Origin of the sequence: Kitasatospora sp. NPDC096077 (assembly GCF_040303245.1) — a bacterium.
In the GTDB taxonomy this organism is placed as follows: domain Bacteria; phylum Actinomycetota; class Actinomycetes; order Streptomycetales; family Streptomycetaceae; genus Kitasatospora.
Genome location: NZ_JBEOSV010000026.1, coordinates 1 through 112,574, shown reverse-complemented (window position 1 = coordinate 112,574; position 112,574 = coordinate 1). Strand labels below are relative to the sequence as shown.

Annotated in this window: 93 protein-coding genes, 2 tRNA genes, 1 rRNA gene, 1 other RNA gene, 2 pseudogenes and 1 riboswitch; of the genes and pseudogenes, 67 read left to right on the top strand and 32 right to left on the bottom strand. The window is 73.2% G+C overall.

What is annotated here, in order from left to right; translation table 11 throughout:
- The 3 genes from rrf to ABTZ03_RS23065 all read left to right on the top strand — a co-directional run.
- A 5S ribosomal RNA gene (rrf, locus tag ABTZ03_RS23075) occupies positions 1-93 on the top strand; the annotation flags it as partial.
- Between the two features lie 217 nt (positions 94-310).
- Positions 311-718 carry a YciI family protein gene (locus tag ABTZ03_RS23070; RefSeq protein ID WP_350514928.1) on the top strand — a complete coding sequence of 136 codons (408 nt, stop codon included), beginning with the start codon at positions 311-313 and terminating at the stop codon, positions 716-718.
- Positions 719-723: 5 nt separating this feature from the next.
- Complete coding sequence (locus ABTZ03_RS23065; RefSeq protein WP_350514927.1) at positions 724-1,893, top strand: RNA polymerase sigma factor; 1,170 nt, start codon at positions 724-726, stop codon at positions 1,891-1,893.
- Here ABTZ03_RS23065 and ABTZ03_RS23060 read toward each other — a convergent pair.
- From ABTZ03_RS23060 to ABTZ03_RS23040, 5 genes are read right to left on the bottom strand one after another with little or no spacing between them, the layout of a single operon-like run.
- Complete coding sequence (locus tag ABTZ03_RS23060) at positions 1,890-3,200, bottom strand: DUF58 domain-containing protein (RefSeq protein WP_350514926.1); 1,311 nt, start codon at positions 3,198-3,200, stop codon at positions 1,890-1,892. The two genes, ABTZ03_RS23065 and ABTZ03_RS23060, sit on opposite strands and share 4 nt — an antisense overlap.
- A 46-nt stretch (positions 3,201-3,246) precedes the next feature.
- Positions 3,247-4,236 carry an AAA family ATPase gene (locus ABTZ03_RS23055; RefSeq protein ID WP_350514934.1) on the bottom strand — a complete coding sequence of 330 codons (990 nt, stop codon included), beginning with the start codon at positions 4,234-4,236 and terminating at the stop codon, positions 3,247-3,249.
- Between the two features lie 26 nt (positions 4,237-4,262).
- Positions 4,263-5,498, bottom strand: coding sequence for a DUF4350 domain-containing protein (locus ABTZ03_RS23050; RefSeq protein ID WP_350514925.1), 1,236 nt, complete (start codon positions 5,496-5,498; stop codon positions 4,263-4,265).
- Positions 5,495-6,184 (bottom strand): DUF4129 domain-containing protein, encoded by a 690-nt coding sequence (locus ABTZ03_RS23045; RefSeq protein ID WP_350514924.1) that lies wholly within the window; start codon positions 6,182-6,184, stop codon positions 5,495-5,497. The genes ABTZ03_RS23050 and ABTZ03_RS23045 overlap by 4 nt, the downstream gene beginning before the upstream one ends.
- A 5-nt stretch (positions 6,185-6,189) precedes the next feature.
- Entirely contained in the window at positions 6,190-7,344 is a 1,155-nt protein-coding gene (locus ABTZ03_RS23040) for a DUF7847 domain-containing protein (RefSeq protein WP_350514923.1), read from the bottom strand.
- A 287-nt stretch (positions 7,345-7,631) separates the two neighbouring features.
- On the opposite strand from ABTZ03_RS23040, the gene mtrA reads away from it, so the two are divergent.
- From mtrA to ABTZ03_RS23025, 3 genes are all read left to right on the top strand, one after another.
- Positions 7,632-8,309: an MtrAB system response regulator MtrA gene (gene mtrA / locus ABTZ03_RS23035; RefSeq protein WP_030283937.1), complete on the top strand. Its 678-nt coding sequence runs from the start codon at positions 7,632-7,634 to the stop codon at positions 8,307-8,309.
- Between the two features lie 124 nt (positions 8,310-8,433).
- Positions 8,434-10,416, top strand: coding sequence for an MtrAB system histidine kinase MtrB (mtrB, locus tag ABTZ03_RS23030; RefSeq protein WP_350514933.1), 1,983 nt, complete (start codon positions 8,434-8,436; stop codon positions 10,414-10,416).
- Between the two features lie 16 nt (positions 10,417-10,432).
- Complete coding sequence (locus ABTZ03_RS23025) at positions 10,433-12,298, top strand: LpqB family beta-propeller domain-containing protein (protein WP_350514922.1); 1,866 nt, start codon at positions 10,433-10,435, stop codon at positions 12,296-12,298.
- Positions 12,299-12,316: 18 nt separating this feature from the next.
- Here ABTZ03_RS23025 and ABTZ03_RS23020 read toward each other — a convergent pair whose 3' ends face one another.
- Entirely contained in the window at positions 12,317-13,039 is a 723-nt protein-coding gene (locus ABTZ03_RS23020) for a ComF family protein (RefSeq protein WP_350514921.1), read from the bottom strand.
- 380 nt (positions 13,040-13,419) lie between these two features.
- Here ABTZ03_RS23020 and hpf point away from each other — a divergent pair, with 380 nt between their 5' ends.
- Positions 13,420-14,115, top strand: coding sequence for a ribosome hibernation-promoting factor, HPF/YfiA family (hpf, locus tag ABTZ03_RS23015; protein ID WP_350514920.1), 696 nt, complete (start codon positions 13,420-13,422; stop codon positions 14,113-14,115).
- A gap of 239 nt (positions 14,116-14,354) precedes the next feature.
- Positions 14,355-15,113, top strand: a complete 759-nt coding sequence (locus tag ABTZ03_RS23010; RefSeq protein ID WP_350514919.1) for a response regulator — start codon at positions 14,355-14,357, stop codon at positions 15,111-15,113.
- 38 nt (positions 15,114-15,151) lie between these two features.
- Here ABTZ03_RS23010 and ABTZ03_RS23005 read toward each other — a convergent pair whose 3' ends face one another.
- Both ABTZ03_RS23005 and ABTZ03_RS23000 read right to left on the bottom strand, forming a co-directional pair.
- Complete coding sequence (locus tag ABTZ03_RS23005) at positions 15,152-16,360, bottom strand: winged helix-turn-helix domain-containing protein (protein ID WP_350514918.1); 1,209 nt, start codon at positions 16,358-16,360, stop codon at positions 15,152-15,154.
- Between the two features lie 98 nt (positions 16,361-16,458).
- Positions 16,459-17,016, bottom strand: coding sequence for a GNAT family N-acetyltransferase (locus ABTZ03_RS23000; protein ID WP_350514917.1), 558 nt, complete (start codon positions 17,014-17,016; stop codon positions 16,459-16,461).
- Positions 17,017-17,258: 242 nt separating this feature from the next.
- Here ABTZ03_RS23000 and secA point away from each other — a divergent pair, with 242 nt between their 5' ends.
- Positions 17,259-20,021: a preprotein translocase subunit SecA gene (gene secA / locus ABTZ03_RS22995; RefSeq protein ID WP_350514916.1), complete on the top strand. Its 2,763-nt coding sequence runs from the start codon at positions 17,259-17,261 to the stop codon at positions 20,019-20,021.
- A 77-nt stretch (positions 20,022-20,098) separates the two neighbouring features.
- Here secA and ABTZ03_RS22990 read toward each other — a convergent pair whose 3' ends face one another.
- Complete coding sequence (locus ABTZ03_RS22990) at positions 20,099-20,638, bottom strand: Rv3235 family protein (protein WP_350514915.1); 540 nt, start codon at positions 20,636-20,638, stop codon at positions 20,099-20,101.
- A 259-nt stretch (positions 20,639-20,897) separates the two neighbouring features.
- Here ABTZ03_RS22990 and ABTZ03_RS22985 point away from each other — a divergent pair, with 259 nt between their 5' ends.
- From ABTZ03_RS22985 to ABTZ03_RS22960, 6 genes are all read left to right on the top strand, one after another.
- Positions 20,898-22,058 carry a patatin-like phospholipase family protein gene (locus ABTZ03_RS22985; RefSeq protein ID WP_350514914.1) on the top strand — a complete coding sequence of 387 codons (1,161 nt, stop codon included), beginning with the start codon at positions 20,898-20,900 and terminating at the stop codon, positions 22,056-22,058.
- A gap of 117 nt (positions 22,059-22,175) precedes the next feature.
- The gene (locus ABTZ03_RS22980; protein WP_350514913.1) at positions 22,176-22,685 is read left to right on the top strand and encodes a DUF6912 family protein; all 510 of its coding nucleotides are present in this window, start codon (positions 22,176-22,178) and stop codon (positions 22,683-22,685) included.
- A gap of 125 nt (positions 22,686-22,810) precedes the next feature.
- On the top strand, positions 22,811-23,467 hold the full coding sequence (locus ABTZ03_RS22975) for an HAD family hydrolase (protein ID WP_350514912.1): 657 nt from the start codon (positions 22,811-22,813) through the stop codon (positions 23,465-23,467).
- A 204-nt stretch (positions 23,468-23,671) separates the two neighbouring features.
- A complete protein-coding gene (gene pruA, locus ABTZ03_RS22970; RefSeq protein WP_350514932.1) occupies positions 23,672-25,297 on the top strand; it encodes an L-glutamate gamma-semialdehyde dehydrogenase in 1,626 nt (541 codons plus the stop codon).
- Between the two features lie 286 nt (positions 25,298-25,583).
- Complete coding sequence (locus tag ABTZ03_RS22965) at positions 25,584-30,530, top strand: NAD-glutamate dehydrogenase (protein ID WP_350514911.1); 4,947 nt, start codon at positions 25,584-25,586, stop codon at positions 30,528-30,530.
- 143 nt (positions 30,531-30,673) lie between these two features.
- Positions 30,674-31,504: a hypothetical protein gene (locus ABTZ03_RS22960; RefSeq protein ID WP_350514910.1), complete on the top strand. Its 831-nt coding sequence runs from the start codon at positions 30,674-30,676 to the stop codon at positions 31,502-31,504.
- A gap of 244 nt (positions 31,505-31,748) precedes the next feature.
- On the opposite strand, the gene ABTZ03_RS22955 is transcribed toward ABTZ03_RS22960, so the two are convergent.
- Positions 31,749-34,601 carry an FHA domain-containing protein gene (locus tag ABTZ03_RS22955; RefSeq protein WP_350514909.1) on the bottom strand — a complete coding sequence of 951 codons (2,853 nt, stop codon included), beginning with the start codon at positions 34,599-34,601 and terminating at the stop codon, positions 31,749-31,751.
- Positions 34,602-35,017: 416 nt separating this feature from the next.
- Here ABTZ03_RS22955 and ABTZ03_RS22950 point away from each other — a divergent pair, with 416 nt between their 5' ends.
- The 3 genes from ABTZ03_RS22950 (at position 35,018) to prfB (ending at position 39,613) form a co-directional block, all read left to right on the top strand.
- Positions 35,018-36,931 (top strand): serine/threonine-protein kinase, encoded by a 1,914-nt coding sequence (locus ABTZ03_RS22950; protein ID WP_350514908.1) that lies wholly within the window; start codon positions 35,018-35,020, stop codon positions 36,929-36,931.
- A gap of 246 nt (positions 36,932-37,177) precedes the next feature.
- Positions 37,178-38,431 carry a serine/threonine-protein kinase gene (locus tag ABTZ03_RS22945; RefSeq protein ID WP_350514907.1) on the top strand — a complete coding sequence of 418 codons (1,254 nt, stop codon included), beginning with the start codon at positions 37,178-37,180 and terminating at the stop codon, positions 38,429-38,431.
- A gap of 69 nt (positions 38,432-38,500) precedes the next feature.
- Entirely contained in the window at positions 38,501-39,613 is a 1,113-nt protein-coding gene (gene prfB / locus ABTZ03_RS22940) for a peptide chain release factor 2 (protein ID WP_350514906.1), read from the top strand.
- A 64-nt stretch (positions 39,614-39,677) separates the two neighbouring features.
- On the opposite strand, the gene ABTZ03_RS22935 is transcribed toward prfB, so the two are convergent.
- A complete protein-coding gene (locus tag ABTZ03_RS22935) occupies positions 39,678-39,872 on the bottom strand; it encodes a hypothetical protein (RefSeq protein WP_350514905.1) in 195 nt (64 codons plus the stop codon).
- 349 nt (positions 39,873-40,221) lie between these two features.
- Here ABTZ03_RS22935 and ftsE point away from each other — a divergent pair, with 349 nt between their 5' ends.
- The 8 genes from ftsE to ABTZ03_RS22895 all read left to right on the top strand — a co-directional run bounded on the left by ftsE (position 40,222) and on the right by ABTZ03_RS22895 (position 49,241).
- Positions 40,222-40,911, top strand: a complete 690-nt coding sequence (gene ftsE, locus ABTZ03_RS22930; protein WP_030059730.1) for a cell division ATP-binding protein FtsE — start codon at positions 40,222-40,224, stop codon at positions 40,909-40,911.
- Between the two features lie 77 nt (positions 40,912-40,988).
- The gene (ftsX, locus tag ABTZ03_RS22925; protein ID WP_350514904.1) at positions 40,989-41,900 is read left to right on the top strand and encodes a permease-like cell division protein FtsX; all 912 of its coding nucleotides are present in this window, start codon (positions 40,989-40,991) and stop codon (positions 41,898-41,900) included.
- A 112-nt stretch (positions 41,901-42,012) separates the two neighbouring features.
- Positions 42,013-43,149, top strand: a complete 1,137-nt coding sequence (locus ABTZ03_RS22920) for a S41 family peptidase (protein WP_350514903.1) — start codon at positions 42,013-42,015, stop codon at positions 43,147-43,149.
- A gap of 58 nt (positions 43,150-43,207) precedes the next feature.
- Positions 43,208-43,684, top strand: coding sequence for an SsrA-binding protein SmpB (smpB, locus tag ABTZ03_RS22915; protein WP_350514902.1), 477 nt, complete (start codon positions 43,208-43,210; stop codon positions 43,682-43,684).
- 86 nt (positions 43,685-43,770) lie between these two features.
- Positions 43,771-44,152: a transfer-messenger RNA gene (gene ssrA, locus ABTZ03_RS22910) on the top strand.
- A gap of 151 nt (positions 44,153-44,303) precedes the next feature.
- A complete protein-coding gene (locus ABTZ03_RS22905) occupies positions 44,304-46,607 on the top strand; it encodes a HelD family protein (protein ID WP_350514901.1) in 2,304 nt (767 codons plus the stop codon).
- A gap of 347 nt (positions 46,608-46,954) precedes the next feature.
- Positions 46,955-48,427 (top strand): NAD-dependent malic enzyme, encoded by a 1,473-nt coding sequence (locus tag ABTZ03_RS22900; protein WP_350514900.1) that lies wholly within the window; start codon positions 46,955-46,957, stop codon positions 48,425-48,427.
- Positions 48,428-48,959: 532 nt separating this feature from the next.
- Positions 48,960-49,241 carry an HU family DNA-binding protein gene (locus ABTZ03_RS22895; protein WP_188304146.1) on the top strand — a complete coding sequence of 94 codons (282 nt, stop codon included), beginning with the start codon at positions 48,960-48,962 and terminating at the stop codon, positions 49,239-49,241.
- A gap of 70 nt (positions 49,242-49,311) precedes the next feature.
- Here ABTZ03_RS22895 and murA read toward each other — a convergent pair whose 3' ends face one another.
- Positions 49,312-50,652 carry a UDP-N-acetylglucosamine 1-carboxyvinyltransferase gene (murA, locus tag ABTZ03_RS22890; RefSeq protein WP_350514899.1) on the bottom strand — a complete coding sequence of 447 codons (1,341 nt, stop codon included), beginning with the start codon at positions 50,650-50,652 and terminating at the stop codon, positions 49,312-49,314.
- 298 nt (positions 50,653-50,950) lie between these two features.
- On the opposite strand from murA, the gene ABTZ03_RS22885 reads away from it, so the two are divergent.
- The 6 genes and pseudogenes from ABTZ03_RS22885 to ABTZ03_RS22860 all read left to right on the top strand — a co-directional run bounded on the left by ABTZ03_RS22885 (position 50,951) and on the right by ABTZ03_RS22860 (position 58,349).
- On the top strand, positions 50,951-51,544 hold the full coding sequence (locus ABTZ03_RS22885) for a YqgE/AlgH family protein (protein WP_400929379.1): 594 nt from the start codon (positions 50,951-50,953) through the stop codon (positions 51,542-51,544).
- Between the two features lie 74 nt (positions 51,545-51,618).
- A complete protein-coding gene (locus ABTZ03_RS22880; RefSeq protein WP_350514897.1) occupies positions 51,619-51,903 on the top strand; it encodes a DUF3039 domain-containing protein in 285 nt (94 codons plus the stop codon).
- Between the two features lie 136 nt (positions 51,904-52,039).
- Positions 52,040-53,650, top strand: coding sequence for a beta-N-acetylhexosaminidase (locus ABTZ03_RS22875; RefSeq protein ID WP_350514896.1), 1,611 nt, complete (start codon positions 52,040-52,042; stop codon positions 53,648-53,650).
- 318 nt (positions 53,651-53,968) lie between these two features.
- Positions 53,969-54,835: an FAD binding domain-containing protein gene (locus ABTZ03_RS22870; RefSeq protein ID WP_350514931.1), complete on the top strand. Its 867-nt coding sequence runs from the start codon at positions 53,969-53,971 to the stop codon at positions 54,833-54,835.
- A 71-nt stretch (positions 54,836-54,906) separates the two neighbouring features.
- Positions 54,907-55,360 (top strand): annotated as a pseudogene (locus ABTZ03_RS22865) ((2Fe-2S)-binding protein); the annotation flags it as partial.
- Between the two features lie 658 nt (positions 55,361-56,018).
- Positions 56,019-58,349, top strand: a complete 2,331-nt coding sequence (locus ABTZ03_RS22860; RefSeq protein WP_350514895.1) for a xanthine dehydrogenase family protein molybdopterin-binding subunit — start codon at positions 56,019-56,021, stop codon at positions 58,347-58,349.
- Positions 58,350-58,448: 99 nt separating this feature from the next.
- Here ABTZ03_RS22860 and ABTZ03_RS22855 read toward each other — a convergent pair.
- Positions 58,449-58,520 (bottom strand) — tRNA-Cys (locus ABTZ03_RS22855).
- A gap of 84 nt (positions 58,521-58,604) precedes the next feature.
- A riboswitch (guanidine-III (ykkC-III) riboswitch) is annotated at positions 58,605-58,670 on the top strand.
- 44 nt (positions 58,671-58,714) lie between these two features.
- Between ABTZ03_RS22855 and ABTZ03_RS22850 the strand changes: the two genes are divergently transcribed.
- On the top strand, positions 58,715-59,029 hold the full coding sequence (locus ABTZ03_RS22850) for a DMT family transporter (RefSeq protein ID WP_350514894.1): 315 nt from the start codon (positions 58,715-58,717) through the stop codon (positions 59,027-59,029).
- Positions 59,030-59,138: 109 nt separating this feature from the next.
- Positions 59,139-60,578, top strand: coding sequence for an MFS transporter (locus ABTZ03_RS22845; RefSeq protein ID WP_350514893.1), 1,440 nt, complete (start codon positions 59,139-59,141; stop codon positions 60,576-60,578).
- Positions 60,579-60,587: 9 nt separating this feature from the next.
- On the opposite strand, the gene ABTZ03_RS22840 is transcribed toward ABTZ03_RS22845, so the two are convergent.
- A complete protein-coding gene (locus tag ABTZ03_RS22840; protein ID WP_350514892.1) occupies positions 60,588-61,886 on the bottom strand; it encodes a polysaccharide deacetylase family protein in 1,299 nt (432 codons plus the stop codon).
- A 424-nt stretch (positions 61,887-62,310) separates the two neighbouring features.
- Here ABTZ03_RS22840 and ABTZ03_RS22835 point away from each other — a divergent pair, with 424 nt between their 5' ends.
- The 3 genes from ABTZ03_RS22835 to ABTZ03_RS22825 are packed head-to-tail and all read left to right on the top strand — an operon-like array spanning position 62,311 to position 66,811.
- Positions 62,311-62,955, top strand: coding sequence for a class F sortase (locus tag ABTZ03_RS22835; RefSeq protein ID WP_350514891.1), 645 nt, complete (start codon positions 62,311-62,313; stop codon positions 62,953-62,955).
- Positions 62,952-64,268 (top strand): alpha/beta hydrolase, encoded by a 1,317-nt coding sequence (locus ABTZ03_RS22830; protein ID WP_350514890.1) that lies wholly within the window; start codon positions 62,952-62,954, stop codon positions 64,266-64,268. The genes ABTZ03_RS22835 and ABTZ03_RS22830 overlap by 4 nt, the downstream gene beginning before the upstream one ends.
- Complete coding sequence (locus tag ABTZ03_RS22825) at positions 64,265-66,811, top strand: rhomboid family intramembrane serine protease (protein WP_350514889.1); 2,547 nt, start codon at positions 64,265-64,267, stop codon at positions 66,809-66,811. Before ABTZ03_RS22830 ends, ABTZ03_RS22825 begins: the two co-directional genes overlap by 4 nt.
- 131 nt (positions 66,812-66,942) lie before the next feature.
- Here ABTZ03_RS22825 and ABTZ03_RS22820 read toward each other — a convergent pair whose 3' ends face one another.
- Positions 66,943-67,371 carry an SsgA family sporulation/cell division regulator gene (locus ABTZ03_RS22820; RefSeq protein ID WP_350514888.1) on the bottom strand — a complete coding sequence of 143 codons (429 nt, stop codon included), beginning with the start codon at positions 67,369-67,371 and terminating at the stop codon, positions 66,943-66,945.
- 307 nt (positions 67,372-67,678) lie between these two features.
- Here ABTZ03_RS22820 and ABTZ03_RS22815 point away from each other — a divergent pair, with 307 nt between their 5' ends.
- From ABTZ03_RS22815 to ABTZ03_RS22805, 3 genes are all read left to right on the top strand, one after another.
- The gene (locus tag ABTZ03_RS22815; RefSeq protein ID WP_350514930.1) at positions 67,679-69,511 is read left to right on the top strand and encodes a DEAD/DEAH box helicase; all 1,833 of its coding nucleotides are present in this window, start codon (positions 67,679-67,681) and stop codon (positions 69,509-69,511) included.
- A 386-nt stretch (positions 69,512-69,897) separates the two neighbouring features.
- Positions 69,898-70,548: an IclR family transcriptional regulator gene (locus ABTZ03_RS22810; RefSeq protein ID WP_188305665.1), complete on the top strand. Its 651-nt coding sequence runs from the start codon at positions 69,898-69,900 to the stop codon at positions 70,546-70,548.
- Positions 70,549-70,599: 51 nt separating this feature from the next.
- The gene (locus ABTZ03_RS22805) at positions 70,600-71,406 is read left to right on the top strand and encodes a S16 family serine protease (RefSeq protein WP_350514887.1); all 807 of its coding nucleotides are present in this window, start codon (positions 70,600-70,602) and stop codon (positions 71,404-71,406) included.
- Positions 71,407-71,485: 79 nt separating this feature from the next.
- On the opposite strand, the gene ABTZ03_RS22800 is transcribed toward ABTZ03_RS22805, so the two are convergent.
- The gene (locus ABTZ03_RS22800) at positions 71,486-72,256 is read right to left on the bottom strand and encodes an IclR family transcriptional regulator (RefSeq protein ID WP_350514886.1); all 771 of its coding nucleotides are present in this window, start codon (positions 72,254-72,256) and stop codon (positions 71,486-71,488) included.
- Between the two features lie 152 nt (positions 72,257-72,408).
- The gene (locus ABTZ03_RS22795; protein ID WP_350514929.1) at positions 72,409-72,870 is read right to left on the bottom strand and encodes an Lrp/AsnC family transcriptional regulator; all 462 of its coding nucleotides are present in this window, start codon (positions 72,868-72,870) and stop codon (positions 72,409-72,411) included.
- Between the two features lie 359 nt (positions 72,871-73,229).
- On the opposite strand from ABTZ03_RS22795, the gene ABTZ03_RS22790 reads away from it, so the two are divergent.
- Positions 73,230-73,859, top strand: a complete 630-nt coding sequence (locus ABTZ03_RS22790) for a VOC family protein (RefSeq protein ID WP_350514885.1) — start codon at positions 73,230-73,232, stop codon at positions 73,857-73,859.
- Positions 73,860-73,875: 16 nt separating this feature from the next.
- On the opposite strand, the gene ABTZ03_RS22785 is transcribed toward ABTZ03_RS22790, so the two are convergent.
- The gene (locus ABTZ03_RS22785) at positions 73,876-74,439 is read right to left on the bottom strand and encodes a hypothetical protein (protein WP_350514884.1); all 564 of its coding nucleotides are present in this window, start codon (positions 74,437-74,439) and stop codon (positions 73,876-73,878) included.
- A gap of 145 nt (positions 74,440-74,584) precedes the next feature.
- Here ABTZ03_RS22785 and ABTZ03_RS22780 point away from each other — a divergent pair, with 145 nt between their 5' ends.
- From ABTZ03_RS22780 to ABTZ03_RS22770, 3 genes are all read left to right on the top strand, one after another.
- Positions 74,585-75,289 carry a response regulator transcription factor gene (locus ABTZ03_RS22780; protein ID WP_350514883.1) on the top strand — a complete coding sequence of 235 codons (705 nt, stop codon included), beginning with the start codon at positions 74,585-74,587 and terminating at the stop codon, positions 75,287-75,289.
- Complete coding sequence (locus ABTZ03_RS22775; protein ID WP_350514882.1) at positions 75,286-76,827, top strand: sensor histidine kinase; 1,542 nt, start codon at positions 75,286-75,288, stop codon at positions 76,825-76,827. The genes ABTZ03_RS22780 and ABTZ03_RS22775 overlap by 4 nt, the downstream gene beginning before the upstream one ends.
- 383 nt (positions 76,828-77,210) lie before the next feature.
- Positions 77,211-78,611, top strand: coding sequence for a glycosyltransferase 87 family protein (locus tag ABTZ03_RS22770; protein ID WP_350514881.1), 1,401 nt, complete (start codon positions 77,211-77,213; stop codon positions 78,609-78,611).
- A 164-nt stretch (positions 78,612-78,775) separates the two neighbouring features.
- On the opposite strand, the gene ABTZ03_RS22765 is transcribed toward ABTZ03_RS22770, so the two are convergent.
- Positions 78,776-79,192, bottom strand: a complete 417-nt coding sequence (locus ABTZ03_RS22765; RefSeq protein ID WP_350514880.1) for an SsgA family sporulation/cell division regulator — start codon at positions 79,190-79,192, stop codon at positions 78,776-78,778.
- A gap of 470 nt (positions 79,193-79,662) precedes the next feature.
- On the opposite strand from ABTZ03_RS22765, the gene ABTZ03_RS22760 reads away from it, so the two are divergent.
- Both ABTZ03_RS22760 and ABTZ03_RS22755 read left to right on the top strand, forming a co-directional pair.
- On the top strand, positions 79,663-81,120 hold the full coding sequence (locus ABTZ03_RS22760) for an RDD family protein (RefSeq protein ID WP_350514879.1): 1,458 nt from the start codon (positions 79,663-79,665) through the stop codon (positions 81,118-81,120).
- Positions 81,121-81,261: 141 nt separating this feature from the next.
- The gene (locus tag ABTZ03_RS22755; protein ID WP_350514878.1) at positions 81,262-82,008 is read left to right on the top strand and encodes an RDD family protein; all 747 of its coding nucleotides are present in this window, start codon (positions 81,262-81,264) and stop codon (positions 82,006-82,008) included.
- A gap of 32 nt (positions 82,009-82,040) precedes the next feature.
- Here the strand turns inward: ABTZ03_RS22755 and ABTZ03_RS22750 are convergent, their stop codons facing one another.
- The gene (locus ABTZ03_RS22750) at positions 82,041-82,289 is read right to left on the bottom strand and encodes a hypothetical protein (RefSeq protein ID WP_350514877.1); all 249 of its coding nucleotides are present in this window, start codon (positions 82,287-82,289) and stop codon (positions 82,041-82,043) included.
- 202 nt (positions 82,290-82,491) lie between these two features.
- Between ABTZ03_RS22750 and ABTZ03_RS22745 the strand changes: the two genes are divergently transcribed.
- The 5 genes from ABTZ03_RS22745 to ABTZ03_RS22725 all read left to right on the top strand — a co-directional run bounded on the left by ABTZ03_RS22745 (position 82,492) and on the right by ABTZ03_RS22725 (position 87,165).
- Entirely contained in the window at positions 82,492-83,190 is a 699-nt protein-coding gene (locus tag ABTZ03_RS22745; protein WP_350514876.1) for an endonuclease V, read from the top strand.
- Positions 83,191-83,285: 95 nt separating this feature from the next.
- Positions 83,286-83,726: a DUF2563 family protein gene (locus tag ABTZ03_RS22740; protein ID WP_350514875.1), complete on the top strand. Its 441-nt coding sequence runs from the start codon at positions 83,286-83,288 to the stop codon at positions 83,724-83,726.
- A gap of 29 nt (positions 83,727-83,755) precedes the next feature.
- On the top strand, positions 83,756-85,138 hold the full coding sequence (locus tag ABTZ03_RS22735; RefSeq protein WP_350514874.1) for a WXG100-like domain-containing protein: 1,383 nt from the start codon (positions 83,756-83,758) through the stop codon (positions 85,136-85,138).
- A gap of 167 nt (positions 85,139-85,305) precedes the next feature.
- Positions 85,306-86,403 (top strand): type VII secretion-associated serine protease mycosin, encoded by a 1,098-nt coding sequence (mycP, locus tag ABTZ03_RS22730; protein ID WP_350514873.1) that lies wholly within the window; start codon positions 85,306-85,308, stop codon positions 86,401-86,403.
- A 174-nt stretch (positions 86,404-86,577) separates the two neighbouring features.
- Positions 86,578-87,165, top strand: coding sequence for a DinB family protein (locus ABTZ03_RS22725; protein ID WP_350514872.1), 588 nt, complete (start codon positions 86,578-86,580; stop codon positions 87,163-87,165).
- 53 nt (positions 87,166-87,218) lie between these two features.
- Here the strand turns inward: ABTZ03_RS22725 and ABTZ03_RS22720 are convergent, their stop codons facing one another.
- Both ABTZ03_RS22720 and ABTZ03_RS22715 read right to left on the bottom strand, forming a co-directional pair.
- On the bottom strand, positions 87,219-87,659 hold the full coding sequence (locus ABTZ03_RS22720; protein ID WP_350514871.1) for an RNA polymerase sigma factor: 441 nt from the start codon (positions 87,657-87,659) through the stop codon (positions 87,219-87,221).
- Positions 87,660-88,152: 493 nt separating this feature from the next.
- Positions 88,153-88,749: a hypothetical protein gene (locus tag ABTZ03_RS22715; protein WP_350514870.1), complete on the bottom strand. Its 597-nt coding sequence runs from the start codon at positions 88,747-88,749 to the stop codon at positions 88,153-88,155.
- Positions 88,750-89,082: 333 nt separating this feature from the next.
- On the opposite strand from ABTZ03_RS22715, the gene ABTZ03_RS22710 reads away from it, so the two are divergent.
- Positions 89,083-90,096, top strand: a complete 1,014-nt coding sequence (locus ABTZ03_RS22710) for a hypothetical protein (protein ID WP_350514869.1) — start codon at positions 89,083-89,085, stop codon at positions 90,094-90,096.
- 32 nt (positions 90,097-90,128) lie between these two features.
- Here ABTZ03_RS22710 and ABTZ03_RS22705 read toward each other — a convergent pair whose 3' ends face one another.
- Positions 90,129-90,722: an isochorismatase family protein gene (locus tag ABTZ03_RS22705; protein WP_350514868.1), complete on the bottom strand. Its 594-nt coding sequence runs from the start codon at positions 90,720-90,722 to the stop codon at positions 90,129-90,131.
- 281 nt (positions 90,723-91,003) lie between these two features.
- A complete protein-coding gene (locus ABTZ03_RS22700; RefSeq protein ID WP_350514867.1) occupies positions 91,004-92,320 on the bottom strand; it encodes a nicotinate phosphoribosyltransferase in 1,317 nt (438 codons plus the stop codon).
- A gap of 140 nt (positions 92,321-92,460) precedes the next feature.
- Between ABTZ03_RS22700 and clpS the strand changes: the two genes are divergently transcribed.
- The 7 genes from clpS to ABTZ03_RS22665 all read left to right on the top strand — a co-directional run bounded on the left by clpS (position 92,461) and on the right by ABTZ03_RS22665 (position 97,340).
- Entirely contained in the window at positions 92,461-92,754 is a 294-nt protein-coding gene (clpS, locus tag ABTZ03_RS22695) for an ATP-dependent Clp protease adapter ClpS (protein ID WP_350514866.1), read from the top strand.
- A gap of 84 nt (positions 92,755-92,838) precedes the next feature.
- The gene (locus ABTZ03_RS22690; RefSeq protein WP_350514865.1) at positions 92,839-93,414 is read left to right on the top strand and encodes a DUF2017 domain-containing protein; all 576 of its coding nucleotides are present in this window, start codon (positions 92,839-92,841) and stop codon (positions 93,412-93,414) included.
- A 230-nt stretch (positions 93,415-93,644) separates the two neighbouring features.
- Positions 93,645-95,087: an amino acid permease gene (locus ABTZ03_RS22685; RefSeq protein ID WP_350514864.1), complete on the top strand. Its 1,443-nt coding sequence runs from the start codon at positions 93,645-93,647 to the stop codon at positions 95,085-95,087.
- 103 nt (positions 95,088-95,190) lie between these two features.
- A complete protein-coding gene (locus tag ABTZ03_RS22680) occupies positions 95,191-95,622 on the top strand; it encodes a M67 family metallopeptidase (RefSeq protein WP_350514863.1) in 432 nt (143 codons plus the stop codon).
- Positions 95,623-95,761: 139 nt separating this feature from the next.
- Positions 95,762-95,881: a putative leader peptide gene (locus tag ABTZ03_RS22675; protein WP_317621128.1), complete on the top strand. Its 120-nt coding sequence runs from the start codon at positions 95,762-95,764 to the stop codon at positions 95,879-95,881.
- 121 nt (positions 95,882-96,002) lie between these two features.
- The gene (locus ABTZ03_RS22670; protein ID WP_350514862.1) at positions 96,003-96,281 is read left to right on the top strand and encodes a MoaD/ThiS family protein; all 279 of its coding nucleotides are present in this window, start codon (positions 96,003-96,005) and stop codon (positions 96,279-96,281) included.
- 90 nt (positions 96,282-96,371) lie between these two features.
- Positions 96,372-97,340 carry a PLP-dependent cysteine synthase family protein gene (locus ABTZ03_RS22665; protein ID WP_350514861.1) on the top strand — a complete coding sequence of 323 codons (969 nt, stop codon included), beginning with the start codon at positions 96,372-96,374 and terminating at the stop codon, positions 97,338-97,340.
- 15 nt (positions 97,341-97,355) lie between these two features.
- Here ABTZ03_RS22665 and ABTZ03_RS22660 read toward each other — a convergent pair whose 3' ends face one another.
- Positions 97,356-97,814: a type II toxin-antitoxin system PemK/MazF family toxin gene (locus ABTZ03_RS22660; protein ID WP_350514860.1), complete on the bottom strand. Its 459-nt coding sequence runs from the start codon at positions 97,812-97,814 to the stop codon at positions 97,356-97,358.
- Positions 97,815-98,003: 189 nt separating this feature from the next.
- Between ABTZ03_RS22660 and ABTZ03_RS22655 the strand changes: the two genes are divergently transcribed.
- Both ABTZ03_RS22655 and ABTZ03_RS22650 read left to right on the top strand, forming a co-directional pair.
- On the top strand, positions 98,004-98,192 hold the full coding sequence (locus ABTZ03_RS22655; RefSeq protein WP_350514859.1) for a MerR family transcriptional regulator: 189 nt from the start codon (positions 98,004-98,006) through the stop codon (positions 98,190-98,192).
- Positions 98,193-98,430: 238 nt separating this feature from the next.
- Positions 98,431-99,177, top strand: coding sequence for an MBL fold metallo-hydrolase (locus tag ABTZ03_RS22650; RefSeq protein ID WP_350514858.1), 747 nt, complete (start codon positions 98,431-98,433; stop codon positions 99,175-99,177).
- 22 nt (positions 99,178-99,199) lie between these two features.
- On the opposite strand, the gene ABTZ03_RS22645 is transcribed toward ABTZ03_RS22650, so the two are convergent.
- The 4 genes from ABTZ03_RS22645 to ABTZ03_RS22630 form a co-directional block, all read right to left on the bottom strand.
- On the bottom strand, positions 99,200-100,486 hold the full coding sequence (locus tag ABTZ03_RS22645; protein WP_350514857.1) for an LLM class flavin-dependent oxidoreductase: 1,287 nt from the start codon (positions 100,484-100,486) through the stop codon (positions 99,200-99,202).
- On the bottom strand, positions 100,483-101,607 hold the full coding sequence (locus ABTZ03_RS22640; protein WP_350514856.1) for an LLM class flavin-dependent oxidoreductase: 1,125 nt from the start codon (positions 101,605-101,607) through the stop codon (positions 100,483-100,485). The genes ABTZ03_RS22645 and ABTZ03_RS22640 overlap by 4 nt, the downstream gene beginning before the upstream one ends.
- 376 nt (positions 101,608-101,983) lie before the next feature.
- The gene (locus ABTZ03_RS22635; protein WP_350514855.1) at positions 101,984-103,261 is read right to left on the bottom strand and encodes a PTS transporter subunit EIIC; all 1,278 of its coding nucleotides are present in this window, start codon (positions 103,259-103,261) and stop codon (positions 101,984-101,986) included.
- A 536-nt stretch (positions 103,262-103,797) separates the two neighbouring features.
- Positions 103,798-105,099: a PTS transporter subunit EIIC gene (locus ABTZ03_RS22630; protein ID WP_350514854.1), complete on the bottom strand. Its 1,302-nt coding sequence runs from the start codon at positions 105,097-105,099 to the stop codon at positions 103,798-103,800.
- Positions 105,100-105,485: 386 nt separating this feature from the next.
- On the opposite strand from ABTZ03_RS22630, the pseudogene ABTZ03_RS22625 reads away from it, so the two are divergent.
- The 4 genes and pseudogenes from ABTZ03_RS22625 to rdgB all read left to right on the top strand — a co-directional run.
- A pseudogene (locus ABTZ03_RS22625) lies at positions 105,486-105,746 on the top strand (PTS sugar transporter subunit IIB); the annotation flags it as partial.
- A gap of 160 nt (positions 105,747-105,906) precedes the next feature.
- Positions 105,907-106,632: a ribonuclease PH gene (rph, locus tag ABTZ03_RS22620; RefSeq protein ID WP_350514853.1), complete on the top strand. Its 726-nt coding sequence runs from the start codon at positions 105,907-105,909 to the stop codon at positions 106,630-106,632.
- Positions 106,633-106,781: 149 nt separating this feature from the next.
- The gene (locus tag ABTZ03_RS22615; RefSeq protein ID WP_350514852.1) at positions 106,782-107,171 is read left to right on the top strand and encodes a hypothetical protein; all 390 of its coding nucleotides are present in this window, start codon (positions 106,782-106,784) and stop codon (positions 107,169-107,171) included.
- Between the two features lie 30 nt (positions 107,172-107,201).
- On the top strand, positions 107,202-107,807 hold the full coding sequence (rdgB, locus tag ABTZ03_RS22610) for an RdgB/HAM1 family non-canonical purine NTP pyrophosphatase (protein ID WP_350514851.1): 606 nt from the start codon (positions 107,202-107,204) through the stop codon (positions 107,805-107,807).
- Positions 107,808-107,873: 66 nt separating this feature from the next.
- Here rdgB and ABTZ03_RS22605 read toward each other — a convergent pair.
- Both ABTZ03_RS22605 and ABTZ03_RS22600 read right to left on the bottom strand, forming a co-directional pair.
- Positions 107,874-107,948: transfer RNA gene (locus ABTZ03_RS22605), tRNA-Leu, on the bottom strand.
- 14 nt (positions 107,949-107,962) lie between these two features.
- Positions 107,963-108,622 (bottom strand): HNH endonuclease signature motif containing protein, encoded by a 660-nt coding sequence (locus tag ABTZ03_RS22600; protein WP_350514850.1) that lies wholly within the window; start codon positions 108,620-108,622, stop codon positions 107,963-107,965.
- A 226-nt stretch (positions 108,623-108,848) separates the two neighbouring features.
- Here ABTZ03_RS22600 and ABTZ03_RS22595 point away from each other — a divergent pair, with 226 nt between their 5' ends.
- Positions 108,849-111,332 carry a chitinase C-terminal domain-containing protein gene (locus ABTZ03_RS22595; protein WP_502894557.1) on the top strand — a complete coding sequence of 828 codons (2,484 nt, stop codon included), beginning with the start codon at positions 108,849-108,851 and terminating at the stop codon, positions 111,330-111,332.
- Between the two features lie 102 nt (positions 111,333-111,434).
- On the opposite strand, the gene bcp is transcribed toward ABTZ03_RS22595, so the two are convergent.
- The gene (gene bcp / locus ABTZ03_RS22590) at positions 111,435-111,908 is read right to left on the bottom strand and encodes a thioredoxin-dependent thiol peroxidase (RefSeq protein WP_350514848.1); all 474 of its coding nucleotides are present in this window, start codon (positions 111,906-111,908) and stop codon (positions 111,435-111,437) included.
- Between the two features lie 165 nt (positions 111,909-112,073).
- On the opposite strand from bcp, the gene ABTZ03_RS22585 reads away from it, so the two are divergent.
- Entirely contained in the window at positions 112,074-112,415 is a 342-nt protein-coding gene (locus ABTZ03_RS22585; protein ID WP_350514847.1) for a DUF3618 domain-containing protein, read from the top strand.
- The last annotated feature ends 159 nt before the right edge of the window (positions 112,416-112,574 follow it).

Below are 112,574 nucleotides of genomic sequence, written 5' to 3'. Positions count from 1 at the left end.
ACGCCCGGTTACATTCCGAACCCGGAAGCTAAGCCTCACAGCGCCGATGGTACTGCAGGGGGGACCCTGTGGGAGAGTAGGACGCCGCCGAACAACCATTCAGAAAAGGCCCGCCCGGGTTACCGGGTGGGCCTTTTCGCGTTTCCGGGGTGTCCGGGAGGGAGGGGACGTCCGGGAGAGGGCTCGGGAGGGATCGTCCAGCGCATCCCGAAAAGATCCCGGCCGGGCCGTGTCGAGAACCCGCGGCCTGCTCCGTCCCCGGGGTGGACGCGGCCACAATGGGTCGCACCAGTACCCGAGGAGAAGCACGATGGCCAAGTACCTGCTGCTGAAGCACTACCGCGGCGCCCCGGAGCCGGCCAACTGTGTGCCGATGGACCAGTGGACTCCGGAGGAGGTCACGGCGCACATCACGTTCATGCAGGACTTCGCGGCCCGGCTGGAGCGGACCGGCGAGTTCGTCGACGCCCAGGGGCTGGCCCCCGAGGGGACGTGGGTCCGCTACGACGGCGAGGGGCGGCCGCCGGTGACGGACGGTCCGTTCGCCGAGACCAAGGACCTCATCGCCGGCTGGATGCTGATCGACGTCGACAGCTACGAGCGTGCCCTGGAGCTGGCCGGTGAGCTCTCGGCGGCTCCCGGGGCCGGCGGGCGGCCCATCCACGAGTGGCTGGAGCTCCGCCCGTTGCTCGGCATGCCGTCGACCGTCACGGAGTGACCTCGGTGACCTCTCCGCTGGACGAGGCGCTGATCCGGAGCCTGACCCCGGGCGTGCTCGGCGTCCTCGTCCGTCGCGGGGCCGACTTCGCGGCGGCCGAGGACGCCGTGCAGGAGGCGTTGGTCGAGGCGGTGCGCGTCTGGGCGGCCGAGCGGCCGCGGGACCCGAAGGGTTGGCTGGTCACCGTCGCCTGGCGGAAGTTCCTCGACGCGACCCGGGCGGACACCGCCCGGCGTCGCCGGGAGGACCGGGTCGAGCGGGAACCGGAGCCCGGGCCCGCGGGTGCGGTGGACGACACCCTGTGGCTCTACTTCCTGTGCGCCCACCCGTCGTTGACGCCGTCCTCGGCGGTCGCGCTGACCCTGCGCGCCCTCGGCGGGCTGACCACCCGGCAGATCGCCCGGGCCTACCTGGTGCCCGAGGCGACCATGGCGCAGCGGATCAGCCGGGCCAAGCGGACCGTGTCGGCGGTCCGGCTCGATCGGCCGGGCGACGTCGCCACCGTGCTGCGGGTGCTCTACCTGGTGTTCAACGAGGGCTACTCCGGTGACGTCGACCTGGCCGCCGAGGCGATCCGGCTGACCCGGCAGCTGGCGGCGGCGATCGACCACCCCGAGGTGGCCGGACTGCTGGCGCTGATGCTGCTGCACCAGGCCCGGCGGGCCTCCCGGACCGGGCCCGACGGCGGCCTGGTGCCGCTGGCCGAGCAGGACCGCGGCCGCTGGGACACCGGGTTGATCGCGGAGGGCGTCGGGATCCTCCAGGCGGCCCTCGCCCGGGACCGGCTGGGCGAGTTCCAGGCCCAGGCGGCCATCGCCGCGCTGCACGCGGACGCGCCCACCGCGGCGGAGACGGACTGGGCGCAGATCGTCGAGTGGTACGACGAGTTGGTGCGTCTGACGGACAGTCCGGTGGTCCGGCTGAACCGGGCGGTGGCGGTCGGCGAGGCCGACGGGCCGCGCGCCGGGCTGGCGGCGCTCGGGGCGCTGGACGACTCGCTGCCGAGGTACGCGGCGGTGGAGGCGTACCTCCGTGAACGGGACGGGGACCTGGCGGCGGCGGCCCGGCTGTACGCCGAGGCGGCCCACCGGGCTCCGAACCCGGCGGAGCGCGACCACTTGGTGCGCCAGGCCGCCCGGCTCAACTCCCGGCGAGATCGGCCGGACAGGGCCTAGAGCCGCCCGGCCGCCTTGAGCGCCAGGTAGGCGTCCGCCAGCGCCGGGGCGATCCGGGCGGGCGGGGCGTCCAGGACGGTGATGCCGTGCCGGGTGAGCCGGTCGGCGGTGTCGCGGCGGTCGGCCCGGGTCTGTTCGGCGGCGGCCGCGCCGTAGACGGCCTCCAGGGTGCCGCGGCCGGCGGCCAGCACGTCCAGGTGCGGGTCGGCGACCGAGGCGAGGACGACCTCGTGGCGCTTGGTGAGCAGCGGCAGCAGTGGACGCAGGCCGTCCTCGACGGGGGCCGCGTCGAGGCCGGTGAGCAGGACGATCAGGGAGCGGTGCGGGGCCATCCTGAGCGCCGTGGAGACCAGGGACCGCATGTCGGTCTCGTGCAGCGCGGGCTCCAGCAGGGCCATCGCGCCGGTGAAGGCCGGCAGGATCTCGCTCGGCGAACTGCCGATCACCGAGGCGCGCTTGCGGGCGTCGTGGGCGAGCAGGTCGACCCGGTCGCCGGCCCGGGTGGCGAGCGCGGTGAGCAGCAGGGCGGCGTCCAGGGCGGCGTCCAGGCGGGGGGCGTCGCCGACCCGGCCGGCCGAGGTGCGGCCGGTGTCCAGGACGATCAGGATGTGCCGGTCGCGCTCGGGGCGCCAGGTGCGGACGGCGACGGTGTTGCGGCGGGCGCTGGCGCGCCAGTCGATGGAACGGACGTCGTCGCCGGGCAGGTACTCCCGCAGCGAGTCGAACTCGGTGCCCTGGCCGCGGGTCAACACCGAGGTGCGGCCGTCGAGTTCGCGCAGCCGGGCGAGTCGGGAGGGCAGGTGCTTGCGGCTGTTGAACGGTGGCAGGGCGCGGACCGTCCAGGGGACGTGGTGGGAGCCCTGGCGGCCGGCCAGGCCGAGCGGGCCGAGCGAGCGGACCGTCACCCGGTGGGCGTGGTGGTCGCCGCGGCGGCCCGGGGTGAGGACGGAGACGACCCGGCGCCGTTCGCCGGCCGGGACGGCGAGGGGGTGCCGGGAGGCGGTCTCGGCGGTGCCGGGGCGCCAGGCGGACGGGGCCCAGGCGTCCCGGATGAGGGCCCGCAGCGGCCGTCCGGAGGAGTTGGTGACGGTCAGTTCGACCGCGGCGTCGTCGCCGAGCCGGACGGTGGTGTCGCCGCCCCGGACGATCCGCAGGCTGCGGACGGGGGCGGCGAGCACCAGGTCGACCAGGACGGCCAGCAGGACGGCACCGGTGACGGTCCCGATCCCGGTCCAGGAGGGCAGCAGCAGGCCCACGAAGAGCGCGCCGAGTGCGGCGAGCAGGGCGGTACGCCCGGTGAGGGCCATTGCGGGTGCGCTCCTTCGGAAGCCCGGGAGGGAGAGGGGCCGTGGATCAGCGGGGGGCGGGCGTCTGGGCCAGGACGGCCTGGATGACGGAGTCGGCGGTGACGCCCTCCATCTCGGCCTCGGCGCGCAGCGCGACGCGGTGCCGCAGGGTGGGCAGGGCGAGCGCCTTGACGTCGTCCGGGGTGACGTAGTCCCGTCCGGCCAGCCAGGCCCAGGCGCGCGAGGCGGCGAGCAGGGCGGTGGCACCGCGCGGGGAGACGCCGATGGACAGCGACGGGGACTGCCGGGTGGCCCGGCAGAGGTCGACGATGTACGCCAGGACCTCGGGCGAGACGGTGAGTTCGGCGATCTGCGCGCGGGCGGCGGCGAGGTGCTCGGGGCCGGCGACCGGGCGGACGCCGGCCGCGGCGAGGTCCTTGGGGTCGAAGCCGGCGGCGTGCCGGGACAGCACCTGGAACTCCTGGTCGCGGTCGGGCAGCGGCAGGATCAGCTTGAGCAGGAAGCGGTCCAGCTGGGCCTCGGGCAGCGGGTAGGTGCCCTCGTACTCGACCGGGTTCTGGGTCGCGGCGACCAGGAACGGGACGGGCAGCGCGCGCGGCTCGCCGTCCACGGTGACCTGGTGCTCCTCCATGGCCTCCAGCAGGGCGGCCTGGGTCTTGGGCGGGGTGCGGTTGATCTCGTCGGCGAGCAGCAGGTTGGTGAAGACCGGGCCGGGCTGGAAGGAGAACTCGGCGGTGCGGGCGTCGTAGACGAGCGAGCCGGTGACGTCGCCGGGCATCAGGTCGGGGGTGAACTGGATGCGCTTGGTCTCCAGGCTGAGTGCCGTGGACAGGGTGCGGACCAGCAGGGTCTTGGCGACGCCGGGGACGCCTTCGAGCAGCACGTGGCCGCCGCAGAGGAGGGCCACCACCAGGCCGGTGACGGCGGCGTCCTGGCCGACCACGGCCTTGCCGATCTCGGCGCGCAGGGCGGTCAGCGCGGCGCGCGGGTCGGTGACGGGTGTGGCCGGTGCGGCGGTCGGCGGGTCGGGGGTGATGCGGAGCTGGGCGGTCGCCTGTTCGGTCACGGGTTCCGTACCTGCCTTTCGAGGGCGTCGAGGTCGTCGGCGAGCCGCAGCAGCGCGGCGTCGTCGGTCGGGGGCGGGCCGTACAGCAGGGCCCGGACGTCCCCGGCGGGTCGTTCGGGGAGGCGGCCGGCGACGGCCGCGCAGAGGGCCTCCTGGTCGGGCCCGCCGGCCTGCGGCGGGAGGCCCAGGACGGGCGCGAGGCGGTGGACGGCGGCGCGGCGCAGGGCCTCGGCGGCGCGGCCGCGGGCCTTGGCCCGCCGGTAGAGGCGGGCGCGGCCCTCGGTGGTCTCGGCGGCGCGGACCACCACGGGCAGGTTCTCGCTGACCACCGGGCCGAGTCGGCGGGCCCGCCAGAGGGCGGCCAGCACGGCGGCGACGGCCAGCTGGTAGAAGGCCCAGTGCCAGCCCTTCGGGATGTAGTCGTCGAAGCTCTTGCGGGCGGTGCCCTTGGCGAGCGGTGCGGAGTAGTCGGGCAGGTGCCAGGTGAGGTGGGGCTGCGAGCCCAGCAGGCCGAGCGCTAGCGAGGCGTTGCCGTCCTCGGCGAGTCGGCCGTTCTGCAGGAAGTCGCCGCTGCCGAGCACGATCACCTCGCCGCCCCCGCCCTCGCCGGGGGCGCTGACCAGCGGGTAGCCGTGGCCGCGGGAGTAGCAGCCGTCGCCGCGGCTGCCGCTGGCGTAGAGGGTGCCGCCCAGCTCGGCGGTGCCGGCCCGGACGGCCTCGGGCAGTGTGCAGCCTGGGTGGGTGCTGCGGACGGACGTGTACGGGATGCCGCCGGCGTCGTCGGAGGTGCGGACGCCGGGGGCGAGCTCGTCGAGGGCGACCGGGCCCGGGTTGATCAGGACCAGCCGCTGGTGCCGGGCGGCGGCGACGGCGCGCAGCTGGGCCGGGCTGAGCAGGTCGGGTTCGGGCAGCACCAGGGTGTCGGTGCCGTCCCCGGGGGTGGTGGGGTCGGTGCTGAGCCGGGCCTTGACGCCCTGGTGTTCGAGCAGCGCGACCACGGCGTGGGCGCCGTCGGCGTCGTAGGAGCGCGGGTCGGACGGCGGGTAGCGGTGGCCCTGGTCGAGGACGGTGAGGCCGATGGCGGAGACCAGCAGGACGGCGAGGAAGGCCAGGTACCAGCGGGCCCGGCGGAGCAGGCCGCGCCCGGTGGGGGCGAGGCTGGTCGGCGCGGCGTCGGCGGGTCGTTCGGTGGGGCGTTCGGCGGCGGGCGGCGCCGGGGCGGTGCTGGTCATGCCGCTCCTCCCTGGGGCGGGGCCGGGGCGGCGGCGTGGGTGAGCACCGGGCGGGTGCGTTCCAGGGTCCGGTCGAGGTCCAGCAGCAGCTGGTAGGCGGCCTGGTCGGCGGTGCGCTCGCCGTAGGCGATGTCGTCGAAGGTGCGGGCGGCGGCGGTCAGCGCGGCGGCGTGCTCGGGCAGCGCCCGGCCGGCTTCGGCGGCGGCCTCGTCGGCGGTGCGGCCGGGGCGGACGTCGAGCAGGGTGCGTTCCTCCAGGGCCCGGACCAGGGCGCGCATCTGCTCGCGGACGGCTTCGGTCCAGCGGCCGGCGGCGGCGTGCCCGGCGGCGGCCGTGCGGTGCTGGGCGGCGCTGCGCGGGCCGTCGGCGCCGTACACGCCGAGGTCGGTGCGGGCGGTGCGCTTGGGCGCGCCGAGGCGCCACCAGACGGCGGCGCCGATCACCAGGGCGACGATCAGGAACAGCACCAGTCCGGTGCTGCCGTCGGTGCCGTCGGCGGAGATGCCGCCGAAGGCCCGGTTGATGTGGTCCCAGATCCAGTCGACGGCGCGTTCCAGGAGCCCCGGGTCGTTCTTGTGGTACTCGGCGTTGAGCAGCTCGTCGCGGGCGGCGTCGCGGGCCGGGTCACGCGGAACGGTGACCGGGGCGCTGCCGACGGCGAGGAGCCTGTCCCCCCAGATAGGCATCCGGTTCAGTGCCTCGCCGGGGTCTGGTCGGTCCGGCCGTTCCAGCCGCCGCCCTGCTCGGGCAGTCCGGCGGCGCGGGCGAGCTCGATGTCCAGGGCCTCGCGGCGGATCCGCTGGTCGATGTAGACCAGGACGCCGACGGCGGCCAGGAACGGGGTGGTCAGGGCGGAGGCGATGATCCCGGCGACCGAGGTCAGCACCATCATGCCGATGGACTCGTGCCCGGTGTCGTTGAGCCGGTCCAGGGTGCCGAAGCCCAGCACCAGGCCGATGAAGCGGAACGGGATGACCAGGGTCGCGGAGACGACCGCGGCGATGATCCGGCTGAGCACCAGGACGATGCCGAAGACCCGCCACCAGGAGCCGCGGACCAGCCGCCGCGAGCGCGACAGCGCCGCGACCACGCCCTGCTTCTCCAGCATCAGGGCGGGGGCCGCCAGGCTGTAGCGGACCAGCAGCCAGACGCCGACCGGGACGGTCAGCACGCCGACCAGGAACAGCAGGCCCGCGGTGCCGGGCGTGCCGGTTCCGCCGGCGGTGTAGCCGAACAGCGGGGTGAAGCCGAGCAGCACCACGCCGGCGCTCATCAGGGTGGTGAGCACGGTGAGCCCGAGCAGCTGCAGCAGCCGGGGGCGGGCGTCCCGCCAGGCCTCGCCGGCGGTCGCCGAGCGGCCGATGACGGCGCGGCTGACCACGATGGTGAGCAGCGCGACGGCGAGCGCGTCGAGCAGCAGCGTCAGCGGCATGGTGACCAGCAGCGTGAGCAGCTGGGTGGAGGCGCCGGTGCGGCCCTTGACCAGCAGCTGGGCGATGAAGCGGCCGGCCTGGTCGAGGACGGCGACGCCGAGCGAGAGGGTGAGCGCGGTGCGCCAGTGCCGGCGGACGGTGGTGACGGCGCCGTCGAGCAGTTCGCCGATGCTGAGCGGGCGCAGCGGGATGACCCCGGGCCGGGGGCTGTGGGCGGCCTCCCAGCCGTAGGGGTCGCGGCCGGGCGGCTGCGGGCCCTGGTTCGGCTGTCCGTACCGGGCGCCCCAGCCGGGGGCGGGCTGAGGGGGTGCCGACGGACCGGGCACGGCGGCGGGCGCGTCGGCCGGGGGCCGGGTGCCGTCGCGGGGCGGCTCGGACGAGCTGGGCGAGGCCCAGCCCGGAGTGTCGGTCATCACTGCTCCTCGGAGGGGCGTCCTGGGCGCGGTTCCGGGCGGATCTTTCGCCCGCGCGCAGCGCCCATCGTGCCATGGGGCCCGGAGACGCCCCAGGGGTATCCGGTTGCTGATCGGCAACGGGGCCCGTCGAGGGGTCGGCGGGCGGGTTCCGGACCGTTCGGAGGCGTTCCGACGAGGAGTATTCGCCCGGTATGGCCGGAATTGGACGGTGGGGGAGTTGGCCGTTGTGGAGCATTGGCACTGCTGTGCGGCAGGTCACAATCCGGTAATGAGAAGATGGACCCATGAAGGGACGCGTCCTCGTCGTTGATGACGACTCCGCACTGGCCGAGATGCTCGGCATCGTGCTGCGTGGTGAGGGTTTTGAGCCGTTTTTCGTCGCGGATGGGGACAAGGCGCTAGCCGCGTTCCGGGAGAGCAAGCCCGATCTGGTCCTGCTCGACCTGATGCTGCCCGGTCGGGACGGCATCGACGTGTGCCGGCAGATCCGGGCGGAGTCCGGCGTTCCGATCGTCATGCTGACCGCGAAGACCGACACGGTCGACGTGGTGGTGGGCCTGGAGTCCGGCGCCGACGACTACGTCACCAAGCCGTTCAAGCCCAAGGAGCTGGTGGCCCGGGTGCGTGCCCGGCTGCGCCGCGCCGAGGAGCCGACGCCCGAGCAGCTGACCATCGGCGACCTGGTGATCGACGTGGCCGGTCACTCGGTGAAGCGGGACGGGCGCAGCATCCCGCTGACCCCGCTGGAGTTCGACCTGCTGGTCGCGCTGGCCCGCAAGCCCTGGCAGGTGTTCACCCGTGAGGTGCTGCTGGAGCAGGTCTGGGGCTACCGCCACGCGGCCGACACCCGCCTGGTGAACGTGCATGTGCAGCGACTGCGCTCCAAGATCGAGAAGGACCCGGAGCGCCCGGAGATCGTGGTGACCGTCCGCGGCGTCGGCTACAAGGCCGGACCCAGCTGAGGTGACGGACCGGACCGAGGGCGCCCCGTCGGGTACCGCGACCGACGGGGCGGGGGCCGTGCGCGGGGACGTGCTGAGTTCGACCACCCGCCGCCGTCGCGGCCGCACCGGAGTGTTCGGTCTGATGAAGCGTCAACTCCGACGCCCCGCGCGCCGATTGGGCGCGCTGTACCACCGCTCGATCCAGCTCCGGGTGGTCGCGGTGTCCCTGCTGGCCTCCATTGCGGTGGTCCTGGTGCTGGGCGTGGTCGTGGTGGCGCAGGTGCGCAACGGCCTGCTCGACACCAAGATCGACGCGGCCCGGGCGCAGGCCCGGATCGGCTTCCAGGTCGAGCAGAAGAAGATCGACGAGGCCCGGGACCAGAACCTGCGCGGCGCCGTCGACCCGACCACCGCCGAGACCGGCACCTGGCTGCTGCGCCAGGTCAACGACCTGGCCGCGAGCGGGCAGACGGTCTACTCGGTGATCGCGATGGCGCCCGGCACCGGGACGGTCGTCCCGGACAGCGCGGGCTTCGCGCCGCGCTACTCGGGCGACATCCAGCCCAGCAGCGTCCCGGACAGCCTGCGGGCCAAGCTCATGGACGAGCCCGGCCAGATGTTCGACCAGCCGACCCGGATCCACCGCTCGCCCGAGAGCAGCGTCAAGAGCGAGCCCGGGCTGTCCCTCGGCATGCAGTTCGTCGGCCCGGCCGGCACCAGCTACCAGCTGTTCTACGTGTTCTCCTTCGGCCAGGAGACCGACACCCTCAACCTGGTCACCGGCACCCTGGCGACCGCCGGCGTGTTCGTGGTGATCCTGATGGGCGGCATCGCCTGGGTCGTGGTACGTCAGGTGGTCACCCCGGTGCGGATGGCGGCCGGCATCTCCGAGCGGCTCGCCGACGGCCACCTGGAAGAGCGGATGAAGGTGACCGGGACGGACGACATCGCCCGGCTCGGAGAGTCGTTCAACCGGATGGCCAACGCCCTGCAGGCGCAGATCCGCCAGCTGGAGGAGCTGTCCCGGGTGCAACGGCGGTTCGTCTCCGACGTCTCGCACGAGCTGCGCACCCCGCTGACCACGGTCCGGATGGCCGCCGACCTGATCTACGACAGTCGCGAGGACCTGGACCCGATGGCGGCCCGCTCGGCGGAGCTGCTGCAGGGTCAGCTGGACCGCTTCGAGTCGCTGCTCGCCGACCTGCTGGAGATCAGCCGCTTCGACGCCGGCGCCGCGATCCTGGACGCCGAGCCGGTCGACCTGCGGGAGATCGTCGCCCGGGTGGTGGAGGCCGCCGACCCGCTGGCCGACGCCAAGGGCAGCACCGTGGTGATCCGCGGCGACGGCGAACCGGTGCTGGCCGAGGTGGACTCCCGCCGGATCGAGCGCATCCTGCGCAACCTGGTGGTCAACGCGCTGGAGCACGGCGAGGGCCGCGACGTGGTGGTCCGGCTGGGTTCGGCGGACGGCGCGGTCGCGGTCGGCGTGCGGGACTACGGCATCGGCCTCAAGCCGGGCGAGGCGTCCCGGGTGTTCCACCGCTTCTGGCGGGCGGACCCGTCCCGGGTGCGCACCACCGGCGGCACCGGCCTGGGCCTGTCGATCGCGGTCGAGGACGCCCATCTGCACGGCGGCTGGCTCCAGGCGTGGGGCGAGCCCGGCGGCGGCTCGCACTTCCGGCTGACCCTGCCGCGCACCCGCGGCGGCGAGATCAACCGGGCGCCGTTCCGGCTGGAGCCGGAGGACTCGCGCAACAACCGCGGCCTGGGCGCGTACGGCACGCCGTACCGGCGGGCGATCGCGCCGTCCGGTTCGACGGCGCTGACCGCGGCCGAGGAGCAGGCCGAGACACCGGAGGGGACCGGCAACGGGCTGGGCAGCGGGCTCGGCGGAGTGCTGAACATCGGCCCCGGGCTGGGCCGGAGCCGGCTGCCCGACGGGCCGCGCTCGGACCCCTCGGACGTACGGACGGCGGGGGCCGGGTACGGCGCCACCGGCGCCCAGGTCATGGTGGACCCGACGCCCCGGCGGCCGTCGGTGGCACAGCGGACGGCGGAGCCGGACATGACGGGTGGGACGGACCTGGAGGGGTCGCAGCGTGCGAAGGACGAGCAACAGGACTGAGCCGAGGCTCGTGGCGGTGGCCGGCGCGGTGCTCGGCGCCCTGGTGGCGAGCGGCTGCGCGGCCATGCCGGACTCCGGCGGCATCACCAAGGTGGAGCTGTCCCAGGGCTCGGCCGACAAGAACCTTCAGGCCAGGGTCTTCCCGGTGGCGCCCGGCAAGGGCGCCAAGCCGCGCGAGCTGCTGACCGGGTTCCTGGACGCGGTGACCGCCGACGAGGGGTACGACACCGCGCGCAAGTACCTCACCGAGCGCGCCGCCGCGACCTGGAACCCGGACGCGGGCATCGAGGTGCTCTCCGCCACCCAGATACCGGTCGACCAGGTGGTCGGCGAGGCGGACACCACCTACTCCGAGACGGTGACCGGGCAGCGGGTGGCCCGGGTCGACGAGAAGCACTCGTACCTGCAGATGGGGCAGGGCAGCAACAACCGCACGTTCGACTTCACCTTCGTCCGGGAGAAGGGGGGCGAGTGGCGGATCGACAAGCTGGACAACGGCGTGATCATGAACGAGACCAACTTCCGGAACAGCTTCCGGCAGGTCGAGCGCTTCTTCTACACCACCCCCGACCCGTCCGCGCCCGGCCCGGGCGGCGCCGGCCAGGAGGTGCTGGTCGCCGATCCGATCTACCTGCGGCGCCGGGTCGACCCGCTGGCCTCGGCCGCCAAGGCGCTGGTCGCCGGGCCCTCCGGCTGGCTCTCGCCGGTGGTCCGGACGGCCTTCCCGGGCGGTGCCACGGTCGACAAGGTGACCGTCGACGACAGCCGGATCGCCCATGTGCAGCTCGGCGGGGCGGACCTGGGCGACTCGACGGGCTGCCGCCGGATGGCCACCCAGCTCTTCTACACCTTCGCCGACCAGGGCAAGGGGCAGGTCGAGAAGCTGGAACTGAAGGGGCAGCGCGGCTCCTGCACGGTCACCCGCACCGACGACCCCGGCGTCGGCCCCGGCGCGCTGGCCGGCCGGCTGCTGCAGGCCCCCCAGCAGTACTACCAGCGGGCCGACAACGGCGTGCTGATGGTGGCCGACGACGGGCACAGCGGCGATCCGGTGCCCGGGGTGCTCGGCAAGCCGCACGCCAACGGCACCCCCGCGCTGGGCACCGTCGCGGTCAGCCGGGACGGCGCCCAGGCCGCCGCGATCTCGGACGACGGCCACCAGCTCTACGTGGTGTCGCTGCAGGCCGGCGCCACGACGATGCCCGAACCGGTGCTCGGCTCCCCGGTGAAGCCGGGCGCCAAGGACGACGGCTTCACCTCGCCCAGCTGGGACGGCCGCGGCGACCTCTGGGTGGTGGACCGCAACCCGCAGGGCCCGCGGGTGGTCATGGTGCGCGGCGGCAGGACGTACACCGTGCCGGTGACCATGAAGACCGGGAACACCGAGTCGCCGCTGCAGGGGGTGCAGGCGCTGAAGCTCTCCTCGGACGGCGCCCGGGTCGCCCTGATCGTCAAGTCGTCCGGGGCGAGCGGAAGTTCGCTGATGTTCGGGCTGGTGCAGCACGGCGGTACGCCGGACGCGCCGACCGTGCGGATCACCGGGGTGCGCGCGGCGGCCCCCTCGCTCACCGACGTCGCCTCGGTGTCCTGGGCGGAGACGGACCAGCTGCTGGTGCTCGGCAAGGAGACCGACCGCCCCCAACAGCTGTACTACGTCAGCACCGACGGCTCGCAGAGCACGGACAGTCAGCAGCTGCAGACCGGCAACGGCCTGCCGTCCTCCCCGCAGTCCGTGTCGAGCGCGGAGGCCCGCGGCTACGAGCTGCGGCAGCCGGCGCCGGTGCTCGCGGTGGCCGGGGGCACCGTCTACCGGCTGGTCAACAACCAGTGGCGGGAAGCCCAGTTGGCTGACAAGGCCCGCTCGTACTTCTACGCGGGCTGAGGCCACGGCCCGGGGGCGTCAGCCGACCGGCTGCACCGAGGTGGCCGCGACGGTCGCGGCGGCCCGGGCCGGCAGCCCGGCGGCGGCCAGCGCCCGGGCCGCCTCGGCCAGGCTCGCCCCGGTCGTCACCAGGTCGTCCACCAGCACCGGCTGACGGCCGGCCAGGCCGCGGCGGGCGCGCGGCAGGACGGTGAGCGCGCCGTGCAGGTTGCGCCGCCGCTCGGCGGCGCCCAGCCCGGCCTGGTCGGTGACCGGACGGGCGTGCCGCAGCAGCGGCGCGGCCCGGACGTCCAGCCCGGCCCGGCGCAGCGACCGGGCAGCGGCCCCGGCCAGCCGCAGCGTCGGGTCGTGACCCCGGGCGCGCACCGCCGCGCGGGCCGAGGGCATCGGCACCAGCAGCAGCGGGGCCGTCCCGGCCCGGGCCCCCAGGGCGGAGCGCACCGCCCGTCCGAGCGCCTCGCCGAGCGGTCCGGCCAGCCGCAGCGCGCCGCGCTCCTTGTGTGCGAGCAGCAACTGCCGCACCGGGTCGGCGTACGGGGCCGCCGCGTGCGCCCAGGGCAGCACGGTGGGGCCGGGGCGCGCGGTGGCCAGGACGTGCCGACAGGCCGGGCAGAGCTGGCCGTGTTCGGTGCCGCAGCCCGCGCAGTTCGCGGGGAGCAGGACGTCCAGCAGTCCGGCCAGTGCGTGGCCGAACGGTGTGCGCGCGGACGGCGGAGGGGCGGGGGAGAGGGAGGGCGGCACGGCTGCTCCTGGCGGCGGCAGGCACGGAGAGTCAGCAAAGGATCGGCCGTATGGGGGGCGTTGTCCAGGCATTTACCCATACTTCACCCGCAGGAGGGTAAACAGGGTGCAACAGTTTGACCGCCCGCCATCGGCGCCGACCGCAGTATCGGGTCATACCCACCTTCTCGCCTGGGGAGGCGAAAACCCCGTGTGAGGTGTTCGATAAGGCTCCAAGGGGTTTCAACCGTCCCTGATGGGGAGGAAGTGGTTGAGGGCCAGTCGTTCCCGCCGCTGGCGGCGGGGGCGGGGGGCCGGCAGTGGATGGGCTGGTCCAGCTGGAGCTCAGTCCGGTCCGGTAGCACCCGGATCGGCGTCAGCACGAGGGATCGGAGTTCTGCGTGGACATCGTCGTCAAGGGCCGCAAGACCGAGGTGCCCAAGAGGTTCCGCGAGCACGTGGCCGAGAAGCTGGAGAAGGTCCAGAAGTTCGACGGCAAGGTGATCAGCCTCGACGTCGAGGTGTCCAAGGAGCACAACCCGCGGCAGGCCGACCGGTCGGACCGCGTGGAGATCACTCTCCGTACCCGGGGCCCGGTGATCCGGGCCGAAGCCGCGGCCGGCGACCCGTACGCGGCGCTCGACCTGGCCTCGGCGAAGCTCGACGCCCAGCTGCGCAAGTCCGCGGACCGGCGTCGGGTGCACAAGGGCGGCGCCAACGGCCGCACCCCGATCAGCGTCGCCGAGGCGACCGCGGCCCTGGCCGCGCTGCCGGAGACGACGGCGCCAGAGGGCGCGACCAACGGGGCCGTCCGCAAGACCATGATGGGATCCCTGGAAGTGGAGGGCGAAGGCCCGCTGGTGGTCCGGGAGAAGACGCACTCGGCCGCCCCCATGGCGCTGGACCAGGCGCTCTACGAGATGGAGCTGGTCGGCCACGACTTCTACCTCTTCGTGGAGAAGGACAGCGGCCTGCCGAGCGTCGTCTACCGTCGGCACGGCTACCACTACGGCGTCATCCACGTGCAGCCGGACATGGCGGCCGGGGTGGCCAGCGGCGCCGGCGGTGCGATCGGTCGGTCCGTCGACGAGGACTGACCCTCCTGCGGTGATGGACGGAGGGGTGACCCCGGTGGCAGCGGCCGCCGGGGTCACCGGCGTTTCGGGGCGTTCCGCCCGTACCGGGCACGGCCGGGTGGGACGGGTTCGAACGGTGCTCGGGTCCGTTGCGTCAAGGGGTCACCCGATGCGGGGGAATCGGCATCGGAGGGTGACCGCGGCGGTGGCGGGGCGTGGAATGATTGGGCGCACGTCGACCCGCGAAGGGGGAGGAGCGGATGGGGGATCACTTCGGGCTGGGGCCCGCTGCGGGGCCGGTCGCCGGGCTGCCACCGGGGCCGGAGGAGGAACCCGCGTACGCGCCGCGCCGGGGTGAGCCGATCCGCGTCCTGGTGGTGGACGACCACGCGCTGTTCCGCCGGGGACTGGAGATCGTGCTGGCGGAGGAGCCGGACATCAAGGTCGTCGGCGAGGCCGGGGACGGTGCCGAGGCCGTGCTGAAGGCCGCCGACCTGCTGCCCGACATCATCCTGATGGACGTCCGGATGCCGCGTCGCAGCGGGATCGAGGCCTGCACGGCGATCAAGGACGTGGCGCCCAGCACCAAGATCATCATGCTGACGATAAGCGACGAGGAGGCCGACCTCTACGAGGCGATCAAGGCGGGCGCCACCGGCTACCTGCTGAAGGAGATCTCCACCGACGAGGTCGCCACCGCGATCCGCGCGGTCGCCGACGGGCAGTCGCAGATCAGCCCGTCGATGGCCTCCAAGCTGCTCACCGAGTTCAAGTCGATGATCCAGCGGCGCTCCGACGACCGGGACCTGGTGCCCGCCCCGCGGCTCACCGAGCGGGAGCTGGAGGTGCTGAAGCTGGTGGCGACCGGGATGAACAACCGGGAGATCGCCAAGGAGCTGTTCATCAGCGAGAACACCGTGAAGAACCACGTCCGCAACATCCTGGAGAAGCTCCAACTGCATTCCAGGATGGAGGCCGTGGTGTACGCGATGCGGGAGAAGATCCTCGAAATAGGGTGACGTCCGCCGGGTGCCGGCCCCTCCGGGGCCGGCCGCCGTCATCGGGTGAGGAGCTTCTCCAGGGCGGGGCGCAGCCGTTCGTCGTGCAGCGCCTCGACCCGCACCCCGGCGCAGCCGACCCAGGCGGCCGCCTCGCGCAGGGCGGTGGCGAGCGCCTCCAGGTGCCGGGCGGCGTCGCCCCGGCCGTCGGTCAGCGAGACCTGCCGGGCGACCAGCGTGCGCCCCTCCCGGGCCGGGTCGACCCGGCCGACCAGGCGGCCGCCGGCCAGCAGCGGCATCGCGAAGTAACCGTGCACCCGCTTGTGCCTGGGCGTGTAGGCCTCCAGCCGGTGCGTCATGCCGAAGATCCGCTCGGTGCGGGCGCGGTCCCAGATCAGCGAGTCGAACGGCGAGAGCAGCGTGGTGCGGTGGCGTCCGCGCGGGGCGGCGGCCAGCGCGGCCGGATCGGCCCAGGCCGCGGCCCGGGCGCCGTCCGGCCCCCAGCCGGCCACCTCGACCGGGACCAGTCCGCTGTCCGCGAGCACCGCGTCCAACTGCTCGGCGCGCAGCCGGTGGTAGTCCTGCAAGTCGGCCCGGGTGGCCACGCCGAGCGCGGCGCCGGCCTGGGCCACCAGGGTGCGCAGGCACTCCTCGTCGGACCGGTCCTGGCCGAACAGGGCGTCGGGGACGGCCTGTTCGGCCAGCGCGTAGACCCGCTTCCAGCTCCGGCGCTCGGTGCAGACCACGTCGCCGAAGGCCAGGGCGCGTTCGACCGCGATCTTGGTGTCGGACCAGTCCCACCACTCGGAGGTCCGCTTGGCGCCGCCCAGTTCGGTGGAGGTCAGCGGCCCCTCGGCGCGCAGCTTGTCGAGCACCGCCCGGTACGTCCCCGGCTCGACCCGGTGGCTCCAGACGTGGCCGCGGTCGCGGTAGTGGCGGCGCCGGAAGGCGAACAGCGGCCACTCCTCGACCGGCAGGATGCAGGCGGCGTGCGACCAGTACTCGAAGCTGGTGCCCGAACCCCAGTAGGCCGCCTCGACCGTCGGGCGGCCGACCGCGCCGAGCCGGGCGTACGGCACCAGCTCGTGCGAGCGGGCCAACACCGAGATGGTGTCCAGCTGGACCGCCCCCAGGTGCCGCAGCACCCCGCGCACCCCGGCCCGGCGGTCGGGCGCGCCCAGCAGGCCCTGGGCCCGCAGGGCGATCCGGCGGGCGTCGTCGGCGCCCAGGACGGTGACGGGGGCGGGGTCGGCAGCGGCGGAGGTCATGCCGGCGAGCGTAGCCGGGGGTACTGACAGCAGCCGGGGTGCCGGCAGCGGGCGGGCGCTGACAGCGGGCGCCGCTCCCGGAGGAGCCGGGCCCGGGCTCAGGCCAGGTCGGACGGGAGCAGCGAGGCGACCCAGGCGTCGCGGAAGGCGCCGCGCTGCTCGGCGTACGACCGCAGGGTGCCCTCGTGGCGGTAGCCGACCCGCTCGGCGACCGCGCGGGAGCCCTCGTTGCCGACGTAGGCGAGCCACTGGAGGCGGCGCAGCCCGAGGTCGGTGAGCGCCCAGCGGGCGACCGCGCGGGCCGCCTCGACGGTGTAGCCGCGGCCGCGCTGCTCCGGAGCCGTCCACCAGCCGACCGAGCCGGCGCCCGGGTCGCCGGGCCCGCGGGTGACCGCCTGGGTGCCGACCAGGCGCCCGGTCTCCCGTTCGACCACGCACCAGATGAACTCGTTGCCCGAGGCCAGCCCCTGCGGGGCCAGGGTGCGGACGAAGAACTCGGCGTCCTCGCGGCGGTAGGGGACCGGGACGACCGTCCAGCGCTGGATGTCGGGGTCCTGGCAGGCGGCGAGGACCGCGTCCACGTCCGACTCCAGCGGGGCGCGCAGGACGAGCCGTTCGGTGGTGAGGGTGACGAGTGCGCTCCGCGGTTCTTCCATGGGCGGATTATTCCCGCGCAGCAGGAACACCGGCATCCGGATTCGGGGCCAACTCCCCGGTCGGTCGACCGTTTTGTCCCGGTGGACGGTGCTATCGGTCCATGTGCTCGCGCGGGTGACACGGGAATACCGTGCTGACGCACCTCCCGGCGCGTTGGACTCCTCGCATACGATGGCCCGTGCGGTGGGGTGGACCCCCCGTGCAGTCGTCCAGTGCCAATACAGGCAAGGAGCCCGCTCAAGTGTCCGTCTTCGACAAGATCCTGCGCGCCGGCGAAGGCAAGATCCTTCGCAAGCTGCAGCGGATTGCTGCCCAGGTCAACTCCATCGAAGAGGACTTCGTCAACCTCACCGACGCCGAGCTGCGCGCGCTGACCGACGAGTACAAGCAGCGGCTCGTGGACGGCGAGACCCTGGACGACATCCTCCCCGAGGCGTTCGCCACCGTCCGGGAGGCCGCCAAGCGGGTGCTCGGCCAGCGGCACTACGACGTCCAGCTGATGGGCGGCGCGGCCCTGCACCTCGGCTACGTCGCCGAGATGCGCACCGGTGAGGGCAAGACCCTCGTCGGCACCCTGCCCACGTACCTGAACGCGCTGACCGGCAAGGGCGTTCACCTGATCACGGTCAACGACTACCTCGCCGAGCGCGACTCGGAGTGGATGGGCCGGGTGCACCGCTTCCTCGGCCTCGAAGTCGGCGTGATCCTCGCCAACATGACGCCCGCCGAGCGCAAGCGCCAGTACGCGATGGACATCACGTACGGCACGAACAACGAGTTCGGCTTCGACTACCTGCGCGACAACATGGCCTGGTCGAAGGACGAACTCGTCCAGCGCGGCCACAACTTCGCGGTGGTCGACGAGGTCGACTCGATCCTCATCGACGAGGCCCGCACCCCGCTGATCATCTCCGGCCCGGCGGACCAGGCGACCAAGTGGTACGCCGACTTCGCCAAGCTGGTGCTGCGCCTGAAGATCGACCGCGACTACGAGGTCGACGAGAAGAAGCGCACCGTCGGCGTCCTGGAGGAGGGTGTCACCCGGGTCGAGGACTACCTCGGCATCGACAACCTCTACGAGTCGGTGAACACCCCGCTCGTCGGCTTCCTGAACAACGCCATCAAGGCCAAGGAGCTGTACAAGGTCGACAAGGACTACGTCGTCATGAACGGCGAAGTCATGATCGTCGACGAGCACACCGGCCGTATCCTGGCCGGTCGCCGCTACAACGAGGGCATGCACCAGGCGATCGAGGCCAAGGAGGGGGTGGAGGTCCAGAACGAGAACCAGACGCTGGCCACCATCACCCTGCAGAACTTCTTCCGCCTGTACGGCAAGCTCTCCGGCATGACCGGTACCGGCACCACCGAGGCCGCCGAGTTCCACCAGATCTACAAGCTCGGCGTGGTGCCGATCCCGACCAACAAGACGCCGCTGCGCATCGACCAGCCCGACCTGATCTACAAGTCGGAGCCGGCCAAGTTCGCCGCCGTGGTCGAGGACATCGCCGAGAAGCACGAGAAGGGCCAGCCGGTGCTGGTCGGCACCGTGTCGGTCGAGAAGTCCGAGTACCTGTCGCAGGAGCTGCGCAAGCGCGGCATCCCGCACGAGGTGCTGAACGCCAAGCACCACGAGCGCGAGGCGCAGATCGTCGCCCAGGCCGGCCGCAAGGGCGCCGTCACCGTCGCCACCAACATGGCCGGCCGTGGCACCGACATCATGCTCGGCGGCAACCCGGACCACCTGGCGGCGGCCGAGCTGGCCCAGCGCGGGCTCTCCACCGGGGACAACCCGGAGGAGTACGAGGCCGCGTTCCCGGAGGCGCTGGAGAAGGCCAAGGCCTCGGTCAAGGCCGAGCAGGACGAGGTCAAGGAGGCCGGCGGCCTCTACGTCCTCGGCACCGAGCGGCACGAGTCCCGCCGGATCGACAACCAGCTGCGCGGCCGCTCCGGCCGTCAGGGCGACCCGGGCGAGTCCCGCTTCTACCTGTCGCTGGGCGACGACCTGATGCGCCTGTTCAAGGCCGGCATGGTCGAGCGCGTGCTCTCGATGGCCAACGTGCCCGAGGACGTGCCGATCGAGTCCAAGATGGTCACCCGCGCGATCGCCTCCGCGCAGACCCAGGTCGAGCAGCAGAACTTCGAGATCCGCAAGAACGTCCTGAAGTACGACGAGGTGCTCAACCGCCAGCGCGAGGTCATCTACGGCGAGCGCCGCCGGGTGCTGGAGGGCGAGGACCTCCAGGAGCAGGTCACCCACTTCATGGACGACACCGTCGAGGCCTACGTCAAGGCGGCCACCGGCGAGGGCTTCGAGGACGACTGGGACCTCGACAAGCTCTGGACCGCGTTCAAGCAGCTCTACCCGATCAGCCTGGACCTGGCCGAGCTGGAGGAGGAGGTCGGCGGCCCGGCGGGCCTGACCCCCGAGTTCCTGATCAAGGTCGTCCAGGAGGACGTCCAGGCGCAGTACGGCGCCCGCGAGGACCAGCTCGGCGAGGAGATCCTGCGCGAGCTGGAGCGCCGGGTCGTGCTGTCGGTGCTGGACCGCCGCTGGCGCGAGCACCTCTACGAGATGGACTACCTCCAGGAGGGCATCGGCCTGCGGGCCATGGCGCAGCGCGACCCGCTGATCGAGTACCAGCGCGAGGGCTTCGACATGTTCACCGCGATGATGGAGGGCATCAAGGAGGAGTCCGTCGCCTACCTGTTCAACCTGGAGGTCCAGGTCGAGCAGCAGGTCGAGGAGGTGCCGGTGGAGGACGCCGCGGTGCTGCTCGACAAGCTGGAGAAGGACGCCGCCCGCCCGGAGATCAAGGCCAAGGGCCTGGAGGCCCCGAAGCCGAAGCGGCTGCACTACACGGCCCCCTCGGAGGAGGTCGGCGGCGGTGTGGTCGAGGGCGACTTCGAGGACGCCGTGCCGGACGACGAGAGCGACGGGCTGACCCGCGCCGAGCGCCGCAAGGCCGCCAAGTCCGCCAAGGGCCGTCGCCGCAAGGGCTGAGCCGGCCGCAGGACGCCACGCAGGGCGCCGTTCCCGTACCGGGGCGGCGCCCTGCGCCGTCCCGTGCGCCGTGGTGGTCATCGGGCCTCCACGGCGGTGCACCGCCACTGGCCGGCCGGGCCGCGCTGTTCCAGCCGGAAGGCCACCATGTGGTGCCGGCGGCCGAGGTCGACCCGGACGCAGGCCTCGACGGCGTCGGGCGAGGGCGACCGGTCGTGCACCGGGCCGAGCCGGGGGCGGTCGGCGGGGCCGCCGCGGCGCAGCGCACCGGCCCGGACCAGCGCGGCGAGCTGTCCGTAGCCGTCCAGGCTGGTGTGCCGCATCAGCTGGCCGGAGGGCCGGGCGCCGGTGAGCACCTCGACCAGCTGGTGGGCGAACCGGGCGGCGAGGGCCCGGGCGTCGTGCGGGGCGGGCCCGGTGGCGGCGGCGCCGGTGGACCTGGCGGCGCAGGCGGCGCGCGGGTGGCGCGGGTGGCGCCCGGCCGGGTCGCAGCTTCCGGAGGCGCGCACCCGGCGGTGCGGACGGGCGGCGAGCTGGGCGGTGGGGCGGACGGTCACGGTGCCTCCCGGCAAGGGCGGTGCGGGTACGGACGGGTCCAGGCTGGTGGCGGTGATCATCGGGCGGCAACGCCTTTCCGGGGCCCCTGGAACCCCGCCCGAAGTTCACCTATCCGGGTGAGTCGGCCAGTGCGGTGCCGGGCCCGGAGCCGGCGTCGCGGGCGCCGGGTTGACGTGCGGGAACGGCCCGTACGGCCCGAAAGGGGACGCCCGGGTACGGCGGACCGGGTGGTCCCGCCCCGGGCTCCCGTTGCACCGTCCGGGCGTCCGCGCGCACCATCGGAGCCGGACCCGAACCGGACGATGACGGGCGGCCGGGATGACGACAGTCGGAACGACCACACGGGCGGCGGCACCGAGTGCGGCCGCCGGGGGCGCACCCCGGCGCGGGCTGGTGCTGGGCGGCGGCGGGATGCTCGGCGCGGCCTGGACGGTCGGCGCGCTGTGCGCCGTCGAGGAGGCCGCCGGGCACCCGCCGGGCGGGGCGGACGTCCTGCTCGGCACCTCCGCGGGCGCGATCCTGGCCGCGCTGCTGGCCGGGGGCGTGCGCCCCGAGCAGCTGCGCGACCACCAGCGCGGCCTGCCGATCACCGAGGGCCCGCTGGCCGGGGTGGCCTTCGACTACGACACGGTGCTGGGCGGCGCGCTGCCGCCCCGCCCGGGGGTCGGGATCGGCTCGCCGGACCTGCTGCGGGACGCCGTCCGGCACCCGCGCGAGTACCCGCTGCTGACCATGGTCTCGGCGGTGGCGCCGCACGGCCGCGGCTCGTTGGCCCCGATCGGCGAGCTGGTGCGCGGGCTGCTCGGCCCGGGCGGCTGGCCGGACCAGGACCAGGACCCGGACCAGGACCAGGACCCGGCGGTACGCGCGGCCCGGGCGCTCCCCGGCGCGGTGGCGCCGAGCGCGGCCGCCGCGCCGCTGCGGGTGGCCGCGGTGGACTACCGCAGCGGCCACCGGGTGGTCTTCGGCGACCCGGACGCCCCGGCCGTCCCGGTCGCCGCGGCCGTGATGGCCTCCTGCGCCATCCCGGGCTGGTTCGCCCCGGTGCGCCTGGACGGTTCGGCGTTCGTGGACGGCGGCTGCTGGTCGGCGACCAACGCCGACCTGCTGCTCGGCCGGGGCCTGGACGAGGTGTACGTGCTCGCCCCGATGGCCGTACGGCTGGGCCCGAGGGCCGGGCGCTCCGGCCGCGGCGGCCTGGCCGCGCTGCGCGAATGGCGGGCCCGGGACCGCCCGCACGGCGTGCTGGCCCAGCTGGTCGGCCGCTACCGCCGCGCGGTGACCCGGCAGCTGCTGCGCGAGGCGGCGCTGCTGCGGGCCGAAGGCGTCCGGGTGCGGCTGCTCGCGCCGACGCCGGCCGACCTGGCGGTGATGGGCCCGAACCCGATGGATCCGGCCCGCCGCGGCGAGGCGCTGGAGTGCGGCCTGCGGTCCGGCCGGGAGGCGCTGGGCGCCGGGCGCGGCCCGGGCCCGGGGTGATCACGGGCGGTCCGGCGGAGCTTATTCTTGGGGGCGCTGGATGCTGTGCCGCTGGACGCTGTGCTGTTGCGGGCCGGTCGGACGAACCCCCGCTGGACGAACCGGAGAGTGCCACCGATGCGCGTGTACGTGCCCACCACCCTGACCGGCCTGGCGGCGGCGCACGAGGGCGGCGCCCTGGAGCAGTCCGCGGCGTACGCCGTGACGCCCGCGCTGCGCGAGTGGTACGTCAGCGACGACCTGGAGGAGCTGGAGTACGCGGCCCTGAACCGGGCCGCGCAGTCCTCGCTGCGGCTGCTGGCGGCCGATCCGGACGCCCCGCGCCGGCGCGTCGTGGTGGCGCTGGACGTGGCCGACTCGGCGGTGCGGCCCTTCCCCGGTGACGAGTACCAGGACCAGGCCTCGCTGGGCCGGGTGGTGCTCGCCGGCCCGGTGAAGCTGGCGAAGGCCGCCGCGGTGCACGCCGACGTGGCCGACGACGAGGTGGTCGAGGACGTCACGGCGGCGGTGGCGGCGGTGGCCGCGGCCGACGCGGGCGACCAGGACGCCCAGTTCACCGTGGACGGCGCGGAGGACCACGACCTGCTCTGGTACGCGACCCAGGAGATCCCCGGACTGCTCGGCTGAGCGGCTCCGGACGACTCCGGACGACTCCGGACGGCCCCGCGGGGCTCGTGCGGACCGCGGGGGTCGGGCGGAGCGTGAGCATCGTCCTACCGGCGGATCGGCCGTTCGGGTTAGCGTTTGACCCCGTGCGCACTCACATCGTTTGGGACTGGAACGGCACGCTCTTCCACGACATGGACGCCGTCCTCGGCGCGAGCAACGCCGCCTTCGCGACCATCGGGGTCGAGCCGATGACCCTGCAGCAGTACCGCGAGCAGTACGAGATCCCGATCCCCCGCTTCTACCAGCGGCTGCTCGGCCGGATGCCCTCCCAGCAGGAGTGGCTGGCGCTGGACGACGCCTTCCAGGACCGCTACCGCGAGCTCAGCCCGGCCTGCGGCCTGACCGAGGGCGTGCCCGAGCTGCTGGCCGGCTGGCAGGCGGCCGGGCACAGCCAGTCGCTGCTGTCGATGTACATGCACGACAAGCTGGTGCCGCTGGTCGACTCCTTCGGCCTGACCGGCAGCTTCCTGCGGGTGGACGGCCGCAGCGGCCCCTCCGGCGGCCAGAAGGCGGAGCAGCTGACCAGGCACCTGGCCGAGCTCGGCGAGCGGGTCGACCCGGCCCGGACGGTGCTGATCGGCGACGCCGCGGACGACGCCCTGGCGGCGCTGCACGCGGGCGCCCACGCGGTGCTGTACACCGGTGGTTCGCACACCCGGGAGAAGCTGGAGCCGGTCGGCGTCCCGGTGGTGGACAGCCTGGCCGAGGCGGTCGAACTGGCGGGGCGGCTGACGGGCTGAGCCCCAAGCGGGGCCGGGCCGATCCGTACGGTCGTGACGGCGGACGTGGCGGGCGCCACGTCCGCCGTTGGCGTGTCTGGACGGGCGGATCCGTCCGGTGCTGGTCAGGCTGGGAGTCGAACCCCAGCCCGAACCCCAGCCCGGACCCCCGCCCGACATCTCCCGCCCGACCCCCGCCGCCGCCAGGACGGAGCCGCCATGCCCATCGACGCAGTCACCGAGGTGCCGACCCCGGTCAACGAGCCGGTGCGGTCGTACGCGCCCGGCAGCCCGGAGCGGGACCGGCTGGTCCGGCGGCTGGACGAGCTGGCGGCCGAGCAGATCCCGCTGCCGATGACCATCGGCGGCGAGCAGCGCTTCGGCGGCGGCGAGCGGATCGACGTCGTCCAGCCGCACCACCACGCCGCCAAGCTGGGCATGCTCGGCAACGCCACCCGGGAGGACGCCCGGGCGGCGGTGGACGCGGCGCTGGCGGCCGGGCGGCAGTGGCGCTCGCTCTCCTTCGACGACCGGGCGGCGGTCTTCCTGCGCGCCGCCGACCTGCTGGCCGGCCCCTGGCGGGAGACGCTCAACGCGGCGACGATGCTCGGTCAGTCCAAGACCGCGCAGCAGGCCGAGATCGACTCGGCCTGCGAGCTGATCGACTTCTGGCGGTTCAACGTCCGGTTCGCCCGACAGGTCCTGGCGGAGCAGCCGATCTCCTCCCCGGGGGTGTGGAACCGGGTCGACCACCGCCCGCTGGAAGGTTTCGTCTACGCGATCACCCCGTTCAACTTCACCGCGATCGCCGGGAACCTGCCCACCGCCCCCGCGCTGATGGGCAACACCGTGGTCTGGAAGCCGGCGCCGACCCAGACCCTGGCCGCGTACCACCTGATGCGGCTGCTGGAGGCGGCCGGGCTGCCACCCGGGGTGATCAACCTGGTCACCGGCGACGGCCTGCAGGTCTCCCCGGTGGCGCTGGCCGACCCGGCGCTGGCCGGGCTGCACTTCACCGGCTCCACCGCGACCTTCCAGTCGCTCTGGCAGACGATCGGCGCCAACATCGGCGGCTACCGCACCTACCCGAGGATCGTCGGCGAGACCGGCGGCAAGGACTTCCTGCTGGCCCACCGTTCGGCCGACCCGGAGATCCTGAGGACCGCGATGATCCGCGGCGCCTTCGAGTACCAGGGCCAGAAGTGCTCGGCGCTCTCCCGCGCCTATCTGCCGCGCAGCCTGTGGCTGCGGATCAAGGACGACTTCCTGGCCGAGGTGGACGCCCTGACGGTGGGGGACGTCACCGACCTGTCGAACTTCATGGGCGCCCTGATCGACCGGCGCGCCTTCGAGAAGAACCGCAACGCCATCGAGCGGGCCAAGGCCGACCCGACCGTCGAGCTGGTGGCCGGCGGCCAGTACGACGACGCGATCGGCTGGTTCGTCCGGCCGACCGTCCTGGTCTCCTCCGACCACCGGGGCGAGATCTTCCGCACCGAGTACTTCGGCCCGATCCTGGCGATCCACGTCTACGAGGACTCCCGCTGGGACGACGTGCTCGGCCGGGTCGACGGGGGCGCCCCGTACGGCCTGACCGGCGCGGTGATCGCCCAGGACCGCTACGCCATCGCCCAGGCCGTGGAGGAACTGCGCTTCGCCGCCGGGAACTTCTACATCAACGACAAGCCCACCGGCGCCGTCGTCGGCCAGCAGCCCTTCGGCGGTTCCCGGGCCTCCGGGACCAACGACAAGGCGGGCGCCGCCCAGAACCTGCTGCGCTGGACCTCGGCCCGGGCGATCAAGGAGACCTTCGTCCCACCGACCCGGTACGGATACCCGCACATGGGCTGAAAGCGAACACGGCCTTCCGGTTTGGACATGGTGTCCAGGACGGACCCGACATCCTGCGGGTTTGCGCCTCCCTGTCCCTGTGCACCTTCGATTGATCCGGTTAGGCTGGCTGGCGTCGTCGGGTGGCTTGCAGGACGAACGTGTCGTCCTACCCGCTGGGAGGACGTTTCATGCGTGCCATGAGCCCCTTTCAGTCGGACGGTGCGGCAGGATTGCGAGCGACCCGTCGGTGTACATCCACACACCACCGAGTCACGCAACGGCGCGCGACAGGAGCCAAGAAGTCATGCAGACCAAGCTGGACGCAGCCAAGGCCGAACTGCTCAAGAAGGCAGCCGCAGCCGCTGAGAACAGCCAGGTGGGGGGAGCGGCGCCGGGGGAGGGTCTGAGCAACGGCGCTCTGACCGCGTACCTGCACCACTACTACCTCCACACCGCGCCCGAGGACCTGGTCGACCTCGACCCGGTCGACGTGTACGGCGCGGCCGCCTCGCACTACCGCCTGGGCCTCAAGCGCCCCCAGGGCACCGCCGAGGTGCGGGTCCACACCCCCTCGGTCGAGGAGAACGGCTGGTCCTGCGGCCACACCGTGGTCGAGGTCGTCACCGACGACATGCCCTTCCTGGTCGACTCGGTCACCAACGAGCTCTCCCGCCAGGACCGCGCGATCCACCTGGTCGTCCACCCCCAGCTGGTCGTCCGCCGCGACATCACCGGCAAGCTGCTGGAGATCCTGGACGTCGACGCCTGCTCCCGCAGCCAGGCGGCCGGCACCGAGTGGCCCGCCGACGCGACCGTCGAGTCGTGGATGCACATCGAGATCGACCGCGAGACCGACCGCGACGACCTGCGCACCATCGAGACCAACCTGCGCCGGGTGCTCGGCGACGTCCGCGAGGTCGTCGAGGACTGGTCCAAGATGCGCGACAGCGCGCTGCGTCTGGCCGACGAGCTGGCCGAGGAGCCCCCGGCCGAGCTGCCCGAGCAGGAGGTCGGCGAGGCCTGGGAGCTGATGCGCTGGCTGGCCGACGACCACTTCACCTTCCTCGGCTACCGCGAGTACGACCTGGTCGAGCACGAGGGCGAGGAGGTCCTCAAGGCCGTCGCCGGGACCGGCCTGGGCATCCTGCGCTCCGACCCGCACAGCCACGACGACCGCCACCACTCGGTCTCCGAGGCCTTCGGCCGGCTCTCCGCGCCGGTCCGCGCCAAGGCGCACGAGAAGAAGCTGCTCGTCCTGACCAAGGCCAACAGCCGCTCCACCGTGCACCGCCCGGCCTACCTGGACTACGTCGGCGTCAAGAAGTTCAACGCTGCCGGCGAGCCCACCGGCGAGCGCCGCTTCCTCGGCCTGTTCTCCTCCGCCGCCTACACCGAGTCGGTCACCCGCATCCCGGTCGTGCGCCGCAAGGTCCAGGAGGTGCTGGAGGGCTCCGGCTTCTCCAGCGAGAGCCACGACGGCCGCGACCTGCTGCAGATCATGGAGACCTTCCCGCGCGACGAGATCTTCCAGACCTCGGCCGACGAGCTGCTCTCCATCGCCACCAGCGTGCTCTACCTGCAGGAGCGCCGTAAGCTGCGCCTCTTCCTGCGCCAGGACGAGTACGGGCGCTACTTCTCCGCCTTCATCTACCTGCCGCGCGACCGCTACACCACGCGCATCCGGCTGCTGCTCACCGACATCCTCAAGGAAGAGCTGAACGGCGCCACCATCGACTACACGGTGTACGCCACCGAGTCGGTGCTGACCCGCCTGCACTTCGTGGTCCGGGTCGCCCCGGGCACCGAGCTGCCCCGGCTCAGCGACTCCGACATCGAGCGGATCGAGAACCGGCTGGCCGAGGCCGCCCGGTTCTGGATGGACGGCTTCCACGACCAGCTGCACACCGAGCTGGGCGAGGAGAAGGCCGCCGAGCTCGGCCACAAGTACGCCAACGCCTTCCCGGACGGCTACCGCGCCGACTTCCCGCCGCGCACCGCCGTCTCGGACATCAAGCAGATCGAGTCGCTGCACGGCGAGGGCGACTTCCGCCTGAACCTGTACCAGCCGGTCGGCGCGGGCGACGACGAGCGCCGCTTCAAGATCTACCGGGTCGGCGGCCCGATCTCGCTCACCGAGGTCCTCCCGGTGCTGCAGCGCCTGGGCGTCGAGGTGCTGGACGAGCACCCGTACGCGCTGCGCCGCTCCGACGGCACCACCGCGTGGGTGTACGACTTCGGCCTGAAGCTGCGCGAGGCCACCGAGCTCACCGAGGAGGCCCGCGAGCGCTTCCAGGAGACCTTCGCCGCCACCTGGACCGGCAAGGCCGAGAACGACGGCTTCAACGAGCTGGTCCTCACCGCCGGGCTGAACTGGCGCCAGGCGACGGTGCTGCGCGCGTACGCCAAGTACCTGCGCCAGGCGGGCTCCACGTTCTCCCAGGACTACATGGAGGACGCGCTCCGCAACAACACCCACACCACCCGGCTGCTGGTCAACCTGTTCGAGGCCCGGCTGAGCCCGAGCCACCAGCTGGGCGCCGCCGAGCTGACCGAGGGCATCCTGGAGGAGCTGGCCGGCGCGCTCGACGAGGTCGTCTCGCTGGACGAGGACCGCATCCTGCGCTCCTTCCTGAACCTCATCAAGGCCACCCTGCGGACCAACTTCTTCCAGCACGACGGCTCCGGCGCGTGGCACTCCTACGTGTCGATGAAGTTCGACCCGAAGGCCATCCCGGACCTGCCGGCCCCGCGCCCGGCGTTCGAGATCTGGGTCTACTCGCCCCAGGTCGAGGGCGTGCACCTGCGCTTCGGCAAGGTCGCCCGCGGCGGCCTGCGCTGGTCCGACCGGCGCGAGGACTTCCGCACCGAGATCCTCGGCCTGGTCAAGGCCCAGATGGTCAAGAACACCGTCATCGTCCCGGTCGGCGCCAAGGGCGGCTTCGTCGCCAAGCAGCTGCCGGACCCGTCGGTGGACCGCGACGCCTGGCTGGCCGAGGGCATCTCGTCCTACAAGACCTTCATCTCGGCGCTGCTCGACATCACCGACAACCTGGTGGCCGGCGAGGTCGTCCACCCGGCCGACGTGGTCCGCCACGACGAGGACGACACCTACCTGGTCGTCGCCGCCGACAAGGGCACCGCGACCTTCTCCGACATCGCCAACGGCGTCGCGGAGTCGTACGGCTTCTGGCTCGGCGACGCCTTCGCCTCCGGCGGCTCGGCCGGCTACGACCACAAGGGCATGGGCATCACCGCCCGCGGTGCCTGGGAGTCGGTCAAGCGCAACTTCCGCGAGCTCGGCGTCGACACCCAGGCCGAGGACTTCACCGTCATCGGCATCGGCGACATGTCCGGCGACGTCTTCGGCAACGGCATGCTGCTCAGCGAGCACATCCGGCTGGTCGCGGCCTTCGACCACCGCCACATCTTCCTGGACCCGAACCCGGACGCGGCCGTCTCCTACGCCGAGCGCCGTCGGCTGTTCGACCTGCCGCGCAGCTCCTGGGACGACTACGACAAGTCGCTGATCTCGACCGGCGGCGGGGTCTTCCCGCGCAGCGCCAAGTCGATCCAGGTCAGCGCGCAGGTCCGGGCCGTCCTGGGCATCCAGGAGACCCGCCTGACCCCGGCCGAGCTGATGAAGGCGATCCTCCAGGCGCCGGTCGACCTGTTCTGGAACGGCGGCATCGGCACCTACATCAAGGCCTCCACCGAGACCAACGCCGAGGTCGGCGACAAGGCCAACGACGCCATCCGGGTCAACGGCGAGCAGGTCCGGGCCCGGGTCATCGGCGAGGGCGGCAACCTCGGTTGCACCCAGCTCGGCCGGATCGAGTACGCGGCCACCGGCGGCCCCGAGGCCACCGGCGGCTGGATCAACACCGACGCCATCGACAACTCGGCCGGTGTGGACACCTCGGACCACGAGGTCAACATCAAGATCCTGCTCAACCAGGTCGTCGCCGACGGCGACATGACGGTCAAGCAGCGCAACACGCTGCTCGCCGAGATGACCGACGAGGTCGGCCACCTGGTGCTGCGCAACAACTACGCGCAGAACGTGGTGCTGGCCAACGCCGTCGCCCAGGCGCACAGCATGGTCAACGTCCACGCCCGGATGATCAACCGCTTCGAGGCGGCCGGCCAGCTCGACCGCGGGCTGGAGTTCCTGCCCGCCGAACGCCAGATCCGGGAGCGCCAGCAGAACGGCCGCGGCCTGTCGCAGCCGGAGATGTCCGTCCTGCTCGCGTACACCAAGATCATCCTGGCCGAGGAGCTGCTGGCCACCGACCTGCCGGACGACCCGTACTTCCGCACCGCGCTGCACGACTACTTCCCCAGCGCGCTGCGGGCCCGGTTCGCCGACGCGATCGACAACCACGCGCTGCGCCGCGAGATCATCACCACGCTGATCGTCAACGACACGATCAACCGCGGTGGCTGCACCTTCGCCTTCCGTCTGAAGGAGGAGACCGGCGCGACCTACGAGGAGATCGCCCGGACGCACACCGCCGCGCGGGCCGTCTTCGGCCTGGAGGAGATCTGGGCCGAGATCGAGGGCCTCGACAACAAGGCCCCGGCCCGGATCCAGACCAAGATGCGGCTGCACTCGCGCCGACTGGTCGAGCGCGCCACCCGGTGGATGCTCAACAACCGCCGCCAGCCGCTCGACATCGCCGGCACCATCGAGTTCTTCCACGACCGGGTCAAGCAGGTCTGGGGCTCGCTGCCCAAGCCGCTCCGCGGCGAGGACCTGGCCTGGTTCGACTCCGTCTACGGCGAGCTGGCCGCGGCCGGCGTGCCGGAGGAGCTGGCCACCCGGATCGCCGGTCTCTCCTCGGTCTTCCCGACCCTGGACATCACCGGCGTGGCGGACCGCTCCGGCAAGGACGTCGCCGAGGTCGCCGAGCTGTACTACGACCTGGGCGACCGCCTGCAGATCTCGCACCTGCTCGACCGTATCATCGCCCTGCCCCGCACCGACCGCTGGTCGTCGATGGCCCGGGCCGCGATCCGCGAGGACCTCTTCGCGGCGCACGCGGCGCTGACCGCCGACATCCTGGCCTGCGGCCCCGAGGGCGCCACCCCCGAGGAGCGCTACAGCGCCTGGGCGGAGCTCAACTCCACCCTGCTGAACCGCGCCAAGGCCACCCTCGACGACATAAGGGGTTCGGACAACTACGAGCTGTCCAGCCTCTCGGTCGCGATGCGGGTCATCCGCACCCTGCTGCGCACCGGCTCGATGGGCTGACGGACGGCTGTCCGGAAGGGCCCGCGTCCCCTCGGGGCGCGGGCCCTTCCGCGTGCCCGTGCGGGGTCCGGGAACCGGTTGTCGATCGTGGGCGCACCTTCGGTACGGTGATCCACGAACGACCTTTTTCTGGGGGGAACGACATGGAGAAGAACCGGGGACGGATCCGCGCGGTGGGCGTGGGCGTCTCGGTGGTGCTGCTGGTCGCCGGAGCGGCGGCCTGCGGCAACGACGACAAGAAGGACACGGCGAAGGCGGACTCCACCGCCACGGCGTCGGCCGCGCCGACGTCCAAGGGGCCGGAGGCCTTCGCGGCGGCCGGCTACCGCGGCCTCAAGCCGGGCGTCACCAAGGACGCGGCCCTGGCCGGCGGCGCCCTGGAGGCGGCACCCGTCTCACTGCTCGACGGCTGTACGGACCTCGTCTACAAGGGCGGTCCGGCGCCCGACAAGACCCGGATGGACGCCGAGGCGGCCACCGAGGCCCGCTACAAGGACCTCAACGCCAAGGCCGACGCGGCCCAGGGCAAGGCGCCCGCCCCGGCGGGCACCCTGCCGCCCGGCGCCTCCGCCAAGGACGCCGCCGCGGCCGCCGCGGGTTCGGCCGCCGCCGCCAACGACTCGGCCGCCGGCGCCAAGTTGATGGCCGACGCCACCCAGTCCATCGCGGACATGTGGGTCGCCCGCGAGGCCAGGGACAAGGCGTTCCTGGCCACCGGGCGGGCCTCTTTCGCCGCCACCGGCCTGCGCGAGCTGGTCGCCCCGGCCGAGGCGAGGACCGCCGAGGGCATCGGCGCCGGCTCCACCCTGGACGCCCTCCAGGCGGCGTACGGCGCCAAGGGCCTCCAGCTGGCCAAGAGCGGCAAGTACGAGCTGCCGGTCGAGGGCCAGCAGGGCTGGAAGTGGGAGTTCACCGTGGACGGCGGCAAGGTCGCCGGGATGGCCGTGGTCAACCGCGACATCAAGTGCGTCTGACGGTCCGCCTGTTGTCCGCTGCTAGGCCGTGACGAGTGACCCGTGCCCGCGCAGAGCCGCGCGGGCACGGGCGACACCGCTGGGAGTGGCGGCGGTTCCCGGTCCTCGCCGGTCGCATCGTTTCGGCCTTGCCGCGTGCCGGTCTTCGAGATCATCTCGAAGACCGGCACCGTGTTTCCGAGCTTCTGTTCCTCATGGCGGCCGGATTCCGCATCGCTGCCCCACGGGAGCCGTCCGGCGTGGCTCAGCGCGCGGCGGCGCGCTGGAGGGCGCTAGCCAGCAGGGCGAGGTCGGTGGGGCCGTTGCCGAGTTCGCGGACCGGGCGGCGGGCGGGCGGGGCGCCGAGCTGGAGCGGGTCTATCGCGACCACGGTGGGGCGCAGGGTGGCGGTGCGGGGGATCCGGCCGCTGATCCGGGCGGTCTGGAAGGCGGTGACGCCGCCGTCGGGCCGGCGCAGGTAGCCGCGGCCCGGGGTGTCCTCGGGGAGGGCGGCCGCGTCGCCGAGGTGGATCAGCAGGTCGGATTCGGCCGGGTCCTCGGTGCGCAGCGCGATCCGCACCAGGGCGGCCTCGTCCACCTCGGTGCCGGCGCTCTCCTCCGGGCGGCCGGTGGCGACCGCGAGGTGGATGCCGAGTGGGCCGCCGCGCCGGGCGACGGCGGCGAGCGCGCGGGCCAGCGGGCGGCCGACCGGGGAGGTGGGGGAGAGCAGGGCGTCGAAGTCGTCGACGACGACGACCAGTCGGGCCGGGGCCGGGTCGGTGGGGGAGGCGGGGGTGGCGGCGGGGCGGGAGTCGGAGGAGCCGCGCGGCGCGATGATGCGGGCGGTCGGGCCCGAGGCGGCGCCCACGGTGACCGGCACCTGGGGGTGATCGGCGGTCAGGCCGCCGTGCCCGTCCAAGCTGTGCCCGTCCAGGCTGTGTCCGTCCAAGATGCGGGCGGCGTGCCAGGAGGCGAAGTCCAGCCCGTCGAACAGTCGCTCCCGCAGGGCGAGTTCGTCCTCCAGTGCCTCGGCCGCGAGGAGCGCCGCGCGCGGGTCGGCGACGGCGTTCACCCGGCCGGTGACGTGCGGCAGCTCGGTGCAGCCGTCCAGGCCGTCCTGGCCGTCCCCGGGGGCCCGGCCCTCGATGATGGTGACGGCGAGGCGCTCGGGCCGTTCCGAGACGGCCAGCGAGGCGACCAGGGTGCGCAGCAGCTCGGTCTTGCCGGAGCCGCGGGCGCCGCCGATCAGCAGGTGCGGGCCGCCCGGGTCGGGGGAGGGCAGGGTGAGCTCGGGGTCGGCCAGGTCGAGGGTGCACAGCTCGTCCCGGGTGGTGCCGAGCAGCGCGGTGGCGGCGCCGATGCCGCCGGCGTGGGCGGCCCAGCGGGCGGAGAGCTTGGCCGGGGTGACGGTGTCGAGCTGGAGCAGGTCGAGCAGGCGCAGCGCGTCCGGCAGCGGGCCGCGGGACGCCGGGGCGGCCTCGCGCAGCGGGGCGAGGACCCGGGCCAGCCGCTCGGCCCAGGCGTCCGAGACGGCGTCCAGCGAGACCTCGTGCAGGGTCTCCCGGCCGCGGGCGACCGGGCGGTCCAGCGAGAGCTGGGTGCCGACCTCGCCGGTGATCAGGGCGGTGGCGCCGAGGCCGCGAGGGAGCAGTTCGGGCTGTTCGGCGAGGCAGATCGGGAAGATGCCGACCGCCGGGCCCTGGCGCAGCAGCAGGTCGAGCGCGTGCCGGGCGGTCTCGCCGGTCGGGCGGCCGTCCACCACGACGACGGTGGCGGGGTGGCCGCCGAGGCCGGTCGGGGCGCTGAGCCGGGCGGTGAGCTCGGTGAGCCGGGCGATGGCCTGGTCCTCGTCGAGGCCGACCAGCAGCCGGCAGTCCTGGCCGTCCGCGGGCCGCAGGTGGGGGAGCCAGAGCGCCCAGGCCCAGGTGTCGACCCGCTCCTCGGGGCTGCGGGCCGGGTCGGCGTCGACCACGACCAGGCTCAGCCCGGTCGGCGGGTGGAGCGCGGCGAGCTGGGCGACGACGGCGCGGGTGAGCGCGTCGAGGCGTTCGCGCGGGCCGCTGAGGCCGAGGCTGCCGGCGGTCTGCAGGTCGAGGGTGACCGGGACGGCGGGCAGCATGGTGCCGGGGGTGGTGCCGGGGCCGCCGGGGCGGTCGGCGGTGCCCAGCCGCAGGGTGAGCGCGTCGGGGTGGCCGGGGCCGCGCTCCCACAGCCGGGGGCCGGGGCCGACGGCGTTGAGCAGCACGGTGGCGAGGTCGGGCCAGCGGTCGCGCTGGGCGGCGGCCTGGCGCAGCCGGACCGCGGCGTGGTGGCGCTCGGCGCTCTCCTGGCCGGGCGGTTCGGCGGCGCGGCCGGGCAGCAGCGAGAACAGGCCGCGGCCGCGGCCCTGGGCGGGTTCGGGGGCGGCGGGCGGTTCGATCACCGGCGGCGCGGGCCGGACCGGGCCGGGGGCGGCCAGCTGGAGGTGGCCGTTGCCGTCGGGCAGGGCGGCCCGGGCGGCTTCGCCGAGCGGTTCGAGGACCTGGAGGGTCGACTCGCCGATCCGCAGCAGGGCGCCGTTGTCCAGCGGGACGGCGGCCTCGGGCGGCAGCGGCGGGACGATCCGGCCGTCCAGGGTGGTGCCGTTGGTGGAGCCGAGGTCGCGGACGGTGACCCGGCCGTCGTCGCCGAGGTGCAGGGCGAGGTGCAGCCGGGAGACGTCCGGGTCGTCGAGCGGGACGTCGGCCTCGCCGGAGCGGCCGATCCGGATCTCCCGGCCGTGCAGCCGGTGCACGCCGCCGGCGTCGGGGCCGCCGACCACCCGCAGTTCGGCCGCGGCGGGGGTGTCGTCGGGGTCGTCGGCGGTCGGGTCGGGCTCGTTGAGGCTGAGGACGGCGCCGTCGAGGAGCGGGGGGTGGCCGAGCAGGGTGTGCTCGTCGACCCGGTGCGCCCCGGCGTACAGGTGCACATGGGTGGCGGCCCGCGGCCCGCGCACGCCCACGGCGCCGGCGAGCGCGCCCGCGATGGCGCCGAGCGCGGTGCCGACGGGCGCGGTGACCAGCACGTCCACGTAGGGGATGGCGGAGCCGGCGGCGGTCGGGCCGCTGCGCGGTCGGAGGACGGTCAGCCGGATCTGCATCTCGCCCGCGGGTCCCTTCTGCTGGTGTGATGCCTGGTACCGCTGCCGGGTTCGTCGCGGTCGCGCGGGGCGGTCGCGGCGGCCCTTTGGGCCACACGAGTGGCGAGTGTCCATCCTGCCATCCGGCGTGGACGGTCCGCGCACCGTACCGGATTTGACGATCTTGCGATCATCGCCATGGTGGAGGCGACGGAGGGTCAGGTCAACCGCCGCCCCGCCGGCCCCGTGCAGGAGCCCGGCGACCGCCTCCGGGCGGTCCCCTAGGGGATGTCCCCCAACCCTGCTCGGATGGCCTGCCGGTCACCCCAAAAACCAGTACGGACACCGTTAGAGTTGCCCGAACACGGGCCCGGCAGGCTCACCGCACACCGGCGGGGGAGCGCCCCGCGCGGGCGGCACGGCGAGGAGTGCGACAGGTGCGGCCAGTCGGCAGCAAGTATCTGCTTGAGGAGACCCTGGGGCGGGGTGCCACCGGGACGGTCTGGCGCGGCCTGGTGCGCCAGGACGTCCAGGTGCCGGGCAGCGAGCCCGGGCAGCAGGTGGCGATCAAGGTGCTGCGCGAGGAACTGGCGGCCGATCCGGACGTGGTGATGCGCTTCCTGCGCGAGCGCTCGCTGCTGCTGCGGCTGAGCCACCCGAACATCGTCCGGGTCCGCGACCTGGTCGTCGAGGGCGAGCTGCTGGCGCTGGTGATGGACCTGGTGGAGGGCCCCGACCTGGCCCGCTACCTGCGCGCCAACGGCCCGTTCAGCCCGATCGCCGGCGCCCTGCTGATGGCCCAGGTCGCGGACGCGCTGGCGGCCAGCCACGCGGACGGGATCGTGCACCGCGACCTCAAGCCGGCCAACGTGCTGCTCGCCTCCCTCGTCGTGCAGGGCACCGAGCAGATGCACCCGATGCTGACCGACTTCGGCATCGCCCGGCTGGCCGACTCCCCGGGTGTCACCCGCACCCACGAGTTCGTCGGCACCCCCGCGTACGTCGCGCCGGAGTCCGCCGAGGGCCGCCCGCAGACCTCCGCGGTGGACGTCTACGGCGCCGGGATCATGCTGTACGAGCTGGTCACCGGCCGTCAGCCGTTCCAGGGCGACAGCGCCATCGCCCTGCTCCACGCCCACCTGGCCCAGGAGCCGCAGCGCCCCAGCACCATGCCCGAGCCGCTCTGGACGGTGATCGAGCGCTGCCTGCGCAAGGACCCGGCGCAGCGGCCGAGCGCCACCGCGCTGGCCCGGGCGCTGCGGGTGGTCGCGGCCGGGGTCGGGGTGCACGCCTCCCCGGCGGCGGTGGACGAGGCGCTGGCGGTCGCTGCCCTGCTGCTGCCGGACCCCCAGCCGACCACCGTTCCCGGCACCGGACAGGGCGTCCCCGCCGGACCGGGTGCCCCGGGCGGCGCCGAGGACCGCACCCAGGTGCTGCCCCCGGCCGCCGCGCAGTACGACCCGGCCGCGGCGACCCGGGTGATGGGCACCCAGCCGCCGCCCGCGCCCCCGTACGGCACCCAGGACCGCACCCAGGTGATGCCCCCCGCCGCCGTGCCGCCGCCCCCGCCCGCCGGGCCGCCGGCGCCGCCGCAGGAGGAGGCGCCGCACCCGTGGCAGACCCAGCTGCGGGCGGCGCGCGACCGCAACCAGCAGACCCAGGTCGGCTACTTCGGTCCGGAGGACTTCGAGGACCCGCAGGTAGCCCCGCCGCCCTACCAGGCCGGTCAGGGGGGCCAGGGCGGTCAGCCGTACCAGGGCGGCCCGGGCCACCAGCCGCAGCCGCCGGCCGGCTACCGCCAGGACCAGCGCCGCCAGGGCCCGCCGCCCGGCTACGCCCAGCGCCCGCCGGTCGCCCCGCCGCCCTACCAGGTCAGCCAGGGCAACCAGGGGCCCCAGGGCAACCAGGGCGGCCGCGGCGGTCGGCCCGGCCAGGGCGCCGGGCCCGACGGCCGTCCGCAGCCGCAGGGCGGCTACCGGCAGGCCCCGGCCGGGTACGGCCAGTCGCAGGGCGGCTACCCGCCGCCGCCCGCGCCCACCCCGGTGCCGCGCCGGGCCGAGCCGCCCGCGCCGCAGCACCGGGAGTCCCGGCCGCCCCGGGAGGAGCCGCGCGAGCAGCCCCGCCGGGAGAGCGCCCCGCCGCGCGAGCGGCGCCCGCGCAGCCGCAACCGGATGTACATCCCGGGGCTGGGCTGCCTCAAGGGCTGTCTGATGGTGGTGCTGGTGCTGGTGGTGGCCGGGTTCGCGCTGTGGCACTTCACGTCGCTGCCGCACTACTGGGACAACGTGGTGAGCTGGTTCGACACCGCGCGCGACTGGGTGACCAGCGTCTTCGGCAGTTCCGGCCAGTAGTGCGGGAACGGGGGGGCGGGGCCGGACCCGGGGCGCGGAGCGGCTGACCCGGGGTCCGACCCCGGTCCGGAAGCCAGGATTGACGCTTTGTCGACAATTCGCGAGATTTCTCGGCCCCGAGTCCCGCTCCACGGCCCTCAGGCGGCCCGCACAGGGCGTCCGGGCGCGTAGGTTGGTCGCTGTTGTCCCGCCCCACCGAGCGCGCCCGGACCCCCGGAGCGCTCCCGCGCCGCCCACGGAGCAGCATTGGCACGCAAGATCGGCAGCCGGTACACCGTCCACCAGGTCATCGGCCGGGGTTCGGCCGGTACGGTCTGGCTCGGTGAGGGCCCCGACGGCCCGGTCGCGGTCAAGCTGCTGCGCGAGGACCTCGCCGCCGACCAGGTGCTGGTCGGCCGCTTCGTCCAGGAGCGCACCGCGCTGACCAGCCTCGACCACCCCCGGGTGGTCGGCGTGCGCGACATGGTCGTGGACGGCAGCGACCTCGCCCTGGTGATGGAGCTGGTCCAGGGCACCGACCTGCGCTCCCGGCTGGAGCGGGACGGCGCCCTCCCGCCGCAGGCCGCCGCCTCGATCATCGCCGACGTCGCCGACGGCCTCGCGGCCGCGCACGCCGCCGGGATCGTCCACCGCGACGTCAAGCCGGAGAACGTGCTGCTCGACCTCGCCGCCGCCCCCGGCCCCGGCGGCGCCCCGCGCGCCAAGCTCACCGACTTCGGCGTGGCCCGCCTGGTCGACGCCCCGCGGCGGACCCGGGCCACCCGGATCATCGGCACCCCCGACTACCTCGCCCCCGAGATCATCGAGGGCCTGGAGCCGCGCGCCGCCGTCGACATCTACGCCCTCGCCACCGTGCTGTACGAGCTGCTGGCCGGCTCCACCCCGTTCGGCGGCGGCCACACCGGCGCGGTGCTGCGCCGGCACGTCACCGAGCAGGTGCCGCCGATCCCCGGCCTGCCGGACGGGCTGTGGCGGATCATCTCCGAGTGCCTGGCCAAGGCCCCCGCCTCCCGGCTGCGCGCCGCCGAGCTGGCCTCCCGGCTGCGCGAGCAGCTGCCCTCGCTGGCCGGCCTGCCGGTGCTGGCCGTGCCCTCCCAGGGCCGCGCCCCGGCCGAGGAGCAGCTGACCCCCGGCGAGGCCGTCTACGCCGAGGTGGACGCCGGCCCGGGCGTCCACAAGCGCCGCCGCGGCCCGGCCGTCCCGCTGGTGCCCGGCGTCGCCCCGGACTCCACCCGGGACACCCACACCAGCCTGCGCCGCCCCTCGGCCGACGAACTGGCCGCGTACGCCGCCGAGTCGCGCGCCCAGCGCACCGCCCCGGGCCACCGCCGGGACCGCGCGGCCCTGCTGCGCCGCCGCCGGATGCTGGCCGTGCTGCTGGCCACCGTGCTGCTGCTGGCGGGCGCCGCCGCGGCCTGGACGGCCTTCGCGGCCACCCGGCCGGACGGCGGCCACCCGGCCCGCCCGACCGTGCACGGCACCGCCCCGCGGGCCCCGTAGCGCCGGCCTCCCGGACCGGGGAACCGGGGGTGTCGTCATGACCACCCCCGGAACCATTACCCTGGGGGCGTGGCAGCCGTCGATCCTTCCGAAGAGCTCAAGAACCTCGATACGACCATGGGGTCGATCGAGGCCGTCCTCAACCTGGACAAGATCCGGGCCGACATCGCGGTCCTGGAGGAGGAGGCAGCCGCCCCCACCCTGTGGGACGACCTCGCGAACGCGCAGAAGGTGACCAGCCGGCTCTCCTTCCTCCAGGGCGAACTGCGCCGCGTCGAGGGCCTGCGCGGCCGCCTCGACGACCTGAGCGTGCTGTTCGAGCTCGCCGAGGCCGAGGACGACGCGGACACCCGCGCCGAGGCCGAGGCCGAGCTGGTCTCGCTGCAGAAGGCGGTCGAGGAGCTGGAGGTCCGCACCCTCCTCTCCGGCGAGTACGACGCCCGCGAGGCGCTGATCAACATCCGTGCCGAGGCCGGTGGCGTGGACGCCGCCGACTTCGCCGAGCAGCTGATGCGCATGTACCTGCGCTGGGCCGAGCGGCACGGGTACCCGACCGAGGTGTACGACACCTCGTACGCCGAAGAGGCCGGCATCAAGTCCGCGACCTTCACCGTGAAGGCGCCGTACGCCTACGGCACCCTCTCGGTCGAGCAGGGCACCCACCGCCTGGTCCGCATCTCGCCGTTCGACAACCAGGGCCGTCGGCAGACCTCCTTCGCCGGCGTCGAGGTGCTCCCGGTCGTCGAGCAGTCCGACCACGTCGACATCGACGAGGGCGAGCTGCGGATCGACGTCTACCGCGCCTCCGGCCCCGGCGGCCAGGGCGTCAACACCACCGACTCGGCGGTGCGCATCACCCACATCCCGACCGGCATCGTGGTCTCCTGCCAGAACGAGCGTTCGCAGATCCAGAACAAGGCGTCCGCGATGAACGTCCTCCAGGCCAAGCTGCTGGAGCGGCGCCGCCAGGAGGAGAAGGCGGCGATGGACGCGCTCAAGGACAGCGGCAGCTCCTGGGGCAACCAGATGCGCTCCTACGTGCTGCACCCGTACCAGATGGTCAAGGACGTGCGCACCGCGTACGAGGCGGGCAACCCGCAGGCCGTCCTGGACGGCGACATCGACGGCTTCATCGAGGCCGGCATCCGCTGGCGCAAGCAGCGCGAGACCGGCGCCGAGTAGGCACCCGGACACGGAGAAGGCCCCCGACCGCTTCGGTCGGGGGCCTTCGTCGTACCTCGGGGGCTCAGCCCAGTGCCTGCCGCGCGATCAGCGCCACCACGAACAGCCCGGCCAGCAGGGCCAGCAGCAGTGCGGGGGAGAGCGCGGCGAACGGCCCCTGCTGCTCCTGCAGTCGGGCCCGGTTGGCGCGGCACACCGGGCAACGCCCGTCGCTGACGCGGCCGTTGCAGTTGGCGCACACCAGATGGTCGCACGTCATGCGATCTCCTCCTCGCTGCTACAGCCAACGCGCCGGACGGTGCTTTGGTTCCTGGTTCTGCCCTGTACGGGGGAGCGGCCGGACCCGGTCGCCACCTCCACTCTGCCAGGTTCTGGCGGTTCCGGCTCCCGGGCTGTGAGATGGCTCGCAATTATCGGGGCACAACCGGACATTCTCCCCCAGATTCAGGTTTCCGTCCTGGGCTGTCCCTGCGGACGGACCGCCGGTTCGCGTATGGTCCCAAGCCGGGAGCGGCCCTTCGCGCTCCCTTCGCCCGCCCCAGGACCGGGCCTCCGGGGCGGACCGACCGAGGACTGGCGCCGCCTAGGATGGCCTCCGTGATGCAGCCGTGATCAGATTCGACAACGTCTCCAAGACCTATCCCAAGCAGAACCGTCCCGCCCTGGACAACGTCTCGCTGGAGATCGAGAAGGGTGAGTTCGTCTTCCTGGTCGGCTCGTCCGGCTCGGGGAAGTCCACCTTCCTGCGCCTGTGCCTGCGCGAGGAGCGCCCCAGCACCGGTGCGGTGCACGTCCTGGGCAAGGACCTCGGCAAGCTGTCCAACTGGAAGGTGCCGCACATGCGCCGCCAGCTGGGCACCGTCTTCCAGGACTTCCGCCTGCTGCCGAACAAGACGGTCGCGCAGAACGTCGCCTTCGCGCTGGAGGTGATCGGCAAGCCCAAGAGCGCCATCAACAAGGTGGTGCCCGAGGTGCTGGAGCTGGTCGGCCTCGGCGGCAAGGAGGACCGGATGCCCGGCGAGCTGTCCGGTGGTGAGCAGCAGCGCGTCGCGATCGCCCGTGCGTTCGTGAACCGTCCGATGCTGCTCATCGCGGACGAGCCCACCGGTAACCTCGACCCGCAGAACTCGGTCGGCATCATGAAGCTGCTCGACCGCATCAACCGCACCGGCACCACGGTGCTGATGGCCACCCACGACCAGGCCATCGTCGACCAGATGCGCAAGCGGGTCATCGAACTCGACAAGGGGTTGCTGGTCCGCGACCAGGCCCGCGGCGTCTACGGGTACCAGCACTGACCGATCGGCGCTGATCCGTAGGGCCGCCGGCCCGGACCGCCAGACCACGCAGTACCGACCCTGGAGTTGTTTCCCGCATGCGTGCCCAGTTCGTCCTGTCGGAGATCGGTGTGGGTCTCCGACGCAACCTGACCATGACCATCGCGGTCGTGGTCAGCGTCGCGCTCTCCCTCGCCCTCGCCGGTTCCTCGCTCCTGGTCCGCGACCAGGTGAACTCCATGAAGGGGTACTGGTACGACAAGGTCGAGGTGAGCATCTACTTCTGTACGAAGGCGGATGCCCGCAACTCGCCGCAGTGCGACAAGGGCGCGGCCACCGACCAGCAGGTCCAGGACATCAAGGACCAGCTGGACAAGATGAGTTCGGTGGTCCAGTCGTCCACCTACGAGAGCTCCGCCGAGGCGTACAAGCACTGGAAGGAGATGAACCCGGACAACCCGCTCATCTCCGTCCTGGGCCCGGACGCCATGCCGCAGTCCTGGCGGGTGAAGCTCAACGACCCGACCAAGTACGACGTCATCCAGAGCGCCTTCGCGGGCAAGCCCGGCGTCAAGTCGGTCGAGGACCAACGGAAGATCCTGGAGAACCTGTTCGGCCTGCTCAACGGCCTGCAGACGGCGGCGTTCGTGATCATGGTGTTGATGCTGTTCGTCGCGTTGCTGCTGATCGTCAACACCGTCCGGGTGTCGGCGTACAGCAGGCGGCGCGAGACCGGCATCATGCGCCTGGTCGGCGCGTCGAACTTCTACGTCCAGATGCCGTTCATCGCCGAGGCCGCGTTCTCCGCGCTGCTCGGTGCGGCGCTGGCCTCCGGCCTGCTGGTCGGCGGGCACTTCTTCGTCCAGAACTGGCTGGCCGACCGGGTGCAGTTCATCCACTTCATCGGCCTCAGCTCGGTGCTGGCGGTGATCCCGCTGCTGGTCGTGGTCGGCATGGGGATGGCCGGCATCGCGGCGTTCTTCACGCTGCGCAAGTACCTCAAGGTCTGATCCCCGCAGGTTGCTTCGGCCCCGTACGGCACTGCGCCGTACGGGGCCGTCGGCGTTCCGCGCTCCTCGTTCCGGCCCGCCGCGCGCGGTGCGGTGTCTACACTCCGTTGCCATGCTGCAAACTCCGCGCAGGGCACGTCAGGTGGCCGCCCTCAGCCTGGTGTTCGGCGCCGTGCTGCTGACCGGCGCCGCGACCGGTGCCTGGGGCGAGCCGGGCGACCCGCTGCGCCGCGCCCCCGCCGACCTGGCCCCGGCCGCGGCCCGGCTCCCGGCGGACCCGGCCGGCGCCGCGCTGTCCGAGCAGCAGGCCGAGCACCTGCTCGCGGCCGGCGGCGACCGCTGGGGTGCGTACTACAGCGCCCAGGAGTACGCCGAGTTCAGCCAGGGCCTGGACGGCCGCTACCCCGGGGTCGGCCTGTCGGTCGGCCGCGGCGAGGACGGCGTCACCGCGGTCTCCGAGGTCACCCCGGCCGGACCGGCCGCCGAGGCCGGGATCGCCCCCGGTGACCGGCTGCTGGCGATCGACGGGGACCAGGCCGACCGGCTGCCGGTCACCGAGGTGGTGGCCCGGCTGCGCGGGCAGGGCGACGAGCGCCGGCCCGGCTCCGAGGTCACCCTGGCCGTGCGGCGCGGCGACGGACCGGTGCGCGAACTGCGGCTGCGCCGGGTGCTGCTGGACAGCCGGCAGGTCACCGCGGAGCACCTGGGCAAGGGCGTGCTGCGGATCACCGTCCGGGCCTTCACCAGCGGCGTGGCCGACCAGGTGCGGGCCGCGCTGCGCGCCCCGCACGCCGGCGTGGTGCTCGATCTGCGCGGCAACTCCGGCGGGTTGCTGGACGAGGCGGTCGGCACCGCCGGGAGCTTCCTGGACGGCGGATCCGTCGGCTCGTACCAGGAGCGCGGCGAGACGCGGGAGTTGACCGCCCCGCCCGGCGGCGACCCGCGCACCCCGCTGGTGGTGCTGGTGGACGGCGGCACGATGAGCGCCGCGGAACTGCTCGCCGGGGCCCTGCAGGACCGCAGCCGCGCCGTCGTGGTGGGCTCCCGTACCTTCGGCAAGGGCACCGTCCAGCAGCCCAGCAGGCTCGCCGACGGGGCGGTGCTGGAGCTGACCGTCGGGCGCTACTACACCCCGGCCGGGCGCTCCCCGGACGGCACCGGGCTGACCCCGGACGTCCCGGCCGCGGCCGCCGAGGACGCCGACGCGCTCGCCCTGCGGGTGCTCGCCGGGCTGGGCACCCGGTCCTGACGGGCCGCGCCTAAAGCAGCTGCCCGACCCGGCGTCGAAGTGCGAGAATGGCCGCGCTATGGCAAAGGAAACCGGACAGAAGCTGATCGCGCAGAACAAGAAGGCGCGACACGAGTACACGATCCTCGACACCTACGAGTGCGGCCTCGTCCTCACCGGGACGGAGGTCAAGTCGCTGCGCGAGGGCCGCGCCAACCTGGTCGACGGCTACGCCTACATCCAGAACCACGAGGCGTGGATCGACAACGTCTTCATCCCCGAGTACACCCAGGGGACGTGGACCAACCACGCGGCCCGGCGCAAGCGCAAGCTGCTGCTGCACCGGCTGGAGATCCGCAAGATCGAGGCCACGGTCCGCGACGCGGGCCACACCCTGATCCCGCTGTCCCTGTACTTCAAGGACGGCCGGGTCAAGCTCGAACTCGCACTGGCGGTCGGCAAGAAGCTGTACGACAAGCGCCAGACGCTGCGCGAGAAGCAGGACACCCGCGAGACGGCCCGCGCGGTGGCGGCGGCCCGGCGGCGCCAGCGTTAATCCGCTGGACCCTCGCCGGTCGCCTCGCGTACTATGGCGTCAGCAACACGGACGGTCACCGTCCGAGCTGTTTCTCAAAAAAACATGGGGATGATCGGTTTCGACAGGGGATGTTGAAACAGGGGAAGCGAGCCGAGGAACGCGGCAATGATCTCGTTAACCACGTGTCGCAAAAAAATAATCGCCAACTCTAAGCGCGATTCCCAGCAGTTCGCTCTCGCTGCCTAATAAGCACCGATAGCGCTTGGGTGTCAGACCGGGGAGTTCCCGACCCGGACCCTGGCATAATCTAGGGAACTCAACCGTCCGCCCGGGCTGCGGGGGTGGATGGGAAATCAAACAGCAGCTGGGCCTGTTGGCGGCTTGTCCGTGTGACCGCCAGGGCCGAGAAAATCGCAGCGGACTGCGCTCGGAGAAGCCCTGAATTAACTCCACTGGACCCGGGTTCGATTCCCGGCATCTCCACCACCCCATGTTCACACCGAAGGCCGTCCACCGCTGATGCGGAGGGCGGCCTTCGAATTGTTACGGTCCCGGTGCCGCGTTGCCGCGCGCCCGGGCGTAGGATCATCCGTCCGCTCGTTTTCCGGAGCCGGATTCCGTCGCAACCCCCGAGGCCATGCAGAGCAACACGGACACCACCCCCACCCCCGATCACGAGAGCGTCCGCGAGCGCGAGATCGCCGGTGAGCAGCAGCACCTCGACACCGTCTACCACCGGCTGGAGGAGAAGCTCGCCGAGGCGGAGTACATCCTGGAGGACGCCGCCAAGCGGGTCCAGGTCGGCACCCCCGGTGCCCTCGCCGAGCGTGACGCCCAGGTCTACCGGGCCGGCGCGCACCTCCAGCGGCTCAACAACGAGTTCGAGGACTTCCTCTTCGGCCGGATCGACCTCCAGCGGGCGGACGCCCCGGAGGAACACGGCATCCCCTCGAACACCCCGCTCGACCCGGCCGACCCGGCGGTCGCCGAGACCCTCCACATCGGCCGCCTCGGCGTCCTGGACGCCGAGTTCGGCCCGCTGGTGATCGACTGGCGGGCCCCGGCCGCCGCGCCGTTCTACCGCGCCACCCCGGTGGAGCCCGGCCGGGTGATCCGCCGCCGGGTGATCCGCTCCAAGGGCCGCAGGGTGATCGGCGTCGAGGACGACCTGCTGCGCCCCGACCTCACCCCGACCCTGGGCGGCGAGGAGCTGGCCGTGGTCGGCGACGGCGCGCTGATGGCCTCGCTCGGCCGCGCCCGCAGCCACTCGATGCGCGACATCGTCTCCTCCATCCAGAAGGAGCAGGACGAGGTGATCCGGGCCGCCGCGGCCGGGGCCACCCTCGTCACCGGCGGCCCCGGCACCGGCAAGACCGCCGTCGCCCTGCACCGCGCCGCCTACCTGCTGTACCAGGACCGCCGCCGCTACGCCGGGGGCATCCTGGTGGTCTCGCCCACCGCGCTGCTGGTCTCGTACACCGAGGGCGTGCTGCCCTCGCTGGGCGAGGAGGGCCAGGTCGCCATCCGGGCGATCGGCTCACTGGTGGACGGCATCGAGGCGGGCACCTACGACACCCCGGAGGCGGCCCGGGTCAAGGGCTCGGCCCGAATGGTGCACCTGCTGCGCCGGGCCGCCCGGGCGGCGCTGGAGCTCGGTGCCCCGCAGGAGCTCAAGGTGGTCGCCCGCGGCGAGGTGCTGAAGCTGGACGCGGGCCGGCTGAAGGCCGTCCGCGGCAACGTGGTGGGCTCCGGCGGCACCCCGCTGAACCTGCTGCGCCCGCGCGCCCGCCGGCTGCTGCTGGACGCCCTGTGGCAGGAGGCCACCAGGCACCTGCCCAGGCCCGCCGACCACTACGCCCGGGAGCAGCGCCAGGAGGAGAAGGAGTCCTTCGACGAGTACGTCTCGGACGAGGCGTCGTTCCTGGACTTCCTGGACGCCTGGTGGCCGCCCCTGAGCCCGCGCCGGGTGCTCGGCACGCTCAAGCAGTCCCGGCACACCAACCGGATCGCCCGTCGCGCCGTGACCCCGGACGAGGCGCGGCTGCTGGCCGCCTCCTGGCGCCACCTCTCGCCGGAGGGCGCGGGCGAGCTGTCCGCGCACGACGTGGCGCTGGTGGACGAGCTGCAGCTGCTGCTCGGCGAGCCGGCCCGGCCGAAGGTCCGCGAGGTGGACGCGGTGGACCTGCTGAGCGGCCTGGACGAGGTGACCACCTTCGCCGACCGCAACTCCCGCCAGCGGGACCGCCGGCCGGTGGAGCGCACGGAGTACGCGCACGTCATCGTGGACGAGGCCCAGGACCTCACCCCGATGCAGTGGCGGATGATCGGCCGCCGTTCCCGGATGGCCACCTGGACCATCGTCGGCGACCCGGCGCAGTCCTCCTGGCCGTTCCCGCAGGAGGCCCAGGCGGCGATGGACGAGGTGCTGGCCGGCAAGCCGCGCCGCCGCTTCACGCTGACGGTCAACTACCGCAACCCGGCCGAGATCGCCGAGGTCGCGGCCAAGGTGCTGGCGCTGGCCGCGCCGGGCACGCCGTCGCCGAGCGCGGTGCGCCACGTCGGCGTCGAGCCGCGCTTCGCGGCGGTCACCGCCCCCGGGCCGGAGGCCTTCGGCCGGGGCGCCCGGGCGGAGCTGGAGCGGCTGCTGGGCGAGGTGGACGGCACCGTGGCGATCGTGGTGCCGATGGACCGCCGGGCCGAGGCGGCCGGCTGGGCCGAGGGCCTGGGCGAGCGCGTGGTGGCGCTGGGCAGCCTGGAGGCCAAGGGCCTGGAGTACGACGCGACGGTGGTCGCCGACCCGACCGGCATCGCCGGTGAGTCGGAGGCCGGCCTGCGGGTGCTGTACGTGGCGCTCACCCGGGCGACCCAGCGGCTGACCGTGCTGTCCGGTCCTGACGACCTGCCGGACGCGGCCGGCGTGCCCGCGCTGCTGCACGGCTGACCCGCCCACGACGAAGGCCCCTCACCGGTGGTGAGGGGCCTTCGGACGTTTAGTACACCGACCCGCCATGCTCGCCTCGCGGCAAGTGGTCCCTCTGAGGGACGAAGGTTGGGCCCGGGGGCTTGGATCGAGCCGGTGCCCGTCCAATGTAACGCATCGGCCGGGAGAGGCAAGGAGTGCGCGGTCGGGGACCGCGGGCGATCGGGCCCGGTTGTCGGATCCGCACACTCAATGAACGTTATTTCTGGCAATCCCTTGGAAGGTGCGACGATCGAGGTCTAGCATGCGCAGGCGATGCCTTCAACAAAATGTTGAGCCTGCGGGACAGACGGAAGAAGGAAGCGTCGATGGCGACGGTGCCCAGTGTCTCCAACTCGATCACGGTGCGACTGGAGGTCCCGGCCCGCGGCAACGCGGTCAGCGCGATCACCACGGCCGTGGAGTCCTCCGGCGGATCGGTCACCGGTCTCGACGTCACCGCGTCCGGCCTGGAGGCGCTGCGGATCGACGTGACCGTGGCGGCCTCCTCGGTCGCGCACGGCGAGGAGATCGTCGAGAAGCTGCGGACGATCGACGGCGTGTCGATCGGCAAGGTCTCGGACCGCACCTTCCTGATGCACCTCGGCGGCAAGATCGAGATGTCCTCGAAGCTGCCGATCCGCAACCGTGACGACCTCAGCATGATCTACACCCCGGGCGTGGCCCGGGTCTGCATGGCGATCGCCGAGAACCCCGAGGACGCCCGCCGCCTGACCATCAAGCGCAACAGCGTCGCGGTGGTCACCGACGGCTCGGCCGTGCTCGGCCTGGGCAACATCGGCCCGGCGGCCGCGCTGCCCGTGATGGAGGGCAAGGCGGCCCTGTTCAAGCGCTTCGCCGGGATCGACGCCTGGCCGATCTGCCTGGACACCCAGGACAGCGACGAGATCGTCGCCATCGTCAAGGCGATCGCCCCCGGCTTCGCCGGCATCAACCTGGAGGACATCTCCGCGCCGCGCTGCTTCGAGATCGAGGCCCGGCTGCGCGAGGCCCTGGACATCCCGGTCTTCCACGACGACCAGCACGGCACCGCGATCGTGGTGCTGGCGGCCCTCACCAACGCGCTCAAGGTGGTCGGCAAGCGGATCGGCGACATCCGGGTGGTGATGTCGGGCGCCGGCGCGGCCGGCACCGCGATCCTCAAGCTGCTGCTGGCGGCCGGCGTCGAGCACGCCACCGTCGCGGACGTCCACGGCGTGGTCCACCTGGGCCGTGAGGACCTCAACGACAGCCTGCGCTGGATCGCCGAGCACACCAACCGCTCGGGCCGCACCGGCAGCCTCAAGGAGGCCGTGGCGGACGCCGACGTCTTCATCGGCGTCTCGGCCCCGAACGTGCTGGACGGCGACGACCTGGCCACCATGGCGGAGCAGTCGATCGTCTTCGCGCTGGCCAACCCGGACCCGGAGGTCGACCCGGCCGTGGCCCGGCACACCGCCGCCGTGGTCGCCACCGGCCGCAGCGACTTCCCGAACCAGATCAACAACGTGTTGGTCTTCCCGGGTGTCTTCCGCGGCCTCCTGGACGCCCAGAGCCGCACGGTCAACACCGAGATGATGATCGCCGCCGCCCGGGCGCTGGCCACCACCGTCGGCGACGACGAGCTGAACGCCAACTACATCATCCCGAGCGTCTTCAACAAGGACGTCGCCAAGACCGTCGCCGCCGCGGTGCGCGAGGCGGCCCTGGCCGACGGCCAGGAGCCCGCCGTCCCGGCCCGTCCGACCCCCGGTATCGTCGGCACCCTGGACGCCGCCGCGTTCCCCGTGGTCAAGCTCTGAGGGGTGCCTTCCGGCGCCGTCGGCCCGGTCCGACGGCGCCGCCGCTGATCGCTCAAATGTCCGATTAGCGGCCATACCCGCCCAAGTCCGCCCCGAACCCTTGCGACACAAGGGCGAGGGGCGTGTTTGGGCTTGTCGTGCCTAGGGCGTACGGTAGCCCTGGCCGGGGCAGGCGTGTCCGACAAGTACGGAACGTCCCCCTGGTCTTCCGGCGCGTCGTCCCGACCGCCGCCCGCTCCCGGTCCGCCGGAGCCGACGGGGCGTCACACCTCCGACGGGCGGGCGACGTTCGGGTGGCTCGGCCGGGGCCCGATTGGCTTTCTCAGGGCCGGTCGGGGCAGGATTCGTACCCAGGCAGGCGGCGGGCCTCTTCAGACGGCTCCGGCGCGCGGCATCGGGTTCGGACCCGGCCTGCGACCACGCAATGCCTGCATGAGCACAGTGTGCGGACCTGCGGCCCATCCGGGTGCCCCCCGGTGGGAGCACCGATGGGCCCCCGCACACCGCAAGCGAACAGACCACAGGAGTACACATGAACCGCAGTGAGCTGGTGGCCGCGCTGTCCGAGCGCGCCGAGGTGACCCGCAAGGACGCCGACGCCGTTCTGGCCGCCTTCGCCGAGATCGTCGGCGAGGTCGTCGCCAAGGGCGACGAGAAGGTCACCATCCCCGGTTTCCTGACCTTCGAGCGCACCCACCGCGCTGCTCGCACCGCCCGCAACCCGCAGACCGGCGAGCCGATCCAGATCGCGGCCGGCTACAGCGCCAAGGTGAGCGCCGGCTCCAAGCTGAAGGAAGCCGCCAAGGGCGTCTGAACCACCCCTTGAACGCCCGAGAGGCCGGGCTCCCCGCGGGGAGCCCGGCCTCTCGCCGTGTGCGTATCCGTTACGCGTCGACCAGCTGCTCGCTGGGCAGCTCGACGTGGGCGCCGAGGTCCCGCAGCTTGTCCATGAAGTTCTCGTAGCCGCGGTTGATCAGGTCGATGCCGTGCACGGTCGAGGTGCCCTCGGCCGCCAGCGCCGCGATCAGGTACGAGAAGCCGCCGCGCAGGTCCGGGATGACCAGCTCGGCGCCCATCAGCTTGGACGGGCCGGAGACGACCGCGGAGTGCAGGAAGTTGCGGGCGCCGAAGCGGCACGGGGTGGCGCCCAGGCACTCGCGGTAGAGCTGGATGTGTGCGCCCATCTGGTTGAGCGCGCCGGTGAAGCCCAGCCGCGACTCGTACACCGTCTCGTGCACGATGGACAGCCCGGTGGCCTGGGTCAGCGCGACCACCAGCGGCTGCTGCCAGTCGGTCTGGAAGCCCGGGTGCACGTCGGTCTCCAGGGCGATCGCCTTGAGCTCGCCGCCCGGGTGCCAGAAGCGGATGCCCTCGTCCTCCACCTCGAAGGCGCCACCGACCTTCCGGAAGGTGTTGAGGAAGGTCATCATCTCCAGCTGGCGGGCGCCGCGGACGTAGATGTCGCCCTTGGTGGCGAGCGCCGCGCAGGCCCAGGAGGCGGCCTCCAGGCGGTCCGGGAGGGCCCGGTGGGTGTAGCCGTTCAGCTCGTCCACACCGGTGATCAGGATGGTGCGGTCGGTGCCCAGGGTGATGATCGCGCCCATCTTCTGCAGCACGCAGATCAGGTCGACGATCTCCGGCTCGATGGCCGCGTTGCGCAGCTCGGTGACGCCCTCGGCGAGGACGGCGGTGAGCAGCACCTGCTCGGTCGCGCCGACCGAGGGGTAGGGCAGCTCGATCTTGGTGCCGCGCAGCCGCTGCGGGGCGACCAGGTAGGTGCCCTGCGGGTGCTTCTCGATGGTGGCGCCGAACTGGCGCAGCACCTCGAAGTGGAAGTCGACCGGGCGGCCGCCGATGTCGCAGCCGCCCAGGCCCGGGATGAAGGCGTGGCCGAGGCGGTGCAGCAGCGGGCCGCAGAACAGGATCGGGATCCGCGAGGAGCCGGCGTGGGCGTCGATGTCGGCGACATTGGCGCTCTCCACGTGGGAGGGGTCGAGGATCAGCTCGCCGTCCTCGTCGCCGGTGCGCACGGTCACACCGTGCAGCTGCAGCAGGCCGCGGACCACCTTGACGTCGCGGATGTCCGGGACGTTGCGCAGTCTGCTGGGGCCCTGGCCGAGGAGGGCGGCGACCATGGCCTTGGGGACCAGGTTCTTCGCACCGCGGACGCGGATCTCGCCTTCGAGCGGGTTTCCGCCGTGGACCAGCAGGACGTCGTCGGTCATCGTTCTCGCAATCCGGGGTGCCAGAGGAGTGGGATCGGCTCCGGGGCGGAGCCGGTGGTGGACCGTGTTACGGGCGTACGGGCGCGTTCGGGCCCCCGGAGAATCCGAGTCGGCACCGTAGAGGGGCGTCCACCATCCGTAGATGGTAGTGGGCGTGCCGATGGTTCCCGTGAGCCTCTCCCGTGATGGTGCTCTCTCCGGCCCCGCTCCCGCCCTCCGGTGCGGCCGTACGGGTGTTCGTCCGGCGTGTCGGGGTTTCGGGTGTTGCGGTGTCCGACCGGTGCCGTTCTGCGGGATCATGTGTGGCATGACGGCGGCCCATTCGCACGGAGGCCGGTCGCACACCGGCCGTCTGCTCGTCGCGACGCCCGTGCTCACCGACCCGAATTTCGCCCGGGCGGTGGTACTGCTCCTCGACCACGACGTCGAGGGGGCGCTCGGCGTGGTGCTCAACCGGCCGACTCCGGTCGAGGTGGGCAGCGTGCTGGACGGCTGGGGCGGACTCGTCGGGCAGCCCGCGGTGGTGTTCCAGGGCGGGCCGGTGGCGCTGGACTCGGCGCTCGGCGTGGCGGTCGCGCCGGGGGAGCCGGGCGGCGGCGAGCCGCTCGGCTGGCGACGGGTGCACGGCGCGATCGGACTGGTGGACCTGGAGGCGCCGCCCGAGGTGCTGGCCGGGGAGCTGGGCAGCCTGCGGATCTTCGCCGGGTACGCCGGCTGGTCGCCGGGCCAGCTGGAGACCGAGCTGGAGAGCGGTGCCTGGTACCTGGTGGACTGCGAGCCGGGGGACGTCTCCAGCCCCGAGCCGGAGCGGCTGTGGCGGTCCGTGCTGCGCCGCCAGCGCGGCCCGCTGGCCCTGCTGGCGACCTACCCGGACGACCCGACGATGAACTGAGCGGAGCCCCCGCGGAGCGGGCCCGCCGCGCGATACTGGCCCGGTTTCCGGGGGCGCCCATAGACTTGGCACCCATGAGCACTCTTGAGCCCGAGCGCGGCCTCGGCACCGGCACCCTGGTCGAGCCCGTCCCGCAGGTGTCCAACGGCGACGGCGACCACGAGCGCTTCGCCCACTACGTCCAGAAGGACAAGATCATGGAGAGCGCGCTCTCCGGGTCCCCGGTGGTGGCGCTGTGCGGCAAGGTGTGGGTGCCCGGGCGCGACCCGAAGAAGTACCCGGTCTGCCCGATGTGCAAGGAGATCTACGACGGCATCGGCAAGCCGCAGGGCGGCGACGGGGACAACGGCGGCAAGTAGTCCGCCGCGGTCCGCGGGCCGCCGGTCCGTACGGCACCGGTGCGCACGGCCGCGTTCCGCACAGCACCGTTTTGCATAGCACCGCGTTTCCGAGGTGGTCTATGCCAATCGTTCCGGGCCTGGGCAGGATGTCGGAATGGACCTCATTCCCGCACCTTCGAGTGCCGTCCGGCGCCCGGACGGGGACTTCCCGCTCGACGCCACCACCACGCTGACCGCGCCGCCCGGGCTGGCCGATGCCGAGCACTGGCTGCGCGGCACGCTCTCCGCCGCCACCGGGCTGCCGCTCGGGCCGGGGCGCCCGGGCGCCGGCATCGAACTGGTCCTGGACGACGCCCTGGCCGCCGAGGCGTACCGGATCACGGTGCGCCCCGGCCACGCCCTGCTCGCCGCCGGCGGCCCGGCCGGCGCGCTGTGGGCGGCCCAGACCCTGCGGCAGCTGCTCGGGCCGGACGCCTACCGGCGCTCCCCGCTGCGCCGGGAGGGCTGGGTGCTGCCCGGCGCGGACATCGCCGACGCGCCCCGGTTCGGCTGGCGCGGCGCGCTGCTGGACGTCGCCCGGCACTTCCTGCCCAAGTCGGACGTGCTGCGCTTCGTCGACCTGCTGGCCGTGCACAAGCTCAACGTGCTGCACCTGCACCTGACCGACGACCAGGGCTGGCGGATCGAGATCAAGCGCTACCCGCGGCTGACCGCGCAGGGCGCCTGGCGGGAGCGCTCGATGGTCGGCTACCGGTCCGGGCAGCGCCGCGACGACCGCCCGCACGGCGGCTACTACACCCAGGACGACCTGCGCGAGATCGTCGCCTACGCGGCCGCGCGCGGGATCACCGTCGTCCCGGAGATCGACCTGCCCGGCCACACCCAGGCCGCCGTCGCGGCCTACCCCGAGCTGGGCAACACCGATGTGGTGGACACCGCCGCGCTGGGCGTCTGGACCGACTGGGGGGTGAGCCACCACGTGCTCAACGCCTCCGAGGAGACCCTGCGCTTCTTCGAGGGGGTGCTGGAGGAGGTCCTGGAGATCTTCCCGTCCGAGTTCGTCCACCTCGGCGGCGACGAGTGCCCCAAGGAGCAGTGGAAGGACAGCGCCGCCGCCCAGGCCCGGATCCGCGAGCTGGGCCTGGCCAACGAGGACGAGCTGCAGAGCCACCTGATCCGGCACTTCGACCGCTGGCTGGCCGGGCGCGGGCGCCGGCTGATCGGCTGGGACGAGATCCTGGAGGGCGGACTCGCCCCCGGTGCGGCGGTCTCCTCCTGGCGCGGCTTCGGCGGCGGGATCGCCGCCGCGAAGGCCGGGCACGACGTGGTGATGTGCCCCGAGCAGCACGTCTACTTCGACCACCGGCAGGCGGACGGGCCGGACGAGCCGATCCCGGTCGGCTTCGTGCGCACGGTGGAGGACGTCTACCGCTTCGAGCCGGTCCCGGCGCAGCTGGACGAGGCCGCCGCCCGGCACGTCATCGGCACCCAGGCCAACCTGTGGAGCGAGTTCATGGACAGCGCCCGGGACATCGACTACCGGGCCTTCCCCCGGCTGGTCGCCTTCGCCGAGGTCGCCTGGTCCGAGCTGCCCGCCGAGCCGGCCGAGCGCGACTTCGCGGGCTTCGAGCGGCGGCTGACCGGGCACCTCGCGGTGCTGGACGCGCTGGGCGTCGAGTACCGCCCGGCGGACGGGCCGCACCCCTGGCAGCGGCGGCCCGGGGTGGCGGGACGGCCGATCGAGGGGCCGCCCCCGGTGCGCTGAGGTGGTGCTGCCGTGCGCTGAGGTGTCCCTCGGGAACTTATGGACGGTCATCTGACGTCAAGAAAAGATGAACATCTGCTCCGGTCCCGTTCGGGCCGGGGCAGATACCGCCCGGATTCCGTCCCAATCGGGCAGTCCCGTTCACCGGTCCCGAAATGATCATCGAGCATTGTGTGCCAGAGTTGCCCAACCCGGCCCGATCGCCCGTACCCTACGGCCAGGCCGGGCTGCTGACGCGGACAGTGCGGCCACGGCCGCGGGCGGCAGACGATCGATGAGCAAGTGGAGCACGGTGGGACCCAGGTGAACCGGACGATCATGCTGCCGGCCTCGCTCGACGAGGCCGTCGACGCGCTGGCCGCCGCCCCGGCCGCGGTACCGGTGGCCGGAGCCACCGACCTCATGGAGGCCGTCAACGCCGGACGGCTGCGCCCCGCCGCCCTGGTCGGCCTCGGCCGGATCACCGAACTGCGCGGCTGGCGCTACGAGGACGGCGGCACCGCCGTGCTCGGCGCCGGACTCACCCACGCCCGGATGGACCGCCCCGACTTCGCCGCGCTCATCCCCGCCCTGGCCGACGCCGCCCGCACCGCCGGCCCGCCGCAGGTCCGCAACGTCGGCACCCTCGGCGGAAACATCGTCACCGCCGCCCCGGCCGGCGACACCCTCCCGGTGCTCGCCGCCCTGGAGGCCACCGCCACCCTGACCCGGGCCGGCGGCACCCGCGAGGTGCCGGTCGGTCACCTGCTCACCGGCCTCGACCCGGTGCGCCCCGGCGAACTGCTCACCTGGGTGCGGGTCCCGCTGCTGCACGCGCCGCAGGTCTTCCTCAAGGCCACCGGCCGCAGCGGCCCGGCCCGCGCCACCGCCTCGGTCGCGCTCGTCCTCGACCCGGCCCGGCGCGCCGTGCGCTGCGCCGTCGGGGCCGTCGCCCCGGTGCCGCTGCGCCCGCTGGAGGCCGAGGCCTGGGTGGCCGGCTGCATCGACTGGGACGGCAGCCGGGAGATCGACCCGGCCGCGGGCGCCGCCTTCGGCGAGTACGTGGCCGCCGCCTGCGTCCCCGACAACTACGGCGCCGAGGGCGCCTGGGAGGCCGTGACCGAGGGGCCGACCGCGGCCGCCGTTCGGCTGCGGCGTACCGTATCGGTGCTGGCCCGACGGGCACTGGGAAGGGCGCTGAAGTGACCACAGACCCCATCGAGACCCTCGACGCCGACCCGCTCGGCCTCACCCCCCAGGTCAGCCGGGAGCTGCGCCCGTGCGCCTCCTACACCCTGCGGGTCAACGGTTTCGAACGGCCCGTCACCGACGCCTGGATCGGCGAGAGCCTGCTCTACGTGCTGCGCGAGCGGCTCGGCCTGGCCGGCGCCAAGGACGGCTGCGAGCAGGGCGAGTGCGGCGCCTGCTCGGTGCAGGTGGACGGCCAGCTGGTGGCCGGCTGCCTGGTGCCCGCCGCACTGGCCGCCGACAGCGAGATCAACACCGTCGAGGGCCTGTCGGCCGGCGGCGGCGCGAGCGACGTCCAGCAGGCGCTGGCCGGCTCCGGCGCCGTGCAGTGCGGCTACTGCACCCCCGGCATGGCGATGGCCGTGCACGACCTGCTCCAGCGCAACCACCGGCCCACCGAGGTCGAGGCCCGGCAGGCGCTGTGCGGCAACCTGTGCCGCTGCACCGGCTACCGCGGGGTGCTGGCCGCCGTCCAGACCGTCGCGGACGCCCGCGCGCTGGAGGCCGAGGAGGCGGAGGAGGCCGCCGCGGCCGCCGCCGAACCGGCCGCGCGGACCACGGCCGCCCCGGCCGGGCGGCCCGCCGCCGTCGAGCCGCAGCCGGCCGTCGAGCCGCCGGTCCACGCCGACGCCGAGGCCTGGATCGAGCACGTCCCGCAGCCGCCCGTCGAGCCGGTCGCCGCCCCCGCCCAGGAGCAGGCCCCGACGCCCGCCCCGGCCGAACAGCCGTACGGCGACGGCGGCTACGACACCGGCGTGTACGACACCTCCGCCCTGACGGGGGCCCAGCCCGGCATCCCCGCCCAGGCCGTCGACGACCAGGTGTACTACCCGCCGCAGGGCTACCCCGAGCAGCCGTACCAGGCCACCCCCGCGCACGGCACCTACGTGCCGGCCGGCTACCCGGACGGCCACCAGCAGCACCCCGGCTACGACACCGGCTACGACGCCCCGGTGTACGAGCCCACCCCCGCGCACGGCACCCCGCTGCCCGGCGCCCGCCACGACGGCACGCCCCCGCACGGCACCCCGTACACGGACCCGCACGGCGCCCCGGCCGAGGCCGGCGTCCCGACCACCGGCGTCCCCTACGGCGCCACCCCCGCCCACGGCATCCGGCTCCCCGAGGACGACCACGCATCATGACGTCGCCTACCGACATCGGCGCAGCACTCCAGCAGGACGGCGGCGAGGGCGGCGCCGCACCGGAGCCGTTCGGCCTGGGCAGCTCCCCGCTGCGCAGCGACGCACTGCCCAAGGCGCTCGGCATCTACCCGTACGCGGCCGACCTGTGGGCCGAGGGGCTGCTCTGGGGCGCGGTGCTGCGCTCGCCGCACCCGCACGCCCGGATCCGCGGCATCGACACCTCGGCCGCGCTGGCCCTGCCCGGGGTGCACGCCGTGGTCACCGCCGCCGACCTGCCGCCCGGCCCGGACGGCCGTCCGGACGGCGCCCCGGCCGGCCCGATCGTCGCCGACCGGCCGGTGCTGGCCGCCGACGTGGTGCGCCACCACGGCGAGCCGATCGCCGCGGTCGCCGCCGACCACCCGGACACCGCCCGGCTGGCGGTCGGTCTGATCGCGGTCGACTACGAGCCGCTGGAGGCGGTCACCGACCCCGAGCAGTCCTTCACGGCGCCGGCGCTGCACCCGGACGGCAACCTGTTCCGCCACCTGCCGCTGCGCACCGGGGACCCGGACGCGGTCGGCGAGATCGTCGTCGAGGGCCTCTACCAGGTCGGCCGGCAGGACCCAGCCCCGCTGGGTGCCGAGGCGGGGCTGGCCGTGCCGCGCCCGGACGGCGGCGTCGAGCTGCACCTGTCCTCCACCGACCCGCACGGCGACCGCGACCGCACCGCCGCCTGCCTGGGCCTGGAGCCGGACCGGGTCCGACTGGTCGTCACCGGTGTGCCCGGCGCCACCTCCGACCGCGAGGACATCTCCTTCCAGGTCACCCTGGCGCTGCTGGCGCTGCGCACCGGCCGCCCGGTGAAGATGACCCTCACCCGCGAGGAGTCCTTCCACACCCACGCCTCGCGCCACCCCGCGCTGCTGCGCTACCGCCACCACGCCGACGCCGAGGGCACCCTGGTGAAGGTCGAGGCGCAGATCCTGCTGGACGGCGGCGCCTACGCGGACGTCTCCGCCGAGGCACTGGCCGCCGCGACGGCCTTCTCGGTCGGCCCGTACGTCTGCCCGAACGTCTTCGTGGACGCCTGGGCGGTGCGCACCAACAACCCGCCGGCCGGGCGGATGCGCGGCGAGGGCGCGCTGCAGGCCTGCTTCGCGTACGAGTCGCAGCTGGACCAGCTGGCCGCCCGGGTGGGCGTGGACCCGGTGGAGATCCGCCGCCGCAACGCGATGGCGACCGGCGACCCGCTGCCCACCGGACAGGCCGTCACCTGCCCGGCCCCGGTGCGCGCGCTGCTGGACGCGGTGGCCGCCGAGCCGCTGCCGGCCCTGCCGGTGGACGACCCGGACGCCGAGTGGCTGCTGCCCGGCGGACCGGGCGGGGCCGGGGACCCGGCCGCGGTGCGGCGCGGGATCGGCTACTCCGTCGGCATGGTGCACATGCTGGGCGCCGAGGGCGAGGACGAGGTCTCCACCGCCACCGTGCGGGTGAGCGGCGACCACGCCACGGTGATCTGCGCGGCCGTCGACGCCGGGCAGGGCTTCGCCACGCTGGCCCGGCAGATCGTGCAGACCGTGCTGGGCATCAGCGAGGTCTACATCGCCCCGGCCGACAGCGACCAGTCGGTCACCGGGCCGTCCGCCCGGGGCCGGCACACCTGGGTCTCCGGCGGGGCGGTCGAGCGGGCCGCGCTGATGGTCCGCCACCAGCTGCTGCAGCCGATCGCCGCCGACTTCGGGATGTCGGTGGAACTGCTGCAGATCGCCGACGGCAAGATCACCTCCTACGACGGGGTGCTCGGGATGCCGGTCGCCGAGGCGCTGGAGGGCAAGGAGCTCTGGGCCACCGCGCAGTGCCGCCCGCACCCGACCGAGCCGCTGGACGAGTCCGGGCACGGCGACGCCTTCGTCTCCATCTCCTTCTGCGCGATGCGCGCGGTGGTGGACGTGGACATCGAGCTGGGGGCCGTCCGGGTGGTCGAGATGACCGTCGCCCAGGACGTCGGCCGGGCGCTGAACCCGCGCCAGATCGAGGACCGGATCGAGGCGGGCGTGGCCCAGGGCGTGGGCCTGGCGCTGATGGAGGACCTGCGCACGGAGGGCGGGGTGCTGGCCAACCCCTCGCTCACCGGCTACCGGCTGCCCACCTCGCTGGACACCCCGGAGGTGCGGATCGCCGCGCTGCTGGAGGAGCGGGACGTGGTCGCCACCTTCGGTGCCAAGGCGGTCAGCGCGGTGCCCGCGGTGGTCGCCCCGGTGGCCGTCGCCGCCGCCGTCCGGGCCGCCACCGGCCTGCCGGTGGGCCGGCTGCCGATCCGCGCGGAGGACGCCGTCACGGCCTGAGCCGCGCCGCGGAACGCGGAATTCCGGGAGACGGGATTCCGCGGAACGGAATGCGGAATTGCCGGTCGACCTTTCCGGTCGACCGGCAATTCCTGTTCGAGGCCGTGGCGGGAATTGAACCCGCGTGTACCGCTTTGCAGACGGTTCCCTGAGCCACTCGGGCACACGGCCAGTGAATTCAGGATGGCGGAACGCCGGAATGAGGTCAACGACGTTCTGTAAATTCTGTGTGGCAATGTGTGCTACGGTCGGAAGCAGGTGGTTGTTTCCCCGCCACCCCGGACGAGCGCGTCGTACCCGGTGACGACAAGACGGCGCAGTTCAGCGGCAATCCGGCCGCTGTGGACTGCGGAGGTACGGCCGTCATGGCTTGGCTCGTTCTGATCGTCTCGGGTCTCCTGGAGACCGTCTGGGCAGTGGCCCTGGAATCGTCCAAGGGCTTCTCCCGCCTCGTTCCCAGCCTCGTCTTCGGCGTCGCGCTGCTGTTCAGCATGGGCGGGCTGGCGTACGCGATGCGCACCATTCCGATCGGCACCGGGTACGCGGTCTGGGTCGGCATCGGCGCGGTCGGCACCGCGCTCTACGGCATGGCGGTGCTGGGGGACGCGGTGACCGCGGCCCGGATCGGCTGCCTGCTGCTGATCGTCTGCGGCGTGGTGGGACTCAAGGTGCTGCACTGAGGCCCTTGGCACAGAGGCCCCGGGCGCCGAGGCCCTAGGTCCATCGGCGGAGCGGATCACCGCCGTAAGTCAGGATCCGTCGGCCCGGACGGCTCTTACGATGTTACGTATGACCACAGCCTCCCCCACCTCGGTCGACTCCGCCTCGATACCCACCGGATCCGACCCCGGTGGGGGAGTCATGAGCGCCCGGTACCGGGCGCTGACGCTGGGGATCGTGTCGGTGGTCCTGGTGATCGCCTTCGAGGCGACCGCGGTCAACACCGCGATGCCGACCGCGGCCCGTCAGCTGGACGGCCTCCAGCTGTACGCCTTCGCCTTCTCCGGCTACTTCACCACCACGCTGTTCGCCCTGGTCGTCTCCGGCCAGTGGTGCGACCGGCGCGGCCCGCTGCGGCCGCTGTTCACCGGCATCGCGGTGTTCGGGGCGGGCCTGGTGGTGGCCGGGACGGCGCCCGGCATGTGGGTGTTCGTGGCCGGCCGGGCGATTCAGGGGCTGGGCGGCGGGCTGGTGATCGTCGCGCTGTACGTGGTGGTCGGCCGGGCCTACCCGGAGCGGCTGCGGCCGTCCGTGTTCGCCGCCTTCTCCTCGGCCTGGGTGCTGCCCTCGATCGTCGGGCCGCTGGTCTCCGGGGCCGTCACCCAGCACCTCGGCTGGCGCTGGGTGTTCCTGGCCGTGCCGGCGCTGATCCTGCTGCCGCTGGCGGTGATGGGCCCGGCGCTGACCCGCTCCGAGCGGGAGCACCCGGTGCTCCGGGGCGCCGACTTCGACCGCCGCCGCACCCTGCTGGCCGCGATGGCCGCGGTCGGCGCCGGGCTGCTGCAGTACGCGGGCCAGCGGCGCGACCTGGTCGGGCTGGTCCCCGGGATCGCCGGGGCGGCGCTGCTGGTGCCGGCCGTCCTGGGGCTGCTGCCGAAGGGGACCCTGCGGGCCGGGCGCGGGCTGCCGACGGTGATCCTGCTGCGCGGGGTGGCGGCGGGGGCGTTCTTCGCGGCCGAGGCCTTCATCCCGCTGATGATGACCACTCAGCGCGGCTTCTCGCCGACGTTGGCCGGGCTCACCCTGACCAGCGGCGGGCTCTCCTGGGCGCTGGGCTCCTGGCTGCAGGGGCGGCCGGGGGCCGAGCGCTACCGCGGGGCGATGATCCGCGGCGGCTTCGTGCTGACCGCGGTGGCGATCGCGGGCTCCGCGCTGGTGCTGGTCCCGGCGGTGCCGTCCTGGACGGCCTCGGTGGCCTGGGGCGTCGGCGGCGTCGGGATGGGGCTGACGGTCGCCAGCGTCAGCGTGCTGATGATGCGGCTCTCCGCGCCGGAGGACGCCGGGGCCAACTCGGCCGCGCTGCAGATGAGCGACGCGCTGGGCAACGTGCTGCTGACCGGCCTGGCGGGCGTGCTGTTCGCGGCGCTGGGCGGCGGCTCGTTGGCCGCCGCCCACGAGGGCACCGGGGCCGACGGCTCGCCCGGCGCCTTCGCGGCGATCCTGCTGGTGATGGCCGCGGTCGCGGCGCTGGGGGCGCTGCTCGCCGGCCGGGTGCGCGCCCGGTCCTGACGGCCCCGGTCAGCTCGTGGCGGTGGCGCTGGGGGAGGGGGCCGGCGGCGCCGCCGGGGTGCCGAGGAAGGCCTCCCAGCCGCCGGCCGGGGACTGCCCCGGGCCGAGGCCCTGCAGCTTGCGCAGCACCGCCGGGTCCTGGGCGTCCAGCCAGTCCACCAGTTGGCGGAAGGACACCAGCCGGACCTCCGGCTTGTCCGCGATCGCCTTGAGCACGTCCTCGACGGCGTTCATGTAGATGCCGCCGTTCCACTCCTCGAAGTGGTTGCCGATGATGTACGGCGCCCGGTTGCTGTTGTAGGTGCGGTCGAAGCCCATCAGGTAGGCGTCCCGGGCCTGGGTCTGGTAGCCCGGGTAGAGCGCCGGATCGGCCTTGGTGTTGGGGCCGCACTGGTTGAACATGATGTTGTAGTCCATCGACAGCACCTGGAAGGTGTGCCCGGGGAACGGGATGGACTGCAGCGGGAGGTCCCACAGGGCGCCGCCCTGGATCTTCTGCGGCCACACCTGGGTGCCGTTGCCGCTGCTGTCGTAGCGCCAGCCGCGCTTGACGGCGGTGGGCAGCAGGTTGCGCTGGCCCTCCAGGCAGGGGGTGCGGCTGCCGATCAGCTCCTTGCGGTAGTCGAAGGGCAGCGCCGGCAGGTCGGTGAAGCCGGTGTTGGTGCGCCAGTTGGTGACGAAGTCCATCGCCTGCTGGATCTCGCTGTCCCACTCCTCCGGGGACCACTTGCCGACGCCGGTGGAGCCGCAGAAGTGGCCGTTGAAGTGGGTGCCGATCTCGTGGCCCTCCAGCCAGGCGGCGTGCACGTTCTCCAGGGTGTCGTGGATGTGCTGGTCGCTCAGGTAGCCGATCTCGGAGGCGCCGACCTTGTGCTGCGGCGGGCGGTACTGGTCCTTCTTGGACTCCGGCAGCAGGTAGAGGCCGCTCAGGAAGAAGGTCATCGAGGCGTTGTGCTCCTGGGCCAGCCGGCGGAAGCGGCCGAACAGGCCGTTGTCCAGCTCGCCGGCGCCGTCCCAGGAGAAGACCACGAACTGCGGGGGCCGCTGGCCGGGCTGGAGCCGTTCGACGACCGGCTGGTGCGGCTGGGGGCCGGTGTCCGAGGTGGAGCCGTCGCCGATGAGCGTGACCTGCGGCTTCTGCGGGGCCGGGGCCGGGGTGGCGCCCTGTCCCTCGGACGGTGGGGCGGCCGGGGTCGCGCCGCCGGCCGTCTGCTCGCCGCCGGCCCGGTCGCTGCCGCAGCCGGCCGCCAGGGTGGCGGCGGTGGCCGCTCCGGCGGCCAGCAGGGTTCGGCGGGAGAGTGCGTCCATGGTCACTCCGTTCATGTGGCGTTCGGCTGACGGCCGGCTCGCGTGCTGCGGGGGCGCGGCGTGCGGAAGTACGGTCCGACCGGAGAGGGATGGAGCCCGTGACCGGGTCAGCATGCCACGCGGGCCGGAACGGTCGAAGAGGCGCAGCGGACGGTCGTGATCGATCGCCCGATTGACGCAACCGAACCGGCGGGCCGAAACGTCGATGCTGTTCGACGGGTGAGAGTGCCGTGCCGGGGCGCGGAAAACGGCCGTCACGGTCCGTGGCGGAACGCCCACTCGGCGCAGGATCGGGCCGTCATCCCTGCCGATCGGCGGGTGTGGATACGACCATCGTGGGGACGTGGCCCGGCATCCGATCCGATTGAATGAGTTCCCAGGAAACTCTCAGGAAGGGGATCCGGGCCGACAGGAGGGAGCGACCGTGGGCGTCCAGCAGAGCAGGAGCCCCTGGCCGGGCACCCTGGCGGCCGGCGCGGCCCTGGTGCTCGGCGCCTGGCTGCTGCACGACGGCGGCACGCCCGTCCTGCCGCCCGCGCCGGGCGGCGGACAGGCGCTGTCCGGCTTCGCCCCGGTCTCGGTCGTCCCACCGCTCGGCCCGTCCACCCCGACCAGGATCCGCATCCCGGCCGTCCGCCTGGACGCCCCGGTCACCGAGCTGGGCCTCGACCCGGACGGCCACCTCCAGGCCCCGCCCGCCGCCGACCGCAACCTCGCGGGCTGGTACCGCGGCGGCGCCAGCCCCGGTCAGCGTGGAACCGCCATCCTGGCCGGCCACGTCGACAACCAGGCCGGGCCGGCCGTCTTCTACCACCTGGGGGCACTCCACCGGGGCGACCGGATCGAGATCGCCCGCGCCGACGGCGCCACCGCCGTCTACCAGCTGTACGCCATCGAAGTGCACGACCGAAAGGACTTCCCGGACGACCGGGTCTACCGCCAGGCCGCCGACGCACAGCTGCGGGTCATCACCTGCGGCGGCGCGTACAGCGAGGAACACGGCTACGAGGGCAACGTCGTCGCCTACGGATTCCTGGCCGACACCACACCACCGGGCAAAGCCGCATGACCACGCTCACCCTCGCCACCCGCTGGAACCCGATCGACTGGCCGCTCACCCACGGCCCCGTCCCCTACGCCGTGCTCGCCGCGGGCTGGGCCGCGCTGGCCCTGCTGGCGCTCTCCCGGCACGAGCGCTGGCGCGCCCCGCGGATGCTCGGCGCCCTGCTGCTCGGCGGCCTGCTCACCCTGCTGGTGAAGATCGCCGTCGACGACTGGTGGCGCCCGTTCCCGGAGGGCACGCCGGACTTCGTCCTGCGCTGGATCGCCGTCGCGCTGTTCGGCATAGCCCTGCTCTGCTTCCGCGCCCCGCTGCTGACCGTCCGCCGCCGGCTGTTCGCCGTCGGCGGCGTGGCCCTGGTGGTGGTGATGGCCGCCTCGCAGGTCAACCGCGGCTTCGACCAGTACCCGACCGCCCGGGCCATGCTGGCGCCGCACACCGACGAACTGACCACCGGACGGGCCGCCGCCACCGTGCAGGGCACGCCCGGCCGCCCGCTCGCCGAGGTCTGGCACGCGCCGCCCGGCCTGCCCGACAAGGGCACCCTCTCGCCGGTGACCATCCCCGGCACCAAGTCCGGCTTCACCGCCCGCCCCGGGTACGTCTACCTGCCGCCCGCCTACCGGGCCAACCCCCGGCCGCTGCTGCCCGTCGTGGTGCTGCTCCCCGGCCAGCCCGGCGCACCCGAGGACTGGGTCAACTCCGGCGCCATCCGGGAGAGCCTGGACGCCTTCGCCGCCGAGCACCAGGGCCTGGCCCCGATCGTGGTGGTCGCCGACCAGACCGGCGGCAACTTCTCCAACCCGCTCTGCATGGACTCCCGGATCGCCAAGTCGCAGACCTACCTGGCCGCCGACATCCCGGACTGGATCCACCACAATCTGCAGACCGCCACCGGCCGCGGCTCGCTGGCCATCGGCGGACTCTCGCTCGGCGGGACCTGCGCCATCCAGCTGGCCCTCAACGCGCCCGAGGTGTACGGCACCTTCCTGGACATCTCCGGGCAGGACGAGCCGACCCTCGGCACCCACCAGGAGACCGTCGACAAGGCCTTCGGCGGCGACGAGGCGGCCTTCGCCGCCGTCGACCCGATGCACCTGATGGCGGCCCGGAAGTTCCCGGACACCGCCGGGATGATCGTGGTCGGCGCCGACGACCCCTGGTACCGGCCGGGGCAGGAGAAGATCCACGCCGCGGCGCAGGCGGCCGGGATCAAGGTCGGCTACCAGACCATCCCCGGCTGGCACAGCTGGGTGGTGTTCCGGCAGGCCTTCGAGCAGAACCTGCCCTGGCTCGCGCAACAGACGGGGTTGATCCGATGACCCGACTCCTCGCCGCACCGACGACCCGGCCGACCGCCGAGCCCGGGCCCGGGCCCGACCTCGGCCCGGTCACCCGGACGCCGGAGCCCGGCCCCCAGCGGATCCGCCGGGCCGCCCGGCTGCTCCGCGACCAGCTGCGCGCGGCGCCGCTGACCCTCACCCTGCTGGCCGGGCTCTGGGCGGTCGGCGCGGCCACCGGGAGCCTGACCGACGGGCCGTCCGAGCGCCTGCTCTCCCGGGTCGGCGTCGGCCTGTCCACCCTCGGCGAGGGCCGCTGGTGGACCCCGGTCAGCTCGATGCTCTGGTCCTCGGGCACCGGAGCGTACGTCTTCACCAGCCTGCTGCTGCTCCTGGTCGGCCCGGCCGCCGAGCGCCGGCTCGGCCGGCTGCACACCCTCGCGGTGCTGGTCGGCGGGCAGGTGGCGGGCACCCTGCTGGGCGCGGCGCTGGTCCGGTTGGGCTCCGCCGCCGGGGAGCAGTGGACCGCCTCGGTGGCCGACCAGACCTCGGTCGGGCCCGGCGTCGGCCTGTTCGCCCTGGCCGGGGTGCTCGGCTACCGGCTCACCGTGCTCTGGCGTCGCCGGCTGCACCTGCTGGTGCTGCTCCTCCCGCTGGTCATGACGCTCTACGTCGGCCACCTGCAGAGCGTCCAGCGGTGCGCCGCCGCGCTGTGCGGCCTCGGCCTGGGCGCGCTGCTCAGCCGGGGGCGGCCGTACCTGCGCACCCACCGCTCCTCGCACGGCGAGACCCGGGTGCTGGTCGCGCTCTGCCTGGTCGCCGCCGCCTGCGGACCGCTGATCGCCTCGCTGTACGACAACGCCAGCGGACCGTTCAACACCTTCTCCGAGCTGTACTTCTCGCACCGGCTCAGCCCCGAGGAGGTGGCCGACCTGTGCGCCGAGTCGGTGCACAGCTGCGCCCGGGCGCACGCCGTCGAGCGGATCTTCGACACCCCCGGCCGGCTGATGGCCGCGCTGTTCCCGGCGCTGCTGCTGGTGCTCGCCGAGGGGCTGCGCCGCGGCCTGCGGTTCGCCTGGCGGATCAGCGTCGCCACCGAGCTGCTCTGGACCGCGCTGCTGGCCTGGCTGTACTTCGAGGCCGGGCCGGTCAGCGGCGACGTGGTGCAGTACTTCGTCGAGGCGATGCTGCTGCCGCTGCTGACCACCGCCCTGCTGCTGGCGACCCGGCAGCGGTTCCGGCTGCGGCTGTCCGGCCGGGCCGTGCGCCGGCTGGCCGTGGTGGTCGGCGGGGCGGCGCTGGCCGCCTCGGCCGCGTACGTGGGCCTCGGCCGGCTGGTGGCCGGGCAGTTCGAGCCGGGCGCGGGCGTGCGCGGGCTGGTGAACGGGCTGCCGGCCCAGTTCCTGCCGCCCGCGTACAACGACCTGCTGCCGGACTACCCGATAGCGGTCGGCCCGGTGGCGCTGCTCCTGGAGACGTACTGCGGGCTGGTGTTCTGGCTGGTCGCGCTGGTCGCGCTGCTCTCGGCGTTCCGCCGTCCGGTGCTGCACACCGACGCGGCCGCCGCCGCCCGGGCCCGGGCGCTGCTCGCCGAGCACGGCGGCGGGACGCTCTCCTTCATCACCACCTGGGACGGCAACCACTACTGGTTCGACGAGGGCGGCCGCGCGGCCGTCGCCTACCGGGTGGTCGGCACCGTGGCGCTGACCACCGGCGACCCCTTCGGCGCCGCCGAGGACCGGCCCCGGGCGGTGGCCGGGTTCGCCCGGTACTGCGACGCCCGGGGCTGGACGCCGTGCTTCTACAGCGTCGGCGCCGAGACCAGGGCGGTCACCGGGCAGCTCGGCTGGCGCTCGGTGCAGGTCGCCGAGGACACCGTGGTGCCGCTGCCCGAGCTGGCCTTCACCGGCCGCAAGTGGCAGGACATCCGCACCGCCCTGAACAAGGCCGGGAAGCAGGGCATCACCGCGGAGTGGTGGGCGTACCACGAGGCGCCGCTCGCGCTGCGCGAGCAGATCCGGGCGATCTCCGAGGAGTGGGTCTCCGAGAAGGGGCTGCCCGAGATGGGCTTCACCCTCGGCGGGCTGGAGGAGCTGGACGACCCGGACGTGCGGGTGCTGATCGCGGTGGACCAGGACCGGGTGGTGCACGGGCTGACCAGCTGGATGCCGGTGTACGGCGACGGCGTGCCGGTCGGCTGGACGCTGGACTTCATGCGGCGGCGCTCGGACGGCTTCCGCGGCGTGAACGAGTTCCTGATCGCCTCGGCCGCGCTCGGCTTCAAGGGCGAGGGCGCGCTCTTCCTGTCGCTGTCGGGCGCACCGCTGGCCCGCGCCAGGCAGGACGAGGAGCCCACCGGGCTGCAGCGGACGCTGGACTGGATGGGCAAGGCGCTGGAGCCGATGTACGGCTTCCGCTCGCTGCTGGCGTTCAAGGCGAAGTTCCAGCCGGAGTACCGGCCGATGTACATGGCCTACCCCGACCCGGCGGCGCTGCCCGGCATCACCAGGGCGATCGGCAAGGCCTACCTGCCGCACCTCACGGCGGCGCAGGGCGTCCGGCTGATGCGCAAGCTGTCGGGCTGACCGGCCTGACTGGGCGAGTGGCGGGGTGGCTGCCCTCCCGGGCCCCGGACCCGGGTGGCCGTCCTAAGGCCTGGGGCGACCCCCTCTGACGTCCGGAGGCGCGGGGGCGCTCCCGGACGCCGGGCGCCCCGTCAGCCGAGCAGCTGGGCGAGCGCGCGGTCGGCGTCCAGGTGCAGGTGCTCCTCGCCCTCCGGGACGAGCAGACGGCTGCGCCACAGGAAGCGGCGCAGGTCGGTGGAGTCGAACTGGAGCAGCGCGGTGCCCTCCGGGGCCCGCAGCTCGACCATGGTGCGCCGGCCGAGCGCGGGTCGGACGTGGACGTCGCCGGCCCCGGCCGGCAGCTCCAGCCCGGAGGAGAGCAGCTGGCGGGCGAACACCCAGACGATGTCCTCGGCGCTCTGGCCGTCCGGGGCGTCGTCCAGCGAGAACTCGGCGGGGAAGGCCATCCGGACCGCGAACGGGTCCTCCGGCAGGTAGGACAGCACCACCCGGAGCCGGACGGAGCGGTGCGGGGAGAGGATCAGACGGGCCTGGACGGTCTCTTCGACGGCGGAGTACAAGGGTGGGTCCCTTCGTTCGACGGGGCCGCCCGACGGCAGGTGGGGTTGGGGCGGCCTCACCCTGGTGAGAGTGCCGGGGACGATGGGGATTACCCGGTTTCGAGCGGAAATCGAGGTGACCCGCGTCACATCGACTTCCGGCCGCCCGGGCCCGGCGCGGAGCCCGGCCTGGAGGCCCGAACGGCCCCGGCCCGGTAGGCTGGGCGGGTTGTCCGACCGCCGCCCGACCGCGGGATGAGGCCGCAAAACCGCCTCTGACCTGCGATGATCCCCTTCGGAGACCGTGAGTACTGCCGCCGCCTCCTCGATGCCGCTGTTCTCCGACGTACAGGAGCAGCAGGAGCCCGTCCGGGCCGTCGGCCATGCCGCGCCCGCCGCCTCGCACCACCTGTCCCCGGCCTTCCCCGGTCGTGCCCCCTGGGGCACCGCGGGCAAGCTGCGGGCCTGGCAGCAGGGTGCGCTGGACAAGTACATCGAGACCCAGCCGCGCGACTTCCTCGCGGTCGCGACCCCGGGCGCAGGCAAGACCACCTTCGCGCTCACCCTGGCCTCGTACCTGCTGCACAACCACCTGGTGCAGCAGGTGACGGTCGTCGCACCGACCGAGCACCTGAAGAAGCAGTGGGCCGAGGCCGCCGCCCGGATAGGCATCCGGCTGGACCCGGCGTACTCCTCCGGTCCGCTCTCCCGGGACTACCACGGCATCGTGGTCACCTACGCGGGCGTCGGGGTCAACCCGATGCTGCACCGGAACCGGACCGAGGCCCGCAAGACCCTCGTGATCATGGACGAGATCCACCACGCCGGTGACTCCAAGTCCTGGGGCGAGGCCTGCTTCGAGGCCTTCGAGCCCGCCACCCGCCGGCTGGCGCTGACCGGGACGCCGTTCCGCTCGGACACCAACCCGATCCCGTTCGTGGCGTACGACGCGGGCGGTGACGGCATCCGCAAGTCCGTCGCCGACTACACCTACGGCTACGGGCACGCGCTGGCCGACCACGTCGTCCGCCCGGTGATCTTCCTCAGCTACAGCGGCAACATGCGCTGGCGCACCAAGTCCGGCGACGAGCTGGAGGCCCGGCTCGGCGAGCCGATGACCAAGGACCTGATCGCCCAGGCCTGGCGCACCGCGCTCTCCCCGCAGGGCGAGTGGATCCCCTCCGTCCTCCAGGCCGCCGACCGGCGCCTCACCGAGGTCCGCAAGGCCATCCCGGACGCCGGCGGGCTGGTGATCGCCACCGACCAGAACGTGGCCCGCGCCTACGCCAAGATGCTGCGCGAGATCAGCGGCGAGAAGGTCACCCTGGTGCTCTCCGACGAGGCCGAGGCCTCGAAGCGGATCTCCGACTTCTCGGAGGGCACCTCGCGCTGGATGGTCGCCGTCCGCATGGTGTCCGAGGGCGTCGACGTGCCCCGGCTGTCCGTCGGGGTGTACGCCACCTCGATCTCCACCCCGCTGTTCTTCGCCCAGGCCGTCGGCCGCTTCGTGCGCGCCCGCAAGCGCGGCGAGACCGCCTCGGTGTTCCTGCCGACCATCCCGATGCTGCTGGGCTTCGCCAACGAGATGGAGCTCCAGCGCGACCACGTGCTGGACCGGCCGAAGAAGGAGGGCGACGGCCTCTTCGACGAGGAGGACCGGCTGCTCGCCGAGGCCGAGCGGGCCAACGACGGCCCGGACGGCGCCGGCGGCGACGAGTTCTCCTACGAGGCGCTCGGCTCCGAGGCGGTCTTCGACCGGGTCCTGTACAACGCCATGGAATTCGGCATGCAGGCCCACCCGGGGAGCGAGGAGGAGGAGGACTACCTCGGCATCCCGGGCCTGCTGGAACCCGACCAGGTGCAGATGCTGCTGCAGAAGCGCCAGCACCGGCAGATCCAGCGCAGCAAGACCAAGCCCGCCGAGGAGGCCGACCTGCTGGAGCTGCCGGCCGAGCAGCGGCCGGTGGTCACCCACCAGGAGCTGCGGGAGCTGCGCAAGGAGCTGAACGCGCTGGTCGCCGCCTGGCACCACCGCACCAGCCAGCCGCACGGCACCGTCCACAACGAGCTGCGCCGCCAGTGCGGAGGCCCGCTGACCGCGCAGGCCACCGCCAACCAGCTGAAGGCGCGGATCGCCAAGATCCGCGAGTGGGCGAAGTAACGGTCCGGCAGGCGGGCCCGGCGCCGGCGGACGGGCGGGCCCGGCCCGGGTCCGCCGGCGCCGGGGTGTCCGGACATCGGACCGGGGTCGAACCGACATCCGGTCGGGGCAGGTGAATTGACGGGGTTCGTCCGGAATTCCCGGTGGTGGCACCGATGATCACGACCGAATTTTGGACAACCACTTCCGTCGCGACCTTTCCTTCACTACCTTTCCCCCACGCTCTTCCACCGGGCAACCCCCGCGGGACGGGCTCCGCAGGACCGTGCGGCCGTCGAGGACGACACCGCGCGGCCCGAGCGCGGCCACCCCCACCTGCGCGCGACACCGACCTTCTTGGTCCGGCGCCGCCCGCCCCGCGAGCGCCGCGGAAAGGACAGCCCGTCGTGACTGCCGAGACCTCCCAGACGTTGGACCGCGGCGTCCGCGTCCTCAAACTCCTCGCCGACTCCGAGCGCGGGCTCACCGTCACCGAGCTGGCCGCCCGGCTGGCCGTCAACCGCACCGTGGTCTACCGGCTGCTCGCCACCCTGGAGCAGCACGGCCTGGTCCGCCGCGACATCGGCGGCCGGGCCCGGGTCGGCCTGGGCGTGCTGCGGCTGGCCCACCGGGTGCACCCGCTGCTGCGCGAGGCCGCGCTGCCCGCCCTGCGCAGCCTCGCCGAGGACCTCGGCGCCACCGCCCACCTGACCCTGGTGGACGGCAGCGAGGCGCTGGCCGTCGCCGTGGTCGAACCCAGCTGGACGGACTTCCACGTCGCCTACCGCACCGGCCTGCGGCACCCGCTCACCGAGAGCGCGGCCGGCCGGGCGATCCTGGAGGCCCGCACCTTCCCCAGCCAGCGCCGGCCCGAACAGGGCTTCGTCATCACCCGTGCGGAGGAGCAGTCCGGGGCCAGCGGGGCGGCCGCCGCGCTGCTCGGGCTGAGCGGCATCGAGGGCAGCGTCGGCGTGGTGATGCTCAACGGGCTGGTGCCCGAGCGGGTCGGCCCGCGGGTGGTGGAGGCGGCCACCGAGGTGGCCGACGCCCTGCGGTAACGGGCACCGGGCCGGGCGTACCACGGCGTCGGGTGTGTTTGGATTCCCCTTGTGTCCGACACCAAGCTGCCCAAGGTCCTCCCGTCCCCGCGGACCCGCGCGCTCGCGCTCTGCGGGGTGCTGGTCGCCGCGCTGTTCGGCGTGGCGGCCTTCGTCCCGCTGCCGTACACCATCACCTGGCCGGGTCTGACCGCGGACACCCTCGGCAGCTACCAGGGCCGACCGGTGCTCACCGTCACCGGGGCGCCGCTGCGCAGCACCGAGGGCGAGCTGCGGATGGTCACCATCTCGGCCACCAACCCGGAGCAGCGGACCACCTTCTGGCGTTCCCTCCAGGCCTGGTTCGACCCGAAGGAGGCCGTCCGGCCGACCGAGACGGTCTACCCGCAGAGCAACCCGACCAAGGCCGAGGAGGCGACGGCCCAGCAGATGGCCGAGTCGCAGGACAGCGCCACCCTGGCCGCGCTCGGCTACCTCCACCTCTCGCCGGACCAGGTGAAGGTCAAGGTCGACCTGGGCGACGTGGGCGGCCCGAGCGCCGGGCAGATGCTGGCGCTGGGCATCGTCGACAAGCTCGCCGGCGACGGCAAGGGCGGCGACCTCACCGGCGGGCTGAAGATCGCGGGCACCGGCACCATCGACAAGGACGGCACCGTCGGCCCGGTGGGCGGCGTGCCGCTGAAGACCCTGGCGGCGGCCCGGGACGGCGCGACGGTGTTCCTGCTCCCCAGGGACGAGTGCACGGACGCCAAGGTGAACACCCCGAAGACGCTGCGGCTGGTGCCGGTGGGCACGCTCGCCGAGTCGGTCTCGGCGCTGGAGGCGCTGAAGAGCGGCGGCAGCGTCCCCAGCTGCTGAACCCGGCGGCCTCCGGCTTCGGTGCCGGGCGGCCCTCGGCAGCGCTCGGCGGCCCTCGGTGCTTCGGCGGCCTCCGGCGTCAGAGTCCGAAGGCCACCGAGGCGAAGTCGTCGCCCAGCCTGGTCCGCAGCTGGGCGGCGATCCCCACCAGGCGGTGCGCCTGGGCCATCGGCAGCGAGATCGAGACCGCGCCGATGCCGCTGCCCGCGACGACCGGCACCGCCGCGCCCGCGGCCCCGAGCGAGTACTCCTGGAACTGGGTGATCGGGACGGAGCGCCGCGGGCCCTGGCGCGACAGCAGCGGCAGGCCCGCCGGGTCCCGCAGGGTGTGGGCGGTGAACGGCACCATCGGGTGGCGGGCCAGGTGGTCCCGGCGCTCCTCGGCGGTCATCAGCGCCAGCAGCGTCTTGCCGGCCGAATGGGCGTGCGCGCCGGTCCGCCACCGGTGCCGGTCGATCAGCGGCGCGCCGGGCGCCTCGGCCGCGCCGATCAGCTCCACCTCGCCGTTCCGGTACCAGGTGAAGTAGACGGCGGCGGAGAGCTCCTCGGCCAGCGCGTCCAGCAGGGTCTTGAGCCGGGCCCGGCCCGCCGCCGGACCGTCGTCCCGGACCAGGCCGGCCACCGCCGGACCGGTCAGGTAGTGCCCGGAGTGCCGCTCCAGGTAGTGGTCGTGCACGAGGGTGCGCAGCAGGTGGTAGGCGGTGCCCAGGGCCAGGCCGGTGTCCCGGGCGAGCTGCTTGGCGGTGGCGCCCTTGGGGTAGCGGGCGGCCGCTTCCAGCAGGCGCAGGGCGCGCTGGGCGGAGGCGATGAGGGTGGGGGAGGAGCCGTCGATCGCGACCGGGGACGTCATGCCGGGGCCGTCCCGGGGGAGCACGGGGGCGGCACGGGTATCGGCGGACCGACGCGTGGCACGGGCAGTGGCGGAACGTTCATGTATAGATCTTGGGGCTGACGGGGCCTCATGCCTATGCCGAATCGGCACATCGCACCGAACGGACCGTCCTACTCGGCGGCCGCCTGGTCCACCAGCGGCAGGATCCGGTACGGCACCGGGTTCTCCAGCACGATCGCGGTGGAGGAGCGGACGATCCCGTCGAAGCCGACCACCCGGTCGATCACCCGCTGGAGGTCGGCGTTGGAGCGGGCCACGATCCGCACCAGCATGTCCCCGATCCCGGTGATGGTGTGCAGCTCCAGCACCTCCGGCACCCGCGCCAGGTGCGCCCGCACGTCCGCGCCCTGGCCCTGGGAGATCTCCAGGGTGGCGAAGGCCGTCACCGGGTAGCCGATCGCCGCCGGGTCGACCTCGGGGCCGAAGCCGCCGATCACCCCCTTGGCCTGCAGCCGGTCCAGTCGGGCCTGCACGGTGCCGCGGGCGACCTGGAGCCGGCGCGAGCACTCCAGCACGCCGATCCGGGGCTCCTCGGCGAGCAGTCGGATCAGCCGTCCGTCCAGGGCGTCGATGGTGTCGTTCCCGCCGCCCGCCGGGGCCGCGGCGGTGCCCTGCGGGGCGGCGGTGCCCTGCGGGGCGGTGGGGCCCGTCGGGCTGCTCGGGCCGGTGGGGCCGGTGGGGCCGGTGGGGCCGCTCGGGTCGGGGGAGCCGGGGGAGCTCGGGGAGTGGGCGGGGGGCATCGTGGCTCCGTCCTCCGGTGGGCATTCTGTACAGCGGCGCCGCCGATTCTCCCGTCCCGGGGCACAGCTTGACCAGGAGGAAACGGAACAGTTGCGCGCCGGTCGGCCCGGCGCCACCCTCCAGCCACGATCCCGTGCCCCGGGCCCCACCCCGGGCGTCGGGTGGTCCGTACGCCTACCGGGAGGCCGTCATGACCGACACCGCCGACTCCGTCCTGCTCGCCGCGGGCCTGGCCGGGGTCCCGGGGGATCCGGGACCGCTGCCGGTCGGCCGGGCCGACGCGGTGGTCCTCGCGGTCGCCGACGCGGAGCGGGCCGCCGCCCGCTACCGGGCCGCGCTCGGGCTGCGCTGCACCGCGTACGCCGGGCCGGAGACGGGTCGGCCGGACACGGTCTCCTACGTGCTCGGCGGGCCCGGGACGCGGATCGTGCTCACCTCGCCGGCGCGGGCGGGCGGCCCGCGCGGCCGGGAGCTGGCGGCCGGTCCGGCCCGCTGCGCGGACGGGGTGCTGGACCTCCAGGTGAGCGTGCCGGACGTCTACTACGCGTACGACTACGCGGTCGACCGGGGCGCGCTGTCGCTGGCCGAGCCGTACGAGACGCGGGACCGGTTCGGGTCGGTGGTGCTGGCCACCATCGCGGTGCCCGGCGGCACCAGACACACCCTGGTCGACCGGGCCGGCTACGCGGGGCCGTACCTGCCGGGGTACGAGCCGGTCGGGCCTTACGGGTCGGGTGAGACGGTCGGGCCCACGGGGCTGTTCGAGCCGGGCGAGCCGTACCGGCTGTACGACCCGTTCGGGGTGCCCGGCGGTCGGTGACGGGTGCGCCGCCGGTTCAGCGGATCGCCGTCTCCACCACCGGCGGGTGGCCGTTCCAGTAGACGAACACCGAATTGGCCTGGTTGTCCCTGGTGAAGTCCACCCGCATCCACTGGTCGCCGTTCCACACCTGCATCTGCCAGCCCGGGTCCGGGGTGGCGGACACCAGTGAGGCCTCGTCGGCGCGGATGTCCAGGGCGACCCGGCCGCCGGGGATCGGGTAGCTCTTCACCGTGGACGTGGTGGTGGTGCTCGGCGCGGGCCGCTTGGCGGACGGCGTGGGCGCGGGGCCGGCCGGGGCGCGCGCGGCGGTCGCGGAGGCGGCGGCCGGGGGCGCGGTCGGGGTCGGGGACGGGGGTGGCGACGCCGGCGGGGAGGGGGCGTCGGTCGTCGGTGTCCGGCCGGGGGTGGGGGACGTGCCGTACGGCGTGCCGACGGTCTTCGGGGAGGGCAGCGGCAGCGCCACGGGCTGCTCGGACGCGGCTCCGGTGAGCACCGCGTGCACGCCGAGCCAGGACAGCGCCACCGCCGCCCCGGTGGCCGCCGCCCAGGCGCACAGCTGTACCAGTCCGTTCCGCATCGTCCGCACATCCTGCCGTATTTCCCGGTCGGCGGGGACCGGCACCCCGGTTGTTCCGCAGGGGAGTTGCACAATGTCCGGACCCGGTCCGGAGGCACCCCCGAGGTACAGACCACTGCCCGCCGATGGCGTACCGTGCAGGGCCATGGCAACAGTGCTCGTGGTCGAGGACGACCCCTTCGTACGTTCCGCGCTCATCCGCCACCTGACCGACACCGGTCACGCGGTCCGCAGTGTGGGCACGGCCCTGGAGGCGCTGCGGGAGGTCGCCCAGGTCGGCTGCGACCTGGTGATCCTCGACCTGGGCCTGCCCGACCTGGACGGCAGCGAGGCGCTCAAGATGATCCGGGGGCTGACCGACGTCCCGGTGATCATCTCCACCGCCCGGGACGACGAGGCCGAGATCGTCCGGCTGCTCAACGACGGGGCCGACGACTACCTGGTGAAACCTTTCTCCGGGGAGCACCTGAGCGCCCGGATGGCCGCCGTACTGCGCCGGCTCGGCGGCGGCAGCGCCCCCGTCGCCCAGGTGCTGCGGGTCGGCGGACTGGCCATCGACCTCCAGCGGCGCGAGGCCGTCCTGGACGGGCGGCTGCTCGACCTGACCCGGCGGGAGTTCGACCTGCTGGCCTTCCTGGCGGCCCGGCCCGGCGTGGTGGTGCCGCGCAAGGAGATCCTCGCCGAGGTCTGGCAACAGACCTACGGCGGCGACCAGACCATCGACGTCCACCTCTCCTGGCTGCGCCGCAAACTCGGCGAGACCGCCTCCAACCCCCGCTACCTGCACACCGTCCGGGGCGTCGGGGTCCGGCTGGAGGCCGTCGCCGGGCCCGCGGAGCACCGGACATGAAGCGGTTCGTCCGCTCGTTGCGCTGGGCCCTGATCAAGGCCGCGGTGGCCGGCACCACCATGGTCGCGCTGGCCTTCCTCATCCCGCTCGGCCTGATGGTCCAACAGACCGCCCGGGACCGGGCGTTCACCGCCGCCGAACGGCAGGCCGCGGCGCTCGGGCCGGCCCTGGCGATCACCACCGACCAGGACGCCGTCAACCGGGCGCTGGCCAGTACGGACGCGGGGGCGCAGGGGCGGATGGCGGTGCACCTGCCGGTGCCCGCCGGGGCGCCGGGGGTCCCCGGGGGGCCGGAGGTCTCCGGGATGCCGGCGGCGAACGGGGGACCGGCGAGCGGGGGACCGGCGAGCGGGGGACCGGCGGTCGGGGGAGCAGGGGCGGCGGCCGGGGCCGGGGGGCCCGACGGCCCGACCCTCGGGGAGGGGCGCGCCGCCGCGGCGGACGTCGCCACGGCCGGTGGCCAGGGCCGGGCCTTCACCGTCGCCGTGCCCGGCGGCTACGCGCTGCTCCAGCCGGTCGCGGTGGACACCGGGCGGACCGCCGTGGTCGAGGTCTTCGTCGCCGAGAGCGACCTCACCCGGGGCGTCTCCACCGCCTGGCAGGTGCTCTCCGCGGTCGCGCTCGGCCTGGTCGCCATCTCGGTGCTGGTCGCCGACCGGATGGGCAGCCGGATCGTCGCCTCCGCCCGCCGGCTCGCCAGCGCCGCCCGCTCGCTCGGCGCCGGGAACCTCACGGTGCGCGTCCCGGTGACGGGCAAGCAGGTCGACGGCAGCCCCGAGGAACTGCGCGAAGCCGCCCAGGCGTTCAACACCATGGCCGACCGGGTGGTCCAACTCCTCGCGGCGGAACGCGAGTTGGCTGCCGACCTGTCGCACCGACTGCGCACCCCGCTGACCGTGCTGCGGCTCAATGCCGCCTCCCTCGGCGACGGCGACGCGGCCGACGCCACCCGGCACGCGGTGGCCCAACTGGAGCGCGAGGTCGACCAGATCATCCGTTCCGCCCGCCGTGACCCCGAGGACGCGCCCGCCGTCGCGGTCGGCTGCGACGCCGCCGAGGTGATCCGCGAACGGGTCGGCTTCTGGTCCGCGCTGGCCGAGGACGAAGGCCGTCGCTGGCAGCTGGCCGGCGCCGAACACCCCGCGCCGGTGCCCGTCCAGCGCGGGGACCTCGCCGCCGCCGTCGACGCGCTGCTCGGCAACGTCTTCCGGCACACCGCCGTCGGCGCCGCCTTCTCGGTCGACGTGCTGGCCACCGAGTCCGCGGTGATCGTGCTGGTCGGCGACGCCGGACCCGGCTACAGCGACCCGGCCGCCGCACTCAGGCGCGGCGAGGGCCACGGCGGGGAGGGCTCCACCGGCCTCGGGCTGGACATCGTCCGCAAGCTCGCCGAGTCCACCGGCGGGGACCTCGCGCTCGGCCGCTCGGCCGTGCTCGGCGGCGCCGAGACCCGGCTGCGGCTGCGCACCCGCCCGGAGGAGGCCGCGCCCGCCCGGACCGGTCGGCGACGCAGCCGGGGTGCGCTGTTCTCGAAGTGACGACGTGACGAAGTGACGGCGGGGCGGGGCGGCCCTGAGGCGGCGGTGGGGCGGGCGGCCCCGTCGATCGGGGGGCCTTCCTTAACTGCGCCCTAAGGGAGCCTTCACCCCGCGTGCGGGCCGCCCGTTCGACCCCGGACGGCGCTAGCGTCGGTGGCACCGGTCACGTCGGGCCGCCCGGGCACGGTCGCCCGGGGAGCCCGCCCAGCGGCGCCCGCCCGCACGAAGACCGCCCCGACTGCCCCGTCCGCCCGTGCCCAGCCCGCAGCCGAGCACGGTCGGCCGGGGCCCTTTCGTCACTGTACGTAGTCGATCGCGCCCAGGACGGGACCGGTCGCATCCGGTATCGTCGCTGGTTGGCCGAGCGGTGGACGGAGTGGACAGTGACAGCGGTGCAAGACGAGCGCAGCCAGGTACGGACCGTACCCGCCCCGGCGCCCGCCCCCCTGTCGGACCGGCTGCGGATCGCGCTCGGTGCCCCCGTGCGCGCGCTGCGTGAAGCCCCCCGCCGGCCGCTGCTGGTCGCCTCCGCCATGGCCCTGCTGTCGCTGCTCGTGTACGCAGTGGTCCGCCACTTCGTGCACACCTCGATGGTCGACATGGTCGTCTACCGGGCCGAGGGCGCCGCCGTCGCCAACGGCACCGACCTGTACGCACTGCGCGTCACCGAGTGGAACCTGCCGGCGACCTACCCGCCGTTCGCGGCGATGCTGTTCGTCCCGACCACCTGGTTCCCGATCCCCGTCCTTCGCGTGCTGATCACTCTCGGCAACCTCGGACTGCTCGCGCTGCTCGCCCACCTGTCCTTCAAGCTGGTCGGCTGGCCGCGCCGCGAGCTGCGCCCGATCGGCGTGGTGCTGATCACCGGCCTCGGCGTCTGGCTCGAACCCGTCTTCACCACGCTCCGCTACGGCCAGATCAACCTCGCGCTGGCCTGCCTCGTCCTCTGGGACCTCACCCGCTCGGACGGGCACCGCAGCAAGGGCATCGCGATCGGCATCGCCGCCGGGATCAAGCTCACCCCCGGCCTGTTCGCGGTCTACCTGCTGCTCACCGGCCGGGTCCGGGCCGCCTTCACGGCCGGCCTCACCTTCCTCGGCACCTTCCTGCTCGGCGCGCTCTTCCTGCCCGACGCCACCTGGGGCTTCTGGACCAAGTACCTCTACGACTCGTCCCGGGTCGGCAAGACCGAGATCGTCGACAACCAGTCGCTGCGCGGCGCCTTCGCCCGGCTGCTGCACTCCGCCGACCCCGGCGTCATCGCCACCCTCGGCGCCGGGCTGGTCGCCCTGGCCGGCCTCGCCGTCGCCGCCTGGGCCGTCCGCAGCAGCCGCTGGCTGCCCCGGGCCGAGGCCTGGGGCTTCTGCGTCACGGCCGTCACCGCCGTGCTGATCTCGCCGATCAGCTGGACCCACCACTGGGTCTGGTGCGTGCCGGTGCTCGTCCTGCTCGCCGCCGAGGCCTCGGTCGAGCACGCCCGTCCGGCCGGCGTCCGCCGGCTGCGGTGGCGGGCCGCGTTCTGGGCGACCCTGGTCGCCTTCCTGTCCTTCGCGATGTGGGCGGCCAAGCCGATCGGCACGGCCGTGCTCCACATGTCACCGCTGCGGCAGCTGCCGACCTCGGTCTATCCGTGGGTCGGACTCTGCTTCCTGCTCGCCGCCGCCATCCGGATAAGGGCCCGGCGGCGCTCCGCCGGCGCCCCGCTGGTCCGGCTGCCCGGACAGCGCGACGGCGGCGGCCCGGACGCCGCCCGCGGTCGTCAGCAGGCCCCCGCGGCCCGCTGAGCCGGCGGGGGCGCCGTCGCTCCTCCTACTGCTGTCCCTGGTCCCGTCGTTCATCCGTGCGTCGTTGATCCGCTCGTCGTTCATCCGTGCGTCGTTGATCGGCTCGTCGGCGTGCCGGAGCTCCTGGACGTGCCAGTGCACGCTGCGGCGCACGACCGGCACGCCTACGCGAGCAGCTCGGCGAGCGAGCCGTCCATGTCGAGGGCGGACAGCTCGCTGCCCGGCGGGACCAGCCGGTGCGCCCGCTCCAGCCAGGCCGCGACGACCGGCAGCGGCGCCTCCAGCAGCGCGTCCCCGGCGGGCGAGCTCAGCGCCAGGCACAGCACGCTGCGCCGGCCCGAGCGGGTCGGCCAGATCCGCACGTCGCCCTGGCCGCACGGGCGGAAGGTGCCCTCGACCAGCAGCTCGCGGGCGAACACCCAGGTCACCGGGGAGCCGGTGTCCAGGTGGAAGGTGATGTAGACGGCGTACGGGTCGTGGCTGCCGTAGGTCAGCCGGGCCGGGACGGGGACGCTGTGCTCCGGGGAGAGCACCAGGTTCAGCTCCAGCTCGTGCTCCACGACGCTGACGGGGCGGTCCATGATCGTCTTCCTCTCTGCCTTGGGTTCGTGCCCGGTTCCGGGCTCCTTGACCTTTGAGAGGGCGGACCGCGCCGGTTCTTACACACGTTTCCGAGATTTCTCCGGGGAGTTTCGCCAGGGGTGGTGAACGGCCCGGAGTGCGGCGCGCGGGTGTCGGTCGCGCGCCTGCATCCCTACCTCGGGAGGCCCTCCGCTGTCCGGGGAATCGTTAACTTCCCGTCGGCACTCCGGCGAGGTACTACCCTTTGTGACTGCCCGGCGACTGTCCGCCTCCGGTGGCGCCCCCCTGCGCACCGGGCGTCCGCGGGCGTCCGTCCCGAGTTCCGTCCCGTTCTGTTGCGAGTTCCGCTCCGACCGGACTTCGACCCGATGTGCACCGATGCGACGCATCTTGACCCGTTCAGATCTGCTGAGGCCCGGTCCCCGTTCCCCATCGGCCCTCGTCAGGACCTGACAGGAGAGAAGACCCCATGACGGACCGCCCCTTCGCCGCCGACGGCGACCCGGCCGTCGCACCCGAGCCCGGCTACTACCCCGACCCCTCCATCCCCGGCTTCGTCCGGTACTGGGGCGGCTCCGCCTGGGTGCCCGGCACCAGCCGACTCGCTCCCGCCGAGGGCGAGGTGCTGGAGCCGCCCCGGTTCGCCGCCCGGCGGCCCGCCCCGGACGTGGCGGCGGCGCGGGCGGTGCCGCCTCCGGTGGTGGTGCCGGTGCCCGCGGCCCGGTCGGACTCGCCGCTGCCGGCGTCGGTGTCGGTGTCGTCGGCGGTGTCGTCGGCGGTGTCCGCGTCGGTTCCCGTGGTCGCGCAGGAGCCCGTACCGGTGCCCGGGCGGGCGGACCGGGAGGCCCCGGGCTCGGGTGACACCGGACCGGTGTACCTCGACCAGACCACGGGCGGGGCGTCCTTCGTGGTCGGGCCGCGGGTGGCGGAGGTGATCGGCGGGCCGGTGTTCCGCACCGTCGAGCCGGTGGCCGAGGAGGACCCCGGGGCGGCCGGGGTGTCCGGGGTGCCGGGCGGCTCCGGATGGCAGGCCGATCCGCGGGCGCAGCGGGGCCTGATGGAGACCGGCGGGGCGCCGCACTGGGTCTCCTGGGGGGCGCTTCCGGGGGCGCCCGACCAAGAGGAGGGGCGCGCGGAGCCGGAGCGCGCTGCGGTTGCCGTCGAGCTGGCCGCGGCCGTCGCACCCGTCATGGCGGTGGCGGTCCGCGAGGTGCCGGCGCCGGTCGTGGCCACGGCGGCCGCCGCGGCGGCGCCGACGGTCGGGACGGAGGTTGAACCCGAGCCGGTCCATACGTCGGCCTCGTCCACCCCGACCGCGTCGTCGGCCCCGGCGCGGACCCGGGCGACCGTGGCCCCCGCCCCCACCCCCGCCGGCGCGCTGCCCGTGGTGCGCCCGGCCCGGGAGGCGCCCGTCCGGCACCGTCCGGCGGCCCGGGTGCCCGCCGGCCCGGCGCGGCGGCTGGCGGCCCGGGCGGTGGACACCGCGGTGCTGCTGGTGGTCGCCGTCGCCGCCGGCATCCCGCTCGGCGGCTCGGTCGCCGACCACCTCCAGGAGAAGCTGGACCAGGCCAGGATGGCCAGCTCCCTCACCCGCCGTCAGGTGCAGGTCTGGCTGGTGGACGACGTGGTGCTGGCCAAGCTCGCCGCCCTGGTCGGCATCCTGGTGTTCGTCAGCCTGGTCTACGAGGTGCTGCCGATCGCCCGGACCGGCCAGACCTTCGGCAAGCGGCTGGCCCGGATCCGGGTGGTGGACGCCACCGCCCCCGGCGGCCGGACCCGGCTGAGCCTCGGTCGCTCGCTGCTGCGGTGGGCCGTCCGGCAGCTCGGGGTGGTGCTGCTGCTCGGCCTGGTCTGGCCGCTCCTCGACCGTCCGGCGCGGCGCGGCTGGCAGGACCGGGCGGCCCGGACGCGGGTGGTCCGCGACTGAGGGGGCGGCGCGATCCCAGGCCCGCCCCGGGTGCTGCGGCCGTCCGTACCGCCCGCCGATCGGGCTGCGGATCCCGTCGGCCGATGGCAAAACGGACAGAATGTCCCAAAGCTTGAGAATGTGTGATGTTCTACTCGGGGGATGAGCACCCACGACCCCTCAGGCCCCCAGCCGGAGGGGGGCGGTCAGCCCTCCTTCGACAAGCAGCCCCCCACCCCGGGCGGCGGCACGCCGGAAGGCGAACCGCCGCACCCCACCCCGACCGGCACCCCGGCGGACGCCCCTTCCGGCACCCCGGCCGACGGCCCCGGCGCCTACCAGGGAAACTACGGCGGAACGACCCCCGGTCAGGACCCGTACGGCCAACCGCCCCACGGCGGCCAACCCCACGACCAGCCCCCGCCCGGCTACGGCGCGGGCCCCGGCCCCTACGGCACCGCCACCGGCGGCCCCGTCCCCGGCATGCCGCCGATCGGCACCTGGCCCAAGCGGATCCTCGCCCGCCTCATCGACTACGTGCTCATGCAGGCCGTCGGCGTCATCGTCGTCGGCCCCTTCGTCGACCTCAGCACCCGCCAGGGCACGACCGAGGCCTTCTGGCTCGGCTGTGCCATCTACCTCATCTACGAGGCCCTGATGCTCAGCCGGGACGGCCAGACCCTCGGCAAGAAGGCGATGAAGATCCGGGTCGCCATGCTGGTCGACGGCAACCCGCCCACCCAGTCCGCGGCCTGGACCCGGGCCGCCGTCTACATCCTCCCGGCCGTGCTCTGCTGCGCCGCCCTGTGGTGGATCGTCGACGGCCTGTTCGGCGTCTTCGACAAGCCCTACCGGCAGTGCCTCCACGACAAGGCCGCCAAGACCGTCGTGGTCACCACCGAGATCTGAGGCACCACGGCGGGACGACGCCCGGCAGCGGATCAGCGCGGCCGGGCGTACTCGCGCCCGGCCGCGGCCGGGGAGCCCCCGGGACGGCCGGCCGCCGCGCCGGAACGGGCGGAGACGGACAGCGAGAGCAGCGTCACCACGGTGCCGAGCGCCAGCGCGAAACCCACCAGCACCGCGACCTCCAGGACGCCCGCGGCGCCCGAAACGGCCAGCAGTGCCACCGTGGTGGCGACGACGGTGAACGAGCCGAGGCAGAACTGGGCGGCGGACGGACGTGGCATGGCGGGGGGTCCTTCGCACGTCGGGGGGAACGGGCGGAACTGGAGCCGGTGCCAGAAGCCATACCCGGCACGGAAGTTCGGTACGACCAGGCTAGCCCGCGAGTCCGGGGGCACAGGGGGCGCACGGGCTCACCCCGGGGTCGGCCGCCCCCTCGGTACGGTGGAGCCCGTCCGACACCACACCGACCGGGGGAAACCGACCGTGCCCATCCCCGCCGACTGGCCCACCACCGAGGCCCAGGCGCTCGCCGAACAGGAACGGCTGCGGCCCCTCGTCCGGGCCCAGGACGACGACACCCCGGCCCGGCTCATCGCCGGCGTCGACGTCGCCTACGACGACGACCACGACCTCGTCGCCGCCGCCGCCGTCCTCCTCGACCGGGACACCCTGGACGTCGTCGAGGAAGCCACCGCCGTCGGCCGGATCGCCTTCCCATACGTCCCCGGACTGCTCGCCTTCCGCGAACTCCCCGCCGTCCTCGACGCACTGGCCGTCCTCACCCGCACCCCCGACACCGTCGTCTGCGACGGCTACGGCCTCGCCCACCCGCGCCGCCTCGGCCTCGCCAGCCACCTCGGCGTCCACACCGGACTCCGCACCCTCGGCGTCGCCAAGACCCCCTTCACCTTCACCCACCACGAACCCGCCCCCGAACGCGGCTCCTCGACCCCGCTCACCGACCCCGCCACCGGCGAAGAGGTCGGCCGCGCCGTCCGCACCCGGCCCGGCGTCAAACCCGTCTTCGTCTCCGTCGGCCACCGCATCGGCCTCGACACCGCCGTCCGCACCACCCTCGACCTCGCCCGCCGCTACCGGCTCCCCGAGACCACCCGGCACGCCGACTCGCTCTGCCGCCGCGCCCTCGCCGAAGCCCTCCGCACCAGGACGCCGACGAACTGACCGTGCACCGGGCGGGATCCGGGCCCGGTGTGTTAGACATGAGGAACCGGGGCCCGGCCCCGACCACCAGGAACGGACGCACGGGGGGCGCCGCCATGGGAACAGGGACCGGCTCGACCGGTGGAGCCAGCCAGGGCTACCGGATCGAGGTCGAACAACTGCGCACCTTCGCCGGCCAAGTGCGGCTGCTGCTCAAGGAGTTCGAGAAGGACGCGAACGGCAACACCGCCCACGGCCGCAGCGGCCTCGGCAAGACCGCCTTCGGCACCTTCGCCGAGGCCACCGAGATCCACGGCCGCTACGGCACCATGCGGGACGCACTGCGGGACGTCCTGAACCAGCTCCAGAGCGCCATCGACGAGGCCCAGCACAACGCCGACCTGACCGCGACCAACTACGAGGAGCACGACCACCACGTGAGCCGGAAGCTCAAGCTGTCCGACGACGGCTGGTCCGTCGCCCAGCCCTCCGCCACCAGCGAGGTCGCGTACCAGGCCAACCAGGTCCCGTCCCAGCACGGCAACGCCACCATCTGACCCGTCGCCCGACCGGAGGTGAACCACCCGTGGTCTACACCGACTTCACCAAGTACAGCCACGCCGATCTGCGCAAGATGGCCCAAGCCCTCGACCCCGGCGCGGTGATGGCCGCCGGCGACCCCTGGCGCAAGGCGGCGACCACCCTCAAGGAGATCCGCAAGACCCTCACCACCGCCAGCACCGAAGCCGCCACCGCCTGGGACGGCACCACCAGCGACTCCTTCCACACCTCCATGCTGACCCTCGCCGCCAACATCAACGAGGCCGCCGCCTACGCCAACGACGCGGCCAACACTCTGCACAACATGTCCGAGGCGATGGCCACGGCGAAGCGCACCATGCCCGAGGAACCGGGCAGCTGGGACCAGTTCAAGGACAAGGTCGGCGACTTCTTCAGCAGCGAGGACGACCACATCCAGCTCACCGACCGCAAGAAGGCGGAAGCGGCGGCAGTCATGCAGACCCTCGCGATGCACTACCGCATCGCGACACCGGCCCTGAAGGCTCCGCCGATGCCGGGCTCCAAACCGCCGGCGAAGCCGGGGTTCTTCGGCGAAGACACGCGTGACGTCGGATCGCAGAATGACCCGACCGGGGCGGCGGCCATGGCAGCTGCGGTGATCTCGGGAACCTCGTTCGGAGCCGGGGGAACGTCGGTGAGGTCGACCTCGACCGCTGCGCCGCAGCGGTCGAGGTCATCCATGCCGTTGGTGACTTCCGGTTCCTCGCCGAGGAACGCAGCTGTTCCGACGGACTCCGGAATCAAGGGTGGGACGGCACAAGCTCCGCCGAAATCGTCGGCGATGAAGAGTAGCGTCCCTGAGGCTGGCATCTTGGGTACTCCGGCGCCGAGTCCAGGCCGGAATGCGCTTAGTCCTGTTACCTCTGGGACCCAGACGTCCACCCTGAGCACCAGCGCGTTCGCGAGCCCTTCGGGACTGGTGGCCGGCGGTGGGGGACAGCCGCCGATCGGCGCTCCTCCGGGGCCGACTGTCCAGGGCACCCCGATCGGCCCCGATTTCGGTCAGACCAGGACTGGTTTCGGTGGAAAGGAGCTTCCCGTCGGTGCGTCTCCAGGCGTCGGCGTCGGGGGCCGCGGAATGTCCGGAGCTCCGCCGGGGGGCGGCTCCTCGGCCCGGCCCGGTGGCGCTGTGCGAGAGATGCCACCGGGAGCTGGGGCAGGCAGGCAGGCTTTCACCGAAGGCGGATCAGGGCTGAGGGCGCGTAACCAGGTCGGGGTCGAACCCGGGGCCCGTGGGACTGGCGTCATGTCTCCCGGCATTCCTATGAGTGAAGCGCAGCGCCGCAAGAAGGAACAGGGGAATGGCGGCAAGCGCCCGGACTACCTCGTCGAAGACGAGGAGACCTGGGCGTCGGACGAGCCTGTCAATCCGAACGTGGTGGAATGAGGCCGGTCCGTGAACGGACGGGTGATCTGATCTTTGAGTTGGGGTGACCGGGTTTGACGAGCCGCCTGTTGGCGCGAGGTGCGGCGGTTCTCGCTGCCGGGGCATTGGTCTGGAGCGTTGCCGTACCAGGGGCATCGGCTGATCAGATCAGGGACCATCAATGGGCCTTGAAGACCCTCGGCGCAGAGGCAGGGGTCTGGTCGGTCAGCGAGGGCGACGGGGTTGTTGTCGGCGTGGTCGACTCCGGGGTGAACCAGGGTCACCAGGATCTGACCGGACAGGTCCTTCCCGGAGCCGACTTCTCAGGTGGGAATTCCGATGGTCGCGTGGACGACAAGGGTCACGGAACCGGAATTGCGAGCCTGATTGCGGGGCACGGGCACGGGGCGCAGGAGGGGGTCATGGGGCTGGCTCCCAAAGCCAAGATCCTGCCCGTGAAGGTGGGAGCGGAAGGTGATGGCTCCAATCCCCAGCAAACGGGGTTCGCGGATGCGATCCGATTCGCGGTCGATCACGGTGCGAACGTCGTCAACTTGTCTCTGGGAGGGACGTTTCGTCTCGATACGGAGTTGAGGAAGGCCGTCAACTACGCAATCTCGAAGGATGTCGTGCTGATTGCGGGGGTCGGAAACTTTGGCGAGGACGCGGATGGCGTTCGATACCCGGCGGCCTTCCCAGGGGTTGTGGCCGTAGGAGCCGTGGACTCCAAGGGAGACGTATGGGACCGTTCCACGCCAGGTCCCGAGACCACACTTGTCGCGCCGGGCGTGGACATCTACCTCGCAACGGCCAAATCCTCGACGAGCTATGGAGCTGGGGACGGTACGTCCGAAGCCACCGCGTACGTCTCCGCCACCGCCGCACTCATCCGCTCCAAGTACCCGAGCCTGTCCGCCGGTCAGGTGATCAACCGGATGATCAAGACGGCCACCCCTCCCGCCAACGGCACCGTGGTGCCCAACAACCACTACGGCTACGGAATCGTCTCGCCCGCGAAGGCGCTGGAAGCGAACCCGGCAGTGGACAACGGGCCCCGGGAAAATCCACTGGTGAAGCGGGCGGAATCGCACGGCACGCCACCGAGCGACGACGAGACCGATCCCACGGACCAGCCCACCGTCGCCCCCGAGGCCAACGCCGGTGGCGGCAAGGGCGACGGCACCGGTCTGGTGGTCGCCGCCGGGGCGGTCGGGGCCGTGGTGGTGGGGGCTGCGGTGGGTGCGGTGGTGGTGGCGCGGCGGCGGAGGCGGCGGCTGGGTCAGTGAGTGCTGAGCCAGTCCTCGACGGCGAGGGCGAGCCGGTTGGGCCGTGCAGGGTGGCAGCCCCCCGTGCCGGGGATCACTCGGCGCTGGCGGAGGGGGCGGGCCTGGCGGTATTTCGGTGTTCGCTGGCGTTCGGGCCGCTGGTGGGGCCGGGGCGGGGTGGCCATGCTGGTGCCCATGAGTACTCCGGAGCGCCCCGTGACCCCCGCCGACGCGACTGTCGCCGCCGACGACGCGATCGTCCCCGACACCAAGGACTGGACCTGGGTGCTGGAACGCCCCTGCCCCGACTGCGGGTTGGACACCCCGAAGGTGGCCGTGACGGACGTCGCCGGGCTGGTGCGGGCCAATGCGCGGAGTTGGCAGGCGGTGCTGGCGGGTGACGGGGAGGGGCTGCGTCGGCGGCCGCGTCCGGAGGTCTGGTCGGACCTGGAGTACGCCTGTCACGTCCGGGACGTCTTCCGGCTGTTCCTGGTCCGACTGGGGCTGATGCTTGATCAGGACGGTGTGCTGTTCCCGAACTGGGACCAGGACGAGACGGCGGTCGCGGGGCGTTACCGGGAGCAGCGGCCGGAGGCGGTGGCCGGGGAGCTGGCGGCGGCCGCGGAGGCGCTGGCGGCGGCGTTCGACGCGGTGTCGGGGGAGCAGTGGCAGCGGACCGGGGTCCGGAGTGACGGGGCGCGGTTCACGGTGGGGTCCTTCGCCCGCTACCTGGTGCACGACCCGGTGCACCACCTGTTCGATGTGACGGGCGCCCGGGCCTGAGGCCCACAAGCCGGAGCCGGGCCGGTGCCGGGCCGGTGCCGGCCCCCGCGGCTTCACCAGCCGGAGGCCTCGTGGAGCATGGTGCGCCGGAGCCGTCCGGCGACGCTCGCGGTGTCGGTGCCGATGACGTCGGCGATCTCGGGGGCGGCCAGGCCGACGACGTAGTGCAGGATCGCCAGGTCGTCGTCGGCGGGGTGGCGGTCGGGGGCGACGGGCTCCTGCCGGGTGTGTTCGGCGACGGTGCCGCGCAGGATCTGCCAGGCGAGCGCGGTGGGGTTCGGGCTGGTGAGCAACTCCCGCCATTGGACGGCGATTTCGGCGAACGCCTGTTGTACGGCGATGGCCGCTTCGGCGGACTCGGTGAGCCACACCCGGGCGTAGCTGAGGTACCGGGGGCGGTGGAGTTCGCAGAAGGCCGCGAACTCCAGTGGCACGTCCTCCGGTTCGCCGGGCCCCGGGGGAGGTCCGGCGTCGCTCGTGTGACGGTTGGTCATCTCGTCTTCTCGGAAAGGGAGATGGGTTTCTGATGGTCGATCATCTGTGCTCACTCTACGGTAGGCCCTCGGTGCGCTGGGTGACCAATCCGATGGAATGCCCGGAACCCGTCGCCACCCGGCCGGTTCGGGTGGCGGCCGATGCGACCCGGCGGCGGTACTGCCGGTGGAGGGCTGGTCGAGAGGCGGTCGAGGGCCGGTCGGGGAGCGTCGCGCAGTGCTGCGGGGGACGTAGATGCGAGCGTGTCGCAGCTGGTCAGAGGCTGTAGGAGGGTGCTGGTCGCAGGGCGGTCGAGGTGCCACCGTAGGGCCTGGCGGGGCTGGCGTCCACGCTCAGGGCGCGAAGTCGCGTCCGCACAACCGTCCGCGCAACCGCACTCACGATGGGGGTTGCGCCGGGGCGGGTCGGGATGGGCCGGGGCGGGCGCATCGAGTGCGCCCCGGAGGCCGGCGGCGACCGGGGCGCGGGTCGGGGCGGGGTGGTGCCGCCCGGTCAGGGGTTCGGGCGGGCCTCCGTGGGGGAGATCCGGTCGTCGGCGGTGCGGCCGCGCTCGACCTGGGCGGGGAAGGACTCGACGGCCCGGCGCCGGGCCAGTTGGGCGGCTGCCGCGGCGGCGACCGCAGCCGCGGCGGCGGCTCCTGCGGCGGCCTCCTCGCGCTCGCAGCGGTGGCCGACCGGTGCACCGGTGGCGTGCCCGCTGCCCGGGTGCGCCCCTCCGGTGTGCGTCGCGCCCGCGCGCGCCCCCGCCGCGCGCCGCCGGCGACCGAGTTCGATCCGTTCGGCGTGCTCCTCGGCCGCCTGTCTAGCGGCCAGGTAGGCCTGCACGGCTGCCATGCCGTAGACCGGCTGGATGAGCTGGTGTCCCTTGAAGAAGGGTCTGGCCGGGGCGAATCCGGCGGCGACCACGAGGTCGCGGATCTCTGCTATCTCGGCCTCGCTCCGGGCGGTGAAGCGGACCTCCCAGCCCTTCTTGTACGTATGGCCCTTTTCACCGCTGCGGCGGGCCGGGTCCGGGCGGCGGACGTATCCGGGCAGACGACCGAGGCGGAGCTGGGCCGCGCGGAGGCCGGCGGTCTCGTCACGTGACATGACGTAAGCCTAGGCAATCCCAGGGGTGCGATTGACGCTCCGAGGGTCCCTCGCCGTATGCCCTTGATCACTCTGGGTCAGGCGACCAGGTCGACGATCGTTTTCGATCAGATCCGATAGCCATATGAGCGGCATTTACTCCAAATGAGTGAGGGTATGAGGACTTTAGTGCGGGCTGATCCCGGTTTCGCGACGGTTGCGTAACAGTGCGTCAGGCTGTGTCGCGCAGCTCGCGGGGGTTGGGGATGGTGGGCGCATGAGCGAGCGCAGCGAGCTGGTCAGCAAGAGGTGCGCACGGGCGGACGCCCCTGCCGAGGGTAGCGGGGTGGGGGCATGACCTACCGGATCCCCGCGCCGCCGCCGTCCCTTGAGGAGCTGGCGAAGCGTCAGCAGAACGTCGTCACCGCGAGTCAGCTGCGCGCCCGGGGCGTGCCGGCCCGGGTCATCACCGAGCACTGCCGCCGGGGCGGCCCCTGGCAGCGACTGCTGCCCCGGGTCTACCTGCTGCAGTCCGGGGAGCCCACCCCGGAGCAGCGGATGTGGGCCGCGCTGTTGTACGCGGCGCAGAACGGCCGGGAGGAGGGCCGGCGCGAGGGGGCGGTGATCACCGGCGCGGCGGCGTTGGCGCTGTACGGCTTCGCCGCCGTGCCCCGGCTGCCCGCGGTGACCGGGGTGGACGTCCTGGTGCCCCGTCAGCGTCGGCTCAAGGATGCCGGCGAGGTGCGGATCCGGCGCACCGAGCGGGAGTTGGTGGCGCGCTCGGTGCACGGGCTGGCCTGCGCGCCGGTCGCCCGGGCGGTCGCGGACGCGCTGTACGAGTGGACCGTGGACGGGGGCCCGGCGGGCGCCCCGGCGCCGGTGCGCGAGGTGCTGCGGGAGGCCGTCGCCCGGCCGGAGAACCGTTGCACGGTACGGGAGTTGGCCACCGAGCTGGTCGAGTGCGGACTGACCGAGGAGCCCCGGGTGCGCGCGGCACTGGACGAACTCCTCGCCGCCGAGCGGGAGTTCGTCCTGGAGCGGGTCGACCGGCTGGTGGACGAGTGGCTGCTGCCCGCCCCGCTGGCCGCGCCGGAACTGCGGATGCGCGGCGGCACCTACATCGGCGTCCCGGACCTCTACTGGCCCGAGCAGGGCGTCGCGGTGGAGGTGGACTCCGACCTGCGCTGCGTCAGCGAGGGCGAGGCCGCCTGGGTGCGCGGCGGCCAGCACCGGATGGAGTACCTGGGCATCCGGGTGGTGTACGTCTCCGGCGCCCGGTTGGCCGCCGATCCGGAGGCGGTCGGCGGCGAGCTGCGCGAGGCCTACCGGGCCGGCGGGACGGACGTGGTGGAGCTGCTGGTGGTCTGAGCCGGTCCGGGACCGGTGTCACAGGACCGGAGTCACGAGGACCGGACCACCGGTGCGCCGACCAACTCGACCCCGGCCGCCCGCAGTTCCTCCAGCGCGGCGGTGGTGGTCGCCGGCGCCACCCCGGCGGTGAGGTCCAGCAGCACCCGGGTGGTGAAACCGGCCCGCGCGGCGTCCAGGGCGGTGGCCCGGACGCAGTGGTCGGTGGCGATGCCCACCACGTCGACCTCGTCGACCTGCCGCTCGCGCAGCCACTCCACCAGGCCGCGGTCGTTCTCGTCCAGCCCCTCGAAGCCGCTGTACGCCGCCGAGTAGGCGCCCTTGTCGAAGACCGCCTCGACCGCCCCGGAGATCACCGCGGGCGCGAAGTTGGGGTGGAAGCCCACGCCCTCGGTCCCGGCCACGCAGTGCACCGGCCAGCTGGAGACGTAGTCCGGCTCGGCGGAGAAGTGGTCGCCCGGGTCGATGTGGTGGTCGCGGGTGGCGAGGATGTGGTGGTAGCCGGGGGAGGCCTCGGAGATCAGGTCGGTGATGGCGGCGGCCACCTCGGCGCCACCGGCGACGGCCAGGCTGCCGCCCTCGCAGAAGTCGTTCTGCACGTCGACGACGATCAGTGCCCGGTGCATGGCTCGCATCCTCGGATGTGGGGGCGGTGCGCCCCGGTGGTGGGGTCCTCGCGGAGGCCGGCCGGCGCGGGAGGAACTCCAGGGGAACTCTACGGCTGACTCTAGGGAGTGGCGCGCGGGGGCGGAAGGCTTGGGGCGGCTCTTCGACCTCCCGGCCGCCGGGCGGGGACGGGGCCCGCCGCCCGGCGCCCGCCGCCGGTCCGTCCCGATGTCGACCACGCGCCGGGCGGGCGTCGACCACGCGCCGGGGGCGGCTCGGCCGATCGGCCCGGTCGATCGGTTCAGTCGATCAGCTCGGTGGGGATGACCGGGTCCCCCTTGGAGAGCTGGGTGGCCGACAGCGGCAGCGCCGCCCGGGCCCGGACGTGCCGTTCGCGGGCGGCGGTCAGCGGCTCGCGCCCGACCGTCTCGCCGGCCAGCACCAGCGGGACCTGCACCAGGTGCGGCCGCAGCTCGTCCGGGACCGGTCCGGTGCCGATCACCTCGGCCTCGGCCACGCCCTCGGCGTCGGGGCGGCGGGCGGCCCACTTGCGGCCGCCGATGCTGGTCTTGCCGCCGGCCGCGCGCTTGGCCACGGGCACCAGCGGGCCGTCCGGGGTCTCGGCCCGGGCGACCAGCTTGTAGACCATCGCGCAGGTCGGGTGGCCGCTGCCGGTGACCAGGCTGGTGCCGACGCCGTAGCCGTCCACCGGGGCGGCGGCGAGGGCGGCGATCGCGTACTCGTCCAGGTCCGAGGTGACGATGATCCGGGTGTTCTCGGCGCCGAGTTCGTCGAGCTGACGGCGGACCCGGTGGGCCGCCAGGATGAGGTCGCCGGAGTCGATCCGGACCGCGCCCAGCTCGGGCCCGGCCACCTCGACGGCGGTGCGGACGGCCTCGCGCAGGTCGTAGGTGTCGACCAGCAGGGTGGTGCCCTTGCCCATGGACTCGATCTGGGCCCGGAAGGCGTCCCGCTCGCTGTCGTGCACCAGGGTGAAGGCGTGCGCGGAGGTGCCGGTGGTCGGGATGCCGTGCAGGTAGCCGGCCTCCAGGTCGGAGGTGGCGGCGAAGCCGGCCACGTAGGCGGCCCGGGCGGCGGCGACGGCGGCCTGCTCGTGGGCCCGGCGGGCGCCCAGCTCGATCACCGGCCGGCCGCCGGCCGCGGCGGTCATCCGGGAGGCGGCGGCCGCCACCGCGGAGTCGAAGTTGAGGATCGAGAGGATCACCGTCTCCAGGATCACCGTCTCGGCGAAGCTGCCCTCCACGGTGAGCACCGGCGAGCCGGGGAAGTGGACCTCGCCCTCGGGGTAGCCGTGGATGTCGCCGCGGAAGCGGTAGTCGGCGAGGAAGCGCAGGGTGTCGTCGTCGACCACGCCCTGCTGGGACAGCCAGTCCAGTTGGGCGGTGTCGAAGCGGAAGTTCTCGACGGCGTCCAGGACCCGGCCGGTGCCGGCCGTCACGCCGTAGCGGCGGCCGCCGGGCAGGCGTCGGGTGAACACCTCGAAGACGGAGCGGCGGTGCGCGGCCCCGCTGCGCAGGGCGGCCTGCAGCATGGTGAGCTCGTAGCGGTCGGTGAGCAGCGCGGTCGACCCGGCCGCGCGCACTGAAGTGGCGTCCATGAGGATGATGCTACTACCACTTAGCGTCAGTTTGACGATTTCTCACGGCGCGACCCGGGCCGGAATCGCCCGGGTGTCCCCCGGATGGCAGCATGGGGCGTGAGGAACCGTGGACGAGTGTGCAACGAGGAGGCCCGTCGGTGAGTGTCGCGCCCGTGGAGATCGAGCGCCCGGAGGTCGAAGGACAGCCGGTGGCGGAGCCGGACACGCCGTGGGTGACCATCGTGCACAACGACCCGGTCAACCTCATGAGCTACGTCCAGTACGTCTTCCAGGCCTACTTCGGCTACCCGAAGGACAAGGCCAGGAAGCTGATGATGGACGTGCACACCAAGGGTCGCGCGGTGGTCTCCAGCGGCTCCCGCGAGGAGATGGAGCGGGACGTCCAGGCGCTGCACGGCTACGGCCTGTGGGCGACGCTGCAGCACGACTGACCGCCCATCCGGCGGACCAGTGACTGACCGCCCGCCCGTGGGGCGGCGCGGCCGAAGACGACGAAGACGGGCTGACCGATACAGATGGCTGGGTTGTTCGAGAGCACCGGCGATGGCGGCGCGGCGATCGCGCTGGACGAGGTCGAGGCCTCCATCCTGCGCTCGCTGGAGGTGCAGATGCTGGAGCTGATCGGCCCCGGCCCGGGCGGGCACGGGGACGACCCGCTGGCGGCGCTGTTCGCCGAGGGCCCGACCGAGGCGCCCGCCGACCCGGCGCTGGCCCGGCTCTTCCCCGACGCCTACGGCGATCCGGCCACGCCGGCCGACGACGAGGTGCGGGCCGCCTCGGCCGAGTTCCGCCGCTACACGGAGCTCGACCTGCGGGCCCGCAAGCGGGACGACGCGCTGCAGGTGGTCCGCTCGCTGGACGGCCTCGGCGGTGCCGGCGGGGTGCTCAAGCTGCCCGCCGCCGACTGCCCGCGCTGGCTGGGCGCGCTCAACGACCTGCGGCTGACCCTCGGGGTGCGGCTGGAGGTCGCCGAGGAGGACGAGCAGGGCCTGTACGAGCTGCCGGACGGCGACGAGCGCAAGCCGCTGGTGATGGCCTACCTGTGGCTGGGGGCGCTCCAGGAGTCGCTGCTGGAGGCGATCACCGACTGACCGCGGACCGGTGGCGGAGCCGATCGTTCCGCTCTGTCCGGCGATCCTGCCCGCTTTCGGGCAAGCCTCGGCCGTTTCGTCCAGCATGTGGACGATCAGTCGGGGCATTTTCGCATAAATCGGGCAAAACGTAGCAGGTCATGCTCAAATATCGCTCAGATGAACACCGGTATCCGGATCGTGCGTGGTACGACTTCTCCCCACAAACGAGACCCACCAGGACGGTGACCATGGCCGAGCAGACCTTCGACGAGGTGGTCGACCCGAAACCGGACGAGGAGGGCTACGAGCGCGGGCTCGGCAGCCGCCAGATCCAGATGATCGCCATCGGCGGCGCCATCGGCACCGGCCTGTTCCTCGGCGCCGGCACCGCGATCTCCAAGTCCGGGCCCAGCCTCATCCTCTCCTACGCGGTGGCCGGCCTGGTCATCTTCGGGATCATGCGCGCCCTCGGCGAGCTCCTCACCTACCGCCCGGTCTCCGGCAGCTTCGCCGAGTACGCCCGGGAGTTCCTCGGCCCCTTCGCCGGCTACGTCACCGGCTGGACCTACTGGCTGTTCTGGGTCGTCACCGGCATGGCCGAGACCACCGCCGCCGCCGTCTACGTCAAGTTCTGGGCACCCGACATCCCGCAGTGGGCCAGCGCGCTGACCTTCCTGGTCATCCTCTACGCGGCCAACCTGATCTCGGTGAAGCTGTTCGGCGAGATCGAGTTCTGGTTCTCCATGGTCAAGGTCACCGCCATCATCGGCATGATCCTGATCGGCATCGGCGTGCTCACCCTCGGCTTCAGCAAGGCCGGTGACACCGCGTCGATCACCCACCTGTGGTCGGACGGCGGCTTCTTCCCCAAGGGCATCGGCGCCACCGTGATGACCCTGCAGATCGTCATGTTCGCCTACCTCGGCGTCGAACTCGTCGGCGTCACCGCGGGCGAGAGCGAGAACCCCGAGAAGACCCTGCCGCGCGCCATCAACACCCTGCCCTGGCGCATCGCGCTGTTCTACATCGGCGCCCTGACGATCATCCTCGCGCTGGTGCCCTGGCGGGAGTTCCAGCCCGGCGTCAGCCCGTTCGTCGCCGCCTTCGGCAAGATCGGCATCCCGGCCGCGGCCGGCATCATCAACTTCGTGGTGCTCACCGCCGCGCTCTCCTCCTGCAACTCCGGGATGTACTCCACCGGCCGCATGCTGCGCGACCTCGCCCTGCGCGGCCAGGCCCCCGGCCGGCTCACCACGCTCAACCGCCGCCGCACCCCCGCCGTCGCGATCACCCTCTCCTGCCTGCTGATGGGCGCCGGCGTGGTGCTCAACTACCTCGTCCCGGCGCGGGCGTTCGAGTACATCACCTCGGTCGCCACGGTCTGCGGCCTGTGGACCTGGGCGATGATCCTGATCTCCCAGATCCGCTACCGCAAGGCCTGGCGGGCCGGCCACCTGCCGCCGCCCACCTTCAAGGCGCCCGGCGGCGCCTGGGTCAGCTGGGCCGCCCTCGCCTTCCTCGTCCTGGTCGTGGTGCTGATCGCGCTCGACAAGGACAACCGGATCTCGCTGTACGTCTTCCCCTTCTGGGCGCTGCTGCTGGTGATCGGCTACCAGGTGCTCAAGCGCCGCAACCCCCAGGCCGCCCACGGCACCGCCCACGACCACCTGCACGCCCGCAAGGACGGCTGACCCCGACCGCTCCGGGAGACCGGGCGACCGGGTGGCGGACACCCGGCGACCGGGCCTCGGACGCCCCGGCGGACAGCCGCCGGGGCGTGGCATCCTGACCGGCATGCTGACCATCACCCGAGAAATCCGCGACCGGATCGTGGCCCACGCCCGCGCCGACCACCCGGACGAGGCCTGCGGCGTGGTCGCCGGACCGGCCGGCAGCGGCCGGCCCGAGCGGTTCATCCCGATGCTCAACGCCGCCCGCTCGCCCACCTTCTACGAGTTCGACTCGGGCGACCTGCTCAAGCTCTACCGCGAGATGGACGACCTGGACGAGGAACCGGTGATCGTCTACCACTCGCACACCGCCACCGAGGCCTACCCCTCGCGCACCGACGTGAGCTACGCCTCCGAGCCGTTCGCCCACTACGTCCTGGTCTCCACCGCCGACGGCAACGGCCCGGACGACCCCTACCAGTTCCGCTCGTTCCGCATCGTGGACGGCGAGATCACAGAGGAAGACGTCCAGGTCGTCGAGGCCCACCCGGCCTGACCCGCACCCACCCGGACCGGGCCCGCCGACCCGCCGCGCGCGGCCGGCGGGCCCCCGCCGTCTCAGCATCAGAAACAACAACATCCGGATCCTGGGACGGGCATGTCCGAGCGGGCCCGGGAATCTATACGATGAGCCCATGCGTTCCGTCGATGTGAGCAACCAGGCCCCGGGCACCCGCCTCGTGGCGCGCCTGCACATCGACCTGTGCCGGCACGCCGGCGCGATCTGTCCCGGCACGCCCGCGCGCTCGCGCTGAGAGCCGCCCCGCCCCACCCGGGCCCCACCGCCGAACCGGCGGCGTCGAGCCCCGGGCACCCTCCGCCCCGCCGCGCCCGCTGCGGCCCACCCACCTCCACGACGCACACAGGAGCGCACCCATGGCCATCGAGGTCCGCATCCCGACCATCCTCCGCACCTACACCGACGGCGCCAAGGCCGTCGAGGGCAACGGCAGCAACCTCGGGGAACTCTTCACCGACCTCGACGCCCGCCACCCCGGCATCGCCGCCCGCCTGGTCGACGGCGGCGAGCTGCGCCGCTTCGTCAACGTCTACCTGAACGACGAGGACGTCCGCTTCCTGGAGGGCATCTCCACCGCCCTCGCCGACGGCGACAGCGTCACCATCCTGCCCGCCGTGGCCGGCGGCGCCCGCTAGGCCCGGTCCGGCCGATCAGCTCCCGGCCCCCCCGCCCGGCGGCGGGGGAGCCGCCCTCCTCACCCTCACCGCCGTGGCCGGAGGCCTCCCTTGCGATACGACAGTCCGCTCGAAGCCGTCGGCAACACCCCGCTGGTCCGCCTGCCGCGGCTGTCCGCCGCCGTCCCCGGCAACGACCGCAGCCTGGTGACCCTCTGGGCCAAGCTGGAGGACCGCAACCCCACCGGCTCGATCAAGGACCGCCCGGCGCTGCACATGATCGAGCGCGCCGAGGCCGACGGCCGGCTCACCCCCGGCTGCACGATCCTGGAGCCCACCAGCGGCAACACCGGCATCTCGCTCGCCATGGCCGCCAAGCTCAAGGGCTACCGGATGGTCTGCGTGATGCCCGAGAACACCAGCGAGGAACGGCGCGAACTACTCCGGATGTGGGGCGCCGAGATCATCCCCTCCCCGGCCGCCGGCGGCTCCAACACCGCCGTCCGGATGGCCAAGGAGATCGCCGCCGAGCACCCCGACTGGGTGATGCTCTACCAGTACGGCAACCCGGACAACGCGGGCGCCCACTACGCCACCACCGGCCCCGAGATCCTCGCCGACCTGCCGACCGTCACCCACTTCGTGGCCGGCCTCGGCACCACCGGCACCCTGATGGGCGTCGGCCGCTACCTGCGCGAGAAGGTCCCCGGCGTGCGGATCGTCGCCGCCGAGCCGCGCTACGACGACCTGGTCTACGGGCTGCGCAACCTCGACGAGGGCTTCGTGCCCGAGCTGTACGACGCCGAGGTGCTGACCACCCGCTTCTCGGTCGGCTCCGCGGACGCCGTCCGCCGCACCCGCGAACTCCTCCAGCAGGAGGGCCTCTTCGCGGGCGTGTCCACCGGCGCCATCCTGCACGCCGCGATCGGCGTCGGCCGCAAGGCGGCGGCCGCCGGGGAGCGCGCCGACATCGTCTTCGTGGTCGCGGACGGCGGCTGGAAGTACCTCTCCACCGGCATCTACACCGCCGAGACCACCGAGGCGGCGGTCGAGGCGCTGCAGGGCCAGCTCTGGGCCTGAGTCTCGACCGGCCCGCTAGCCCAGGACCTGCTGGGCCCGGGTCCAGACCTGGCGGTCCAGCGTGCCGGCCCGGCGGCGGAAGGCGGACAGCGGCACCTCGCGCAGCTCGTCGGTCTCCAGCCAGCTGGCCCGGCCCTGCCGGTCGCCGACCGAGCCGGGCGGCAGCGCCAGCACGCCCGGGCGCTCGGCGTGGTGCTTGCTGGTGATCTTCGCGACGGTGGCGGTCCGGCCGTGCACCCGCAGCACCAGGCAGGGACGGTCCTTGGCGCCCGGGCCGTCCTCGAACGGGACCTCGGCCCACCAGATCTCCTGCGGCTCCGGGCGGGCCCCGCGGCTCGGGCGCGAGCGCGGGCCGGCGGGGCCGGTCGGACCCGTCGGGCGCGGCGCCGGGCGGGTGCGCCGCACCAGCGCGCCCGCGACGGCGGCCAGCACGGCGACGCCCGTGACCAGGAGGACAACCCAGATGCCAGTCATGCGGCGAACCGTACCGGGCCGGCGGTGAACGCCACCACCGTGGCCGCCGTGACGGTCGGCCATTTGTCCGTAGGTTGCTCCCGGTTCGTCACGGAACCGCCACGACGCCCGTTCCGTCACCCTCGCCCCGGTGCCGCCCGGAAAGGCTGCTTCACGAACGTCCGCCCCCGTCCCCCCGGAGGTGCTTTCGTGAACAGGCACGAACTCTGGTCGTACGCCGAGATCGCCCGGCACATCAACGTCCAGCCCGAGACCGTCCGCAACTACCGGCGGCACGGACTGCTGCCCGAACCGGACGTGGTCGACGGCAGCGGACACCCCCGCTGGTACCCCGGGACCATCCGCGACTGGGTCCGCAACCGGCCCCGGCACCGCTGAACCCACGGCACCGCCCCCGCCCCCGCGGTCTGGGTGATTCCAGCCACAGCCCGGCACGGGGACGGGGGCAAAGTGCCGGTCCGCCCTTACCCTCGACACACCAACGCAGTGCTACCGGCCGGACCACCGGCCCGGCCTGCCGTTTTCCATGCCGTTTTCACGCTGTTCCCCGTGCCGCTCCACCGACACGGGGAGCGGCCCAACAGCAGCCAGGACGTGTCGGGGCGGAGGGGCTCGGATGAAACTGACCGTGGTGGGGTGCTCGGGGAGCTTCCCGTCCGCCGACTCCGCCTGCTCCAGCTATCTGGTCGAGGCCGACGGCTTCCGCGTGGTGCTGGACCTCGGCAACGGCGCGCTCGGCGCGCTGCAGCAGCACACCGGCCTCTACGACGTCGACGCCGTCCTGCTCAGCCACCTGCACGCGGACCACTGCGTCGACCTGTGCGCCTACTGGGTCGCCCGCAACTACCGGGCCGAGGGCTGCCCCGAACTCCTCCCGGTGTACGGGCCGACCGGCACCGCGGCGCGGCTCGCCCGGGCGTACGACATGCCGGAGAACCCCGGAATGAAGGAGGTGTTCGAGTTCCGCACGCTCACCCCGGGCAGTTTCGGGCTCGGCCCGTTCCGGATCACCGTCGCCCAGGTTAACCACCCCGTCGACGCCTTCGCCTTCCGGCTGGAGCACGCCGGCCGCTCGCTGGTCTACTCCGGCGACACCGGCGAGTGCCCCGAACTGGTGGAACTCGCCCGCGACACCGACCTGTTCCTCTGCGAGGCCGCCTACCTGGACGGCCGCGACACCTTCCAGGCCGTCCACCTCAACGGCCGGGAGGCGGGCGAGCACGCGGCCGCCGCGGGGGCGCGCCGACTGGTGCTCACCCACATCCCGCCGTGGACCGACGCCGAGCACAACCGCCGCGACGCCGCCGCCGCGTACCCCGGCCCGGTCGAGCTGGCCCGGCCGGGCGCGGTGTACGAGCTCTGAGCCGCCGCCCGGGAGGGGGCACCTACCGCCGTCCGGGCACCGGCAGGCCGAGGTGGTCGCGCAGGGTCGGGCCGGTGTAGTCGGTGCGGAAGACGCCGCGCTCCTGGAGCAGCGGGACCACCCGGTCGACGAACTCGTCCAGGCCGCCCGGCGTGAGGTGGGGGACCAGGATGAAGCCGTCGGCCGCGTCGTGCTGCACGAAGCGGTCGATCTCCCGGGCGACGGTGGCGGGGGAGCCGATGAAGGACTGCCGGCCGGTGACCTCGATGACCAGCTCGCGGCTGCTCAGCCCCTTTTCGGCGGCGAGGGCCCGCCAGCGGGCGGCGACGCCCACCGGGTCCGCGATCCGGACCCGGCCCTGGACCAGGGCGCTGTCCGGATCGGGGTCGACGGTCGGCAGCGGGCCGTCCGGGTCGTGGTCGGACAGGTCGATGCCCCAGACCTGTTCCAGGTGGTTGATCGCGGTCTGCGGGCCGACCTGGGCCCGGCGGACCTCGGCGGCGCGCTCGGCCGCGTCGGCGTCGGTGTCGCCGAGGACGAAGGTGGCGGCCGGCATGATCTTCAGCTCGTCGGGTTTGCGCCCGTACGCGGCCAGTCGGCGCTTGACGTCGGCGTGGAAGGCCCGGCCGTCCTCGAAGTGGGAGTGCCGGCTGAAGACGATGTCGGCGGTGGCGGCGGCGAACTCCCGGCCCTGGTCGGAGTCGCCGGCCTGGATGACCACCGGGTGGCCCTGCGGCGGGCGGGGCAGCGAGAGCCGGCCCTCGACCTCGAACTGGGGACCGCGGTGGCGGACGGTCTGCTCGCCCGAATCCCAGAACTCCCTTGCCAGTTGGACCGATTCGGCGGCCCGGGTGTATCGGTCGGCACGGTCGAGGTAGCCGCCGCGGCGGAAGTTCTCCCCGGTGAAGGCGTCCGAGGAGGTGACCACGTTCCAGGCCGCCCGGCCGCCGGAGAGGTGGTCCAGGGAGGCGAAGCGGCGGGCGAGTTCGTACGGTTCGTTGAAGGTGGCGTTCACCGTGGCGGCCAGGCCGATCCGTTCGGTGACGGCGGCCAGCGCGTTCAGCACGGTGATCGACTCGGGGCGGCCGACCACGTCCAGGTCGTGGATGCGGCCGTTGGTCTCGCGCAGCCGCAGGCCCTCGGCGAGGAAGAAGAAGTCGAACCGGCCGCGCTCGGCGGTCTGCGCGAGGTGGCGGAAGGACTGGAACTCGATGTGGCTGCCGGAGGCCGGATCGCTCCACACCGTGGTGTTGTTGACGCCGGGGAAGTGGGCGGCGAGGTGGATCTGCTTGAGCGGACGGTCCGTCATCGGGTCACCTCGGCGAGGGCGGCGCGGGCGGGGGATTCGGCAGGGGACTCGGCAGGGGAGTCGACGGGTGCGGCGGCGTAGCGGCTCGCCGGGCGGGCCAGACCGAGGTGGTCGCGCAGGGTGCGGCCGGGGTAGCCGCTGCGCAGCAGCCCGGTGGCGCGCAGGGCCGGGGCGATGCGCGCGGCGAGGGCGGCGAGGTCGCGCTCGGCTGCGGCGGGGACGAGGTGGAAGCCGTCCACGCCGGTGCCGGTGGCGCTGAGTTCGGCGAGCAGCCGCTCTTCGGCGGCCCGGTCGGGCAGGGCGATGTCCAGCCGGGCGAGGATGCGCAGCTGTTCGCCGGAGCGCAGCCGCAGTTCGGTGGCGGCGGTCAGCCGCGCGGCCCGGTCCGGGGCGTCCAGCAGCACGACGTCGGCGTACCGGATCGCGGTGTCGACGCGGGCCCGGCCGTCGGCCGGGGCGTCCCGGGCCAGGTCGGCGGCGGCCACCGGGACCACGACCACCGGGCGGCCCTGCGGCGGGCGCGGGGTGATGGACGGCCCGCGGACCGAGAAGTGCCGGCCCTCGAAGTCGACGTAGTGCAGCTTGTCGCGGTCGACGAAGCGGCCGGTCGCGGTGTCGCGGATCTCCGCGTCGTCCTCCCAGCTGTCCCAGAGCCGGGCGGCGACCTCGGCGGCGTCGGCCGCCTCGGCCCAGAGCTCGTCCGCGGGGGCGACCGCGCGGCGGCCGAAGGCCCGGGCCTCGGCCTCGGTGTCGGAGACGCCGACCAGCCAGCCGGCCCGGCCCTCGCTCACCCAGTCCAGGGTGTTGAGCGAGATCGAGGTGTGGAAGGGCTCGGTGTGGGTGGTGGTGACGGTGGGCACCAGGCCGATCCGCGAGGTCAGCGGGGCGATCCGGGCCAGGGTGGCGAGCGCGTCGGGGCGGCGGGGTTCGGCGGTGAAGGAGTCGTCGAGGGTGACGAAGTCCAGGGTGGCCCGCTCGGCGAGGCGGGCGAGGCCGGTGTAGTGGGCGGCGTCGAACCGGCCGGGGTCGGCGGCGCGGTCGATGGCGGGGCTGATCGTGGCGTCGGTCGTGGCATCGGTCGTGGCGTCGATGGCGGCGGAGAGGTGCAACTGGCGGGGCATGGCGAGCCTGACTTTCCTCGTGCGGATGCGCCGCCGCGCCCCGGTCGGTGCGGGGGCGGGTGCGCGGTCGCGCGGTGACGGCCTGCGGACGGGCGGGACCCGTGCGGGCGGAGGGGAGGAGGCCGGTGCCGGGCGGGACGTCAGCCGGGCGGCGGCGGGGGAACGGTCAGCTCAGCCGCGACACGCCGCGGACCACACGCGACCGAAGTCGATGTGGCTGCGGGTGACCAGCGGGCACGAGGCGTTCACCGGTTCAGTTGACCAGGGCCTCCGTCGGTTCGTCAACCGCCGTTGTCGCCGGGGTACGCGGAAGGCCCCGCCCCGCCGCTGGGGGAGCAGCGGCGGGGCGGGGCCTTCGGGGAGTACGGGACCGGCGTCAGGCCTTGGTCACGTCCTCGATCTCGTCGTCGTCCTCGCGACCGGGGGTCTTGAGGTTGAACTTGGTGATCGCGAACCGGAAGAGGAAGTAGTACAGCGCCGCGAAGACCAGGCCGATCGGGATGATCAGCCAGGGCTCGGTGGCCTTGCTCCAGGCGAGCGCGTAGTCGATCAGACCGCCGGAGAAGGTGAAGCCGTCGTGCACGCCGAGCGCCCAGGTGACGGTCATCGAGACGGCGGTGAGCAGCGCGTGGATGACGTACAGGACCGGGGCGATGAAGACGAAGGAGAACTCGATCGGCTCGGTGACACCGGTGACGAAGGAGGTCAGTGCGAGCGAGACCATCATGCCGGTGACGGCCTTGCGGCGGTGCGGCTTGGCGGCGTGGGCGATGGCCAGCGCGGCGGCGGGCAGCGCGAACATCATGATCGGGTAGAAGCCCGCCATGAACTGTCCGGCGGTCGGGTCGCCGGCGAAGAAGCGGGTCAGGTCGCCGTGCACGACGGTGCCGTCGGGCTTGGTGAAGTCACCGGTCTGGAACCAGGCGTAGGAGTTCACGAACTGGTGCATGCCGACCGGCAGCAGGCCGCGGTTGACCAGGCCGAAGGCGCCGGCGCCGAGCGCGCCCGCACCGATCAGGGTGTCGTTCAGGCTCTTGATGGCGTCGCCGATCGGGCCCCAGGTCAGGGCGAACAGCACACCGACGGCGGTGCCGACGAAGGCCATGATGATCGGGACCAGGCGACGGCCGTTGAAGAAGCCGAGCCAGTCGACCAGCTTGGTGCGGTGGTACTTCTGCCACAGCACCGCGGCCAGCAGGCCGATCACGATGCCGCCGAGCACGCCCGGGTTCTGGTACGTCGGGGGGACCCACTTGCCGTCGGCGATGTGGCCGTCGGTGATCGGGAACGCGGTGAGCACGTTCTTGTACACCAGGAAGCCGACCAGCGCGGCGAGGGCGGTGGAGCCGTCCGCCTTCTTGGCGAAGCCGATCGCGATGCCCACCGCGAACAGCAGCGGCAGGTTGTCGAAGACACCGTTGCCGGCCGTGGCGAAGACCGAGGCGACCTTGTCCCAGCCGAGGCCGTCCTTGCCGAACACGTCGTCCTGGCCGAGGCGCATCAGCAGGCCGGCGGCGGGGAGCACCGCGATGGGCAGCTGGAGGCTGCGACCGATCTTCTGCAGACCCTGGAGGACGTTCTGACCGAACTGCTTGGCGGGGCTGGGCGAGGCCGGAGCCGTGGCGGGCGCCGGTGCCTGCGCAGACTGACTCATGGGGGTGGGTTCCTAACGGCATGGCGGTCGGTCGGGGGAGAAGGCACAGGGGGGCCAACCGCGAACTGGTCTACACCACGTGTGGTGTAGACCAGTTTGTAGCACGGGTGGAGAAGCCGGGGAACCCCGAAAAGCACCGTCGCCGGGAAGCGCTATGAAATCGAAACCTGGACCCGGAGCGACGATCATGATTTCAGTCGCGATTGTGATTTTGGCTATTTGCGCAACAAAAAGCGCGGAGGCCATGGGGCGACAGGGCGACGACCGGTCCGGGGTCGTGGTCGGACGATCCGCCCACTCCGGGGAGTGCGCGGCGGCTGCTGAGAGTGACCGGAGCGGGTGCGGGCGGGTCCGGAGGCATCCCCCCACCGTCGGCCGGTGCCCTTCCGGAGTGCCGGCCGGGTCGACCGGATCGCCGCCGAATTGTCTTTCCGGTGTTTATCGGGCCGGGAATTAAGTCCTACGGTGAAATGCCGAAGGCCCTCGGACCGATGGGTCCGAGGGCCTTTGCGGCGACGGTTCCGGGGCGACCGGATTCAGGCTTTGGTGACGTCCTCGATCTCGCTCTCGTCCTCCCGGCCCGGTGTTTTCAGGTCGAATTTGACGATGACGAACCGGAAGACCGTGTAGTACACCGCGGCGAAGACCAGGCCGATCGGGATGATCAGCCAGGGTTTGGTGGCGAGTCCCCAGTTGATCACGTAGTCGATCAGGCCGGCCGAGAAGCTGAAGCCGTCGTGCACCCCCAGCCCCCAGGTGACGGCCATCGAGGCGCCGGTCAGCAGCGCGTGCAGGCCGTACAGGGCCGGGGCGATGTAGGCGAAGGAGTACTCCAGCGGCTCGGTGACGCCGGTGACGAAGGAGGTCAGGCCGACCGAGAGCATCAGGCCGTAGATCTCCTTGCGGCGGTGCGGCTTGGCCGCGTGCGCGATCGCGAGGGCCGCGGCGGGCAGCGCGAACATCATGATCGGGAAGAATCCGGACTGGAACTGGCCGGCCGTCGGGTCGCCCGCGAGGAAACGCGGGATGTCGCCGTGCACGAGGCTGCCGTCCGGCTTCGTGAACTCGCCGAACTGGAACCAGACGAAGGTGTTCAGCAGTTGGTGCATACCGATCAGCAGCAGCGCCCGGTTGAACAGGCCGAAGATGCCGGCGCCGCCCGCGCCGAGATCGGCCAGGTTCTGCGAGAAGTCGTTCAGGCCTCGGCCGATCGGCGGCCAGACCCACAGCGCGATGCAGGCGGTGACCAGGCCCACCACGGCGGTGATCATCGGCACCAGGCGGCGGCCGTTGAAGAAGCCCAGCCAGTCGACCAGCTTGACGCGGTGGAAGCGGACCCAGAGCCAGGCCGACATCAGGCCGATCAGGATGCCGCCCAGCACCCCCGGGTTCTGGTACGTCGCCGCCGCGGCCTTGGCCGAGGAGTAGTCCACGCACTGGGCGGTCCAGGCGTCGGGGACCTGGACGGTGCCGGCCTTGCAGCTCTCCGGGAAGGCGTGCAGGACCTTGTAGTACACCAGGAAGCCGACCACGGCGGCCAGCGCCGTCGAGCCGTCCGCCTTCTTGGCCATGCCGATCGCCACGCCGATGCAGAACAGCAGCGGCAGGCCGAGCGAGGAGTCGAGCAGCGCGCCGCCAGCCGCCGCGAAGACCTTGGCCACATCGGTCCAGCCCAGGCCGTCCTTGCCGAACACGTCGGGCTGGCCGAGTCGGTTGAGGATGCCCGCGGCCGGGAGCACCGCGACCGGCAGCTGGAGCGAGCGGCCCATCTTCTGGAGACCGCCGTAGAAGCCGTGCCACCACACGGTCCGCGGAGCCGTGGCGCCTGCCGAACTCATCCTTCGCCCTCCGAGAGCAGTTGCCGAGCAGCGGGCCCCGGCGGGACCCTCGGGTGGGGCTCAGGAACACCCGGGGTCCTTCCTGCGTTCATCGGAGTACACATATATTGGTGTAGACCACTTTGGGACGCAGGCCGGACGCCGGGACGCGAGCCCCCGCTGATCGTCATCCTCGGGTGGCACTCGGGAGCCTGCGCGCCGGAATGGGCCAAAAGTGGACTAACGTGGCAGACCGGACCGGCTCGGGTCATGCTGGTCGCGCTGCCCGGCAGCGCGACCCCGGCTGAACCCGCGTCAGCCACCGGCACGGACCTCACCGCCCGACGGACGAGGACCGACCCGCGGACCCCAGCACAGCGCAGGACGGCACCCGGCAGAGCAGCCGGCGGGCCGAGACAGAGGGAGAGAACCAGATGGCCAGCAAGGCTGAGAAGATCGTCGCCGGTCTGGGCGGCATCGACAACATCGAAGAGGTCGAAGGCTGCATCACCCGCCTCCGCACCGAGGTCAAGGACGCCTCCCTCGTCGACGAGGCCGCCCTCAAGGCCGCCGGCGCCCACGGCGTCGTCAAGATGGGCACCGCGATCCAGGTCGTCATCGGCACCGACGCCGACCCGATCGCCGCCGACATCGAAGACATGATGTGAGCTGAGCCACCCAGGCTCGACCACCCACGGCCCGCCGACCCGCTCAGGGGGACGGCGGGCCGAGGTGCATCCGCGACCGTCCGTCCGTCCGCTCACACATCCGTCCGCCCCGTCCGTCCGCAGCCGGACGGCACGCCCCGAGCGGCTACGCTCAGTGGCTATGTCACGCATCGACGGCCGCACCCCCGACCAGCTCCGCCCCATCACCATCGAGCGGGGCTGGAGCAAGCACGCCGAAGGCTCCGTCCTCGTCTCCTACGGCGACACCAAGGTGCTGTGCACCGCCAGCGTCACCGAAGGCGTCCCCCGCTGGCGCAAGGGCAGCGGCGAAGGCTGGGTCACCGCCGAGTACTCCATGCTCCCGCGCGCCACCAACACCCGCGGCGACCGCGAGTCCGTCAAGGGCCGCATCGGCGGCCGCACCCACGAGATCAGCCGCCTCATCGGCCGCTCCCTGCGCGCCGTCATCGACCACCGCGCCCTCGCCGAGAACACCATCGTCCTCGACTGCGACGTCCTCCAGGCCGACGGCGGCACCCGCACCGCCGCCATCACCGGCGCCTACGTCGCCCTCGTCGACGCCGTCTCCTGGGCCCGCGAGCGCAAGCTCCTCCGCGCCAAGGGCCAGCCGATCACCGGCGGCGTCAGCGCCGTCAGCGTCGGCATCATCGACGGCGTCCCGATGCTCGACCTCCAGTACGAGGAGGACGTGCGCGCCGAGACCGACATGAACATCGTCTGCACCTCCGACGGCCGCTTCGTCGAGGTCCAGGGCACCGCCGAAGGCGCCCCCTTCGACCGCGCCCTGCTCGACCGACTGCTCGACCTCGGCACCCTCGGCTGCGCCGAACTGGACGAGATCCAGCGCAAGGTGCTCGAAGGCTGACGCCACCTCCGCGGTCGGACGGGTGTGCGGACCGCTGTACACGTCCGGCCCGCAGACCGTACGGTTCCCGCAGCACCACCGCTGCGGGAACCACGCAACCGGTGGCGCACGTCCCTCCCCATGGAACCCCCGCCCACCAGGAGGACCGGATGCCGTCGAGCATCGCCCGCCCCGCCGCCCTCGCCGTGGCCGGACTGATCGCGATCCTCCCGCTCAGCATGGTGAGTTGCTCCGCGGCCCAGAAGGCGATGGACTGCGGCAACACCGCCGTGAAGATCACCGCCGACCTCGCCGACCTCACCAAGGCCTACGACAACTCCAGCAACGACTCGGCCGCCGCCGGGAAGGCGCTGCAGAAGCTCAAGGGCGACCTCGACCAGGTCGGCAAGAACTCCAAGAACACCGACGTGGTCAAGGCCGTGACCGACCTGCAGAAGCAGGCCGACCTGGTCCAGCAGGCCGTCGACAAGAAGCAGGCCCCCGACCTCAAGCCGCTCGGCGACGCGGCGGGCAACCTCACCTCGGTCTGCACCGGCTGACACCCCCGGGCGCTCGATAGGGTGGGCGATATGTCCACCCGTCTGATCCTCGCCACCCGCAACCGGCACAAGGTCGCCGAACTGCGCGCCATCCTCACCGAGGCCGGTCTCGACGTCGAACTCGTCGGCGCCGACGCCTACCCCGAGATCCCGGACGTCCCCGAGACCGGCGTCACCTTCGCCGAGAACGCCCTGCTCAAGGCCCACGCCCTGGCCCGCGCCACCGGCCTGCCCGCGGTCGCCGACGACTCCGGCCTCTGCGTCGACGTCCTCAACGGCGCGCCCGGCATCTTCTCCGCCCGCTGGTCCGGCAAGCACGGCGACGACCTCGCCAACCTGGACCTGCTGCTCGCCCAGCTCTCCGACATCGCCGACCCGCACCGCGGCGCCCACTTCTTCTGCGCCGCCGCCCTCGCCCTGCCGGACGGCACCGAACGCGTCGTCGAGGGACGGCTGCTGGGGACGCTCCGGACCGCCCCGGCGGGCGACGGCGGCTTCGGCTACGACCCGATCCTCCAGCCGCTGGGGGAGACCCGGACCTGCGCGGAGATGACGGCGGACGAGAAGAACGCCATCAGCCACCGCGGCCAGGCGTTCCGGGCTCTGGCGCCGGTGGTCAAGGACCTCATCGGCTGACGGGTCGCAGCAACGAGGATGGCCCGCTTCCCTTCGATTTGAAGGGAAGCGGGCCATTTCACTCGGTACGCCCGGTGGGACTCGAACCCACGACAACATGCTCCTAAGGCATGCCCCTCTAGCCAGCTGGGGTACGGGCGCACATCAGAGCTAGCCTACCGGGTGTCATGCGTACTGGTGGCCCGATTCTTGTTCCGCCCGCAGTAGGTATCTGTGGTGGCGTGGCAGTTGGGGCAGAGCAGTCGGAGGTTGTCCGGGCGGTTGTCCGACCAGTCGCCGTTGATGTGGTCGACCTCCAGGGTCATCGGTCGTCCGCGCCATTCGGAGCCGGTGCCGCAGCCCTGGCACTCCTCCGGGCGACCGAGTTCCGCAAGGGCTCGGCGGATGCGGAAGCCGGGCAGTCGATTGGCCTCCGCCGGGCGCTGGATGAGGACCTCCCTCGGGGGCAGACGCCGAGGCGAGGACTTGCCGCGATTGTGCGCTTCCCCGGTGAAGTGGGAGGTGTCGATTCCGAAGTCCTTGATGCGGCGGCCGACAAGGGCCTGCGTGCCGCCGCCCTGGCGCCGATTGAGGTGGCGGAGCACTCCGGCCACGCTCTGCGAGGCTGCAACGGCCTCCTCCAGGAGCGCCTTCGTGTAAAAGGTCCCGGGCTCGGGGAAGTGCGAGGCGTCGATGCCGTACGCCTTGATCCGCTGGCGCAGGTACGACCGGTTGTACGGGTTCGGCTCGCGGTCGAGCGCGATCAGCATCTCGTCCAGCGTGGTCGCGGCCGCCGCCGTGGCGGCGAGCAGGTCGCGGGTGTACTTGACCGGCATGGCGGTCTCCTTCGGGCAGTTGTCGTGCCCCTTCCCCGGTATGCGAACGACCGGGGCCGTTTTTGGTCACGGGCTGGCCAGGGTTTGCCGAGTGATGACCAATTGGTACAGACCTATTGACCTGTGTGGTTCAGACCACATAGCTTCGGCGCCAATTGTGAATCCCCCACGTGCGTGCTCCCCCACGGGCATGCGCCGACACTCTCTCCTGGAGGACCGAGTGTTGATCCGAAGCACGGCCGAGCGGCGTCCCACCGCCGCTCGCCGAGGTAAGAGTCCGGCGGCCCGGGCGGGTGTCGCGTCGTTGGCGGCGGCCGCGTTGGCCGGGCTGTTGACGGCGACGCTGGGTGCGGCGCCCTCGCAGGCGTCGGCGGCGGTCGACAACGCGGCCTGTCGGCCGGACGGGCTGTACCAGACCCCCGGGGTGGACGTCCCGTACTGCTCGGTCTACGACACCGGCGGGCGCGAGAAGATGGGCGCGGACCACCAGCGGCGCATCATCGGGTACTTCACCGGCTGGCGCACCGGGAAGAACGGCGATCAGCCGTACCTGGTGAGCGACATCCCCTGGGACAAGGTCACCCACCTCAACTACGCGTTCGGGCACGTCGGCGGCGACAACAAGCTGTCGGTCGGGACGGACGGTCCGACCAACGCGGCGACCGGGATGTCGTTCCCCGGGGTGCCGGGGGCGGAGCTGGACCCGACGCTGCCGTACAAGGGTCATTTCAACCTGCTGACGAAGTACAAGAAGCAGTATCCGAACGTCAAGACCCTGATCTCGGTGGGTGGTTGGACCGAGACCGGCGGCTACTTCGACGACGGCGGCAGCCGGGTGAACTCCGGCGGCTTCTACTCGATGACGGTCAACCCGGACGGCAGCGTCAACCAGGCGGGCATCGACACCTTCGCCGCCTCCTCGGTGGACTTCATCCGCAAGTACGGCTTCAACGGCGTCGACATCGACTACGAGTACCCGACCTCGATGAAGGACGCGGGCAACCCGCTGGACTGGCAGCTGGCCAACGGCAAGCGCGGTTCGCTGGCCAAGGGCTACGCGGCGCTGATGAAGACCCTGCGGGAGAACCTGGACAAGGCGGGCGCCGCCGACGGCCGGCACTACCTGCTGTCGGTCGCGGCGCCGTCCTCCGGCTACCTGTTGCGGGGGATGGAGACCTTCCAGGTCGCCCAGTACCTGGACTACGTCAACATCATGTCGTACGACCTGCACGGCGCCTGGAACAAGTACGTCGGCCCGAACGCCTCGCTCTACGACGACGGCAAGGACGGCGAGTTGGCGGCCGCCAACGTGTACGGCACCGCGCAGTACGGCGGCATCGGCTACCTGAACGCCGACTGGTCGTACCACTACTTCCGCGGGTCGATGCCGGCCGGCCGGATCAACGTCGGGCTGCCGTACTACACCCGTGGTTTCAAGAACGTGCAGGGCGGCACCAACGGCCTGTGGGGCACGGCCGCGGCGACCAGCTGCCCGGCCGGGTCCGGGCTGACCTCCTGCGGTGACGGCGCGGTCGGCATCGACAACATCTGGAACGACAAGGACACCGCGGGCAAGGAGTCCCCGGCCGGGTCGAACCCGATGTGGCACGCCAAGAACCTGGAGAAGGGCGTGCTGCCCGACTACCTCGCCAAGTACGGGGTGACGGACACCGCGCTGCAGGGCAGTTACACCCGCAACTACAGCGACGCCCTGGTGGCGCCGTGGCTGTGGAACGACGCCAAGAAGGTGTTCCTGTCCACCGAGGACGAGCAGTCGGTGGGCGCCAAGGCGGACTACATCGTCAACCAGGGTGCCGGCGGGGCGATGATCTGGGAGCTCGCGGGCGACTACAAGTGGGACGCCACCGCCAACGGCGGCAAGGGCGAGTACGTCCCCGGTTCGACGCTGACCTCGCTGATGTACGACAGGTTCAAGGCGGCGAGCCCGTACGGCGCGACGCGTTCGACGGTGCCGCTGCCGCAGCAGACCCTGCCGGTCGACGTGTCGTTCACCAACTTCGCGCTGGGCGACTCGAACTATCCGATCAACCCGAAGCTGCACATCGTCAACAACTCGACGCTGACCCTGCCGGGCGGCACCGAGTTCCAGTTCGACTACTCCAACTCGGCCCCGGGCAACGCCAAGGACCAGTCCGGGTTCGGGCTGCAGGTGATCCGGCAGGACAACCCGGGTCCGGGCAACACGGGCGGCCTGAAGGGCACCTACAACCGGGTGTCGGTCAAGCTGCCGGGGTGGCAGTCGCTGGCGCCGGGCGCCTCGGTGGACATCGACTTCGTCTACTACCTGCCGGTGTCCACGCCGTCGAACTGGACGGTCAATGTGGGCGGCACGCTGTACGGGCTCAAGGGGGACCTGACCCGGGGCACGGTGGACGGCGGTACGCCGACGCCCACGCCGACGCCGACGGGTACGCCGACCGGTACCCCCACGGGTACGCCGACCGGCACTCCGACGGGCACCCCCACGGGTACGCCCACCGGGACCCCGACCGGCACGCCGAGCCCGACCGCGACCCCGACCTCGGGGTCCTGCGCGGCCGCGCCGGGCTGGGACGCGGGCACCACCTACGCGTCGCCGACCAAGGTGTCCTGGAAGGGCCACTACTACCAGAACAAGTGGTGGACCAAGGGCGACGACCCCGCGGCCAGCGGCGCCTGGGGCGTCTGGAGCGACCTCGGGGCCTGCTGACGCCGACGGCGCCGGAGGTCACCCGAGGTGAGGAACGGCGGTGGCGGCCCACCCGGTCGGGGGGTGGGCCGCCACCGCTTCGTACGGAGGGATCCCGGGGGATCAGGCCTCGACCTTGAGGTCGCGCAGCAGCTTGGCGACGTGGCCGGTGGCCTTGACGTTGTACAGCGCGCGCTCGACCTTGCCCTGCTCGTCGACGATGATCGTGGAGCGGATGACGCCCTGGTAGGTGCGGCCGTAGTTCTGCTTCTCGCCGTAGGCGGCGTAGGCCTCCAGGACCCGGTGCTCGGGGTCGGAGAGCAGGGTGACCTTGAGGTCTTCCTTCTCGCGGAACTTTCCGAGCTTCTCCGGCTGGTCGGGGGAGATGCCGATGACGTCGTAGCCGGCGCCCGCGAAGACCTCCAGGTTGTCGGTGAAGTCGCAGGCCTGCTTGGTGCAGCCGGGGGTGAGCGCGGCCGGGTAGAAGTAGACGATGACCTTGCGGCCGAGGTGGTCGGCGAGCGAGACCTGGTTGCCGTCGGCGTCGGACAGGCTGAAGGCGGGCGCGGTGTCGCCGGGCTGGAGGCGCTCAGTCACGGTCGTACTCTCCTGGAGGCTGGACGGGCGGTCGTACGCGGTCGTACCACGGCAAACTTACCCCCGTTGGTGGGTGGGGCCGCGCGTCCGTGCTCGGCAGCTGACAAACTGGGTTGGTCGCACAGGACGACAGGACTACATCGGCAAGTGAATGGGGTGGCCCGAGTGGGCGAGGCGAGCACGCAGGACAAGCCGGCGCGGACGGCTGCGCAGATCGAGGCCGACATCGAGCGCACCCGCGACCGGCTGGCGGCGAACCTGGACGAGCTGGCCGTGCGGATCCACCCGACCACCATCTCCGCGCAGGTCAAGGCCAAGGCGATGGCCACCGTCGAGGAGAAGACGGCGCGGGCGTACGTGGCCGCGAACGGCCTGGTGGAGAAGGTGAAGGCGCAGTTCGTGGACGAGCAGGGGCAGCCGCGCAAGGAGCGGATCGTCCCGGCCGCGCTGGTCGGCCTGGGCCTGGTGGTGCTGCTCGCCTCCTCGCGCAAGCGCGACAAGGACTGACCGCGGTTCCGCGGGGGCCGGGGGGGGGGGGGGGGCCCCCCCCCCGCCCCCCCCCCGGGGGGGGCGCCCGCCCCCCCCCCGCCCGCCCCACCCAGCGGGGGCCGGCGCCCCCCGGCCGGGCGGGGGGCGGGGGGCGGGGGTGTCCGCCCCCGCCGCACA

Bases quoted from the DNA above. Each gene is read 5' to 3' on its own strand.
- ABTZ03_RS22845 (WP_350514893.1), top strand. From the start codon at position 59,139: ATGACCACAGCCTCCCCCACCTCGGTCGACTCCGCCTCGATACCCACC.
- ABTZ03_RS22900 (WP_350514900.1), top strand. From the start codon at position 46,955: ATGGCGACGGTGCCCAGTGTCTCCAACTCGATCACGGTGCGACTGGAG.
- ABTZ03_RS23005 (WP_350514918.1), bottom strand. From the start codon at position 16,360: ATGACCTCCGCCGCTGCCGACCCCGCCCCCGTCACCGTCCTGGGCGCC.
- ABTZ03_RS23045 (WP_350514924.1), bottom strand. From the start codon at position 6,184: ATGCCTATCTGGGGGGACAGGCTCCTCGCCGTCGGCAGCGCCCCGGTC.
- ABTZ03_RS22645 (WP_350514857.1), bottom strand. From the start codon at position 100,486: ATGACGGACCGTCCGCTCAAGCAGATCCACCTCGCCGCCCACTTCCCC.
- ABTZ03_RS22700 (WP_350514867.1), bottom strand. From the start codon at position 92,320: ATGGACGCCACTTCAGTGCGCGCGGCCGGGTCGACCGCGCTGCTCACC.
- ABTZ03_RS22650 (WP_350514858.1), top strand. From the start codon at position 98,431: ATGAAACTGACCGTGGTGGGGTGCTCGGGGAGCTTCCCGTCCGCCGAC.
- ABTZ03_RS22720 (WP_350514871.1), bottom strand. From the start codon at position 87,659: ATGACCAACCGTCACACGAGCGACGCCGGACCTCCCCCGGGGCCCGGC.
- ABTZ03_RS23010 (WP_350514919.1), top strand. From the start codon at position 14,355: ATGGGGGATCACTTCGGGCTGGGGCCCGCTGCGGGGCCGGTCGCCGGG.
- ABTZ03_RS22630 (WP_350514854.1), bottom strand. From the start codon at position 105,099: ATGAGTTCGGCAGGCGCCACGGCTCCGCGGACCGTGTGGTGGCACGGC.
- ABTZ03_RS23050 (WP_350514925.1), bottom strand. From the start codon at position 5,498: ATGACCAGCACCGCCCCGGCGCCGCCCGCCGCCGAACGCCCCACCGAA.
- ABTZ03_RS22850 (WP_350514894.1), top strand. From the start codon at position 58,715: ATGGCTTGGCTCGTTCTGATCGTCTCGGGTCTCCTGGAGACCGTCTGG.
- ABTZ03_RS23040 (WP_350514923.1), bottom strand. From the start codon at position 7,344: ATGACCGACACTCCGGGCTGGGCCTCGCCCAGCTCGTCCGAGCCGCCC.
- ABTZ03_RS22935 (WP_350514905.1), bottom strand. From the start codon at position 39,872: ATGACGTGCGACCATCTGGTGTGCGCCAACTGCAACGGCCGCGTCAGC.
- ABTZ03_RS22765 (WP_350514880.1), bottom strand. From the start codon at position 79,192: ATGGACCGCCCCGTCAGCGTCGTGGAGCACGAGCTGGAGCTGAACCTG.
- ABTZ03_RS22640 (WP_350514856.1), bottom strand. From the start codon at position 101,607: ATGCCCCGCCAGTTGCACCTCTCCGCCGCCATCGACGCCACGACCGAT.
- ABTZ03_RS23070 (WP_350514928.1), top strand. From the start codon at position 311: ATGGCCAAGTACCTGCTGCTGAAGCACTACCGCGGCGCCCCGGAGCCG.
- ABTZ03_RS22800 (WP_350514886.1), bottom strand. From the start codon at position 72,256: ATGACGTCCCCGGTCGCGATCGACGGCTCCTCCCCCACCCTCATCGCC.
- ABTZ03_RS22690 (WP_350514865.1), top strand. From the start codon at position 92,839: ATGGCTGGGTTGTTCGAGAGCACCGGCGATGGCGGCGCGGCGATCGCG.
- ABTZ03_RS22635 (WP_350514855.1), bottom strand. From the start codon at position 103,261: ATGAGTCAGTCTGCGCAGGCACCGGCGCCCGCCACGGCTCCGGCCTCG.
- ABTZ03_RS22965 (WP_350514911.1), top strand. From the start codon at position 25,584: ATGCAGACCAAGCTGGACGCAGCCAAGGCCGAACTGCTCAAGAAGGCA.
- ABTZ03_RS22710 (WP_350514869.1), top strand. From the start codon at position 89,083: ATGACCTACCGGATCCCCGCGCCGCCGCCGTCCCTTGAGGAGCTGGCG.
- ABTZ03_RS22760 (WP_350514879.1), top strand. From the start codon at position 79,663: ATGACGGACCGCCCCTTCGCCGCCGACGGCGACCCGGCCGTCGCACCC.
- ABTZ03_RS22615 (WP_350514852.1), top strand. From the start codon at position 106,782: ATGCCGTCGAGCATCGCCCGCCCCGCCGCCCTCGCCGTGGCCGGACTG.
- ABTZ03_RS22985 (WP_350514914.1), top strand. From the start codon at position 20,898: ATGACGACAGTCGGAACGACCACACGGGCGGCGGCACCGAGTGCGGCC.
- ABTZ03_RS22885 (WP_400929379.1), top strand. From the start codon at position 50,951: ATGTGTGGCATGACGGCGGCCCATTCGCACGGAGGCCGGTCGCACACC.
- ABTZ03_RS22920 (WP_350514903.1), top strand. From the start codon at position 42,013: ATGCTGCAAACTCCGCGCAGGGCACGTCAGGTGGCCGCCCTCAGCCTG.
- ABTZ03_RS22990 (WP_350514915.1), bottom strand. From the start codon at position 20,638: ATGATCACCGCCACCAGCCTGGACCCGTCCGTACCCGCACCGCCCTTG.
- mtrB (WP_350514933.1), top strand. From the start codon at position 8,434: ATGAAGCGTCAACTCCGACGCCCCGCGCGCCGATTGGGCGCGCTGTAC.
- ABTZ03_RS22660 (WP_350514860.1), bottom strand. From the start codon at position 97,814: ATGACTGGCATCTGGGTTGTCCTCCTGGTCACGGGCGTCGCCGTGCTG.
- ABTZ03_RS22815 (WP_350514930.1), top strand. From the start codon at position 67,679: ATGCCGCTGTTCTCCGACGTACAGGAGCAGCAGGAGCCCGTCCGGGCC.
- ABTZ03_RS22685 (WP_350514864.1), top strand. From the start codon at position 93,645: ATGGCCGAGCAGACCTTCGACGAGGTGGTCGACCCGAAACCGGACGAG.
- rph (WP_350514853.1), top strand. From the start codon at position 105,907: ATGTCACGCATCGACGGCCGCACCCCCGACCAGCTCCGCCCCATCACC.
- ABTZ03_RS22875 (WP_350514896.1), top strand. From the start codon at position 52,040: ATGGACCTCATTCCCGCACCTTCGAGTGCCGTCCGGCGCCCGGACGGG.
- ABTZ03_RS22715 (WP_350514870.1), bottom strand. From the start codon at position 88,749: ATGTCACGTGACGAGACCGCCGGCCTCCGCGCGGCCCAGCTCCGCCTC.
- ABTZ03_RS22740 (WP_350514875.1), top strand. From the start codon at position 83,286: ATGGGAACAGGGACCGGCTCGACCGGTGGAGCCAGCCAGGGCTACCGG.
- ABTZ03_RS22670 (WP_350514862.1), top strand. From the start codon at position 96,003: ATGGCCATCGAGGTCCGCATCCCGACCATCCTCCGCACCTACACCGAC.
- ABTZ03_RS22750 (WP_350514877.1), bottom strand. From the start codon at position 82,289: ATGCCACGTCCGTCCGCCGCCCAGTTCTGCCTCGGCTCGTTCACCGTC.
- ABTZ03_RS23060 (WP_350514926.1), bottom strand. From the start codon at position 3,200: ATGGCCCTCACCGGGCGTACCGCCCTGCTCGCCGCACTCGGCGCGCTC.
- murA (WP_350514899.1), bottom strand. From the start codon at position 50,652: ATGACCGACGACGTCCTGCTGGTCCACGGCGGAAACCCGCTCGAAGGC.
- ftsX (WP_350514904.1), top strand. From the start codon at position 40,989: ATGCGTGCCCAGTTCGTCCTGTCGGAGATCGGTGTGGGTCTCCGACGC.
- ABTZ03_RS22905 (WP_350514901.1), top strand. From the start codon at position 44,304: ATGCAGAGCAACACGGACACCACCCCCACCCCCGATCACGAGAGCGTC.
- ABTZ03_RS22860 (WP_350514895.1), top strand. From the start codon at position 56,019: ATGACGTCGCCTACCGACATCGGCGCAGCACTCCAGCAGGACGGCGGC.
- ABTZ03_RS22790 (WP_350514885.1), top strand. From the start codon at position 73,230: ATGACCGACACCGCCGACTCCGTCCTGCTCGCCGCGGGCCTGGCCGGG.
- ABTZ03_RS22825 (WP_350514889.1), top strand. From the start codon at position 64,265: ATGACCCGACTCCTCGCCGCACCGACGACCCGGCCGACCGCCGAGCCC.
- ABTZ03_RS22600 (WP_350514850.1), bottom strand. From the start codon at position 108,622: ATGCCGGTCAAGTACACCCGCGACCTGCTCGCCGCCACGGCGGCGGCC.
- ABTZ03_RS22725 (WP_350514872.1), top strand. From the start codon at position 86,578: ATGAGTACTCCGGAGCGCCCCGTGACCCCCGCCGACGCGACTGTCGCC.
- ABTZ03_RS22830 (WP_350514890.1), top strand. From the start codon at position 62,952: ATGACCACGCTCACCCTCGCCACCCGCTGGAACCCGATCGACTGGCCG.
- ABTZ03_RS22980 (WP_350514913.1), top strand. From the start codon at position 22,176: ATGCGCGTGTACGTGCCCACCACCCTGACCGGCCTGGCGGCGGCGCAC.
- ABTZ03_RS22870 (WP_350514931.1), top strand. From the start codon at position 53,969: ATGCTGCCGGCCTCGCTCGACGAGGCCGTCGACGCGCTGGCCGCCGCC.
- ABTZ03_RS22780 (WP_350514883.1), top strand. From the start codon at position 74,585: ATGGCAACAGTGCTCGTGGTCGAGGACGACCCCTTCGTACGTTCCGCG.
- mtrA (WP_030283937.1), top strand. From the start codon at position 7,632: ATGAAGGGACGCGTCCTCGTCGTTGATGACGACTCCGCACTGGCCGAG.
- ABTZ03_RS22680 (WP_350514863.1), top strand. From the start codon at position 95,191: ATGCTGACCATCACCCGAGAAATCCGCGACCGGATCGTGGCCCACGCC.
- ABTZ03_RS22675 (WP_317621128.1), top strand. From the start codon at position 95,762: ATGCGTTCCGTCGATGTGAGCAACCAGGCCCCGGGCACCCGCCTCGTG.
- ABTZ03_RS22785 (WP_350514884.1), bottom strand. From the start codon at position 74,439: ATGCGGAACGGACTGGTACAGCTGTGCGCCTGGGCGGCGGCCACCGGG.
- ABTZ03_RS22755 (WP_350514878.1), top strand. From the start codon at position 81,262: ATGAGCACCCACGACCCCTCAGGCCCCCAGCCGGAGGGGGGCGGTCAG.
- smpB (WP_350514902.1), top strand. From the start codon at position 43,208: ATGGCAAAGGAAACCGGACAGAAGCTGATCGCGCAGAACAAGAAGGCG.
- ABTZ03_RS22895 (WP_188304146.1), top strand. From the start codon at position 48,960: ATGAACCGCAGTGAGCTGGTGGCCGCGCTGTCCGAGCGCGCCGAGGTG.
- ABTZ03_RS23000 (WP_350514917.1), bottom strand. From the start codon at position 17,016: ATGGAAGAACCGCGGAGCGCACTCGTCACCCTCACCACCGAACGGCTC.
- ABTZ03_RS22840 (WP_350514892.1), bottom strand. From the start codon at position 61,886: ATGGACGCACTCTCCCGCCGAACCCTGCTGGCCGCCGGAGCGGCCACC.
- ABTZ03_RS22705 (WP_350514868.1), bottom strand. From the start codon at position 90,722: ATGCACCGGGCACTGATCGTCGTCGACGTGCAGAACGACTTCTGCGAG.
- ABTZ03_RS22955 (WP_350514909.1), bottom strand. From the start codon at position 34,601: ATGCAGATCCGGCTGACCGTCCTCCGACCGCGCAGCGGCCCGACCGCC.
- ABTZ03_RS22880 (WP_350514897.1), top strand. From the start codon at position 51,619: ATGAGCACTCTTGAGCCCGAGCGCGGCCTCGGCACCGGCACCCTGGTC.
- rdgB (WP_350514851.1), top strand. From the start codon at position 107,202: ATGTCCACCCGTCTGATCCTCGCCACCCGCAACCGGCACAAGGTCGCC.
- ABTZ03_RS22960 (WP_350514910.1), top strand. From the start codon at position 30,674: ATGGAGAAGAACCGGGGACGGATCCGCGCGGTGGGCGTGGGCGTCTCG.
- ABTZ03_RS22775 (WP_350514882.1), top strand. From the start codon at position 75,286: ATGAAGCGGTTCGTCCGCTCGTTGCGCTGGGCCCTGATCAAGGCCGCG.